Origin of the sequence: Candidatus Nitrospira nitrosa (assembly GCF_001458735.1) — a bacterium.
Classification (GTDB): Bacteria; Nitrospirota; Nitrospiria; order Nitrospirales; family Nitrospiraceae; genus Nitrospira_D; species Nitrospira_D nitrosa.
This window is the reverse complement of sequence record NZ_CZQA01000013.1, coordinates 1-115,343: the sequence shown is the minus strand read 5'-3', so window position 1 is coordinate 115,343 and position 115,343 is coordinate 1. Positions and strand designations below refer to the sequence as shown.

Here is a 115,343-nt window from a genome sequence, read left to right as displayed (position 1 = left end):
GATCCTGGACGGGGAAGAGGAAGGGTTTGCTCGGGTGCACATTCGAAAAGGGACCGACAAGATTCTTGGGGCGACCATCGTGGCACGTCACGCGGGGGACTTGATCAGTGAATTTGCGGTTGTCATGAAGGCAGGATTCGGGGCAAAAACGATCGCCGGTACGATCCATCCCTATCCCACGCAGGCTGAAGTGAACAAGAAAGTCGTCAATCTTTGGAGGAAAGCGCACTTTACACAGGGGACGAAGAATCTTCTGACCAAGCTGTTTGCCTGGTTGCGGCGATGATGGCACCGCATGCTGATGCGGAAGACTATCCGAGTCGCACTGATTCTGTTAACGCTCTCCATGGCCGACGCCTCCTGTCTAGTCTGGGCTCAGCTGGCGCTGGCGGAAGTGGTCGGCAGGTTTTCGGTCTCGACGATGGGAGCCGTTCTGCCGGAGGGTTGGAAGCCGCTCACCTTCAAGAAGATCCCGACCCAGACCAAGTACGAAGTCATCACTGAGAGCGGTGTCACGATGGTCAAGGCCATCAGCGAGGCCTCGGCTTCGGGTCTGACCAAAGCTGTTAGAATCGATCTGAAGGAATTTCCAATCGTACGATGGCGGTGGAAGGTCGAGAACTTGCTTCAGAAGAGCGATGCCACCAGAAAAGACAGAGAGGATTATCCGGCCAGACGCTACACCACGTTTGAATACGATCCTGATAAGGTGAGTGTTGGAAAGACACTCAAGTATAAGGCGGGCCAGGCCCTGTTTTGAGATATTCCAATCGGCGTGATCATCGATAATGCTTACATGGATTTCGTCATAATGGTGGTGGTCGAGAGCGGGTCACAAAGACTTGGCGCCTGGATTGAGGAGCCTCCGATGAGCAACGACGTGGCCATCATGACGGATACCGACAACACTAAAGAGCGAGCGGTGGCCTATTACGGGGATATTGTGTTTCTGAAGGCGTCTGATGCTCCAGTGACAAGCTCAGTCAAATAATTAGAAACAGCCAGGCAGTCCAACCTATTGAATGGAGTTCGCGAAGCCGTCTCTGGTGATTTCGGCCCGTACCCGGTCGCCGACTTTCTTCTGACCGCGTAGGTGTTTGGTTCCCCGGCTGACATACAGGTGAATCTGGTTTCCCTCGTAATCTTCGACCGTATAGACCTCGCCCTTGATGCGCGTGATCGTGCCCCCAATGGTTTTCCATGCTGGACCAGGTTGAGGAGTCGATTGACTGGGACGTGAGAGGGGATAGGCACTTTTCATGGAGTCAAGAGAGTCTGTAGAGGCCACTCCCGAGGGCGGAGCAACCGGGTTCCCCTTGTCTTGTGAGCCGGCGAAGGTGACGGATGGGGAAGTCATCGAAAGTATGATCAGACTCGCCAGGAGAATGAAAGGAATTCTCGTGTGAGATGTCCGCATCGGGTGCCTCCTCGTCAATAGCATGTGTGAACAGGGGTATTGTGCAACAACAACGGTACATGTCGAGAGAAAGTAAAAATGTTGCGTGATGAAGCTTTCGCATATTGATGCGAATTCAACGATCACAGTCTTCAAGCAACTCGGGGGATTCCCAGATTGCCCAATACTGGAAGATGTGGCCTTTTGTGAGCGGGTTATCAAGATGACCGAACCGCTGTTACTCTCTCCACTGGTTGGCACCGAAACCAGGATGTTCATCAGGATGCGGATTTGGAAAATTTTTGTTCGCGGGCTGCATATTATTCTCCACGTCGAGTTTCGCCTGCCGGTTCGCCCTCGCCTATTCTTTCAAGACGTGCGTTAACCCTATCATCCCTTTCCTTGACGGACTTATTCAGGTCTCAGCATGGTTGAACATGTGAGAGCTTGGTGGATAGCTGATGGTCGTTGATTACGAAAAGGAATCCATTTAGATACAGCATCAAATTGGATACATATGAGTTGCAATCAGCGCGAGGCAATCACCAGGCCATATTCATTCTGAAATGTCATCAGATTGTGTGTAATTAGTACCAAGCTCTATCCGCGCTAAAAACGGTTTGCATGGGTAATAGCCTGGGATCTATAGACAAGTGATACGGTCAAATCTTAGTCAATTCTTATACGATGTGACGTTTGCCCACAGACTGAACTGGTACAGTGCTGCCGTCTTGTAATGAACTACCCCACTCAATCTAAGGAGGCAGAGAATGAGCAAGAGGGCCATGGTATTTGTATGGTCATGTTTGGCCATCGCTTTCGTTCCCACGGTCGCTTCAGTGGTGAATCAGGCTCAGGCGGGCGATCCACGGATCGAATTTGAACTGACTGACGAGCCGGGTGCGTGGTTTCGCAATGCAGCTGGACCCGTAGCAGGCTTTCAGTCGATGGCGGTTGCCACACCGGGAACCGAAGTACGATTTACCGGCAAGTCGAATACCGTTCACACCAGAACCAGTCTGATTTTTCCAACCGGTGCCATCAACATGCCGTTCGACACGGCGCCGCGGAAGGGGTCAGACGAAGTGGTGCTCCATACACCGGGACTCTATGTCTTCACCTGTAAGATTCATCCATACATGTTCGGCGCGGTGATCGTGGATGATCTAGCCACGCAGGGATTGGATCTGGGCGAACAAATTTCATTGGTCACCTTCCCGTCCGGTGTAGGGGTGCCGACGACGAGCAATCTTGCGGCCAGACTGTTGCGCACGTTCTTTATTGCGACCAATCCTGGAAACTGGCTGGACTATACGGCTCCAGGCCCTTGGCGTATCACGTATCCGAACGTGAATGTTCGGGCTACCGGTGGGGCGGTCGTCAATCTAGATACCTACCTGAGTACAATGGTACCGGGGATAGAGAATGACAAGACCAAAGATGCCTTGTTCAACCCAGCCACGCAGGCGGTTGGAGAAATCTGGGTGGATACACAGTTCGAAAAGACCAGAGGAAAGAGCAAGCCGGGAACAGCCACTGCGGTGAGCGGCCAAACCTGGGTGCCGACCAGGAAGGTGGCATTGCCTCAGATCAACATGAACAATCCCCACAACATGTGGACGGATCGAAATCAGAATCTGATTTATCAGACGCAATGGTTTGATAGTAAGCTCACGGTCTTTAACCGCACGACCGGCCAATTCTTAAATAACATCTCGGTCGGGGAATCCCCCTCCCATGTGATGACGCGGGTCGACACTGATCAGCTCCACGTGGCGTTGAACGGTTCAGCGAACAACGATTCGGTGGTGGAGCTGGCTCCATTGGCCAACGGCGTTCAGCGGCGCATCAATATTGGAGCAGGCACGCCTCACGCCCACTGGATGAGCCATGACGGCAAGTTGATGCTGACGCCGAATGCCTTTACGGCGAACAGCACCCAGTACAACTTTGCGAATAACCGTATCGACGCGATCCGGCAGACTGGTAATCTCCCAATTGCGACGGGCATGACGCCGGATTCAAAGAAGGCCTATGTGGCGAGTCTTCTCGATAGCACGATCACGATCATTGATACTGCGGCACAATTGCCGATTGGGACGATCGATCTGTTGGTAAACTACAACGCGATCAGCGGCGTAATCACCGGCCCGGTCGGAGCGTTGCCGATTCAAACCCCAGTCGCGCCCAATGGAACGAGTATGGTGACGGCGAACACGCTCACAGGGACGATCCTGCTCATCGATCCGAGAACGGATACAGTTGTTAAAATGTTCGGCTGCGACCCCGGCTGCCATGGCGTGCAGTACGGGGCCAAGCAAGGCGGCGGGTACTACGCCTACGTCTCGAGCAAGTTCTCAAACAGTCTCATTATCGTTGATCCAGATCCTGATAATAACGGCAATCTGGACGATGCGAAGATTGCCGGCCGTATTCTGCTCACTGCGACCGGCGCCACCGCCACCGACGATACCATCACGAACAATCGTGGCATGGGGGGACAGGGCATTCTGACGATTCCGGTCGTCTATAATGGGTGGGTGCAGAACCTTCCGGACACATGGAAGAATCAGTTGACACCCACGCAGCGAAATCCGATTCAGTAGGCATGCATCTGTCCAGCCTGAGTATGGCTCAGGCTGGACAGCCCTCTACCGTTACAATCCCCTCAGCTTCTCATCCGCCATCGATCTTAAGTTCAGCAAACCGTTTTCCTTGAGAAGGGACTCTCTCCTGAATAGAAGAGGGGCTCCAGTGAATCTCTTTAGATACTGAATCCGTTCAGATACATAATCAAAGATTCTAGCGCTAAACGGATGAAGTGATCAGGTCTCACCAGGACGTAGAGTGGGAAAATCACATATTTGCAGGGAAACGAGGCACTCTTCTGCCCACTACTTCATCGCAAGGGTATTGAGAACAGATTTTGCTTGCCAGATTCAGAAGCGCCGAGGAGGTGTGGTGTTCCTCAATGGTGAATTGAGGGTTAAGGATGGTCTCCATGGGGCATGATTCCCCCTACGGTTGTGAGGACAATGAAATTTGCATGATGCATGTAAGAGAAAAGTAAGTATTGCATATTATTAATTAGGCGGAAATATTGATTGTGCGAAGTCGTACGTGGTATGCGTGACCGCTTTCGAAATTGGATAAGGCGGTGGACAGAGAGTGAGGGCGTCTTGTCGTTGATTCGATTGCGGTGTGGGAGGGTAGTTGGAGTGGTGAAGCGGAGGTGGGTGCCTCAAAAGAAGGTCGAGCGTATGGGGGAGAAGTTCATGGTGACTTTTTAAGGTAGGCCGGGATGCAGATAGAAAAGCCGAGTCATGTGAAGGGAAGAATTCATTTCAGTGTGTAAGTAGATCGATGGTCATCACATTAGGGAGATGTATCATGATAAAAGGTGTATCAAGTAATTGCGCGACAGTCATGAGCGTCCGCGGTTGGATAGCGTGCATCGTCGCTGCCGTGGCGCTCACGTTGTGTATGGCTGGCAACGAGTCAGTACATGCCACGACGGGAGTCGGGCCGTATGAGGTTCCACAGGTTAAAGACGGGAATAGTGATCCAACCATCGTCGAGACCTGGATTGTGGCAGACGAGGCAACTGTCAATATCGCTTCGCCTGGCAGCCCGGCAGTGATGGCGAACGGGATGACGTTTAAGAGCTGTTCAGACAAGCTGCTTAGTAACTGTACGACGCCTGGAATACCCGGTCCGGAGTTTCGGCTCAAGGTGGGAGACCGGGTCATCGTGAATTTTGTGAATAACCTCGAGAAGTCAGGTTTGGATCCAGAGGCGAATGTGTCAGGTATTCACTGGCATGGCATCGAATTGAACAATGCCAGTGACGGCACGGAAGTGACTCAACCTGCAGTGGCCCCCAAAGGGGGTAAGTTTGTCTACGATTTCATCGTCAGCCGGCCGGGGATCTTTTGGTACCATCCGCACCACCACTCGTCGACCAATCAAGTGGCAAAAGGACTCTACGGATCGATCATTGTTGAAGATAATCAGGGGTATGAGGCGCAACTTCGGAATAATGGTGTGATCCCGTCGGCAGAACAAACCAAGACGCTGGTGCTCAGCGACATCACGGTCTGCAACACTCCTGGAGCGGGGACCAACCCGGCCACATTTGATGACACGGTGCTGCCGCATGTCAGTGGCATTCAAGCGTGGGCGATCAACTACCAAAATCATATTTTGACTCAGTCTCCGCTCATTCTCTGCGAAACGTATCCACTTGATGCAAATGGAAATTTAAGGGGGGCATTCACTGCCGGAGATGTTCCGAACATTCAATCTCCGAGTTTGACTGGTTCTATGAGTGAAGGGTTTACGGTCCTGACCAACGGTGTGAAGGTGGATGCGAGGGGAGGGAGTCCTAGTGCCCCAGCTGCTTCTTCATCCAGTGTGTTGACAAATGCACTTGAGGTTAAGGCCGACCAGGGATTGCGGTTACAAATTGTGAATCCTTCGCCGGTCCGTTACATGCGCCTCCGGTTGACGACCAGCAGTGGGGAGCAGGTCAACCTGTTTCGAATCGGTGGAGAGGGAGGATTACTCGATCGGGTGGTGCTTGAGGGGGGTATGATTGGCGAGTTTGATTTTAAGTATGGGCAGGGCGAGATTTTGGTCCCGCCTGCAAGTCGTGCGGATGTGGTGGCGAAGATTCCGAGCATTAGCGGTACCGTAGCGGACGGCTCAGTCCTGACTCTCTGGACGGAGGATTTCGAGCGGGTGGCAGCCACATACTCCTGGACTCCGACCGTGCCGGTGATGCACTTGGTAATTAATGGTAGTGTGGCTACTCCATATATCATTGCCAATGGTAGCCACCTGCTTGAGAATTTGGGATCGAACGCGATGGTTAAGGTTCTCAGTACAGCACCGGATAATCTCCTTACCCCTTCCAACGGCGAAGCTGGGTCGACGAATAAAGATATCCAGCTGACGTTCTGGGCGAACAACGGTGCGTTTCAGGCGTCGATTGACGGGGTTCCGATGCCGAGAGACTTCACAGGTCTAGGTAAAGATGGTCTGGCCAGCGGCGGCAATCCTTTTTACCTTGAGTCAGCCCGTCATGCAGCGCTCTCCAATGTGATGGAGCTGACGGTGACTAATACGACGGGGGCGCACCATCCGTTTCATTTGCACGGGTTTTCGTTTCAGCCGGAGAGCCTGAACCCGCAAGCGGGTACAACCGGACCGACCTACACCTTCCCGTATCATGAGTTTCGGGACATCATGGATGTGCCTGCGAATTATACCTTTACGTTTAGGGTCTCCTTGGATGATCGACCGACTGCGAAAAAATCGAAAGGGGGAGGGTTGGGGCGGTGGCTGTTCCATTGCCACATCCTCCCTCATGCCACGTTCGGTATGATGTCGGAGCTTCACGTTCACTAGTAGAATTGATAGAAACGAAGGCCATGTGTGAGTAGTTGCTGTTCACACGTGGCAAAACCCTAAAGGAAGGCTCTATGAAAATACGACATCTCTTATTGGCTGCACTCAGTATGCTGGTGGGGTTGGGCGTAGCTGGCATGGCCCAGGCCCAATCTCCTTCTCCCGATGATCCTGTCGTCTCATTCGAAGCTGGCGACAGGCCTGGAAACTTTTTTACCTGTTCAAACACGGCCAACTCGAAATCACTCGGGTGTGTGCCAGCATCCATTGGGGGAGCTCAGCAGAGGTCTCTCGCCGTTATTGCCCCGGGAGAAACGGTGGGGTTCCCCTCGTTTAGCGGAGAAGCCAGCACGATCCATACGGCGCTGAGCTTGCTGTGGCCTCTAAAATCCGATGACACAAACCCACATGGAATGCCGTTCAAGGCGGCCATCGATTTCCTCCACCCGGCACCGGGAGGGGTGGCCACTGTGAAGTTGACGGAGCCAGGCCTGTACGTCTTCATCTGTGACATCCACGTCTACATGTTCGCAGGTGTCATCGTGGATGATCCCAATACGCCTGAAGGATTGGACCTCGGCAAAAAGATTAGGCTGGTCAATAACATTACGGTTCCGACATTCAGTGATTTAGCGGTTCGCCTGTTGCGCACCTTCTTTACCATCACGGATCCAGGGAATTGGAAAGATTACACTAAGAGCACGTGGACACCAGCTTTCCCCGCTGTGCCAGTGATTGTGTATGATAAGGATGGGAACAAGATCCCTGTGGCTGATCTCTCTGCGGTGCTTTCGATTGGGACCGTCGATCTCACAGATTCCGCAAATAAATTATTTAATCCGAAAACGGCAGGGGTGGGAGAAATCTGGGTTAATACTCAGTTTGAATTGACAGGGGGGAAGGCAAAGCCCGGTACGGCGACGGCCATCAACGGAGCGGACTGGAAACTCACGAAGAAGGTGGCACTTCCAGAGATCAATATGAACCATCCCCACAACATGTGGACGGATAGAGAGCAAAAAGTAATCTATCAGACGCAATGGTTCGACGAGCGATTGGCGGTGTTTGACAGAAAGACTGGCGCGCTCATACGTGAACTGAATGCAGGCCCCGCTCCCTCACACGTGATGACGAGGGCCAATAACGATTATGTGCATGTGGCACAGAATGGTGGTAATAACGTACGAGAATTTAATGCATTGGCGGGTGGAAATGGCGCGGGTCCGAATCAATTTATTCGTGATATTCCGATGACAAGTATACCCGTAGATAACTCCGACATTATTAACGCCACCCACCCTCATGGTCATTGGATGAGTTCGACAGGGGATGAGATGGTGACTCCCAACGAAAATGTCAATACATCGACAGTGTATAATTTCAAGGCTGGCACAATCGAGGCCACACCGAATACGGGTGCTGTCCCAATTGCCACGAGCATGATGCCGGATTCGAGTAAGTATTACGTGAGCAATTTTCTTGATAACACCATATCGGTCATGAATATGGCCAGCAACAGCAATTCAGAAATCAAGAAGATTAATTTGATTGAAAAGTACAATCCAGTAGAAGGTTGCCATAGCTCAACTAACCCAACAAGCACTCCAAATCTTGATTGTTCGTTCGTGGGTGCTTTGCCTATTCAGACGCCGGTGAATCCGGAGGGAACCAACATGGTCACGGCCAATACCCTGACTGCCACGATTACGGTCGTGGATACCAGGCCTGGTTTGCCTACAACAGATACAGTGGTGGCAACGCTACCTTGTGATCCCGGCTGCCACGGTGTGAATTACGGTGCCAAGCTAGGAGGCGGGTACTATGCCTATATCGCCAATAAGTTCAGCAACGTGATGCTCGTCGTGGATCCTGATCCCGATATGAATGGCGATCCGAGCGATGCCGCGATTGTCGGACGCGTGTTGTTAGCTGGGGCGGCCTCGGCAGTACAGGACGACACGGTGACTGGTAATCCAGGCATGGGGGGACAGGGCGTCCTGGCTGTTCCGAACGTCTATAACGGCTGGGTCCAGGAATGGGTTCAGAACTGCAAGGGCAAAGACTGCAATAGCTGGAAAAAGCAGCTGACTTCGAAGCAGAAAAATCCAGGTCCTGTGCAGTAGACCGCATATTACATCCAGCCTGGGTGGAACCCAGGCTGGATGTACGGCGAGGGATGCTGTGAGGCCGGCATAATCGGTCTCTTGGTAGACTGTCCGGTTGAAGCTCAGGTGCCCTGCAGTGGGATGGGTGAACAAACAACCTTTCGCAAACCTGGTGTGGGATACCACACATCCCACTAGGGCCTGACCGCAATCGGAGCACGACGGGCCCTGAATTTTGCCAGGATGGGAGCGAGGATTTCATGTGCTTCAGGTGAGGTGAGCGATTCTTGTAATTTCATCAGTTTCTCCTCCGTCATCGACTCTAAGCTCACCAAGGCTTCTCCCGCCCGATAGCGGACCCACCAGTGCTCATCATTGAACAAGTCGATCAACCGGTCCTCATCCTCGACGGTTCCCAACTTTCCCAGTGCCGTTGCAGCCTGCACTCGGACATACCAGGCCTCATGAGTCAGGTGTTGCCGAACTATCGGGAGATCTGCCGGATCACGAAACTCTCCGAACACGAAGAGACTCGCAGACAGCATGTTGGTGGAGCAGGCCTCATCTCGGAGGAATTGACGAAGGATCGGCAGACCGCGCTGACTTTTCGTCCCCGGCAGGTAGCGGATCAGTCGTGGGCTGATATCGGGATCTCCCTGAATGGCCGCTTGTGCAAGGACTTCAGATGCCAGGTCCCGTCCTACTGTCTGTAGCATGGAGACAATTTTGAGTGGAGACCAGTCCGCTCGTCGGCCAAGAACGGGTAAGAGCAGCGAGAGTGCAGCCTTCGGATCGATACGAAGCAGGGCTTGCGCTGCGTTAAAGGCCAAGAATGAATTGTGATGAGTCACTAAGATGCTAATCGGTGTCCAGGCTGATTGGTCCTGTAATCGCCCCAATGTGACGACTCCAAGCATCCGGTGACTCAGCTGGTGTGAATGCAGCAGCTCTTTTGCCAGATGGTGACTCCCAACTCTCTGGGCGACATGGACCAGCTGTGCGATCATCGCGTCTCCCATGGATTCATAGTGCTCGTTCCAGAGATAGAGGAAGACCACATGATCACGACGTGTCAGGGCGGGGAGTGTGTGCAGGGGCTCTTGAACATACTGTTCCAGCAACGGTTTCCAGGTGGTGATGACGCGCTGTCGTCGGTGTTGGGCCGCCAGGCGGTGTCGACGGAACAGAAGAATGGAGGTAAGAAGCAAGACAATAATGCAGCTCAGCACGACCGCACTGATATACCAGAGGTCGAGTGGAAGGTCGGTATCGATGAAGGCAAGCACGCGCTGCTCTCTCACATCGGTTGCCGTTACCAGTGGTAGATGATGCTGAAACTGGCTCCGCGTCTGGTGTACAGCGCTCCTCGGTCTTCATCATATCCGCTGATTTCCAGAGAGACCCGATCGACCACAGGCAAGACAATTCCCCCTTGGATGGTTCGACTGCTCACGCGTGTCACATCTTGCGTGGCGACAATCCGTTCGCCAGAGGTTCCAAACGAACCCGACACGAAGACTTGGAGGCGGTTGGTGGGGCGCCAGGTCAGCCGTGACGAAAGCGTGATGGCGCCGGTCTCCGGGACGTAATACAGTTTTTCTGTGAGCCAGAAGTTAAAGGGGAGGAAGACGGTGAATCCCGGACTGAGCAAGTGAATATCATCCGTTTTGTAGGACAGGTAGCGATAGCCGAGTGAGGCCTCGAGCCTCGTGAGCAGGGGATGCACAAGACCGAGGCCCTGGGTCACTTCACCCGCAAACGAATACTTGGGCGAAAAGTCTGGATTGATCGTCCCTTGTGCAGCGAGGTACCCCCAGGCTCGACGCCACAAGGGGCTGTATCCCTCCGCCGACAACACAGTGTCATGAAAGCCGAATCGGTTGATCGGTTCGACCCGGGCGATCAGGGTTTGTGCGCCGATGGATTTGGAGACCTCGAACAGGACATCTCGTTCATTTTGGATATCGCGCGAATAGGCAAACTGACCGTACCCGACCTTGAGATAGTCGCGGAATGGTAACCGAATGATTGAATCGCGTAGACCAAGTGGGGCCCGTGGTGACGCGTCGAGTGTGGCGGAGATGTCTCGCATACGTGCGGCAACCGTTTCATCACCGGTCAACTGATAGAGGCGCGCATACTGATGCGTGGCTTCCCGAGTAGCTCCACTCCAGAACAAGGTATCGGCTAACCCCTGCAAGGCCTCTCGATTCGTACTGTCCTGTTCCAGCACGGCCTGATACTGCTGGATTGCTGGGGCATACTGTTTTTGCCACGACAGCACACGTGCCAGACCGATTTGGACATCGAGATCGGAGGAATGGCGAGTGAGAATGTCGCGGTATAGCGAGGCCGCTTCATCTAACTGTCCGTCTCGTGCCAAAACGCGCGCGAGGTGTCCACGGGTGTCGTCGTCAGCCGGAGAAGCAACCAGAATCTGTTGGTACGTACTCATCGCTTGCCTGTATGCGCCACTCCGTTCCCAGGCCTGTGCCTGTGCGAGGCGCTCCGCTCTCTCCTCTGTAGTAAAAGCAGGGGCCAGGGTCGGCTGCGGATTGTCTAACGGTGGGCGCGCACGTTTGATTGAAGCGATCCGCTCGGCGATCACCGGATCCTGACCAATGGCATATGCTCTTTCGTAGTAGGAGAGGGCATCTACGACACGTTCTTCCCAAAATAGGAGATCTCCCAATCCTTGAAGCGAGTCAACATGCCGAGGGTCTTCCTGTAAGATCGCTTCATAGAGTTGTTGGGCTTCCTTCCGGTCCGTCTGCCATGAGAGCACCCGTGCCAACGCGGTTCGGACGTCGAGATCGGTTGGATGACGCCGGATAATCTCCCGGTACAGCTGTGCAGCCTCGGCATGAGACCCCTGCCACGACAATAGTCTGGCGAGTGCGGCTCGAATGTCGTCATTCTCAGGGTCTTGTCGAAGTAGGGTGCGGTAGATTTCAATAGCAGCAGGGTACTGCTGATCCTGTTCAAGCTGTTTGGCTTGCTCGAGCAACGCGCGTGATGATGACCCATCAGTAGCATGAACCGGTTGATATCCGACCGCGCAGAGCATCGAAGCAAGGATCCAGATGATCGGTAGAGGAGGACGATTCGGAGTTGATCGTCTTAAGGCTGGGTTGGTCGTCATATTATCGTGTGAGCGACAGGTAGCCGGGCAGATCATGAATCACGAGTCCTGAAAAGCTTGATTGATGAATCCGAGTGAACAGATCCGTAATCGTGCGCTGCACGTCGTGTTCTGTACGACCTGAGAATGAAATGCGCTCGGGCCGAACCGTGATTTGATGATGGATGCGAAACCACATACGGTCTTGCTCTGGTCGTTCTTGTTGTGTCGGTGCCTCCAATCGCAATATTCGTCGGATCGGATCGAGCACGCCGTCTGCCAAAGCCGTCCGGTGCTCTCGTTTCAAGATGATATGTCGTTCGGGGAGCAGGTTCGTGGTTTCCAGGGCAAGCCAGACCGGAACATGTACCAGTGCCCCGTAGCGGAGAATGTCGTCACTGATCGTCATCAGTTCGTCCACACCGGTTCGATAACTCATGACGGCGACTTCGTCCACCCGGTCCATCACCGAAAATGCGAGAGGCCGCTGCCCGTGAATGGTGGAGGAGAACCAAAAGGGAATTACGACGGAGAGTTTCGCTCGGCCTCGCAGGACAGTCGCTACTCGATCGATGGTGTCTAGATAGCGAGCAAAAATCGTGTGGTCATCGGGAAAGCCTTCTAATAGGTATGGTTCGATGTCCAACTGCACAGCAGGAGGCCCATGGTTTCCTATCAGCTCCAGTAACCGGTTCAACTTGTCGATTAAGGGCGCGGCATGGTCGATCATGTCCGGTGCTCCGTCGAGCGCCAGGAGTTCAATATCTGCCGCCTTTGCCAGAGTGAAGAGTTGGGCATAGGCCGTCCAGATCTGGTCCGCGTCGCGCAGATCGGGCAGTTGCAGCAAGATTCGTCGGCAGTGCTGCTGTCGACAAGCGGCTACCATGCTCTCTGGATCTCGTATCGCCGAGCGATAGTCCCAATACCAAAACCCAATGGCTGGAGTCGGATGAGGTTCGGACGATGGTCCTACGAACGCGAGTTCGTCGAGGATCATGTCAGTATCAGTGTCGGTTACGAGTCGAACCTGAGCAAGCTGTTGAAGGTCGACCTGTTGCGCGAGGGAGGCCAGTGGTATCTCGAGTGAGAAGTTTCCAGTAATCCGTTCGGTGACGGCGTGAGCCTGTTCTGGTTTTGTCAGCGCATCGACCAATTCGATTTGTACAGGGCTTGAGGTTGTCCCGCGTACGCGGAGCGTGCGAAATGATAACGCGTCCAAATGTTTGCCGGCCGCTTGCAGCGACCACATCACTCCGCAAGGAGCACTTCCCCGGTGATCAATCCGCACATGGAGCGGAGGGACCAGACTCCCCCAGGTTGCTTGACAAGCCTCAATAGGGTGCGAAACTCCGGCCTGAGGCAACAAGTCTAGTCGGTCTCCTGAGGGACGATGGGAAGAAAGAACAAATGAATTGGCCGTCTGTCCCCCTCGCACTATAATTTTGGGAATAGGCTGAGAGCCGGCGTACACCAATTCGATCTCCTCGACATCGGTCAGCGAACGTTCCCCGGGGATCATCCAGTCTTGGGTGAAGGCCATAGAAGGCCAGAGCCATCCTAAGATGAGGATCACCCAGGCGGCGGCCCGTCGGTGCAGCCAACTCGATGGTAAGAATTCAGGGAGCGAGCCGAAATGCATTGCGAGTCTGCCTCGAATCACGGATGACGTTGGAATCGATTTACGGTGTATCCCAGGCATTATTTCTACTGTACTTGGTGACATTGACGGGTGGGTACTTATTGCTCAATGCCATTTCTATTTTCTCGCTACGCCAGTATTTTGAAGAGCGAATGGGGGAGCATTTCCCGCAAGCGTTCACCGGGTATGAGCCGCAAATTAGCATCATTGTTCCAGCATATAACGAAGCCGCCACAATCGCGAGTTCTATTCAATCTTTGTTACAGCTCCGCTATCCCGAATTCGAAATCATCATTGTCAACGACGGCTCGAAGGACGATACCATCCATGTGCTGCGGCAAGCGTTCGAACTGAAACCATTTCCTGAAGCATATGGCCGCGATCTACCGACGCAGCCGATTCGAGCGACCTATCACTCCTCGATCTACGCCAATGTTCGTGTGATCGACAAAGAAAACGGTGGGAAAGCCGATTCACTAAATGCTGGGATTAATCTGTCGGTCTATCCATTGTTTTGCTGTATCGACGCGGATTCGGTCTTGGCCCAGGATAGTCTCTATCGCGTGGTGCAGCCGTTCTTGCTCGACCACCGTACGGTCGCCTGCGGGGGCACGATCCGTGTCGCCAATGGCTGCTCCGTTGAAGCAGGACGCGTGAAACAGGTGGGCCTACCGTCGAGCCTGTTGGCGCTTCTCCAAACCGTCGAATACCTCCGCGCGTTCTTATCCGGTCGGCAAGGATGGTCTCCGATGAATGCGATGTTGATCATCTCAGGGGCCTTTGGGTTATTTCGAAAGGAGGCGGTATTGAAAGTGGGAGGCTACCGGACGGCCACGATCGGCGAAGATATGGAACTCGTGGTGCGGCTCCATCATTATCATCGGATCAATGATCTCCCCTATCGGATTACCTATGTGCCGGATCCTGTCTGTTGGACTGAAGTACCGGAAGATTATCGCACGCTCAGGAATCAGCGTATCCGATGGCAACGCGGACTCTGCGACAGCCTCGCAGGGCACTTCGAACTCTGTTGCCATCCAAAAGGCGGCACGGTCGGCTGGCTGGCCTTTCCGTTTATGGCGGTGTTTGAGTGGTTTGGACCGGCTTTTGAGATCCTGGGCTATGTGTTGTTGCTGATTGGACTGGGATTGGGCTTGGTCTCCGTACAGGTCTGGCTTCTCTGTGTGGGGGTTGCCATTGGGCTCGGGGTCACCCTGTCCCTGAGTGCCCTGCTGATGGAAGAAATGACCTTTCATCTGTACCAGCGACCCTCGGATCTTCTCAAGCTCGTTCTGGTGTCGGTCGTGGAGAACTTTGGGTACCGGCAACTCAATTCCTACTGGAGGCTGATTGGGCTGATCCGGTGGATCCGAGGCACCAAAGCGGAATGGGGCAATATGATTCGATCAGCTTCGTGGCAATCCCAACAACCCCATCCTGAAAAGCGTTAGCTGCTATGTTCTGTTGTTACGCTCACTGGTAGGGCAGCAATTACGTAATTCAGCTATTTGCTGGACTCTGTCAGGACCTCTGCTACGATCCCATCCAGCTCGAATATGGATCCGCGGACATGGAGGCTCCTATGACGTTCCTCTCGATGATTGGTAGGTTTGCTACCCTCTCCGCACTCTTTCTCGGTGCCGTGGCACTCTCTAGTTGCCTAGGGAGTGGAGGGGACTCCTCAGGTGTCTTGTTGACGCAGCAGGCCTATCTCAAGGCGTCAAATACGGGTCCTGGTGACTTGTTTAGCACTGCGATTGCTTTCGATGGGGACACATTGGTTGTCGGGGCTCCTTTTGAAGACAGTACCGTAACTGGCAATCCAGCCGACAATACCGCCAGCGGTAGTGGTGCAGTCTATGTGTTCACAAAGAGTGCGGGAGTCTGGAGTCAGCAGGCCTACCTGAAGGCCTCCAATATTGGGGCCGGTGATAACTTCGGCACCAGTGTCGCTCTTGATGGGGACACGTTGGTCGTCGGGTCTCCTTTTGAATCCAGCAACGCAACCGGAGTCAATGGCAATCAGGCTGACAACAGTGCCAGCGGTAGTGGGGCGGTCTATGTATTCACGAGGAGTGGGGGAGTCTGGAGTCAGCAGGCCTACCTGAAGGCATCGAATGCCGAAGCCGGTGACAACTTTGGCACGAGCGTCGCACTGAATGGGAATATGCTCGTCGTCGGGTCTCCGTTTGAATCCAGCAACGCAACCGGAGTCAATGGCAATCAGGCTGACAACAGTGCCAGCGGTAGTGGGGCGGTCTATGTATTCACGAGGAGTGTCGGTGTCTGGAGCCAACAGGCCTACGTGAAGGCCTCCAATACCGAAGCCGGTGACCAATTTGGCAAGAGCGTGGCTCTGAGCGGTGAAACGCTGGTCGTCGGAGCTTCTGGTGAAGACAGCGCTCTGACAGGTGTGACGACCAATTCTCCCAATGAGGCGGCGACCGGTAACGGGGCAGGTAATAGTGGGGCGGTCTATGTGCTCACGAGGAGTGCGGGAGTCTGGAGTCAACAAGCCTACCTGAAAGCATCCAATGCACAAATCGGCGATGACTTTGGTGGCAGCGTGGCTCTAAGTAGCGACACCCTGGTAGTTGGGGCTAGTCTGGAGGACAGCAACGCAACTGGGGTCAATGGCGATCAGTCAAGCAACAGTACCAGCGGCAGCGGGGCGGCCTATGTGTTCACGAGGAGTGCCGGCGTCTGGAGTCAGCAGGCCTATCTGAAGGCCTCCAATTCAGAGGCAGGTGATAACTTTGGTGCGAGTGTTGCGCTGGACAGTGATACGGTGGTCATCGGAGCGTTTAACGAAGACAGTAATGGAATAGGGGCGAATTTGAACCAAGCCGATAACAGTGCCAGCAGCAGCGGGGCGGCCTATGTGTTCACGAGGAGTGCCGGCGTCTGGACTCCACAGGTCTATTTGAAGGCATCCAATTCTGAAGCGGGTGATCAGTTTGGCTACCGCGTGTCTGTGAGTGCTGGACAGATAGCCGTAGGAGCAAATGTAGAAGGTAGTGCGCTCACCGGTGTCACCAACGGTTCGCCCAATGAAGCAGCGACTGGTAACGGTGCATCGATCAGCGGCGCAGTATATCTGTTTGCGCCACAGTAGAGCGTCCTGACATCCCCTGCGCCGGACCAAGGCCGGTGCCGGGGCCTTCTCCCTGTCCCCTCGTTTACCTTTCTCTCCCCCCTCCGTCTAACCCATCAGACAAGGTTAGAAGGAGGAGGCTATGCGAGCATTCCATTCACAACTGAGCATCTATCTCGTCTCAGCATCGCTGCTGTTCTTGGGCTGTACCTCTGGGACGAGGCAGAGTTGGAGGATGAGTTAGGAGTCTGTGACACAGCGGGCTAAAATTAAATCAACTTCGTCGCGACAGAAAAGGAGATTGACGATGAACCGAATCAGTTGGAAAGAAATTATGTTGGGCACCATCGCAGGGTTGTCGATTCTGACTTCACCGGCAGTGGGGAAAATGAGCAGTTCGCTGGAAGTATCGGTCGTGCATACGGACAACCGAGGACCGAGCTCTCTGAACAGTAGCCAGGAGGCACTCAACAGTGGTCCTGGGTCCATGAAGGGTGGACGCGAAGAGGGAGACCATACAGGAAGACGTGACCGAGATGCGATGGTGGTGGCGCAAGCGGGCGATGATGTCCGTCAAGATGATCGACGGGCAGACCGGAGAGAAGACAGGCGTCTTGACCGTCGAGAAGATCGGCGCGCGGATCGGCAGTTGGATCGACGGGAAGACAGACGGGAAGATCGACAATTCGATCGACGAGAGGATGGGCGAGAAGATCGACGGTTCGAGAGGCGTGAGGATCATCGTTCCAATGCTGGTGGTGAACTGCGAGGACTCGATCGAGCGGATCACGTGGCTGGCGAGCATGGCCGTGAAGGACGAGAGAATGCGCGCATGATGCAGATGGACCGCCCGCATCGACCGGAACGAATGGAGCGGATTGAGCGGTCAGAACGTACAGAGCATCCAGATAGACCGGAACGTTCTGGAAGAAACTAGGCGTTGTCTGACAGTGCAGTTTGGGATGGAAACGGCGACGGGGTTGTCTCGTCTAGTGCGAAAGTGGGCTGATTTCTGCTCAAGGCTCTAATGGGGGTCGCTTCAAGATTGGGAGAATAACGTGCGGTAACGATGTGATCAGTTTGTAGGGTCGTCAATCTACATCAAGCGGAGCGGGCGATCAGAACGGTCGAGATGTTGAGAGTGACGAGGTGAGTGCGAACACCACGTGCGTTTCTTGTCGCGGGCGTCTAGGTTTGTTTCTTGAAGTGTTCTCTTCCTGGACGCACGAGTCTCTCCTTCCCTGCGGCGTCTTCTCCTAAATCTGTAACTGCTAGTGTCTGTGGGATTGAATCTTTCAATGCCTGGGCCACAGTACTCCGATGAGCTTATCGCAAGGCACCTTGACGTATTGGCTTGCCGAGTCAGCGCTTTGGGGTTCGCATCAAGTCTACCGCAATGAGAGGCCATCTTCTTGAAAGCCGAGGATGCGATGAGGATACCGAGAAGTGGATCCGGTGAAGCATGAAATGGCCGGAGTCGAGGGCTGTCAGGTCGTGGTGCTTCATTTACCATCCGTTCATTCCTTCGTCTAACCACTCAGACAAGGATAAGGGAGGATGTGATGAAGCACATGCCATCGAAGACATGTACGTGTATTCTTTCCACGGTTCTGCTCCTATCAGGCTGCACCTCGATGCTGGTGCGAAATGAGGCCCAACATACCGCCGGAGTGGAGGGACATTGCTCAGGCGGGAAGTGGGCGGACAATTCGTCGATCGCCGTGCTGCCCGTATCGGTCGTGGCTTTCTTCGTGCCCCATTTCGATCTCAACAAGATACCCGGTGAACCCTATTGAATCGGTGCGGGATCTCGACCCGCCTGGTCAATCGCGAGGTTTCGGTCAATCATTCGGCCTGTATTCCAGCGGGCCTCACAAGAATTGTCACATTGGGCGTGTGGCAGTGGTGCCCTGCGCACGTCGATTGGAAGGCGGATGTTTTGGCCGAAGATGCTTCCAAGCCGAAACCCCAATAATTCATTCAACGGCTTCGAGCTGCAGAGGCCGGTGCCGTCGATCACCACCAGCACGATCGTGACCTGGAGTGTGCCGGTTGATACCAGCACCATCACGCAATTCGAGAGCGCCAGCGGTTCCTCGATGAATCGGACCCGCTGTAGGAGGAGAGAAAGCAGAGTGAGAGGGTTAAGTAGGAGCATCTGTATCAATTGACTACAATACGCCAACGTGGTCACCACCGAACAAGAGATCGAAAATGGTCCACCAACGACCTGCTTAGAGAAAACTTCTTGTGATAGCCTGTCGATATCAGAAAAGGAGAACATCATGGCTCTGGTAACCGTTCGATATTCTGCTCTCCGAGCCGTAATTGTGGCGGGAAGTTTGGTGTGTGTGCTCACTGCGCTTCCGGTCGAAGCAGAAACCCAGCAAGCACCATGGGATTGTTCCAACTATGAAGGTGACGCGCAGACGCGTTGCGTAAACGTGATCATCGAAGCGCAGCAAAAGAAAATCGCGGAGCTTGAAGGGAAACTTCATACACAACAAGGGACGGTCGGTCAACTTCAAGACCAACTCGATCGGCAATCCACCGCAACAGTCGATCTGCAACGACGATTGGCTGAGCGGTCTCCGACAAACCTGATTCCAGTCCCTTACTCTTATAACCCATATAGCTATACCTATGTTCCCGGGCTCGGGTTTGACCTTCACTTTGGTGGATTCGGATTTCATTTTTTACCTGATGACGATCACTGGGGCCATCGGCATCGCGGACACGGTGGACGCCATCACCGGTGACCCCCTCGTGTGCAGCTTGTTGGTGATGTCATGCTGCAGGGGTTCGTATCTTGTTGAAGAACAGGACTATGTATCGCTTATTGTGATAACCACTCGATTGAACTTTCCCACGGCGAACGCGAGTCAGAGGTTAGGAAGCGGTGAGGAGGGCGCGACTGTCGAGAAGAATCTTCAGGAGATCGATCAGACCGAATCGATCGTTCTGAAGAAGTCGGTTGCCTGACAAACTCGACCCGCTCCACCGTCCTGGACATGGAAGAGATTGAGCGACCAGCTGCCCTTCGTGGTGTCCTCCTTTCAGCAACCGAAGGACGTTCTGATTCATTCGATGTGATGAGCGGGAACCAGTCAGACCTTCTTCCGAAATGAGAAGCAGGGAAGACCCAACTCGCCTTTCAGGAGCAGAAACTAGGAGGGGCGCTGATCAGAAATCTTGTACCCGAAATCGCGCACGCTCTGAATCAACTTAGGCTGTGAGCTACTCTCGATCTTTTTCCGCAGGTACCCAACATACACATCAACGGTATTGGTGGAGGTCTCGTAATTGTAGCCCCAGACATGTTCTATGATGGCGGTGCGACTGAGTGCTTTATTTGGATGAGCCATAAGAAATGCCAGGAGGTCGAACTCTTTCTTGGTCAAGGCTATGAACGTGTCCCCTCGGCGTACTTCACGGGAGCTTTGGTCGAGCCTCAGATCGGCGACGCACAATACTGAGTTCGGCTCTTTGTCGTAAAAGAGCCGCCGACGGAGTAGGGCTTTGATTCGTGCGAGTAATTCCTCGAAGGCAAAAGGCTTTGCCAGATAGTCATCCGCTCCGTGAGCGAAACCGCTCAGCTTATCTTCCAATGTATCTTTCGCCGTCAGGATGAAGATAGGTGTCTGAATCCGTTCACGTCGCAGAGCCTGACAGACATCGTGTCCGCTCATATCGGGTAGTAGAAGGTCAAGGATGATGAGGTCGTATGGGTTGAGGCCATTGAGCATCCCATTGTTTCCGTTTTCAGCGATGTCTACCTGGTAACCTTGTGTTTCGAGGCCACGCTTGATGAAAGTTGAGATCCGTTCGTCGGCCTCAATCAGAAGGATGTGCTTGGTTGCCATATTGTTCCTGGGAGGTTGCGGTTCTATTACAAGTACACAGATTCCGATATGTCCTTAAGTGCTTAATGAGCATCGTGTTCACGATAACCCTCCAGACACCTCTCGGATTGTTTGGTCATCCCGTCAATTCCGAGTTCACTGGAAGAGGGTGGTGGCATACGTCTCTTCTCTCGACTGGTTTGTCGCTCTGTGAGGTGCGGGAATCTAAGTCCGTTCTCGCGAAACTGCTGACCAACGTGATTCAGTTTTGGAATGACGTCATGGCACGTGGAGCAAGGCTCGCCGGTCTTCCGGCTCATGGCAGGGATTGCGTCTGCGGGATATGGACCCCCCATGTGAACAATTCCGGACAGGAGCAGCCCCACGAGGATCATGTACGGTCGGAGGTCCATGACGCGTCTCTTGTCTGATTGACCGTAGGTTCTAACGTACACGGGTTCTTTCCTGAGTACGCATGCCAGCTGAGCCGGTGATGGTCGTTGAGCGCTTCCACGGTGTGGCCTCCTGAAAAGATTATGATCTGAAGAGTCTCAGCCGTCATATATGTGGGAGAGGCGACGACTCACAACGTCGCGTCTCCCTGGAAGACGGTCAGACTCTCTGTGGAGCGCCATGACCGTCTCCTTGGTGGCACGACTGCAGTATGTCGGTGTGGTTACCAACCTTGACGGTTGAGCATGACTGGAGGTCGACCGATTGGCTCTGGAGCATCCGCACTTCCTTCGTCACCGCATGCAAGTCCGCCGTCTTCTTCATCCTCTTCCGAAAAGGTTCATACGCTCAATCGACTCTTGGTATCTGGGCCTCTCGTTGCCCTGAGCCGGCGCCTTCTTGTGTATCGGCAATCTCGCTGCTTCCGTTTGTGTGCCTCCGGCCCCAGCGGTCACGGCTGTGACGGACGATCGGAGACGACACGTGATAAGAAGGCGTCTCTCACATAGACGCGAAGCTGAGCCTGATGAGTTGTTTTGGGAGATGCCAGATTGACGGAAAACGGTGCCGAGTTCATGAAAGTATAGATTCCTCTATTCCGCAGGACATAAGAATAATCGGGAGCATTGGCTGCTGGGTCGCAGCGATCTGGATGACCATCTGCCCGTTCATGCGAGGTATCACAAAGTCCGTAATGATGAGGTCGAACGTGAGCGAGCCCCAGCATGCAATTGCCTTTACTCCATCCGCAGCCTCCACGCCTCGATGACTATCTGCTTCAAGTACCGAGCGAAGACTGTCTTGGAGATTCTGGTCATCATCCACAAGCAGAATCGTCGCCATCGATGTCCGGCCACTCGTCTCGCGTGACGGAACAGGTTATCCCGAAGTACCCGACCTTTCGATCACGCCTCGAGGATCCTTTCACCGGGGTGTCGTCCGCGGCTTCATCTGGGTTGATGCTGGTTCCTCCATCTCGGAGAGTCTGTTTCGCAGCGCCCGCATTTCTTCTTTCAGGGCATCGAGTTCAATGGCCTGTACCTTCATCCGTTCTTTCAGTGCCTGCGTTTCTTCGCCGGCCGCAGATGGTGCTTCTTGAGAAGCGGGAATGGCAGGCTCGGACTGAGCCGCACCATGGCTAGATTGAGCGTGCGTAGACTCAGAGGGTAGATTTAATTGTGCAGCAAGCATCTGGTAATCAATCAGGAGCGTGGCGAGTGGAGGCGGGTCAATTATGTCTGGTTGTTGATGCAGGCTTGGCTGCTGAACCGTTTCGGGGAGAAAGCGTAGCCGACGCGGATCCAGTCCTTTCGGATGACGAGCGTGACGATCCAGTGTGGCGCCCGGGACTATTCCGACACTGGGCACCCTGTAGTGAGTCAGCCACAGATGCAGGAGCCGTCCTCGGGTAAACAGTAGTCCACCGGTCATGTCACCACGGGGATCTGTACCATGCATCACTCTGAAGGCCACGAGCTGACTCTTTGTTGCTTTAGAGAGCGCCGTGCTGATCAGTGGACTCAGAAAGGCGGTCTCTTCTTCAGAGAAGACCCGCATTGCCGTGGTTGGGTCATCGGGTGAGGCTTGAATCTCGATGCCCCTCAACACGTGGGTAAGGAGAAGAGGACTGACCGAGACGGGGTGGGCGGTCTTGAACCATGAATCGTCCACATGTTGGAGCAACACGGCGCCTCGAGGACCATCCGCATAGACGGTGTCTTCAACTGTGCGAGACGTCGAACACGCACTGATGAACAGGCACACCACGCTTGCCAGCAACGGAACACCGACGCTTCTTCTCTTTATGCGAGTCTTCATACGCGAAATTCCTGCTCCCCCGATTCAGTGCCGGTACCGTACAAGATGGTCACCGAACCTTTATACATAAATGGTGGGGTGATTCGACCCATGTTCCCCCCATCACGAACTGGATTCTGTCACACCGCACCTTAGTACAGCGCGACGAGAAAGCCTCGGGCGGCGTAGGAATCCTGCGATGAGGCGCCCGCCACCCCGCCTCCGTCATGGACACGCCATTCTCCCTGAAGGTACACGCTGGGGGCAATATAGTACCGACCCATCAGGGTCGTGCGACTGCTAGATTGTGCGAGCTCTTGATCGATATGATCGAAGCGTCCTCCCAGCACGAATTTCTTGTTGGGGATGAACGGGATATCGTGGGGAATAAACAAGACCTCCGCCATATAATTCTGGAGGGCCCGGTTGTGGGTGGCGGTCGTGAGGGCCCCATTACCCGTCGACGGAAGTCCATCGGACCGAAAATACCCGGCCGTGGCGATGAACGGGCCCAGTTTCACTTCACCCGCGATGCCCCACTTGTCCACGCCTTTTTTGCCATCGGCTGTAAAGGGATCTAATGCGGACGTCACCACATCGCGTTTATAGATGGCGCCCAGCGTAAAGCGTTCCAGAAAGTGAATAGAATAGGTCGCATACAACCCAGGAAATCCTAAGTGATTGATGCCTCCGAGCGATTTCGGTTGAAAGATCCCGATCGCATAGCGATGGGTGATGCCCCCCAACAGCTCTTTTTGGATCAGGTGCCCGTTGAGCTCCACCCCGGTGTTGTAGACTTCCGGTGCCTCCGCTTCTGTACTGCCGCCGTTCCGACGCGCGCCCAGGATGCCGAGGGCTTCTTGGGCAAAGTAACGCTGTTTAATGACCCGTTGCGAGTGAGAGAGAAACGGGAGGGCGATATCGAACTGACCGACTTTCACATTGAGCAGACCATGGCCCTGCTGTCCGAGCAGATCATTGACTTGGCCATAGGCCTGTCCCACATTGACATTGCCTTGGGAAAAATCCAGCACCCCATACGCGGACGCCCGGCCCTCTTTCCCGATCGGCGCGCCCGCGAGCAGGGCGACTTCATCAATCTTCAACAGGGTCTCTTGGCCCCCGGCACCCACCCCGCGTTCCTTGGTGAATTCCGCTTCAACCTCGACCTCGCCCGAAATCGGAACATGTTTCATATCCTGGATATCGAACCACTCCTTGTCCTCGGGAAAGCGAAAGCCATTGGTGCGAAAGTTTTGTCCTGTTTGGTTCAGTTTGGGAAATGCCGTGTGGCATGTCGAGCAGGATTCTCCGGTTTGTCGACTGAACGCCGGAATCGCCTCCGCCTCCTGCGGCGCGAGCAGCGCCACGAGGCCCGAGGCCAGACTGCCTAAGATGACGGCTAACATCAACACGCGAAGACGCATAATTCCTCCCTCTAGATTGCGATACGCTATTTCCCAAAGGACCGAATGTAGTGCACGAGACTCCACATCTGCTCGTCCGAGAGCTTCTTCTTGTATCCCTTCATTTCGGTGGCGTCCGGATCACTGCCGTAGCAGATGATCCAGAAGAGTTGCCCGTCCGGGATCTTTTCCATCAGGGATTTGTCTGTGTAATTTCTGGGTTTGACGTCTAAGTCCTTCGTGGCGGACCCTTGTCCATCCCCACTGGTGCCGTGACACTTGATGCATCGGTTCTCGTACAGGCTCTTGGCCTCTTGCAGCGTGTCGGCGGTCGCGGCTACAGGATTTGTTTTCATCAAAAATTCGTGCGGAGCCGTTGGAGTTTTCCGATCCGTAGCACTACCGGTCACAGGCCACAGCACGAGCGGTGTGAAGAGCAGCGCTATGCCTGCATGAATGGTGTTCATACGTTCTCTCCTCCCTTCTGCAGACCTAACTTTATAGACATACATTGCGGGCAGCATTGTATAGGTAAAACACGAGAATCATATAAATACTTGATGAGAAATAATTAAGAATTTATAGGTTATGTTTTTATTTTTATAATAAGTGAGAGCAAGTACGATGCCATCCCGTCCACATATGCCCTATGCGCCATCCTCCACGTATGGACCACCAGGAATAACGGGCGGTTAACGAGAGAACACCGTGTGATAGACAGTCTCGCTTCCCATCGGCAGCAGAGGATTGCCGTAGGCAGATAACTGCATCGATGTCAGGCGTGTCCTGTAAACCGCAGAAGCGCTTGCGCAATGCTTCTGCGTACACAGTATTTGGGAAATATATCCCAATTAGTGGTGCTTAGTCTATGTCCGTGACAAGCGTGCTCAGATGGTGTTGCGCGAGGAACTGGCTAGTTCTCGTGGTATGGTGAAATGCCTACACAGCTACACCCGAGTGTGCCGTATGGGATCCTGGGGCTGCACCTCATCTCTAGATGCCCCACGTTGATAGAAGGGGAGCGTTTTCCTAGAACCTCGATTGTCCGTCTCGTACCGGTAAACGGTACTCTCATACGTGAATTGATCGCGGAGCGGAGATCACCGATTTCTTGTCATGAGATCGGTATTGATCTCGCCTGGAAAAAATGCGGTACGGTCTACCATGGTTGGAAAAGATGAGGTGGAGAGCAATTCTGGTAGTACAGGAACGGTGAGAGCGGGTTCATGTCCGGAGTCAGTCTGCCTTGATTGCTGATTATCGGCTCCAAGACAGAATTGGTCCATGGCCTGATGTGGGTCGTGGAGATGGTGCTTCGTCGAGGCGACGGGGACACTCCGGTAAACCAGTCCGGGCACAGTGCGGTTGATAGAATTCGTTATGGGCTTGTGCCCGGCAGTGTCGTGACGCGTTCGAATTCCAGCTTCGTGGCGGTCACGGTGCCGTCGACCACCAAGCCATAGACCTCCAGGTGAACGCCCACGACGATGTCGTCACTAGTGCCTCCTTCGAGGATCGTCTCGGCGTTCGTCAGCACGTGCACATTTTCGAGTACAAAGTGATCTGGAGCGAGCACCTGTGTCACGACGCCGTGAAGATCCGCATCTTCCAGTTCCAGTTTAGTCGCGGTCATGATCCCACCGACCAACCGGCCATGCACCTCGAGGTGCCTCCCCACGAAGATATCGGTGCTGGTGCCTCCTTGAAGGGCGGTCTCGGTATTTGTCACGACTTGCAGGTTGCCAAGCAAAAACTTTCCGGAACTAAGCACCCGAGTCACAAATCCCTCTACCACGGCGTCTTCACTGTCTGATGCCCCCAATTCTTCCAGCCGCACGCGAGTAGCCGTGAGATGAAGACGGTTCTGAGGCTCAGGTGAGACCTGCTTGCCGACGATATCCACCATCACACCGTCCCATCCGTGAGACGGATCAGGCAGTTGCTGTACCACCGCATCTCGGTACTCGACGGTCAGCGTGCCAACCTCGAACGTGCGTTGATCGGCCTTGTGATTGGTGATGAGTCCCTTCACCTGATAATTCGGAGTCGCGGTGGTCGCATCGAGTGTTTTTAAGCCGATCCAGGTTGCCCTGATGACGCCGTCTCCCATGACGAACCCGCTGATCTCCACGAGATCTCTACCCGGCACGAGATTCCGCACCGTGCCGCCGGGGATGCTGGCATCAATCAGCGTGGTTGGTGTAATCGTGACCGACTGACCGAGCACCACAAGATGGGAGCCCGTCGGCGTCACGAATTGGACGAATCCTTCCAGCGTGTCCTCATACACCAGTGTGTCGGCCATCCGTAGTAGAGGGTCGTTGGTGCCGGACCGTTTCGTCACCGTGGCGGTGACGCGCACCAGCATCCCTTCCTTGAGGTCGCCCTGGTTGCCAGGTTGCCCGTCGATCAGCATGGAGGCGTCCGTCGTCTCATACTCTGTGCCAGAGACAAATACGCTGCCGAAGCCGGTGATCGGGCCTGAGGCGACGGAGGTCAGGCGACCAGTTCCGCCGATACCACCACCGACCTCTGGAGCAGGGCTGCACGAGGCCAGCACGACGAACAGCGTCAGTGCGATAAGCAGATTCTGATCGATCTTCTTTCGCATTTCGGCCATCACGAGGAATGATTCCGGTTGCACTCAGTCAGCTGGTTCCTGCTCTTCGAAGTGATAGATTCCGAGCCCGACCCGGACACGGCCGGTTCCCTTCGATACTGGATTGACATCGCGATCTCGATGGGCCAGCCAACGATCAAGCTTCTCGAGGAGCTCCTGGCTTTCTGCGGCGGCGAGAGTCCGAAACTCCGCGACGGCCTCGAGCGGGACGTTGTCATACATGAGTTTGCGTTGGAACCGTGGTTTCGAGGGCTTCCCATAGATATTATGATCAATGGTCGTAATGAGGTCGGCGGTATCTGCACCCAGCACTCGCAATTTTGGTACGGTCCCGTTTCGCGGGATATAGCCACGACTGACCAGACCAATTCGCCCATCCCGCAATTGTTTCACGGCACCGACACGCATGAGTTCGTCCAACAATGCTCGCACAGGAATATCTCCACTATAGCGCTTGACCAACTGACTGAATGAGCCTCCCTTTCCCTCCATGGAAAGTGGACGAGGGTGTCCCTTCCCATCTCCGTACTTTGGATCGCGCAGCCAACCACTGATCACTCGTGAAGCTCGATGGTATTCTTCATTTACGATGGATTTAGAAGTGGATGGGAGCGTCAAGAGCTGTTGCACTTCCTTTCGCGTCAATCCGCTGAGGATCGCAATCCTGGATACTGTTTGCTTTTTTCCGGGGATTGCGAACTCAGCGTTGGCGACCTCCACATAGACTTGCTTTGCCAAGTCGGCAAACGTTCGATGAGACACATTATTTCGAAGAAGGATTCTGACCAATGGCCGTAGCAGTTGACGGGTGGCAGCAGACAGCGCGCGGACGGGCGTGGCGTGAGCCATGGTAGGTCGGTACTATAGACTCTCCCAGTCTGCATGCCAAGCCCATCCTTGAACTGATTGGTTGTGGGGGTGTTTGGGGGGGCCTTGCCTCCAAAGGCAGAGCTCACACTTTCGAGAGCGCCGTTTACCATTCTCCCCATTCTCCGTCTAACTCATCAGATCAAGTTGGATGGGGAGGAGCAAGCACCTACTCCCCTTGAAATATGTGCGTATCTATTTTCGTCAATGCTGCTATTGGCAAGCGATAGTTCCACTCGCCCAGAAACTCATCGGGTAAAAGCTGGCGGTGACCTCTGTGGGTCGGATCGAGCAGATCCTGTCGCTGGTCACTATGGCGATGAATGAAAAGAGAATGTCGGCACGATGAGAATCAAACATTCGCATCGACCTGGACAGATGGAGCGGATTGAGCGTGCCGAGCCTTCCCCATAGACCGGAACGCTAGGAGAGGTACTAGATTTCTCTCCGTAGTGTGCTATAAGTGCGTCGACCGCACAGGCATGGTGGTGGTGCCGGCCCATCTAAAAGCCAATTGAGTTTGGGGGTCTTGCGAAGCACCGGAGAATGAATCACGTATAGATGTTTCGTGAAGAAAGGGACGGTGAGCAGGATGCATAGGGTGACGATGATCGTGATGGCAGCGACCATGGGAGTGATCATGGGCTCGTGGGACGAGCATGTATCGGCGGCTGATCCATCTGATAAGCGGCCACAGCAGGCGACTGAGCGAAACTGGCAAATCAGTTTTACGCCAAGCTACAGCCACGGGAATTTCGGAACGAATACGACAAGCGAGTTTATCTATGCGCCCTTCTCAATCAGACGATTATTTTCAAAAGGAGATGTTTCACTGGTCATTCCTTCTGTGACTGCGATCACCGACGGACGCACGACCGTCGTGGGCAATACCGCATTTCGTGTTGATGATAACAGTGGAAGCAACAGCGGATCGGGTGGTGGCGGTGGGTCAGATGACAATTGCCGGAGAGATAACAGCGGTTCCGGTAACAGTAATGATGTGCCCTGCGGTACGACCACGCGAATTGCGGGACAGAAGGTGACGACCACGGGAATTGGTGATGTGATTCTGCGTGGGCGGTACTATCTCGTCGAAGAGCAGGACTATGTGCCGCTGATTGCGGTGACAGCCCGGTTGAAACTTCCTACAGCCAATGCGAGTCAGGGGTTGGGAACCGGCGAGTTTGATCACGGCTATGGAGTGGAGGTCTCCAAGCTTATTGGGACCAGCTGGCTGGTGTTTTTCGACGGGGGGTACAATTTTATCGGCGATCCGAATCGAGCGGATGGCTCCGGTACACTCGGTCTTCGCAACCAGTATTGGTGGGATGTAGGGACGGGGTATTACCTGACACAAGATTGGCTGGCTAGTGTCTACTTTGAGGAGTATCGGGCACTTCGAGTCGGTCTACCCAACGCCAGAGATGTATTTTTCTCGTCGAACTATCGACTATCGCCGGCTTGGCGGCTGAATGGTGGGGTTGCCGTCGGTCTCTCAAATGGCGCTCCAGACTATGTTGTCTCGCTCGGTACCAGCTATCGGTTCTAGCCGATCTTGCCGCCGTATGAGGCTGTTTACGCCATTCGGAGCGCCGCGTCTAATGAAATATGTAGGCCAAAGCAGACGGTCCTGTGGCATCGGACCAGACTAACCGGAGTCGGAGCATGCCACCGGACCAGCAGGCAATTCCCGATGATGCACAACTCGTCGCCCGTAGTCTCAAGCAGGATCATGAGGCTTTCGGACAACTGATTGATCGACATGCGTCCGCGATCGTCAATCTTGCCTATCGGATGGTGGGAAACCGGGCCGAGGCAGAGGATCTGGCCCAAGAAGCGTTTCTTACGGCCTTCAAGGCACTGCCGATGTTTCGTGCGGACTCAAAGTTTTCGACCTGGCTGTATCGAATCGCCGCCAACAAGTGCAAGGATTGGTTGCGGGCCAAGCGGCCAGGGCAAGGACCATATGATGTGGATGCCGACGAGGTGTTGGATCTTTATGTCGCTGAAGAACGGACCCCGGAAGAGTTATTGTCGCAACAACAGGTAGGCCAAGAGTTGGAACAGGCGATCCAACGATTGCCGCCTCTCTACCGGGAAGCTTTCGTGCTCAAGCACGTCGAAGGCCTCAGCTACGAGGAGATGGAAGAGATTCTGGGGGTGAGTGGTGACACGTTGAAAATGCGGGTGTATAAAGGGCGTCTTCAACTCAGTCGCGATCTGACGGCTTTGAACCCTGCGCGCTAGGACATGGCGAGACGGTGAGCAGATGAACGAACAGGAACTCCTGATTCAGCGTTTCTTGGATGATGATCTCTCGCCAGAGGAACGGGTTGCTTTTTTGCAAGCTGTTGATCTTGACCCCGCGTTACGTCGGCGTTGGCTGAATCTGGAAATGGTCGTCGCTGAAGCAGCCCGCTTACCAAAGTTAAGCCTATCGTTGAAGTTCCTCGATGAGTTGAAGTCTAAAATTGCCCCACCGGAGCTGAGTTGGTGGGAGCGGGTGTGGACGGTTGTGACTACACCACGAACGCTGGAATGGAATCTCGCCGGGGGGATGGCGGCGGCCTGTGTTGTCTTGGTGGCAGTGGCGGGGCTGTTGAGGGTGATGCCGGAGCGAGTTGTGGAGGTGCCGGTCACGACGGTGCCAGCCCAGACGATCACTGCTGGGACACCACAAGCAGCACCACAGGTGTTTGTACGACTCGTCCTACTTCAACCCGGAGCACGATCGGTCTCTGTCGCCGGCGACTTCAATGGATGGAATCCAGCAAATACCCCTCTAGAACGGTCGGACGGTGGGATGTGGACCGCCACAATTCCGCTGAAGCCAGGGCGATACCAATATATGTTCGTCATCGATGGAAAACAATGGATTGCCGATCCGCTGGCGACTGAGGAAGCCACCGACGGATTTGGTTCACAGAATGCGGTGCTTGATGTCGATATCTAAATTTCCTCGACCCTCCCTTGCAACGGGCCTGGGCTGTATGTACTCTCCGGCAGATGGGCAGACAACTGAAAAGACTTGGCCGCGTACCTCGGACGACCCTCATCGTGATCATGCTGCTGTCCGGCTTCTGGGCCTGTACCAAGCCGCCGGTGATGAAGCCGAGTGCGCCCAAGCCATTAGCGGGTGCCGTACGATTTACCTTACTTGCGCCTGGCGCCACACAAGTCTTTCTCGTCGGCTCTTTCAATGGTTGGGCCAAGGAGGCGACGCCCATGACGATCCTCAATGGCGCACTCTGGTCGGTTACTGTGCCGTTGAAGGTCGGGGAGTATCCCTTCATGTACGTGATCGACGGCAAACAGTGGATCACGCCGCCACAAGCTGAAGATTTTGTTACCGATGGATTCGGACAAACCAACGGAGTCGTGATCGTACGGTAAGAGAATGATGAGGACGCGAATCCATAGCGCGATAGGGGTGCTGATCGTCATCGTTGGGGTGACGGCTCCCTCAGTCTGGGCCGAACCGCTCACGGTTCAGGATCGGGAGACGATCACTCGACTTGGTTCGGCACAAGGTCGTGCAGAGAACGAGATCGCACCTCTACTCGATCACGTCAGCAAGGCTGGTGAGCGAGGACTTCCCATCGAGTCGTTACTGAACAAGGTGAGGGAAGGTCTGGCAAAGGGGGTTGAACCCAAGCGGATCGATCCGGTGCTCAGGCAGATGACGTCGAGACTTGAATCTGCCCAGGAAGTCCTACAAGAAGCAGGTTCTCGAGGCATGGAGGAGGGGAATCGTCAGCGTGCCATTGAAACCATGGCGGAAGCGCTCTCGCGCGGAACCACGGTGGATGAAGTGCGGGAGTTGAGCCGACTGTCCCAAGATGGCCGCCATAAGGCGACGCAGGAAGAACTGGCTGCCGGTGCCAAAGGCCTCGCCGTGATGAAAGAGGGACGAGTCCCTTCGAAAGACGGAGCGGCGCTGGTTGGGGAGGGGATGAAGCAGGGGTATCGCGCATCTGAGCTTCTGGATCTCAGCCGAGAAGTGAAACGACGTGGGTCGGATTTTGAAGAGGGGCGTGCAAGCCTCAAGGCGATTCGTGAGCAAGTCCGACGTGGGGAACGCAGTGATCGTCTGTTCAACGATGACGATCGCAGTGGATCTGGGAGCGGGTCAGGTGGTGATCGAGGAGATCGCGGAGGGCGAGACAGTCGAGAAGAGTCTTCGCGTGATCGATCTGAACGGCAGGACCGGTCCGGCGGAGGTGATCGATCGGATCGCATCGATCGTCCCGATAAAGTCGAACGCCTCGATCGCGTAGAGAAAGGCGATCGCATTGAGCGGCCGGATCGACTTGAGCGCTCTGATCGTTCCGGCAGTGGGCGAGATCATTGAGTGTTACGTGTTATCCTCTTCGCAGGAAACCCTGAAAGTGTAGACGTTTCTCGCCTGGCTTGATACACCAGGCCGTGGAGGCTCTGCGCTATCATGGGTGTCCAAAGCGCTATGAGTTGGTATGGTCGCTCGAAGGGGGACAAATGAAAGGTATGCTCATCGCACTCAGTGGGACGTTCATCCTTATGAGCAGTCTGGTCTATGGTCAATCTGACACCCAGGCGATCGATCAAGGCAACATGAATCATGGGCAATGGATCGAGCGCAGCTTTGATAGAGGACAACTCGATCGTCGGGAAGAGGCTCGGCCTGAGCGTGAACCAGCTTCTCTCGATCGTACGGAGAGTCGTGCAAAAACAGTGACCAAGAAAAAGGCCGCACCGATCGGTGCGGCCAAGAAGCACACCTCCAGGCCTCTGGTGCGAGAACGGCATGATCGCCGGGATACACGACATCGTTGATTGGGAAACGATGCCGTTGAATTGATGGGTGCCGACGATGTTACTCGCAACGCCCTTGTCATTTCCTCTCGAATCCGGTCGATCTGAGCCCGGCTTCACCGTTTGGTGTCACATCTGGTCCCTGCTACAATGCCTGCATGGATGTCATTGCCACGCACAGCAACGCTGACTTTGATGGTCTCGCGTCGATGGTGGCCGCACGGAAGCTCTATCCCGGAGCCAAGCTGGTCTTGCCGGCCGGAGCACAGGAAGCGGTTCGTAATTTTCTCTCCGTTCACGACCTTGACCTCAGCAAACTAAAAGAACTCGACCTTACCCAGATCACGCGACTCATCCTGGTCGATACCCAGGAACCGAGCCGGATCGGAACGCTCACATCCTGCCTCGAGAACCCAGCAGTGGAGGTCGTGGTTTTCGATCACCATATCGAATCAGATTCGGTCTGTGACGGACGGTCAAAAGAGTCCGTAGTGGACTCAGTGGGAGCCACGACGACGTTGCTCATCGAGCAGCTTCAGCGGCGGCACATCCCGGTGACTCCGTTTGAGGCGACGGTGATGGCTCTCGGTCTCTATGAAGAGACCGGCTCATTTACATTCGCCTCTACGACCAGCCGAGAATTCGAAGCCTGCGCGTTCCTTGTCGAAGCCGGTGCGGATTTGAATACGGTGTCGGCCACTCTCTACACGCCACTTGATCCGGATGCGGTTGCGCTGCTGAATGATTTCTTAGAACAGGGTGAGGTGCTCTACCTGGAAGGTCGGAAGGTTCTGGTGTCCACGAGCACGATCGATCGCTGTCGAGGCGAGGCGGCCGGTGTGGTGCATCGTCTCGCCGAATTACAAGGGGTCGATGCCGTTCTCGTGGCGGTCATGATGGACGATCGTGTGGAAGTGATCGGAAGGAGTCGCCGGCCAGAGATTGACGTCGGTTGGATCGCGCGGGAATTCAGAGGGGGAGGTCATGCCGTCGCCGCAGCGGCCACGGTCAAAGGGCAGACACTCTCAGAAGTCAAAGAGAAGATCGTTCAGCTGCTGACGACACACTATCGTCCGACGTTGCTGGCCCAGGATGTCATGACCCATCCGGTGAAGGCGATCGAAGTCGATACGACCGTCGCTGAAGCAGGACAGCGGATGACCACCTACGGTCTGAATGTCTTTCCGATTCTCGACGAGAAAGACCATTACAGGGGGATCGTCAGTCGAGAGTCGATTCAGAAAGCGTTGTTTCATAGGCTCGGCAAGATGGCGGTGCGTGACATTATGCAAACCGACGCCCATACGGCACAGCCGGAGACGTCATTTCATGAGATCGAAACGGCCATGATCGAGCGTAATCAGCGGTGTGTTCCGATCCTCAAAGAGGCGAAAGTCGTTGGCGTCATTACCCGGACGGATTTGTTGCGAACCTTACATGACGATGTGCTGAAGGGGGCCCGATTGAAGACGCTTGGTCCGCACGAGGCTGAGTCCGAGATCGGAGGGCCACGCCGTAACGTGAGAGGACTCTTGCAGAGCCGTTTGCCGTCTCGCCTCGTGACTTTGCTTGAGGAAGCCGGACAGTTAGCCGATCGCAACGAGGTATCATTATTCGTCGTCGGCGGCTGTGTCAGGGATTTGCTGCTCGGTATCCACAATCTCGATTTAGATCTTGTCGTCGAAGGTGATGGGATTGCGTTCGCTCGGAAGCTCGGAGACGTATTACAAGCTCGCGTGAAGGTGCATGAGCGATTCGGGACGGCGATCGTGCTGTTGCCGGATGGCTTCAAACTTGATGTGGCCACTGCGCGAACGGAGTACTACGAGTATCCCACGGCCTTGCCGACGGTGGAACATAGTTCAATCAAGAAAGATCTCTATCGGCGTGACTTCACGATCAATGCGTTGGCCGTTCGACTCAACGGGAAGGGGTTTGGCGACGTGCTGGACTTCTACGGCGGGCAGCGAGACTTGAATGATAAAGTGATCCGCGTCCTGCATGGACTCAGTTTCGTCGAAGACCCGACTCGCGTGTTCCGAGCGATCCGATTTGAAGCTCGATTCGGTTTTCGTCTGGGCAAGGACACCACCGCGTTAATTGCAGGCGCGGTCAAGATGAACCTCTTTCATCGACTGTCGGGTCATCGTCTCCTGGAAGAGCTGAAGTTGCTCCTCTCCGAGCGGGGGCCACGGCTGGCCATCAAACGGTTGGCGGAGATTGGATTGCTGCGATTCATTCATCCCAAGCTGACGTGGTCTGACCGGTTGGAGAAGCTCTTGAATGCGATCGATGAAGCGGTCGATTGGTACCGGCTGCTGTACTTGGACCGGAAGATGGACGTCTGGTTAGTCTACGTGATGGGTTTTCTGGAAATGCTGCCGGAAAGTGGTGTGAAAGACACGCTCAAGCGTTTTCCATTTTCCGAGCAGGAAGCCACCAGGCTGAAAATGGCGCGTGTCGGCTGTCATCACGCAATTCGCCGATTGGCATCGAACCGACCGCTCAAACCGGCAGAGGTGTATCATCTGTTATCGGGGCTATCCGACGAGACCTTGTTGATCCTCATGGCGAAAAGCAAAGGGGACGCCGTCAAGCGCCACGTCTCGGCATTTCTCATGACCTATCAGCACGTGAAACTCGACCTGACGGGGACCGATCTTACAGCCATGGGATTAAAACCCGGTCCGCAGTTCAAACAGATCCTTGCCCAACTACTTGACGCACGCCTGAATGGAGACGTGCGGACTGATACCGAAGAACGACAGTTCGTTCAGCGAATAGTGCATGCACCAAAGCGAACGGTTTGACCTATTGGAACGTACGTCAAGAAAGCCCCAGGTAAGCCGTCACAAATCTGGAAGAGCTGGTTCAGGACCGGCAACGGTACCAACCTGGTATCGATGACGGATTCTCAGACGTAGCATCCAGCCTCGTCTTTCGCCCAGCTGGTCCAAGTCATTCCCCCCTCAGACAGCATTGCAATATTTTCATTTTTTAAAGCCAAACCTCACCCGACATGATATCCAAGGTGAGAAAAAGCACGTGTGTCACAATTACATACATAAATGTCGCCATGGTAGATGATGCTATTTGGCAGATTTGCGTATACGGGCTCTGTGTTGCCGTGGTGATTGCCGTCATGTTGGGAGTTCCCCCACTGCTGGGGGAACGGCACTGGAGGAAACCTGAACGTCGATCTGAAAGCGCGACCGGCGTGCCGTATGAATGCGGGATTCGGCCAACCGGCAACGCTCAGGTTCGTCCGCCGGTCCAGTATTATTTGATCGCCATGTTTTTCGTCATCTTTGATGTGGAGGCGGCGTACCTCTATGCCTGGGCCGTTGCAGTCCCGGAAACCGGCTGGCTGGGCTTTATCGAGGTGGCGATCTTTGTCTCCATTCTTCTGGCATCGCTCGCCTACCTCTGGCTCACTGGGGCGCTCGATTGGCATGCTCACGCTCAGCGTCCGCGAGCCAGGCACCGGCAGAAACCGCAGTTGAACCAGGCAACGGAGCTCTCCAATGACCGAGTGGCGTAACGGACGACTGGAAGGTGTGCGGGTGACCGAGGGCGGCGACGGTCCTCTCACCGCTGTCGTCGGACAGTCGGTCCTCTTTGCGAAGCTCCAAGATCTCTTGGCCTGGGGACGGAAAAGTTCCCTCTGGCCGTTGAATTTTGGCTTGTCCTGTTGTTTTGTCGAAATGGCGACGAGTTTCACGAGTGTGTACGACGTGGCACGATTTGGTGCGGAAGTCGCGCGCGGTTCACCGCGGCAGGCTGATGTGTTGGTCGTCTCGGGAACGGTGTTTTTGAAGGTCGCCCCTGTGATCAAGCAGCTCTACGAGCAGATGCTGGAGCCGCGTTGGGTGATTTCGATGGGGTCCTGCTCGAACTCCGGCGGAATGTTCGACGCCTATTCGGTTGTGCAAGGGGTCGATAAATTCATCCCGGTGGACGTGTATATGCCGGGATGTCCCCCGCCGCCGCACGCGTTTATGGAATGCCTACTGCTCCTCCAGAACATGGTTGGATCTGAGCGTCGACCGTTGGGGTGGTGGTTCGGTCCGCAAGACGTTCAGAAACCCATCATGCCTTCGATGCGAGATGAAAAACGAGCGGAACGAATGAGTCAGCGAGAGTATCCAGGCGTAGACGTGCTTCCTCGGACGGATATTCTCTCCTCCCATTTTGCCGGACAACCAAACGGGCTCTCGAAGCCGAAGCCATGATTCCACGTGCGTCGACCATTCCACTTATGGGAGCCGGTGAACGGACTGGCGTGGTGGCTGAGATCGAAAGCCGCTTTGGCTCAAGCGGATGGCTGAGTGCCGTCCAGCCTACCAAGGACGATATTCCGACGATCTGGATTGATAGGGCAAAGATCCGTGAAACCCTCCGGTATGTCAGGTCTGAAATCCCTCGTCCGTTTCCTATGCTCTTCGACTTGAGCGCAATGGATGAACGATTGCGCCAGCATCATGATGGATTGCCGATTGGTTCCTTTAGCGTGTTTTATCATCTCTTTTCCTTTGATCGGAACCAGTCACTCCGCATTAAGGTTGCACTTGATGACGAGTCGCTCTCTCTACCTTCGAGCATCGATCTGTGGCCCAACGCCAATTGGTATGAGCGAGAAATCTTCGACATGTTCGGGATTCGGTTCGAGGGACATCCATTTCTCCGCCGGCTCCTGATGCCCTCATGGTGGGAGGGACATCCGCTTCGCAAGGATCATCCTTCGCGTGCAACGGAAGTCGGGCTCTTCCAATTGCCGCCGGAAAAGCTGGTCATGACGCAGGACGCGCTGCAATTCAAGCCTGAGGATTGGGGCTTGGCGCGCACCTACCACGATCGCGACTCTGACTTCGATTATATGTTCATCAACCTTGGCCCGGCCCATACGGGCACACATGGCGTGCTCCGATTGGTGGCGCAGCTTGCGGGCGAAGAAATCGTGAACATCGTTCCGGATATCGGTTTCCATCATCGGTCACAGGAAAAAATCGCTGAGCGGCAAACGTGGCATTCCTTCATTCCCTACACTGATCGTGTGGATTATCTCCAAGGCGTGCTCAACGAAATGCCGTACTGTCTCGCGGTCGAACGATTGGCCGGCGTTACAGTTCCGCCGCGGGCTCAAGTCATCCGTGTCATGATGTCCGAATTCTATCGGATTGCCAGTCATCTCGTCTGGTATGGGACGTTTGCCGGGGATGTGGGCGCGTTGTCACCTGTTTTCTACATGTTCAACGATCGAGAGCGCATCCTCTCGATTGTCGAAGGCGTCTGTGGCGGCCGAATGCATCCGAATTGGCTTCGGATCGGTGGGGTTGCACGAGACCTTCCCCTTGGGTGGGACGCGCAGGTTCGCCAGTTTGTAGAGTGGTTTCCTAGCCGACTCGACGACTATGAACGTCTGGTCATGGACAATCCTATCCTGAAACAGCGGACCGTCGGTATCGGCGTCTTATCGCTGGAGGATGCGATTGCATGGGGCGCCACTGGTCCGATGTTGCGGGCCTGTGGTTTGCCCTGGGATTTGCGTAAAGTCCGTCCCTATTCCGGTTATGAGCAGTTCGACTTTGAGGTTCCAACCGCGTCGAATGGTGATTGTTATGACCGAGCGGTCGTGCATATGTTGGAGTTGCGACAGTCGCTGGCGATCATTCGTCAGTGTCTCGACTCCATGCCGTCTGGCCCCTATACGTCACTCGATCCTCTCGCCACTCCGCCGTTGAAACACCATACGATGCAGGACATTGAAACACTCATCAATCATTTTGTCGGGGTGAGTTGGGGACCGATTTTGCCGCCCGGTGAAGCGGAAGTCTCGACAGAATCGTCCAAAGGCCAGACCAGTTATTACCTGACAAGTGATGGGTCGCAGTTCTCATACCGGACAAGAATCCGCACCCCCTCGTTCGCCCATATTCAGATGGTGCCGCTTATGGCGCGTGGCGAACTGTTGTCGGATCTCTTAGCTGTTCTTGGAAGCGTGGACTATGTGCTATCTGATGTCGATCGGTGAACAGCCATGATTCGGGCTTCAGGTTTCGAGGTTGACATGGTGGATTTACATGAAGCTTTAGGCTGGAAACTCGAAACGTCTGACTCAAGAGATACGGGGGCGTGACATGTTGACGGATGCTGAACATCGTGAACTTGCAGACGCACTGCACCATTACCCGGATAAACGATCGGGCACCATTGATGCGCTGCTAATCCTCCAGCGCCGACGCGGATGGATTTCCGATGAGTCGTTGCTCGATGTTGCGCAATTGCTCGAGATGAGCGCGGAGGATGTGGATAGCGTTGCCACCTTCTACAACCTCATCTTTCGTAAACCCGTCGGTCGCCATGTTGCCTTTCTCTGCGACAGCATCAGTTGTTGGATCATGGGGTGCGATCGCATTCGCGAGCAGCTCAAGCAGCATTATGGCATCGACCTTGGGCAGACGACGAGTGACGGGCGGCTGACTGTGCTGCCGATCGCGTGCTTGGGGCATTGTGAACGGGCGCCGGCCCTGATGATTGATCAGGATGTGTACGGGCACGTGACGCCTGATAAAGTTGAAATAATTATGGATAAATACAAATAGTGTTAGTTATGAAGCTATAGTATCTAAGCTAAATATATTAGTTCATTAAATGCAAGTAATAAAAGCTAATGAATAGTGAACGTCCGCTCACACGGCATCTTCATTCTGATGGGAGTCCAAGGTTTCTGCGCGAATACGTCGCGACCGGGGGGTATCGCAGCCTCCAGAAGCTGGCTGCTGGGGTAGCTCCGAAGGATGTACAACGGCTGGTGAGCGAAGCGGGATTGCGTGGCAGGGGTGGAGGTGGGTTCCCGACAGGGGCTAAATGGAGCTTCGTCCCGATGGGGCCTGATGCTCAGAAACCTAAGTATATCGTCGCCAATGGCGATGAAATGGAGCCGGGGACCTTCAAAGATCGCATTCTGATGGAAGGAGATCCTCACGGGTTGGTCGAGGGCATGATCATGGCCGGGTATGCCTTGGATGCGGAGGTCGGCTACATCTTTTTGCGTGGTGAATATCACCTGTCCGCTCAGCGACTGAATCAGGCCATTGCGGAGGCCTATGCAGCAGGGTATCTGGGCAAGTCTCTCCCTGGGACGACATTTCGCTTCGACCTTCATCTCCATTCCAGCGCAGGGCGGTACATTTGCGGAGAAGAAACGGCACTGATCAACGCATTGGAAGGCAAGCGTGCCGTTCCACGAGCGAAACCTCCCTTCCCACAGACGGTTGGTTTATGGGGGCAGCCGACCATCGTCCAGAATGTCGAGACCCTCTACAACATTCCCCACATCATCAATCACGGTGCCGATTGGTACCACCGGTTGAGCCGCACTCAAGATGGTGGCACCAAGATGTACGGCATCAGTGGACGCGTCCGGAATCCAGGCTGGTGGGAACTGCCGTTTGGTACCAGTGCGCGTGAATTGTTGGAGCAGCATGCTGGGGGGATGGCCGAGGGCGTTCGGTTTCGAGCCCTGCTGCCAGGCGGAATTTCCACTGCTTTTATGATCGAGGAGCATCTAGATCTCCCCCTGGATTTTTCTTCATTCCCGCCGGACGTAGGCCGTCTTGGCACAGGAACCATGATCATCCTGGATGATCAGACCTGTCCCGTTGGATTCGTGCTGAACCTCGAAAAGTTCTTTGCTCGTGAGTCCTGTGGCTGGTGCACTCCTTGTCGTGAAGGATTGCCGTGGGTGGCAAAACTCTTGACGGCGCTCGAAGAGGGACGCGCGACCAGCGATGACTTGTCGCTGCTTGAGATGCACACGAAATGGCTGGCGCCAGGGCACACCTTCTGCGGCCTTGCACCAGGAGCAATGGCCCCGCTGCAGTCGGCCTTGAAATATTTTCGTGACGACTTCGAGCGACATATCTCTATTGGTGGATGTCCCTGGAGCAAGAAGTCGGCGCAGCAGAAGACTTTCGTCTAGGCCTATGGCGACCATCATCGTTGATAACAAGTCGTATAGCGTCGATGAACGGCAGAATCTACTGGTGGCCTGTCTCGGCCATGGGTTGAACGTGCCGTACTTCTGTTGGCACCCGGCGATGGGATCGGTCGGGGCCTGTCGGCAATGTGCCGTCAAACAATTCAAAGACGAAAAGGATCAGAGTGGCCGACTCGTGATGTCCTGCATGACACCGGCCACCAACGGCACGCGTATCTCTATAGACGATCCTGAGGCCAAGGCCTTTCGCGCCTCCGTCATTGAATGGTTGATGGTGAACCATCCGCACGACTGTCCGGTGTGTGACGAAGGAGGGGAGTGCCATTTGCAAGACATGACGGTCATGACCGGACATGTGTACCGGCGCTCTCGCTTTCCCAAACGGACACATCGTAACCAGGCACTCGGCCCCTTCATTCGTCATGAGATGAACCGGTGTATTCAATGCTACCGCTGCGTACGATTCTATCGCGACTACGCGGGTGGACGGGATCTCAATGTCTTCGGGGCGCATGACGCCTTGTACTTCGGCCGGGAGCAGGACGGCACTTTGGAGAATGAATTCAGCGGTAATCTGGTGGAGGTGTGTCCGACCGGCGTGTTCACCGACAAAACCTTCTTCCATCACTATGCGAGGAAATGGGATTTACAAGCGGCTCAATCAATTTGTCCGCATTGCAGTCTTGGTTGTAATACGACCGCTGGTGAGAGGTCCGGTACTCTGCGTCGAATCACCAATCGTTTTAACAGTCAGGTCAACGGCTACTTTTTGTGCGACCGGGGACGATTTGGTTACGAGTATGTCAATAGCGACCATCGCATCAAGCGTCCTCTTGTACGGTCGGGATCGGACCGTATCCAGCCTGGAATGCCGGAGGACGTGTCAAAGACTCTGGAGTTCGCCGCGGAGCGATTACGAAAGTCTCGTGGGATTGTGGGCATTGGGTCACCTCGTGCGTCGCTCGAGGCCAATGTGGCGCTTCAATCTCTCGTCGGACCGCAGCAATTTTATCAAGGGATCGATGAACGGGAACAACAGCTGCTCTCCACGATCCTGAACGTCTTGCGAGATGGACCGGTCCCGTCCGCGTCTATTCATGATGCAGAACAAGCCGATGTGGTCCTTGTGCTTGGGCCTGATCTCTTGAACGAGGCGCCACGCCTTGCCCTGGCTCTGTTGCAGTCCATCCGCCAACAGCCGATGGAGCGAGTGGACGAATTGAGGATTCCACACTGGGATGAGGCGGCCGTGCGCAATGCCGTACAGGACCGGCGAGGCCCTCTCTTCATGGCTGGCCATCGGCAGACGTGGTTGCACGAGTATGCGACCGATCGCTATTTCGCCGCACCGGATGATGTCGCCAGACTGGGATTCGCGGTGGCTGGTAGTATCGGACCTGAAGCACCGACCGTGTCAGATCTCGGCAGTGACGTACGAGACCTCGCTCAGCGCATCGCTGACGCGCTGATGCAGGCGCAACGCCCGTTGATCATTGCCGGAACGGGTAGTGGCTCTCAGGCGACGATTGAAGCGGCAGCCAATGTTGCCTGGGCGTTGCACCGACAAGGGAAACAATCGCGGCTCAGCTTCGTGCTCCCGGAGGCGAATAGTGCGGGTCTCGCACTGCTTGGTGGTGGGAGCATGGGGGACGCTTTCGAGGCAATCAGTCAGGGGAAGGCCGACACGGTGATCGTGCTGGAGAATGACTTGTATCGCCGCGCGGACCAGGCGACCGTCGATGCCTTCTTGGACAAGGCACAAACAGTGATGGTCATCGATTCCCTTGAGCATCGCACAACGGCCCATGCCGACGTACTCTTTCCGGCAGCCACAGGTCCGGAATCCAACGGGACCTTTGTGAATCAAGAAGGACGAGCCCAGCGCTTTTACCAAGTCTTTGTCCAGAACGGCGACGTCAAAGAGAGTTGGCGATGGCTCAGTGATCTGGCCCGCGCCACCTCCCAGGATGGTGAGAGTGGATCGGGAGTGGCGACCTGGCGCACCTTCGATGATGCGGTCTCCGCAACAGCGACGACGGCTCCGGAGCTGGCACGCATGGGAGAGGTCGCACCATCGGCGAGTTTTCGTTTGGTTGGTCAAAAATTCCCCAGACAGTCTGAACGATGTAGTGGGCGTACGTCGCTGCTCTCTCATCTGACCATGCATGAGCCGCCTCCCCCTGTCGACCAAGACTCGCCGCTGGCCTTCACGATGGAGGGATACCGAGGACCGCTGCCCTCTCCGTTGATTTCCCAATTCTGGGCTCCGGGCTGGAATTCTATCCAGGCGCTGAACACCTATCAGGATGAAGTTGGTGGACCGTTACGCGATGAAATGCCGGGAGTGAGGCTGATCGAACCAGTGGCAACGAACGCATCGGCTTGGTTCATCTCCATTCCAGCCGCGTTTCAACCGGCCTCTCGGCAGTGGTTGTTGCTTCCCCTCTCTGCCGTGTTTGGAAGCGACGAACTCAGCAATCGATCTCCGGCGATTGTGGAACGGATTGCGAAACCTTTCTTGTCCTTGCATCCGTCCGATGGAGCACGGCTGAGTCTCGATAACCACAGCACGATTGATCTGGCGTGGCAGGGGAAGACGTACTCGCTTGCTGTTCACTTCGAATCGTCCACCCCAGTGGGTACGGTCGGTCTGTCTCTCGGGCCTGAGGTATCCGGCGTCAGAGTACCAGCGTGGATCGACCTGTTTGAGGCGATCAAGACCGAAGGAAAGCGAAGGGCTGCATGATCGATTGGAGCCACACCGTAGTCACCATCGCCGTCATTCTTGGAAGTTGCCTGACCTTGGCCGGAATGCTGATCTGGCTTGAACGGCGACTGCTTGGTGTCTGGCAAGAACGCTACGGCCCGAACCGTCTCGGACCAGGCGGGTGCCTGCAATCGTTGGCGGATATGATCAAGATCTTCACGAAAGAAGACTGGATCCCGCCGTTCGCCGATAAAGCGGTGTTTGTGATCACACCGGCCATCGTCGTGATTACCGCACTCATGTCGTTTGCCGTAGTGCCGGTTGCGCCTGATTTCGTGGTCGCTGATCTCAATGTGGGGGTCCTGTTCTTCTTGGCCATGTCGAGCCTTGCTGCCTACAGCGTCATCATCGGAGGCTGGGCTTCCAATAACAAATTTGCATTTCTCGGCAGCCTTCGGGCGATCGCCCAGTTGTTGAGCTACGAAGTCTTTATGGGGCTCTCGCTGATGGGCACGGTGCTGTTGGCTGGGTCATTCAACCTGAGCGACATTGTTGAGGCCCAACGGCATCAATGGTTTGTGATTCCTCAATTTTTTGGGTTTCTCTGTTTCTTCATGGCCGGACTGGCTGAAGCGCATCGCACCCCGTTCGACATGCCCGAGGCGGAAGCCGAGCTCGTAGCCGGTTACCACTCGGAGTACAGCGGGATGAAGTTCGGGATGTTTTTTGTGGGCGAATATCTCAGTATTCTTCTGCTCTCGGCCATGACCGTCATTTTTTTCTTCGGTGGGTGGCACGGACCCTGGCTGCCGCCCGCTGTGTGGTTTGTCTTGAAGATGTTCGGGTTCATCGTCCTGATCATTCTCATTCGGGCGACCTGGCCACGGTTCCGCTTTGACCAGCTGCTGACGTTCGGCTGGAAGGTGGTCATGCCGCTGGCGTTGATCAATCTCTTGCTGACCGGTGGGATCGTGTTGTGGAAAGCCGGAGCACCGGAATTCACCATGTTGCAGTGAGTCGGGATCGGATGCTGTGCGAAGGAAACTGATGCTGATGGAACGGCCGTACGTATGATGAACACATGGATCTATGCCCGGAATCTGGTCATAGGGTTATGGGTCGTCTTCAAACGGACCTTTACGAAGCCGGTCACGGTTCAGTATCCGGAAGAACGCCCCTATTTGCCCCCACGCTGGCGTGGGCGAATCGTCCTGACCAGAGATCCTGATGGAGAGGAACGCTGTGTCGCGTGCTACCTCTGTTCTGCGGTTTGCCCGGTTGATTGCATCGCGCTTCAGGCTGCGGATCGTCCAGAGGCTCATGAGCGCCGTTACCCTGAATTCTTCCGGATTAACTTTTCGCGCTGCATCTATTGTGGCATGTGCGAAGAAGCCTGTCCGACCAATGCGATTCAACTGATTCCTGATTTCGAACAGAGCGAATACGCGCGCCGGAACTTGGTCTACGAGAAGGAGGATCTCCTTATCAGCGGGACCGGCAAGTATCACGACTATAATTTTTATCGTGTGGCCGGCGTGAGGACTTGCGACAAGGATAAGGGACAGGGTGCGAACGAGCTCCCACCGGTGGATGTGAAGAGCCTGATGCCATGAAGCAGTGTTACCTGCTGAGGACTGAGCAACGAGTGCTCGTGTTGATGTGAGGCTATGGAAGTTCTCTTTTATATCGCCGCTGCGGTGACGTTCTTGGCGACCCTGCGCGTCATCACGCATGTGCATCCCGTCCACGCGCTGCTCTACCTTGTCGTGGCACTGATCGCGCTGGCCCTGATTTTCTATCTCTTAGGCGCGCAATTTGCCGCCGCGCTCGAAATCATTATTTACGGCGGGGCCATTATGGTGCTCTTCATCTTTGTCGTGATGCTCCTCGGGCCGCTCGCCGTTGAACAGGAGCGGACGTGGATGACGCCCCACGCATGGGTCGGCCCCAGTATCCTGGCGCTGGTGCTCTTGGGTGAGGTGGGATACCTCATTGCGACCGGAGACCATACGGCGAGCGTTGTTGCGGAAACCAGGCAGAAAGGCATCTCGATCGCCCTCTATGGGCCTTACATCATCGGGGTGGAATTGGCTTCCATGCTGTTGCTGCCTGGGCTGATCGGTGCCTATCACCTAGGGCGTCGGCTCTCGAAAGAAGGGCGCTTATGCTGAGCACCCCTGCATTGGTGTTGGCCATCATGCTGTTTGGTCTCGGATTGATCGGCTTATTAAGTCGCCGGAACATTCTCTATATGCTGCTGTCGCTTGAAATCATGCTGAATGCCGCCGCGCTCGCATTCATTGCCGGAGGAGCCCGCTGGGGACAGGTCGATGGGGAGATCATGTTCTTGTTCATCCTGACCCTGGCCGCAGCTGAAGTGTCTGTGGCATTGGGGATTGTGCTGCAGCTGTCACATCGGTTTCGAACCTTGGACGCCGATGCCTTTTGCGAGCTGAGGGGATAAGGAAAAAGTGAGGGGCTAGTGGTTAGGCGAGCATCCTGGATCTTCGTCATCTCCGTCCACCTGACGCCTCACTCCTCACCATACAACTATGATTAACTTACTGTGGCTCATTCCCGTTCTTCCGCTCACCGGCTTTCTGTTGTTGGCCTTCTTCGGGGGGCGATTGTCTCGTCGGCAAATCGCATCCGTCGGATGCGGCTCGGTGGGGACGGCTGCCATGACCACGGCGCTTGTCGCCGCAGATTTCTTCGACACCTTTCCTGATCAAGAGTCCTATCGTCAAACGCTCTGGAATTGGATCGACACGTCCGGCATGATGGTCGGGATTTCCTGGTACCTGGATGCGCTCTCCCTCTTGATGGTGGCCGTGATCACCGGGGTCGGGTTCTTGATCCATCTCTATTCAGCCGAATACATGGCGCACGATGATGGATACGCCAGGTTTTTTGCCTATATGAATCTGTTCGTGTCTGCCATGCTGACGCTGGTGTTAGCCGACAATCTCCTTCTGCTTTACCTGGGTTGGGAAGGGGTGGGGCTCTGCAGCTATCTGTTGATCGGATTTTGGTATCGGGAACCGGAATACGGCACCGCCGCGCAGAAGGCTTTTATCGTCACTCGCATCGGAGACACGGCATTTGCCATTGGGCTCTTCATCCTGTTCACGCAATTTACCAGCTTGTCGATTCAACAGGTCCAGGACCTTGCCGTGGAGGCCTGGCCGGTGGGCTCAAACCTGGCCATGATCGTCGCGGTGCTCTTTTTGATCGGGGCGGTTGGAAAGTCGGCGCAATTGCCGCTTCAGGTGTGGCTGCCCGACGCCATGGCCGGTCCCACGCCGGTCAGTGCGCTCATCCATGCCGCCACCATGGTGACGGCGGGAGTCTATCTCATCGCCCGGATGCATCATCTATTCGCTCTCGCGCCGATGGTGCAAGAGGTAATCGCGGTGCTTGGGCTGGTGACGTTGCTGCTGGCTGCCTCCAGTGCACTGGTGCAGACCGATATTAAGCGGGTGCTTGCCTATTCGACGATGAGCCAGATCGGCTATATGTTTCTCGCGCTCGGCGTCGGAGCCTGGTCTGCCGCGCTGTTTCATTTCTTAACCCATTCATGCTTTAAAGCCTTGCTCTTCCTGGCGGCTGGGTCTGTGATCCACAGCCTTCACCACGAACAGGACATTTTCAAGATGGGTGGTCTCCGGCGGCATCTGCCCTGGACTTTCTGGACGTTCCTCATCGGGGCTGCGGCTATGTCTGGTGTTCCCCTCATCACATCTGGATTTTACAGCAAAGATTGGATTCTCTGGTCTGTCTGGTCCTCACCCATCAGCCATCGATGGATCTGGTTCGGTGCAGTATTCGGGGCCATGCTGACCGGCCTCTATAGTTTTCGGCTGATCTTTCGAGTCTTTTTTGGAGAGATTCGTACACAACCGACTGGTGAACCAGGTTTGGCCATGCGCATGCCGTTGGTGGTGCTGGCGTTTCTGGCGCTGACCGTCGGTTTTCTCGAGATGCCTCACACTCTCGGGAATGTGACGGTCTTCAGTGATTACTTGTCGCATGCTCTCCCTACGACGGAACTGCTGCCAGACATAGATGAGGGGAGTGAGGGGCACGAGCAACTGGCCGTCACCGTCGCGGCCCTCCTCGGGATCGGGCTGGCTGCGTTGCTGTTCCTGCCCGGTTCTCTGCTGGCCACACGATGGGCCGAGCAATCCAGGGATCATCCTTCCATGACTTTGGTGCAAGGAGGTTGGGGATTTGATCGATTGTATGATCGTCTGTTCGTGCGACCCTGGGTCACCCTAACCCGACATCCTCATGACATGCTTGATCGTGGATACGAGTGGCTCGCGGTGTGTGCCGAGTCCTGCCATGGCTGGATGAGCCACACACAGACGGGGCATGTCCGCTGGTATGCCGCTACGATTGCTGTTGGAACGTTGATGTTACTTGGTCTCTTCGCGCTATGAGTCTCTGGCTGCTCATACTCATCCCTATTCTCGCCGCGCCCATCGCATGGATGGCACAGCGACAGTCGCGCTCGGCCCCTCGGTGGATCACACTGGGGGCTTTGTCGATTGATGGTCTCCTTGCATTGTTACTCGGGACCGGTGATCACGCAACTCAGACCTCAGGCCATGGGGCCTGGCTCGTAGAAAGTGACATCAGCTGGATTCCCCGATGGGGCATCAGTCTGCATCTGGGTCTTGATGGGCTCAGCCTCATTCTGATTATCCTGACGGCCTTCATCGGCGTCGTTGCAACGATGGCCTCCTGGACAGAAATCCAGACCCGCATCGGATTGTTTCACTGCAATGTACTGCTTGCGCTGGGCGGTGTGATTGGAGTGTTCTTGGCGATCGACCTGTTTCTGTTTTTCTTTTTTTGGGAACTCATGCTTGTTCCCATGTATCTCCTAATCGTCATCTGGGGCCATACAGAACGTCGGCACGCCTCATTCAAGTTTTTCCTCTTCACACAAGCGGGGAGCTTGGTGTTGCTGGTTGCGATCGTGGCCCTCGCGCTGTTGCATCAACAGGCAACAGGACAACCGAGTTTCGACTATGCCGATCTGATGGAACTGACCCTGAGCCCCGACATGGCCCGATGGCTGATGCTGGCCTTTCTCATCGGGTTTCTCGTAAAGCTACCGGCTCCTCCCTTTCATACCTGGCTGCCGGACACCTACACGCAGGCTCCGACCGGGGCCACGATCATTCTCGCCGGGATCTTAGCGAAAACCGGCGCCTATGGTCTGCTACGGTTCACGATTCCCTTGTTTCCCGAGGCGATATACGACTTCACGCCCATTGTGATGGGGCTTGGTGTGGTCGGGATTCTCTATGCTGCGTTGTTGGCCTGTGCCCAAACGGATATCAAGCGACTGGTGGCCTACAGCAGCATCAGCCATATGGGGTTCATCCTGCTCGGGACCTTCGCCGGGACGGAGTTGGCCCTGCAAGGAGTCGTGATGCAGATGGTGGCGCATGGGCTGAGCACCGGCGGCCTCTTCCTCTTGGCCGGCGCACTTGAGGAGCGGTACCAGACGAGGGAGATGGGCCAGATGGGAGGACTGTGGAGCGAGACGCCACGTCTGGCCACGATGGCGCTCTTCTTTGCCTGCGCCTCATTGGGGTTGCCGGGCATGGCCAATTTCGTCGGTGAGTTTCTCGTCCTGTTCGGCTCCTATGCGAGGCAACCGATCATGATCATTCTGGCCTCGCTAGGGATGGTCATGGCAGCCATGTACTCATTGGGGATGATGCAACGCACCTTCTTTGGACGGCAGCAAGACACCCGTTCAGTTCCGGACCTGTCCAACGTCGCCTTTGGAACCGTTCTGTGTATCGCAATCTTACAGATCTGGCTGGGGCTTTATCCGAAGGCAGTGTTGAGCATGACGCAACCGGTCATGAACCAACTGGTGCAAGCTGCAGTAGCGTTACCCACGACACCTCGTCAGCCGTCAGAATCCTTGTTGTCATCCCATCTCACGACCTCGCAGGGGAGCACCCCATGATTCTCCAAGATTTTATTGCCCTGTCACCCATCCTTACCCTTGGGGCATTTGCCCTGGTGACGATGCTTGCCATTGCCTTTCAGCGACACCATGCCCGCATCGCGACATTCGCATTTCTGTCATGTCTGCTCACGCTGGCAACATTACCCTGGGCGGCCACGGTGGCCCCACGAGCCGTGACGACCTTGCTGGTCGTGGATCGACATGCGTTGTTGTACATGGGACTCATTTTGACCACCACGATGGTCATCATCGCCTTGTCGTATCGATATTTGATTGTCCAGTTTCGTGAGGAGGAAGGTGTAGAGGAGTACTACCTGCTCCTTCTGCTGGCCACCTTCGGGGGATTGGTTCTCACCACGGCGGCGCACTTCGTCTCGTTCTTCCTTGGGTTCGAACTCCTCGGTCTGTCCCTCTGTAGTTTGATCGGGTACTTACGCACGAGACGCCATCCGCTCGAAGCCGCAGTGAAATACCTGCTGTTGTCCATCACCGCGTCAGCGCTGCTCCTGTTCGGACTTGCGCTGTTGTATTTCGAGAGCGGCGCTATGACGTTTCAGGGGGTGGGAGCTATCCTGAAACAGGCGCATTCCGTTTCTGACCTGTGGCTCGGAGGACTGGTCTTGGTTCTGATTGGGATTGCCTTGAAGCTCGGGCTCGCACCGTTTCATATGTGGGTTCCCGATGTCTACCAGGGAGCGCCGACTCCCATCACGACCTATATTGCAACCGTCTCCAAGGCCGCGTTGGTAGCTCTGCTCCTACGATTTGCTACTGAGGTGGGTGTGTTGGAACTCCCGGCCGTGGCCCATCTGTTCAGCCTTCTGGCCGTGGTGTCCATGGTCACAGGGAATATCCTTGCACTCTTGCAAGAGAATGTGAAACGGCTCCTGGCCTATTCCTCCATCGCTCACTTCGGCTATGTGCTGGTCGCGCTGCTGGCCGGAGGTCCTCCTGCTGCCGAAGCCGTCACGTTTTATGTCATCGTCTACTGTGCCATGTCGCTGGGGGCCTTTGGCGTGGTGACGGTGTATTCGAGCGAGGCAGGGGACAAAAACCGTTTTGAGGACTATCAAGGCTTGTTTTGGACCAGACCCTGGCTCGCGGCGATGTTGGCACTGAGCCTGCTGTCGCTGGCTGGGATCCCCGTGACGGCGGGATTCATCGGAAAGTTTTATGCGATCGCGGCCGGTGTCGATGCCGGTCTCTGGTGGCTTGTACTGGCGCTGATCGCCAACAGTGTCGTCAGCCTCTACTACTACCTGCGACTGATCGTGACCCTCTTTGGTGAAGTCCCTGAACAAGTCGCTGCGCCTCCAGGACAGGTTGAGCTATCTACACAGACGGCAGGGTGGACGACAGCGTTCTCTCTGGGCTTCGTTGCCTCAGTCATTCTCATGCTCGGGGTCTATCCTAATCCACTGATGGAATTGATTCGAAATTCAGTCAGCAACCTCCTCATGGTGGCTGTGCAGAAGCCATGATCGAGGGCTCGAGCCTTTTGCGATGGGTGTATGAGTGGGGTAACTGTGTAGAGCCGCACACTTAACCGTTCTTTCGTGTCACCCCATCGAGTCTCTGAAGTGTATGACTGTGAGCCCCTACTGAGCTAGATCGTGATAAGCGAAGACACCTAGGTGAGCAGTAGAGAAGTCTATGATCCAATTTGAGTCAGTACGAAAAGAGTTTGGAAGGTTTACCGCAGTTGGGGGACTGACGCTCAAAATCCCACAGGGGGAAATTTTTGGGCTCATCGGGCCGAATGGAGCAGGGAAGACCACTACCATCAAGATGGCGTGTGGACTCGTGGCTCCAACTAGCGGGCATATCAAGGTCGCCAATGTTGATGTGCAACAGATGCCAGAAATTTCCCAACAACACATTGGATATCTTTCGGACATCTATGCACTATATGACGATCTGCGAGTTTGGGAATATCTTGACTATTTTGCAAATGCCTATCGGATGCGCAAGGGTGAGATTGCGTTACGCATTCGGGAGGTCATCGACATAGCTGGTCTAGAAGCGAAGGAACAGGAGTTGATCCATGGCCTCTCCCGTGGGATGAAGCAACGGCTCGGATTAGCCCGGGCCATGCTCCACCGCCCCAAGGTGCTGTTTCTCGATGAGCCAGCCTCAGGGCTTGACCCAAAGGCACGGATGACTCTACGCGACATACTACAAGCTTTGCAGCGTCAAGGATCGACGATCTTGATTTCATCCCACATTCTGGCCGAACTCGATGGACTATGTACATCTATCGGAATCATGGAGCAGGGGAAACTTGTGAAAAGCGGCCTGGTCTCTGCCATGGTAAAGGGTTTGGATACGGAGCGGCTGATTCAGATTCGGTGGATCGACGCCGAACTCGATCATGTCCTCGCGGTATTGAGCCGATTAGGGTACAACGGGGTTAGCGAAACGGGCAAACAAGAGGTCCGGGTGCAATGTCATGGAACCGATGACGAGGTATCGGCTGTGCTGCGCACATTGGTTGAGCAAGGGGTAAAGGTGGTGTCGGTCTCGGAGCATCAGAGAACAGTGCAAGACGTCTATATGAAAGTGTCTCAGCATGGGGTGATGTAGCGATGATTTGGGCCAATCCCGAATGGGTTCGTCATAGGCGAGGTCTACTCAGACCGTCACGCGCTATTGCTGCCGTTGTCATTCCGTTGGTGTTGTGCGCGGTGACCTATGACCTGGCTGCCAGGGAACAAGTGGGCGTGGGGCTTTACCTTCTTTTCTTTCATCTGTTGATCATCTGTCAATTCTTCGGATTCGGCCTCTGGTGTATCTACTCTTGTGGCCAAGCGCTGGTGCGTGAGCGAATCTTTCAGACCTTCGATTTTTGGAGAACCACGCGGTTGACGGCATCAGAGTTGATATGGGGAATGCTGTATGGGGCTCCTCTACGGGGGTATGTGGCGGTTGGAGTAACAATTCCTGTTGGGATGCTTAGTGGGATGGCGGCGGGGTACGAACCGATAAAGGTTGTGAGTGTCTATGTGTTCCTGTTCTTCTTGGCACTGTTCCTGTCGTTGGTTGCCCTGTTGTCTTCGATGCTCGCAGACAAACTTCAGACGGGATTCGCGTTGGCGTTTGTCCCTTTGTCTATACTTTCATTGCTCCCTGGATTAGGTTCGAGCCCACTACCGGGACTAGCAGGGGGCAGTCCTATTTATGTCGTGGCTGAATTGTTGGGGAATGGGAGAGATGTGTATGCCCGTGATGCAGTGCTGTTCGGTTTTCCCATTCCAGTCGCAGTTGCAGCTGGTATCCTGTATACGACGTTCGGAACATGGATCTTCATTATGCTGTTCCGGAATATCAAAAAGGAGCCGGAAAACATCCAATTGCTATCTCGTATGCAGCTAATTGGATTCGCCACATTTTGCAATGTGATATTGTATGCATTTCTCGATGCCCCTGCGCAGTCTCCAGGTGTTATCATGACGCTGGTCTTTTTGCTCAACGCCGTTCTGTTATATGTCATTGGTGTGATGGCATTGACTCCGCCTGAACGATTGCGGGAATGGTGGCGAAGTACACGAGGGCGGCCATGGGCGATATTTGCAGAGGATGGCATATCGTGGCCGTGGGTAGCCGTAGTGGCTTTGGTGGCAATTTCGTTGTACGGCCTTGCAAATCTTTCGCTGCTCGGTGATGCCGGGTCTGGCATGGAGGGGATGAAACGGGTAGCCATGAGTCTCATTATCGTTGCTCTTTTTGCCATGCGAGATAGTTTATTTCTTCAGTGGTGCCAATTTTACCGGTTTAAGCAGCCGTTGGTTGCCGGTGGTCTCTATATCGGATTGTACTATTTCATTGTTTTGACTCTACCGAAGTCTCAACAACAGTGGGTCTATTTGACACCTTTTGGGTCAATGGCGAACGACCAAGTAGAATTAGCACCGTTCGCTTTGAGCCTCGTTGTCCAGGGGATTGCAATCCTCGCCCTCTTTTATGCAATTCGCTCTCGCTTGAACGAAAAAGCAATTGGCCCAGCTGCTGCATAGTACTGCGATCCTATTTTCTCTAGGGTAAAACTTTTCGTGATGCTCACGATGCCAGAAGGTGAGGAGTCAGATACCTAACTGTAGTAATGCGGCGCCAGATCGCCGTCGAATTTGGTTTCAGAATCTCATTGTGATCTGATGTGTTCTCTTGTTGGTATGAACGAGGACGGACTCGTTGGGACGGAGCGAATGCTACGAGTATGACGCGGTGGAGAATCTGGCTATGTTCACCGATCGAACGGGGCAGGTGACGATGTTTCAGTATGCTGCGCCTAACCACATCATTCTGCGTACCTGCGTTATCGCCGACCTGTGGCCTTCAATCCGGTTGCAATCGTCACGAGGGACATGACGAGCGTGAGCGGTGTATTGGCTAACAGTACTGCGCCGTAAGCGGCACACCAGTTCGCGGCATGGTCGTTCTTTGCATCGATGATGAGGATCACGCCTCCGACGTTGGCCGCTGCGCGCAGGCAGCGACGGCCCGCTGCCGCAAGTAGCTGACCGCCCAAGCCCTTCCCCTGCAGCTGGAACTGTGTTGCGAGACGTGCAAGCCGAAAGCCTGGTACATCGTGGCGCGCAAGGCCGTGCCGTAGCATCTCCGGCGTATCTGCATACGCGAGCGCGCCGGGTGCGAGGCTATAGAAGCCAAGGACCATTGTGTTGTCGGCATTATTGATCGCGAGGAAGGTTTTCGCCCCGCCGGCGTCGTGACTTTGGCGGGCGTAACGATGCAGGAACTCATTCATGGCCGCATCGCCGCAGTCAAATGCCTTGCGGTCGTGGTGTTTCGCGATTGGCTCCTCGTGCCAGGCCGGGATGGTCATTTGGCTTTCGGTAATGAGGCGATGGCCTTCCTGAGCTTGGCGTTTGGAGTAGGTGGTTTTTCGAGCAGCTTCAGCACCATGAGGCTGTCCCGCTTCGACAGTCTGGTGCGTTCGGCCTCTTCGATCACCCGTTTGGCTTCGCGTAAGGCCGGTTGCAGCACGAAATCCGTCAGGTCTGTATTTCTCAATGCCGCCGCCCGCACGAGCGTGGCCTTCTGCTCAGGCAGCACCCGGAGATTCATTCGCTTGTTATCGTCTATCGCGACTCGGGGCATGGCTTCTCTCCTGTTGGTGTACTTATTGAAAGGGTACTCGGGTGTCGAGCTGATGTCAACTCGTGAGCATTGAATGAGTACAGTTATCTGCGAGAGTCGGCAAGAGCATGGGCTGGAGGTTCACCTGAACGGGGGCTAATTTTGGGACTGGACAGTCGGGAATTCAGTGCCGGCTTGCTGGCGAATGCCTTGACCTAAGCACGGCAGGACGAGAATGAGTTCGCGTAGAGGGATTACCCAAATTGCTCAGTTCATCGGAATGATCGTGGCCGAGACTTCGTTCGGCAGTAATAAAGTCGCTACCGCGCGGTTCTGTTCGTCCGGTTGGATTAAGGCGAACAGTGGCACTGGCTGCGGCACTTCGCCTGGGGGAAGCGCGAGCATCGCGGGGAAGTCGATCAAGGGCGACAGTGTTGTCTGGCTCGCGATACGGAGGCGAAAGGCCATCAAGACATCGCGCAACCGTTGAGCTTTTTCTTCATCCGAGATCGATTCACTCGGGGCAATCCCAATCTCCCAGAGCGGCTTTGTTACTGTGACCGGGAACGTCAGGCCGAGTTTTTGCGCGTCCGTCGACACATCAATCAACAATCCGGCTTGGATGGCCTGTTGACGGTTGGCGGTCAGCTGCTTGGCTGACACATCGGTGACTGGTTGCAGTTGATTCTCAGGTGTTACCGGCTGTTCAGGCCTCGGCTCCTCTACCGTCGGAACCGTCACTGGAGACTCCGCTTGAACTTGATTGCTTGGGCTGTTTTCATCCCGTCCGACAATAGGCTCATCCGGAACAGACGGAAGCGCGTGGATGAGGCCTTCGTAGACTCGCTTGGCCGCTTCAGACCAAGTGGGATTCAATGGGCGGCCGGCAAAAGCCGCGTCTGCAGCCTTTCGCTCATCATGGGTCAGGATTCGTGGGGTGCGCGTTGTATCCATGGTAGGGGAGATAATCCTGGACACCCGCAAGTCAAGGGGCGACCCGGATGGGCGGTGGACTTTCGTAGAAAAAACACAATGACTTCAATCTGATAGATCATGGCGACATCGCTGGTGTTCTAATAAATCGATCAGCCCTGACTCCCAAACAAGTGCTGCCAATGGCCCACCAATGAGAACAATCGAGAGGTCGCTGGCCCCATTTGCCTGAGTGCACGTAACGAGATAGGCCAAATAGACCCAATAACCGGACAAACCGTTTCGTTCTTTGTGAAGGTGAAGGGCTCAAAACCCCCGTGCTATAGTCCCGCCATGGCGAGAATTGACTACTATCGTATCTTGGGCGTCTCCCGAGAAGCTTCTGACGAGGACATCAAGAAGGCCTATCGGAAGCTGGTGTTTGAGCACCATCCCGACAGGAACCCTGAGAAGGCCGATGCTGAAGAGCGCATCAGAGAAATCAACGTTGCCTACGAGGTCGTCGGCGATGTGGAGAAACGTCGAACCTATGATCGATTATCCTGGGGGAATGAGCCCCGTGCCGAAGCTGTTGATCCGGGCATTATTCTTCAGGACCTAGAACTTAAACTGTTTGATGAAGGTCGAAAGGAGTTCTTCTCGATCCTCATGAAAGATGTTTCACGAGTGAAGGCGGAGCTTGCGATTGTCCGACAACGTACGGTGGCTGCGCAGGGCTACGATTCATTTCTGGAGCCGATCGTGCAATCGCGGGCCTCTGAAATCATGAACGAGATTGTGACGAAAGAGATGCATCTGCGGAGCCAACGGCTCATCGACGTGGCCGCCGAAATGCTGGTGTCTCAAGGCGTTGCCAAGCGCAGCGATGACCGAGGGATGCGCTCGCTTCGCTCTCGACTGGAGGAAAGTTTTCGCAAGGGTCGGATCCACGGATATGCGTCGGCACTGGAATTATTCTACGAGAGACGGTAAGGGGATAATCGCTTCACGTTTGCGCGAGCTGTCCCGCAACGAACCTGCCGGCCTTCATGACACCCACAATCTTGCCCCGGTCTCGAAGGATCTCGATCCGTCGAAGTGGATTTCCTTTCACGATCACAAGATCAGCTTCCATTCCACGCGTCAGAGTCCCGACGGAGTCTTGGATTCCGATTAAGCGCGCTGCCGTGGCGGTCGAGGCGATGATGGCGTCCATCGGGGACATGCCCAGCGCGACCATGCGCTCCAGCTCTTGTGCATTCTCTCCATGGTAATTGAACGGTGTTCCCGCATCAGTGCCCATTGCGATGAAAATGTCGTTGTCATAGGCCTGTTTGAAGGACGATTTGTGGCGTTTCGTCATCGCCTTGGCTTTTGCCAACGCGCTTTCCGGAATACCGCAGCTAGGTCGGCAAGCTGCCGTTGTGGCTAAGGCGGAAAGGGTCGGAACCATATAAACGCCATGGCGCTTCATCAGCGCGCCGGACTCCTCATCCAATAATGTGGCATGCTCAATCGAGCGTGCACCGGCCTGGATCGCATGCTTCATTCCTGATGCTCCGTGGGCATGGGCGGCCACGGGTTTCCCAGCCTGACGCGCGGCATCCACCGCGGCTGCGAGTTCTTCTGCGGTCATTTGTACATCGTCTGGTGAAGTGCCGGGGGTGAGTACGCCTCCTGAAGCAATGACCTTAATGACCCCTGCACCGGCGGCGACCTGTTCAGCCACAACCTTTCTCACCTGGTCAACTCCCTCGACCTCCTGGCCGATGAACCGGGCATGGCCACCGATCATACAGATAGCAAGCCCTGCCCCGACGATACGCGGTCCAGGCATCAGACCTGATTCAATGGCCTGTTTCAGGGAGAAGATAGAATGGTCACGGGATCCTACATCACGCACGGTCGTAAATCCTGACTCAATCGTTGCCTGTGCATGTCTGGCCGATTTGAGAAGGGTGTAGGAGGGTTGTTCAGACTCCAGAGCACTGACCACATCCGCTTCTCCGCCTAAACAGAGATGCACATGGCAATCGATGAGTCCTGGGATCACGGTCAGGCCACGGCCGTTGATGCGGGTCGCGCCTTTCGGGATGCTCACATCGTTGCTCGGACCGACAGCGACAATCTTGGTGCCCCGTACGAGGAGCGTCATGCGGTCTCGTACCGCACCTGTTCCATCGATGAGTCGTACCTGTTGAATGGCGATGGTCACGATCTACCGTCCCACGCTATAGGTATGAGTCGCAGCCTGGAGCCCGGCACCAGGTGTCGATACCCAGCCACTTCGAATACCGATTTCTTCAAGGGCATTTAAGAGGGTGAGTACATTCGCCTCCGACGATGATTCTCCCATGAGTCCGATCCTCCACACTTTCCCCTTTAACGGTCCCAGCCCACCACCGATCTCAATACCGAAACGCCGGAGTAACTCGGCCCGCACCGCTGCCTCATCAATGTGAGCAGGAAGGGTCACGCACACTAAGGTTGAAAGTCGCCGATCTGGAGGCGGCAACGGGCTCAGGCCGAGCGCCACTAATCCTGCAATCAGTGCACGGCCGTTCAACTCGTGGCGGGCAAATCTCGCTGGAAGTCCCTCCTCCTCAATAAGGCGTAGCGCTTCCCGGAGTGCATAGATCATCGAAATTGGTGCCGTATGGTGATAGGCGCGACTCTGCTCTGCCCAGTAATCGGCGATGAGGGATAGATCAAAATACCAACTCTGACAGGGGGAACGCCGAGCCTTTAGCGCCGAGAGGGCGCGAGGACTCAGTGTCAACGGAGCCAGACCCGGCGGACAACTGAGACATTTCTGTGTGGCACTGTAGCAGACGTCGATCCCCCATCGATCGACTTCGACCGGCATTCCCCCAAGGGAGGTGACGGCGTCGACGATCAGCAGTGTATTGGACTGACGGCACAATGTCCCCATCGGTTCGATCGGCTGACAGGCCCCCGTCGAGGTTTCAGCATGGACGAGCACCACCGCCTTCACTGGGCCGGATTGTTGGAGTACCGCCGCAAGCGAGTCCGGTTCAATCACCTGACCCCACGGCACTTCCATGCGAATGGCATTTCCCCCGCAACGCTCAATGATGGTGGCCAGTCGGGTGCCGAAGACCCCATTGATCCCCACAATGACACGGTCCCCTGGTTCAACGATATTGACGATCGCAGCTTCCATCCCAGCCGATCCGGTTCCCGAGACGGCGATGGTGAAGGGGTTGCTCGTTGCAAACACTCGACGGAGGAGTGTCTGAATGTCATTCATGATGCCTAAGAACATCGGGTCGAGATGTCCGATCAGCGGAGTCGACATCGCACGCAACACCCGAGGGTGTACTGCACTGGGACCAGGCCCTAACAACAGTCTTTGTGGGGCAAGAAAGCCCTGCATGGTCAAAGCCTCCTGAATTGTCGCGTGGTTAGTATAGCCAACCCGAGAAGACATAGCTATGCGAGAAATTCTCCCACACGCGGCTCTTAGCCAATTAGAGGGGATTCGGGCGGTTGAGGGGGCGTGCTATAGTCGGCCACCATGAATGAACAGACACTCTCAATTGGACAGCTACGAGGGATTCCAGAAGCCGGTCAGTCAGCGGTCTCAGCGGCCTCTCCGCTCCCATATAACAGTCGATGGTCGCGTTTCGTAAGCGCGATCTGTGCTGGAGTCCTGTTGGCCTCCCTTGCAGGGATCCTCTGGCTGTCCCTGACCGTTCCGAAACTTCAACGATTCGAGGATCCAGGGCGCGCGCTTGACCTCATGGTCAGTCGGATGATGGAAGCCCAAGATGGCCTGCACCGTGCCCCGAAATGGATGCAATGGTTGGCGGAATGGACGATGGACAATCAGGAGCAAGCCTCTCGTCAGGCCGTCAGGTGGTATCAGGAACTGATCGCGACGACTGATGATCCATCGGCAAAGCTTCGGTTGGCGATTCTCCTTGGTGAATCCAGTCGTGAATCCGAGGCGCTTGCCGAAGCCCAGGGATGGCATGATCGTGGAACATCCGCCGAGTCTTTTCGATCGCTGATTGTCGCAGCGTACGATACGGTCCCACTTTCACTGGCCCAGGAGACAAATCTACAGACCATACTGGCAGAGACGTTGCCGAGCGGATGGTTCTACGACCATCTGGCTGCGAGGCTGGCACGACGGGCGGGTGATCATGCGCTCCTGACGACCGTCGAGACACAGAGTCAGATGAAGCAAGAGCAGGTTCAGCGATGGGTTCGTCCATTGATGATCAGTGAGTTGACCTGTCTTGCCATTGGGTCGGTGATCCTGTTGGGAATCATTCGATTGCAAGACCGGCGGCTGAATGTACTCCAGCTCCATTCACCGGGGGTGCCTCCGCCGTGGTCTGGAGGGACGGCTGCTGCAGTGATTCTCCGGGGAGGCGCCTTGGGCGCGCTGATGACCATCGCGTTCCTGTCTACACCCGCACTGAACCAGGGATCATTGCGTGCACTGGCTATTCCTCTCGCGAATCTTCCGCTGCTGCTGATCGCCTATGTGCGTTTGCTCAAGCCGGCTGGTCTCGATTTCTGGCAGGGATTTGGCCTTCGGCTCGATCGTGGCGACCGTGGGCGACTGGTTTGCATCATCTTTGCCGTGGTTGCAGCTGCACTTTGGGGTGAATGGGGCCTGGGACAAGCCGCAGAGTATCTGAAGCTTGAAAATCATTGGACTGAATGGTTCGATCAGGACTTGGTGTGGGCGACTCCGCCCATGCTCGCCACCAGTTTGCTTGAGTATGTGATTCTCGCGCCGATTTTTGAAGAGATTGTGTTTCGGGGGCTTCTCTTTGCGATGTTCCGCCGGCGATTCACGTTTCTTCCCGCCGCATTACTCAGCGCGACCATCTTTGCACTGGCTCATGGCTACAGTTTGTTGGGATTTATCAGCGTCCTCTGGAGTGGGTTCCTCTGGGCTTGGATCTATGATCGAACGGGGAGCCTCATCCCCGGCATGGTGGCCCATGCCGTAAACAACTTGCTGGTCTGTCTTACCGTGATGGCTCTGCTTCGCTGAGAGAAACTTCCTCGATCCGTTCAAGCGCTTGGTAGAGGTCGGGGTAGCGGAGACTCACCCCATCTGCTTTCAGTAGCTCGCACAGTCTCTGGTTCGCGATCCGTTTTCCCATCGGCTGTGGCTCAGGAGAGACCGAAGATCGAACCGCCCATCGTCGTTCAACGGTCCGGCAGATTTCATCCCAGGTCCTGGGAGTTCCATCGCTGACATTGTAAATCGTACCTTCCTCACCCTGCCTGATGGCTGCGAGGCAGGTCGTTGCAAGATCTTCGACATGAATCAGGTTGACGAATTTTCGTGAACGGGTGACCCTGCCGGTTCTGATCCACTTCATGGGACTGCGGCGAGGTCCATAGATCCCTGAGACTCTTAAAATAGTTGCGTTATAGGAGGTTCTAAGAAGTTCTTCACCTTGTACGCGAGGTTGCTCAAGATCAATTGTGGCTGTTTCGTTAACCCAAGGGGGTGGGTAGGTGGTCGAGAGGGAATCGACGTAGGCGGAGGTGCTGCCAAGTACCACCAGCCGACGGGTTCGCAACGATGCGGTATCAGCGAATTGTTGAACGAACTCGATCGGGACGGCGGGAAAACACCAGAGGAGATCGGTTGCGGGAGGAATCAGCTGCCAGGTCTCAGGCCGTGCAAGGTCGAACCTGATTCGTTGTTCCGCACGCAAGTCTGCGAGGTTTCGATCAGGATCGCGACTGGTCGCAAAGACCTGTGCGTACTGTTGCGTGGCGAGTGGTAGGAAAAACTTGGAGCTGTAGCCTGACCCAAGAATAGTGAGTGAGTGATGCAAGGCAGAGAATCCTTCCTGTTGATTGGCAGGCAGTGTGCCAGTGAGCTGTCATCCGAGTCCAATGAAAAAGTCATCGCGCATGATCCATCCGAATACGTGCTTCGATTGCAGTGTTGTGAGGGATTAAGAGGGAGTGGTATAAACAACAGTATGTTTCAGGAAAGCCAGCGGAACACACCACGGCTGAGACGATCGCACGTCGTCTGTCTCCTTCCGTGTTTGGTGCTTCTGTCTGCTTGTGGTGATGGAGGGGAAGGTGGGCTTGGTGGACTCGGTGCGATCGGAGGAGAACGTACGACAGGTGCGATCGTCTACGTCACCAATAGTGGATCCAATAGTGTGTCCGGATACACCGTGAACCAGGCGACCGGGGGGCTCGCGGCCATTGCCGGTTCTCCATTCCCCGATGTTCCGACTCCGTCGGCGATCGCCGCAACCCCCAACGGGTTGTTCGCCTACATAGCCAACAGCCAGACGAACAAAGTGACAGCCTTCCGGGTTGGCACCAATGGTACGTTGTTGCTTGGAGACTCGAACTCTGGAAATCCCAATCCGGTTGTTGTGGGCACAGCCCCGCGTGCCCTTGCGATCTCAAGAGATTCTCAATTCCTGTATGTGGCGAACAGTGGATCAGATAATGTAAGCGTCTTTAAGATAGGCACGGCCGGAGTGCTGACGCTTGTTCCACAAGCGGAGGGGCCTTTCAAGCCGGTCGGTGCAGGGGTGTCCTCGCCGATTGCATTGGCGATGACTCCGAATGGGCGGTTTCTATATGTTGCCACCAGTACCTCCAGCATGGTCACGGTATTTCAGGTCGATGCGTCCGGGATACTCACGCTCGTACCGCCGGCTGGACCGGGTACGAATCCTATTTCATCAGGTGGGACAGGGCTCACGGCGATCGGGCTCTCCCCGAACGGACAGTTTCTCTATGTGACCAACGGGACGTCCAACAACGTGACGATGTTTCGAGTTGAACCATCCGGGCTGCTCACACTGATTCCACCGACCGGTTCCAATCCAGTTTCGACAGGTGGAACGACTCCAAACGGTCTTGCGGTGGGAGCCGATGGGGCTCATCTTTATGTGGCCAATGGAGGAGGAAGTGTATCGGTGTTTGCGATAGGGAGCAGTGGTTTACTGACTCTCGTGCCGGCCGTAGGGGCAAGCCAAAATCCTATTCCCACGCTCACAGGGTCGAATCCTGTGGCGCTTGCGGTTTCTCCGGACGGACTGTTCTTGTATGTGGCGAATCGTGCCACCAGTGTCTCAGGAGGCACGATCTCGGCCTACACGATCGTCTCTGGAACAGGTGCGTTGGTGCCCGTCACGCAGCTTCTGGGGAATCCCTTTCGTGCGGAGAATACGCCTTCCGCCATTGCCACGCTTGGACCAGCGTCCTGAGCGACGCGGTGCAGTGGGAAGGTCTTCACTCAGCTCGCTAACCGAGTTCGCGATCGATCCCTGGTCCGGGATCCCTCATCCGAAAAACGGTCCCGTAGCAGGTACTGGAGCTGTTGCGCGGGCACGGGTTTACTAAAGAGATACCCTTGATAGGCATCACAGCCTTGTAGTCGAAGATAGGCCAGTTGATCGTGGGTTTCCACCCCTTCGGCGACGATGTGCAGCTTGAGCGCACGCCCCATGCCCACAATCGCCCGCGTGATCGGTGAATCCTCCTTGCCAAGCTTGAGATCCTTGATGAAGGCCTGGTCGATCTTGAGCGTGTCGATCGGGAACTGTTCCAGATAGGCAAGGGAGGAGTAGCCCGTTCCAAAATCATCGATGGCGAGTCGAAAGCCGGACGCCTTGAGTTCCTGCAAAAGGGTGGTTGTTGAGGCGGCGTCCCTCATGAGCACGCTTTCGGTCAGTTCCAACTCGATATCCTGCGGGTTACCACCCTCCGTGTAGACCAGCGACTTCACCCGGCTGGCGAGGTTGGGCTGTCGAAAATGAAGTCCGGATAGATTGATCGCCACAGTCGTCGGAGCCAATCCGTTTTTGTGCCAGATCCGCTGTTGTTGCGCGACGCTTTTGATGACCCATTCGCCCATTTGGATCATCAGCTCCTCCTCTTCCGCGACCGGGATGAACTCGGCAGGGGAGATCAGCCCGCGGGTCGGATGTTGCCATCGGATCAGCGCTTCAAACCCAATGACTTTTTCGGAAAGAATGTCCACCTGCGGTTGGTAGTGCAGAATAAACTGGTTTTCAGACACGGCGGTGCGTAAGTCTTGTTCAAGATTGACTCGAGCGGCGATCGAGACATTCATCGTATGAGAGTAGAACTGATAGCCGTTGGAACCGTTCCGTGCGGCCGACTGAGCGGCCGTGCCGGCGTTGCGTAGGATCTGTTCTGCCTCGGTGCCGTCGGAACCAGGTATCGCAATTCCGATATTGGCCGAGAGCACCACGCTGGCCGATTTAATCTGAAACGGAATGCGCAGTGCCTCGAGACAATTCTGGGCGACCCGAGCCGCATCCTCCGGCACGGCGAGATTGGCTAAGAACAGCGTAAACTGACCATCATTGAGGCGTGCCAGTATCGACGGATCGGCACCCGGGGGGTGGGCGACCGTGATGTTCGCTGCGAGAACTTGTTGCAGCCGTGTGGCTACCTCTCGGATGAAGTCATCTCCGCTTTGAGCACCATGCAGATCACAGATGCGGTGATACCGATCCAAACTTATGACGAAGACCGCACCACGGCTACCTGTGCCGGATGTCAGGACTTGACCGACGCGATGGAGAAAGAGGGTTCGGTTGGGAAGATGTGTCAAACTATCGTAGTTCGCCATGAAATAGATCTTCATTTCAGCAGCCCGCGCATCGGTGACATCCTGTACCGTTCCAATGAGGCGGCGAGCCTGCGCGCTGCTGTCCGTCATGACTTCACCCAGAAGATGGACTACGCGGTTTACGCCGTCGCGAGGTATGAGCCGGTGGTCCATATCCACTCCTGTTCCGTCGGCGATCGTCCTGTGGAGAGCTTGGCTCACCAATTCTCGGTCTTCGTCGTGGACACAGGCCAGATACGTGGAGTGTGTGGAGTCGATGGTGCCGGGCTGGGCTCCAAGAATCCGACAGGCTGCTTCCGAAAGATCCATCCGATCGTTGGCCGGATCCCATTCCCAACCACCAAGGCGAGCGATCCGTTGTGCTTGGGCCAATTGAGATTCGCTGGTGCGAAGGGCACCCATCGTGTGGCTGGCGCGCAACATGTACCGAACTCGCTGGCTGAGCATGAGCCCATGGCAGGGTTTCACGATAAAGTCGGTAGCGCCCCTTTCATAAGCCTGTGCGATTGAGTCGACATCGTCGAGGCCGGTCATGATGAGAATCGGCACGAACGTTCCGTGCGGCAGCCGACGGATGTGTTCACACACGGCAAATCCATTCATGCCGGGCATTTGCAAGTCTAGGATGATGATATCGGGCATTGTGGACGAGACGAATGCGACGGCGGCTTCCCCGCTGCTGGCATCCTCGACACGGAGATCGCCCTGTTCAAGGCTCATACGTGAGAGCATGCGAAAGGTGGCATCATCGTCGACGATCAGCGCCAGCGGGAGAGACGGTTGGATCGAGCTGGTCATGTGGGTCTCCTCTCAAGCTCGGCCTGAAAGATCTGGCTGGCGTGGGCGAACGCCTCGCTCAGTGGGTCTACCAATGGTTCGGCTTCCGTGAGCTGTCCCTGGCGACTGAGGTCTTCGAGCTGACGGCAAAGTTTGGAGAGTGAGACGGCCCCGAGCATCGCACTTCTCGATCGAAGGCTATGGGCTGCCTGGCTCACCACCTGTGCATTCTCGTTGGCCATGCCTTGACGGATCGTTGCTACCACCTCATGGGAATCAGCCAAATACAGTGACAAGATTTGGGCCAACACATCCGGGTTCCCCGGTCGTTGGAGGCCTGTAATCGATTTCCAGGCGTTTCGATCAACGATGAATGTGGCGTCTGAATCTGGGGCGGAGGCCGATGCGCTGGGTATGGAAGGTCTGAGGCTGGATTGGCTTGAAGCCGGCAGCTGTTGGATGTCGGTCGTAGGACTGGAGGAGAGCCACGTGGTCAAGACGGTCTGTAGTTGTTCCATCGAGAAGGGCTTTGCGATGTAATCGTTCATCCCCTTGGCCAGGCACTGTTTACGATCGCCTGGCGTCGCATGGGCCGTGAGGGCGATAATCGGCATCGGGGCTCGTGATTCATGCCGCTCCCATTCACGGATTCGCGTGGTGGCTTCGAATCCATCCATTTCCGGCATTTGGCAATCCATCAAGATCACATCGTAGTGGGATCGTTGGGCATGCTCGAGGACCTCTCGGCCGTTCTGAGCCACGGTTACGGTACATCCCATGCTTTGGAGCATGAGCAGGGCGATTTCTTGGTTTACCGCGTTGTCTTCTCCCAGGAGGATATGACCTGATAAGGTCGGTGCTGCCGGCTCCGGATGCGTGTGTTGCGTAGTGATCGCCTCGTCGGCGAGCGCGTTGCCTAAGGCGTGATACAGTGCGTGGAACCGGATTGGTTTGGTCACATAGTGCATGTGAACCGATGGGGTATCCTGCTCAACATCTGCTCGCCTGATGAGCGAGACAAGTCGGATGATCTTGACGGATTGTAGTGTCGGGTCGGAGAGCAAGGTCTGGACGATTTGCGTATCGGGCATTTGGTCGAAGCGTTCATCGATCACTGCGATGACCGGCCCATGTTCGGCTGCGAGCCCCGTCATGATGTGCTCGAGGAACTCACCCTCGCTGTCGGCCATGTGTGGGGAAATACCCCAGGAGGAAAAGTACTGTGCCAGGACATGGCGAGTCGAAGAGGCATCGACGGCTGTGCATAGGCACAGATCTCCAAATGCAGCATCGGTGTCGGTGGACGTGGGCGCAACCGACTGAAGCAGGAACGGAAGTATGACCCAGAAGGTGCTGCCTTGACCGATCATGCTGCTGACACCAATGGTTCCCCCCATCAATGCACTAAGCTGTTTGCAGATGCTCAGACCAAGGCCCGTCCCGCCGTGAACGCGCGTCGAGGCCCCATCCACCTGCGAAAAGGATTGAAAGAGTTTTGCCTGTCCTTCCGGACTGATACCGGAGCCTGTATCGATGACGGCGAGTTTGATTCGGGCCGGTTCGTTCAGTCCGGATGCCGGAGACTCGAGGGTCACGCGTAGGATGACTTCACCTTCCAGGGTGAATTTGATGGCATTGCCAAGCAAGTTCGTGATGATTTGACGGATGCGGATGGGGTCTCCGTTCACTGTGCTTGGAACGGAGGGGGGATAGTCAACCAGAAGGTTGAGTCTTTTTCGTTGGGCCCGTTCCGCCAACTGTTCCGCCGTGCGTTCGACGATTTCGCGCAAGTCGATCGATGTTGATTGGATCTCCAGTTTGCCAGCCTCGATCTTGGAAAAATCAAGGATATCGTTGATCAGGGTCAAGAGGGTGTCGCCGGAGTTGTAGATCGTCTCGACGTAGTGGCGCTGGGTCTCTGAGAGCGGTGTGCGAGCCAGGATCTCAGTCATCCCGATGACGCCGTTCATGGGGGTTCGGATCTCGTGGCTCATGTTCGCCAGAAATTCAGCCTTGGCCTTTGTCGCATCTTCGGCCGCGAGTTTCGCGATGGCCAAGGCTTCTTCGGATTCACGACGTCGTGCGGCCTCAAGCACCAACGTCATGAAGTTTGCCAAGGCTTGGGCGAACTGCTGTTCATCGGATGCCCAGTCCCGGGGGGAGCTAATCTGCTCAATTGAGACGACGCCGGCCAGCTTGCCTTGTGTGTGAAACGGAGCATCAAGCCTTGCTCCGATCCGGCTCGGCGAGAGGAGTGCGGGACCCAGCTCCTGAAAGGTCGGGTCCTGGACCGCCTGTGCCGCTGCTATAAGCTGTCCCCGGTCAAGGGCTGATAGATAGTGTGGGTATTGTCCACGGAGCAGCTTTTGCCCGAACGTATGTTGCATGGCGACCTGATCATACTGATCAAGACAGTAGAGCGACTGGGTCTGTTCGTCATAAATCCAGGCGCTGACTCGATCGACGAGCAGCGCCTGTGCCGCGATAGTCGTCAACTGCTTCGCCGTGACGGGGAGTGATCCCTCGAACACCGTGCGGTCTTGGACCAGGGCCAGCGTCGCACTCTGTTGGTGGCGTAGCCGTTCCTCCTTTGTGGCCAATGATTGATTCGTCGCTTGAAGGAGCGTGGCCTGTTCTTCCGCCTGCTGCTTGGCATCCACCGCCCCAACCAATTCCGACTGGGCCTGCAGACGTGCCTGAATCGCCAGGCTGTTCGCCAACGCAATGGCCACCTGGTCGGCCAGCCGGCGAGCATAGGTCACATCATGAGCAGGCGGAGACTTCCGTTGGCGATAGGCGAGTACCAATGCTCCACTGACACGCTCGTTCACGATGATCGGAAATATGATGAAGAGCGAGAGGCCTGGTCGCATCATCAAAGACAGATAAGAGGGGAGCGCAGTCGCTGGTGCCGCCATGTGGTGAGGATGCGCCGTCATGGCAGCCAGATGTTCCTCGGAAAGCTGACATGGATAGATCGTCGTCTCGTCTGATTGGCGCTGAATGTAGCGGACGGACAATTCAGTGGGGCCGGCCTCTTCGGGATTGAGCAGCGTCATTCCCACGGCGTCACAGGCGATGCTTTCCGTGATGCGGGATTGTACGATTTTTACCATAGTGGCCGGCTCATGGCTCGAGAGAATGGCCTGGCTGATCGCCGAGAGCGTCTCCAGCATGTGAAACTGTTGATTCAGCTTGTCCGTCATGCTGTTGAACGAATCAGCTAACTCCTCGAATTCATCGCCGCTCTGAACGGTCACCTGGGTCGAGAAATCTCCGGTGGCCAGACGCGCGGTCCCCTCTTTCAGCAATGTCACCGGTCTGAGGCTTCGTCGGATATGAGCAAGGCTGAGCAGGACGACAGCGCTCAATGCGCACGCGATCACCAGGAAGAATGTGTGGCGGAATCGTTCGACTGGTGCCAAGGCCGAGGCTCGCGTTTGGCTGAGGACAATCGTCCATGGTTCGACCAGAAACGTATGACGGAGCGGCATCGACCAGGCCCCGGCGATATACTCGTGGGTGTCTAATTGCCATATCATCCCGTTGCCCATGGGAGCGGCGCTGTCATGTCGACGAAAGTCCGGGAGTACGACTGGCTTCCCAAAGGTCGAGTAGAGCTCATGACGGTCGCCATCTTCGACGACGAGATCCGTATCGCCCGGCAACGTCTCCTTGACCTGTGTGCTCCATAGCTCTGTACCGTCAAGGTGTGCGGAGAGCAACCCGGCTTCCCAGTGCGCGGGATTGACGAGACGAGTCAGCGTCAGTTGCGGCAGCTGATCGGGAGCGGGAGAGACCTCGAGCAATGATTTGCCCTCCTGGAGATGGGCAGTCTGAGACTGTGTGAGTTCCCGTCGATGAGGACCTGTAGCGGGAGTGAGCCGTACGTCACGAAAGCGATGAGCCAGTTCCTTGACTGATGTGGTGATCGCAACTTCTTCGGTCACCGTGCCGTCTTGCGGCAGCTCCCTCGAAATTCGGCTCAGGTCTGCGGTGAGGGTGAGAAGATGATTATAGAGCACCATTCCCTGGGACTTGCTCTCTTGCTTGAGCCGGGCGGCTGATTGGACGATCAGTTCCTGGGTGACCTGGCGGTAGGACATCCATCCAAGGAGGGAGGTTGGAACCAGCGCGCAGAGGACGAACAGCCCGAGAATACGGCGTCCGATGCGACTGTGAAAGAGGGAATGAGGCAGCATCGTCTACATGGATCCAATACGCTAAAAGTTCCTAGCCAGGCCATAAAATCCGCCGTCGCTTGCGCGAATCACGTCATCTTGGCTCTTCGGTGGGTTCAACGAGGCAACTGAATCGAGATTCTTTCCCATACTGTACATGTCGAAGTCCGAGTTAATCGGAACAAGGAACCGGTCTTTCCTGGCTCCTCCCACGCCTCCGCAGGGCGGTCCACCCCCGGTACTGCCACCTCCTCCGGTACTCCCGCTATTGCCCGCACTTGTCCCCCCACCACTTCCGCTGTTATTCCCGCCTCCACCCCCGTTGCCGCCGGCAGCAGTAAGATGCAGGTAACCTTGAGACTGTCCATTATGGATGGCCAACGAGACAAGCCATTGACTGTCTGCTGAAAATGAGTAGCCGGCGGGAACCGTTCGTGAATTATTCTTCTGCCGCAATTTCAGTTTGGCCAGGCTGGTGATGTCATCAGTCGTCCCGCAATTGATGCGGTAGTACTGATAGGGAGTCCCCCAGGGATCCAGCCTCGTGCTAAGACCGACATCTGCGAGGCTATTCGGATAAGCTCCGACCGCCAAGGCAAATCCTTTGATGTCTTTGGCGAGACCGTGCAGTTCCGAGATGGCTCGTGCCACGCGTGCCTTCTCGATAAAATCCATGTAATTCGGGACGGCCAGAGCGGCCAAAACGCCCATGATTGAGACGGCGAGCATGAGTTCAATGAGACTAAATCCGCCAGCATGCCGGAGACACGATCGGGACCGTCGGGTTGTACGAAATGAGGGTATCCCCAGAATGAATGTGCTCTCGTGCTTCATGGTGATCGTCTAACCGCTATGAGTTTTAAATGTATCCAAAGAGGACTTCAGTCCCGATAAATTCTGTTCCATCTGCTTTGCGAGGGTGGCCAAGGCAGGATCCTCTTTCGCCAGAGCCAGTTCCCTAATCCGGGTGGCATCGAGCGCCAGGAGGACCTGCATGTGTTTGATCGCCGTGATCTTCGAGTGCAGCTGAGCCGTCATGTGATTGACCAGGTCGACCTCCGGGGTCAAATAGTCCCCCTGACGCAAGGTGGTGCGAACGCACAGGTTGCCGTTGCCGATCTGAGGGAACACATGTGTAAGTCGAGAGAGAGGGCCGGCCACCCGATGCATCAGCCGCATGGAGTGTATGCAATGGAGCACGACCACGAGGCCGGCACCAAGCGCCCATGGCCAGAATCTGGAGTGGAGGTTGAGGAGATCGTTGGCGACGACGGCTCGCTCTTGCCATGACAGCGCGGGATTATCGAGTGCTTGCATGAGCGGTTTGAACACGGGAATGGCCAACAACAGGAAGATGATCAATGAATAGATGATGACCTGACTCAGCATGCGGACCTGCAGCGGGTGCACCATGTTGATCCAACGCCTCGAGTGAGGACGATCAGTCTGAGATTCTGGATCGATCCGATCCGCTGGTACGACGGTGAGCGTGGGAGGCTGGCGTGGAGATTCTCCTACAGGGCTTTGATCCGCCGGTGGCTCCAGGTCCTGTTTCGATGTGTTGGTCGCGCGAAGTGGTTGCCCCATGATTAGGCAGCCTTCCTGATCGCTGGTAAGTCTTTTTGAGCGGACTCACCAAATTCGAACTGTTGTTGCTCAGGCATGTTCTCGATCTTCAACGCGAAGTCTGCCAGGCAGCCCTTGAATCGGCGAATTTCTTCGTCGAGTGTCTGCAGCGCGGATGTGATTTGCCCGGGTGCCTGTGCCTGCACGTGGATCGCCACCGCTTCATAGGCTTCGGTGACCAGCGCTGAGTGGAGGTTGATGGTCTGGATCCGATTTTCAAGACTATCCAGCATTGTGTTGAATGCCTGTGCCTCCCGATGGAGGTAGTCGTGTTTGCGTAACCGTGCCCGTTGATGCAGATCGCCGCTTCCGATCGACCGAAAGAGGGTAGAGAAGCGGTACAGTGGCCCGGCAATGCGGTGCATGAAATACAGGGAGTGGAGGAGCAACGCAAGGAAGGTGATGATCAGCCAGGGCCAGATCCGAGAATGGAGCTCAAGAAACTGGGACGCCACCTGCGCATGCTGTTCCCAGGATACGGATGGGTCGTAAAGCGGCTGTACCATCGGCAGAAAGATCACGGCATACAGCGTGATCAACAGACAAGCCACGTAGACCAGCGTGGTCCCAATACACCAGTATTGGACGGGATGCACGAACAACTGTCTCCGTTGAAAGAGACCAATCATGACTCCACCGCTTGTCGCGTCCAGACGAGATGTGCCTGGTTCTTGAAGGTGATGGTGTGGTCTTTGGTGTGATAGTAGAAGGACAAGGTCTGTTCGTCGCTTCGAGAATCGCCGTAGACGATTGTGTACAACGTGCGAGGTCCTTCTGTACTCATGTCGATGCGCCGCATGGCTTGCGCATCCAGATGTTCGAATCCGACGCTGAACGACACACCGTTTGTGGTAAATACCAGCATGCTGTTCTCGTATCCGTTCGCCGAGGTGATCCAGGCACCGATCAACTCATTCGGGCAAGAGACGGCCGGGTCACGGGCTACGATGCTGTAGATCAGGCCGACCAACAGCAGGCCACCGATCACCACCAAGGTCGTGGTGGACTTATTGGAAGGCTGCTCAGTAGGCGGAGCTGTGGCAATCCCCATTCGTTTCATAGGTGCCCCGTATTCTTGGGAAGACATCCCGAAAGCCTTGTCATGGCATCGTATCTTGTTCGGCTGACTCGTCAATAACTTGATCATTTCTCGCAGGTTAGAGAATGCGAATACGCTTGGTGATAGGAGCGTTGTGGGAGAAACGAATGGGGATGTGGTACTCGCGGCTCTCAAGCAGAAGTCGTTGAGGGAACCAAGCGTCGAGGAGGAAGAGTCGGGGACGCAATGAATCAGATCATAGATTCTGCAGCCAGGCCACTACCTCCTCTGTCACACGGTTCGGCTCGTCTTCATGTACGAAATGGCCTGCACTGGCTATTGGGACTACAGTCAGGTTGCTTACGAAATGTCCTAACCCATCAAGATTGTGACGCACAAGTGCCTGGTCCTGGAGTCCCCAGATGACAAGTGTGGGAATGTTGATGGTGGGATAGCCTCCCTTGCGCTGACGCAGCGCCCCTTTCCCGCGAATTGCCGCGCGATAGTAGTTCAGCATGGCAGTGAGGGCGCCTGGCGTGCAGGCCTGTTGCCGGTAGCGCGTAACGATGTCGTCTGGCATGTGCTGGCGATGAACCGCCATACGCTCGAAGATTTTTCCGATGACGTACCCCTGTCCCATGGACAACACGGCTTCAGGAAGTCGAGGAATCTGAAATATCCCCATGTACCAGGAGCGGCGCATTTGTCGCCAGTGCCTGAGTTCCCGCTCGAAGCAGGCCGGGTGTGGGGCGTTCAAGATCACAAGAGCTTTGATGCGGTTCGGGTGCCGCAGGGCATAGTACCAGGCGATGATGCCTCCCCAGTCGTGTCCAACCAGGATGGCCTCCGAGGTCCCTGCGGCCGTCAGCAGTCCGCTGACGTCTTCCAGCAATGACTCGATTGCGTAGGCCTCAAGACCAACGGGACGGGTCGTTCCACCATAGCCACGGAGATCAGGGGCCCAAACTCGATAGCCGGCTTCTGCCAGCGGCTGAAGCTGGTATCTCCATGAACGCGCGCACTCTGGGAAACCATGCAGGCAGAGCACCAGCCGTTCTCCCGTTCCCGCCATGGCGACTCGAAAGGACAGCTGATTGGCCGAGACCTGCCCATAGGAGCAGGCCGTTGTGCTGGGAGGATTCGGGTCGTTCCTATTCATGTGCAAGAATTGAAAAAGTACTGGTCGGATTGCGACGGCTTCGCTATGCTTACCGGAATGGAACGGCCAAATTGGGTGTTTCGGCAAGATCAGGAGAAATGGCTTGCACATCCAGAAGGCAATCCGCAGCGCGAAGTGCATGCGGCCTCCTTCGATGAGCTGCAGATAAAAGTGCGGCAGCAGAGCCAAGAGTTCGCGAAAAGTCCGCGCGAACTTCCTCGCGTCGAGCGATCTGCAGCCGAACAACCCCGCATCGATACACCCCGATTTGTGATCTCACTGGATCAAGACAAGTGGCGTGGGTATCTGCAGGGGTACCCTGATCAGTCGGCACAAGGGGATTCCTTCGATGAAGTGGAGTTCAAACTCAGTCTTCTCTGGCGCGATCTCGTCGGTAGAAAGTCTCCCACCTTTCGAAAAGCGGCCTAAGTCATACTCCGTTGCGACGCTTCATCCGCCGGACGTGCTGACTTCTCTCCGCACGTGAAGATATCCGGTGCTAGCCTCGGCGACTTGAATCATCCACACCCCAGCATCCGGAGAAAGTTTCATCAGCAGCTAGGCGCTTGAGCCCCCACTCCGGATGGTTGAATGCGTCGCTTGCACAGGTCATCGGTTCGATGGCCAGCGCAACACGCGGGGCGTCCGCAATGGCATCTCCCGTATAGACGACCACTGAGGAAAAAGCCGCGTCCATCGTCATGGTGATCGTTCGGTTGCTTGGGACATGACGAAGAGCGGCCATGGCGACTCCTTCGGTGTCACGCTCCAAGTTGACGTAGCAATGGTTGAAGCGTTGCTGTGCAATCGGGCGAAACCGGCGATAGTCCCACGGCGTATCCTGTACGGGATAGATCGTCCCAGTTGGGACGAGCCGTTGGTTGAATTCCAAGAATCCGGTGCCGGGGATCTGTGCCTCCGCTTCGTCGATGATGCCGGTGCCGACGGTGAAGTAGGGATGAAATCCCACGCCCACCGGTGCAGGTTTGTGACCAACGTTCGTCACGGAAAACCTGCACCCAAGGCCCTGTTTGTTCAGTTCATACGTCACTAGGATCCGAAGGGAAAAGGGGTAGCCCCGCTCGGCATATGTTGTGGCGTCGAGACGTACCCCAAATGCGACGCGGTTCGGATGAGATTCCTGTATGTGCCAAGGTAGGTTGCGAACAAAACCGTGAATGGCGTTCGGGCCTTCCTTATCGTTACATTCCAGCTGAAATGTTCGGCCGTCGAAAGAGTACCGTCCATTGCCGATGCGGCCAGGAAAGGGGATCAGGACATCGCCTTGCCCCCCTCGCTTTCCGCTACCGCCGGAATAGCCCCAGGCAATATCGATCTCCCGTCCATCTGCATCAATGAAAAGGTATCTGCGTAAGGACGCGCCCCAAGGAGATACGACTGCTCGTTGATTCTGAAATGAGAGCGTACGCTCAGTGTCCGCTGTCATGGATGCCATCGTCCTGGTTCTCCGTGCCGCTACGGTTTTGCGTGGGTACTATCGGACAACGCCGTATCGACAGATCTGAGGTTCTGAGGCCAGCAGACCGCTCAATTGTTGCAGCGCCGCCGATAGGTGGGGCGTCATGAAATGCGCTTGTTCTGCTGCAGCGCTTGCCCATTGTTCGATAAACACGAATTCCGTCTTATCGGCATGGTTTTGCAAGAGCTCGTAGCTGAGACAGCCGGGTTCTCGGCGAGTCACATCGACTAAGGCGGTCAGGATCTCTCGTACCTGTGCCACGTGGTGGAGCTTGGCGTGAGCTCGAGCAATCACACGGAGAGAGCTATCGACGGTCATGGGATTCTCCCTCGTTGGGATCTGACTGGCTAGACGGCTACTTCACAAACGGGTTGCCCGATGTTTTCCATTCGTCAAGGTTCATAATCACCGCAGAGGTCTGTGTGAATCCAAGTTCTCCAAGAGTTTGAGCGGCAAGTGTCGCACGTCTCCCACTTTGACACTGGAGCACAATTGGGTGTTCCATGTCGGTTTTCTGCAGATAGTTCCAGATTTTGGAATCGATCACTCCACGTGGAATGTTGATCGCTCCAGGGACGTGTCCGGCTGCATACTCTTGCGGTTCACGCACATCCACAATCAAGGCTGCGCCAGGATTATCAACAATCTTTCGATACTCTTCCATGCCAATGGTTTTGACCGGCTTCTGCGCTGATTCAACATTCTGTTTGGCCGATGGAGAGACGCTCTGAGCGATAGCCGACGAAGAAAAAGTAAGAGTAAGAGAGACGCCGAAGAGGGCCGTCACGGAGAAGGCGGCCAACAGACTTATGATTTTCATGAAAGAATCTCCTTTCGATGATTGTGCCGTATCTGGGTTTAGGAACATCATAGGACAATCAGTGTACCCCGACTCGTGGTGTCCCTCAAGAGCCCCGCGATTGAAACAATAAGAGTCGACCGAGACTGCTCCAACCCTACCGCATGTTTTACTTGAAGAGTGAAAGTATTGGATGAAGATTAAGCGCTACTCATCCAGTCCATCACAGCTCGCGCTGACCCACTTTCCTTTGATGTCGATATGGGACTTGCCGGATCCGGTCTCTCCTCGATCTCCGAGTGCCACGATGCTTTCAGGTGTCTTCGCCTCAACCATGAAGTGCGTGGCGGAGGGGGGAGGGCCTGGGCATAGTTGGTCGAGGACAAGCTTGGTCGAGGATTTGGACAGTACCTTGACCTTGCACTGCACCGCCGTGTCCTCGTCTTCGTCTTCCATCTCCTTGATAATCCGATCCTGGCTCAGATCTTCCTGGGTAATACAGGATCGCGTGGTCATCGTGTGAGGTTTGCCTTCTCGAGCCTTCATCATCTGTTCCATGTGAGCCCGTTGTGCCGGTGCCATCTTTGCCGACAGTTCAGGTGAAAGCTTCATTCCGGATGTGACAGTTGTCACGGACATCTCCCATGCACCGGGTTTGATGTTGAAAGATTCGGCATGTGCATCGGGTGTCAGGGTGAGGAGAAGGTGAACGAGGCTGCCAGTGATTCCAAGGACCGTGATCATGTGCGTAAGTATCCAGCGATGCGTGTCCATGAAGTGCCCTCCGGAAGAGCCAGGATATCGTGAGGTGCCGGGTATTTGAATGTGTGAACATTCTACCGATGTGAGGTGTCCCAGTCCATAACAAGGAGCTGGAGAGAAAGCATGGAGAGGCGGAACTCGCTGGTGAGCTGGCCGCGCTCATGACCTCAAAATGTAGTACTCGAAGGTTTCTAAGAAATGAGTAGTCAATGGTTTGTGAATGAGAGGAACCGTGAACCGTAAGACTTCTGGCGTAGATCCTGAGACGGGATTCCTCACGAGAAGTTCCCCAGGCCATAGCACCATGGACGATGCCAATGATTGCGGCCTGGTAGGCGCAGTTCCATCAAGGACCCTCTGAAAGAAGGCAACGATGACGAATATGAAAACTCAGGCGGGCGTACCCTGTCAGAACTCTTCGGAGGAGAAGAAATGTCAGCTACAGAGTATCAATGGCAGGGAATGGCCCCCCAGTGCGGCCTCACCATTCCCACACCGGCCTAACTCACTCTTTTCTTCTCCAGACTTCATTGCATAGCGCATCTCGATACCCAAGTCTACGGATCGCGCATCGCCTTTGAATCAGCTACGGCGCAACCTTCTTCCAGTGATAGGTCCCGCCGTGTTCTCGCGGAGGGATATTCTTTTGTGCACCGACTCTGCTGTACCACCAGATGCCTTTGGCCTCAGTGCCGTCCTCTGAAAGCAGGACTTCAAATCCACCCTCTCGATCATTGCCCGGCTGTTGCCAGGTGCCTTGCCATAGGCGGTTCATCACCTGGTTGGTCGTGAAGCGACCGCCATGCTGGGTGTACGGTCCATTTCCACTTCGGTCGAACGTCGCTCTATATCGCTTGTCATCTTCAACCTCAAGGATTTCCCACTCTCCACTCAGATCGGTGGCAGGTGGGGTGTGAGTGCTCTCACGTGCTTGTGGCGAAGACCCGGTTGAAGGTGAGGAGAGTGGAGCGCTCAATTGAGCGGATCGAAAGGATTCATGCCATGATAACAGCTGCCATCGGCCATCGCGTCGTTCCAGCACGCCGGTTTCTCTCATCGGAAGCACTGTCTTCTTGAGTCCGGTGCCGTCGGTCACATACCGAATATAGTCAAGTTCCATCGCGTACCAAGCGAGGTCTCGCTTCGTCCACACCGTCAGTTCTTTGATGGGAATCTCCAGTTTCTGAGCGTTCCCAAACTCCTCTTTCATGCCTTGCTCAAGCTCGGGCCATCCGACATATTTCCGACCGGCAACCCCGTAGCTGATGATATCGGCGTCATGAGCCATCATGCGAGAGAGTGTCGGCAAGTCTTTCTCGGCATTGGCTCGGACGAGACGCCGGACGGCCGACTCTGGGTCGGAAGGCTCTGATGCTGTCCCGGTTGTGATGATGGTTATGCATATCAACGGACTTAACCACGCGAGATATTTGATAGGGCTCATCAATCACTCCTGTCATATGGGGCGAACACGTCACAGGCTTCTGGTTTGACGATGACTCTCTGGGGAGACGCAGGACTCAGTCGTTTCACTCGTATCTCACAAGAGGGGGCATGGCTGTCAAGACTTCAGGCTGAGGTTTCCGGGAGTCTTGTGAGTGGCGATAGGTGGATGGAGAAATAGATTCGGGAGGGAGAAGATGATCGTCGATGTCGTCAGCTCAATCGGGTAGAGCCGGTCAGGCCAGGCAGGCACTCACTCACTCACATCAGCGTTCCCATCGATAGCTGACCAGCAATGGCATGCCGGTCAATACGGCGAGCACTCCGACCGGCAACATCCCCGCAACGGCATGTTGAAGGGCCATGTACTCATCGATTGTGAGGCCATGAAGCGGAAGGACGACCGCTGACTCCGTGAGAATCATCAAGACGAAGGCCACGAACCCGATGCCGAGCCGTATGCGTGGGAGAGGCGGCAGATGGAAGCGGTCGATCGTCCATTTCGCGCCGATGATCATGGCCAACAGGGTGTTGGGGACTTCGAGTAATCGAGCAATCAGTTCGCTGATATGCAGGGCGATCACTTCAAGCCGAACGACCTCGAGTACGAATCCGACCCCGAGCGCGACAAGAAAATAGACGCCGCCGGCCCGTACCACCAGAGACGCGCGGGGCTTGGGCGGGACGTCAGGGATTTTTGCGGGGAGAGTCGTCACGGGATCTACGGGCTCACCGATTCGGTTTGGTAAGCGCCTTTCCTCACAGTCATGAAGCGGCTCAGATGTGGTGATGAATGCGGACTCAGTCTAGCGAAAAAAAGAAGAGACATCCATTTTTCTTCAAAGTTGTGCAAGGGGGTGGCAATGGACTTGTTCGTGACGGCGCGATGGTCGTGCGCCGAGTGCGCGCTGGCTATGAATACCTGTAATCATGCGATTGTGGGGGCTCGTGTTCCGCCGTGCGCAGCCGGCCTTCTTGTGGTGGCCTCCGACCGTTTGGCGACGAATGAGACGGTAGATGACTTTCTTACGTACTCGCGGTAAGCTCCGGCCTCGTGATGGCCCGTACGATCGTGACAATATCCAGCAAGGGGGACAGGATGCAGGAAAGCATAAGCAGGGCAATCTGTGCGTGTGCGTTACTCGTTGGGCTTGGCGTTGCTGGACCAGCGCCAGCTGTCGCGGTCGATGAAGCGATGGTGGACATCGATAGCCCGAATGCCATGAAGTCCTTGCTTGAGCAGCACGTTGGAAAACGTGTAAAGGTCAAGTTGGGTTCGGGGCAAGACGTGGAAGGCAAGGTCGCCAAGGTTGGCGCTCATGCCGTGCAGTTGACGGAGTTGGTCGGGATGGAGTTGTTCGATGCGACGATCAGGTTGAATGATGTGGCGGCGGTGATCGTAAGAGCTCGTGGGAAGTGAGTAGCGGGATTTAGATGCTGTGCGAAGGGTGGAAGCGGTGAGGGATCTGATGATGGTCTGAAGGTATTCTCAGTGCCGGTGAACCAAATTCTCCCGGGCGGAGTCTTCGAAATTGGCGATGCGCAGGAGTTGCTAGGCTGCCCGATCCTCTTCCAATGTTTTTAAAGAGGAACTGATGAAAAATCCTGTCCACTTTGTCAGATTGAGATAGTCGGAGGTTTCCTGCGAGAGCTCACTTCTCGGGATGCTTCGTACGATGGAGAGGGTAGGGTCCTTGCTGAGGTCGGCAATGTGAGGATTCGCTTGGTTGACGGTAGGGTCGTAAAGCACAATGAGGGGACGCATACGGGAGTGAAGATTGATGCTGACGACCAGTCCAACTGAATGATCGTTGAGGGCGACGACCGTTCCAGGGGGATACACGCTCAGTGTTTGAATAAGTCCAACGACGACCTCTTCCGAGAATTTTGTTTTGGCGTTAGTGTACAGTTTGGACAAAGTTTCTGTGGGAGTCATGGTCGTGAGAGGATCCGGTGTATTCACCAGGCTTTCATATTCATCTACCACCGCATGAATTCTAGAGAGCAGAGACAGTTGATCGCCCCGTATCCGGGCAGGATAGCCGGATCCATCGACCCGTTCATGGTGGTTTCGAATGATGCTGAGTACGTCATCGGGAAGTCCTGGGAATTGGGCCAGCATGTTGAGCCCGAAATCCACGTGTTGTTGAAACGCTTTTTGATCCTCGGTGTTCATACTGGCCCAGCTCCGGTGTCGGAGATCAGGGGGGAGCGCCTGCTCACCGATGTCGTGCAGGAACCCGGCAGTTCCGAGTGCATGCATGGCTTCATGGCCAAGGTCAAATTGGCGTCCGACGAGCATGGAGAGTACGGCAACGTTCATGGCATGCAGAACACTGAGATCGTCGAGCTCCTGGGCGCCCAACAAACTTCCCATGGCGCTCGAGGCGTTGTCACTGACCAGGATTTCTGTCAGCCCATGGATCATCTGTTTTGCCGCAACCAGACCGGATTCAGATCCGTTCTTGATATCGTTGAGCGCTTGTGAGCTTTCAGCCACGGTCTGCCGATACAGCATGTTGGCTTGCTGAAGGCTCTCTTTATATTGGACGATTGTTGGGGGAGGAGCAGGAGTATCGCAGCGCACGGTGTCCGGTCCTGTCGTATCAGGGAGGGTGGGCGCTGCGGTTGTTCTTCCATCGCCATCATTTTGGGAGTTTTGTGGGGTGCCTTGAGAATCAGATAGCGCGGGATGAACCAGCACAGTGTCCAGTCCAAGGCCACGAATGATGGTCAATTCCTTATCGGATGTAATGGTGAAGGTCTTGCTCGCAAACGGATGTCTGAACCAGGAACAATTCAGATCTACGTACATGCCGATTGTGAGGTCGTCGGGTCTCGTCGGGATTGGTCCGTTGGGTTGTGTTTCAGAAGCGTTCGGGTGTGCCATAGTGTGTGTGGCCAGTCCGGCGTTGTAATGTGCGATTCAGGTAATCGTCCGTATTTATTCGGTCCTTTTGAAGAATAACTTAAGTCTCGCACTCGTGCCGCCAATCGTCGGCACATTCTTCTCTGGATGGGGAGTCTTGCGAGGCCAGTCCGAGAACACCATAAGCTTGGCGAAGCGTGAAAGAGTTTTTCTCGGCATCTGCTTGCCCTCTCGGAATGCCTGAGACATACTGAGTCTGAAGTGCAAAGTGGGCTGACAGCGAAGAGCGGTTCGTACTAGGGAGGGGGAGGATCCATGAAAGGGCAGAGAGTGAAGACCAGCGGGAAGACGACAGAGAGAAGTAATGAAGCGCATGGCGGCAGCGACCCGTTTCAGCGGTTGCTCGGGCTGATGTTCAAGGCGCATCCGTGGCACGGCGTATCGATCGGGCAGGAAGCTCCGGACGTCGTCATGGCCTATATCGAAATTGTTCCCACTGATACGGTTAAGTATGAAGTCGACAAACGCAGCGGGTTTCTCAAGGTTGATCGGCCGCAGCGGTTCTCCAATTGTTGTCCGGTCTACTACGGCCTGATTCCGCAGACCTATTCCGGGGAACAGGTGGCGGGGATCTTTGCGAAGCGAGCCCGTCGGAAGGGCATGGTCGGGGACGGTGACCCGCTGGATATCTGTGTCTTGTCGGAAAAAAACATTCCGCATAGCGATATCTTACTCACGGCGCTCCCGATCGGTGGGTTGAGCATGGCCGACGGCGGGGAAGCCGATGACAAGATTATCGCCGTCATGCGGGACGACGCGGTGTACGGGGGCTTCACGGATATTTCACAATGTCCGTCGGCACTCATGGATCGCCTGCAACATTATTTTCTGACCTACAAGAGCGCGCCTGGGACGACTCAACATAATAAGGTGGAAATTACCAGCGTGTATGGCCGGGAGGAAGCGCTCAAAGTGATTCGTGCGAGCCACGCCGACTACCGGGCTCAATATCCGGAACTCAGCTCCCTGTGGCCGAAGCAGTTGTAAGCGGCTTCTTCGGTCCAGCGGGATCATCGCAACACCGTATCCGCGACGAGGAGAACGGATACCGGTAGGTTCAGAGCTCGCTGTGGCGTGATGAATTCTGCTGCCGGTTCTGTTGATTTGCTTCTGCCGCTCGCATGATGGTGGTAGGCTGACTCTCAGCCTATGTCACCCTCCTCACTTCACCCACCGATTGCTGAGACCGCGCAACAGTCGCTCTTTGACCACCCCCTCTCCGAAGCGGTTCTGGCGGCTTTGCGGCGAGGGCAAGTGCTTGATGCGATCACGTTGGTTCGTCACGAACAGCAGGTCGACGTGAAAGAGGCCAAAGCCTCTGTTGCCGCCTATCTGCAAAGTCACCCCGCCTTGCAACGTCGAATTCAACAAGAACAGTCCGATGCGCGAGCGGGATTGCTTCGCTGGGCGTTGTTCCTTCTGATTGGAGGCGCCGGCCTGCTGTTTGTTCTGACGTAGCAGAGGAGTTGGGTGTCTGCATGGACACAGCCTACATTCTTCTGGCACTCACAGGAGCAGCGGCCTCGTTTATGACGTTTTGCCTGATGCGATTCCCTCGTACTCGGCGGGCGCGATTTCAGCCGGCCGGTCCATTCTCCCTCCTAGCCTCATTCTCCACCGCGTGCGTCATTTTCTTTATCTCGGTTCTCGCCGTCTACGCTCAAGCGGTCCGGCACTGAACACACAGCTGGAACAGACTGGATGTCCGATCGCCATGGAGCCGGCCGTATTCTGACCGTCCGACACCAGCCGACCCCCTACAGCTTGAAGAAGCTATGGAATTGTGACCTCCCAAACCGGTATGCTCCGTCGCGGCCGGTACCGATGCTGTATGAAGTGATCACTGATGGAGGTGGAACCACGTGGGCATCACGTGTTCTTGGAGCGGTTGTCGAGGAGACTGTCTCGATGGGGCCTGCTGACGGTGAGAGGAACGGATCGATCACCCGCATTCTGGTGGACGATCACCGGAGACTTGAGCGGTTGCTGGAATCGGCGATTGATAGAGGCGGCCGCGTGGAACGGAAATCCTACGATGGCTTTCGGGCCGGGCTGTTGCGTCATATTGGAATTGAGGAGAAGATCTTACTCCCTGCGGCTCAGCGACAGCGTGGGGGAGAGCCGCTTCCCATCGCGGCAAAACTCAGGCTCGATCATGGGGCGATTGCGGCCTTACTAATGCCGACTCCCACGTTCGGAGTCTTGGCGACGTTGCGCTCTGTTCTTGAAAAGCATAATCTGCTCGAGGAAGGTCCGGAGGGTCTCTACCACACCTGTGACACAGTCCTTGGCGAGGAGATCGACCAGTTGGTGATTCGACTTCGTGCGGCTCCTGAAGTGACTGTGCTGCCTTGTTCCGATACTCCGGCTGTTCTGGGTGCCGTTCGTCGCGCGGTAGAGCGAGCTGGATTTGAGCTTCCCAGCGATTTCCCCGGATGATCACACTCCTCTTTTAGCAGGTTGCGGAAAAACTCATTTTGGCTCCTGCGGCCATCACAGGTATCGAAGTTTGAGAGGACTCTAACTGGCCGTGCAGGGTGCTCAAAATGGCCGTTCAGCAAGGCCGCAGCAAGCGAAGAGGCGAATCGTACTCTGCCCCGTACGTTGAGCCTCTGAGCGATGCGAGAACGCCGCTGGCGGACTTTTTCAGCACCCTGTTAGACACAATATGATAGACTGCCTGGCCAATCATGATATCTGACACGACTACGTTGAGTGAACTGGCGGCTGCGACCCGGCAACGGCGGACCTTTGCCATTATCAGCCATCCGGATGCCGGGAAGACGACGCTGACCGAAAAACTCCTGCTGTATTCTGGCTTGATCCGCACGGCCGGCATGGTGCGTGGACGCAAGGGTGGAAAGACGACAGCTTCGGATTGGATGGGCATGGAGCAGGAACGGGGAATTTCGATCACCGCGTCGGCGATGCAGTTTCCGTACAAGGGCGCGGTCATCAATTTACTCGATACGCCGGGCCACCAGGACTTTTCCGAAGATACCTATCGGACCTTGACCGCTGCGGATAGCGCGATCATGGTGATCGACGCGGCGAAAGGTGTGGAAACGCAGACCCGCAAACTCTTTGCCGTATGCCGCATGCGGCGGATTCCGGTCCTGACGTTGATCAACAAGATGGATCTGCCTGGACGCCCTCCTTTGGATCTCATGACCGAGGTTGAACAGGCCTTGGATATTCACGCGAGTGCCATCAACTGGCCGATCGGATCGGGCAGCGACTTCGTGGGCATTGTGACCAGAGCAGACAGTCAAGTGCAGCTGTTCAGTAAGACCATGCATGGTGGAGCGACTAGAGTAGAGACTGATATGTTGCCGTTCACCGAGCTTGGCTCACACAGCCGAGTGACGGAAGAGATGTTGACGCAAGTGCAGCATGATCTGGAACTCTTGGAGATTGCCGGGAACCCGTTCACACGGGAACAGTTTCTCAGTGGCGACGTGACCCCGGTCTTTTTTGCTTCCGCACTCACGAACTTCGGTATCGAGAGTTTCCTGGACGCCTTTGTGGAGTTGGCGCCCAGCCCCGGCGCACGCTTGGCGGACCGAGAGGATGGGTCCGAGCTCACCGTTGATCCGATTGACATGCCGTTCAGTGCCTATGTGTTCAAGCTCCAGGCGAATATGAATCCCAAACATCGTGATAGTACGGCATTTCTTCGCGTGTGCTCGGGGCGCTTTGAGCGCGATATGGTCGTGAAGCATCATCGACTGGGTCGGGACATTCGCTTGGCACGGCCGCATAGCCTGGTGGCACAGGAGCGGAGTACCGTCGAGGAGGCGTATGCGGGGGATATTATTGGAATCATCAATCCCGGCGTCTTCGCGATCGGAGATACGGTCTCCTTAACAGGAGGGTTCAATTTTAAGCCGTTGCCGCAGTTCCAACCGGAGATCTTCGCGCGTCTGCGACCGACGGATGTCGGAAAACGAAAAGCGTTCGACAAGGGAGTCACCCAGATGGCGCAGGAGGGGACGGTCCAGATCATGCGCAGCCTCCATGATCAGGAGATCTTGATCGCCGCTGTTGGTCGACTGCAGTTCGATGTGTTGCAATACCGGCTCCGCCACGAGTATCGCGTCGAAACCATCCTGGATGCGCTGCCATTCAGCTGCAGCGCCTGGCTCGAGGGAGATCCGTCCACCTTCAAGTCACCGTCGGCGTCCATGATGGTGAAGGACCAGCGGGATCGAGTCGTCGTCCTCTTCGGCGACCAACTCATGAAGACGATCGCCCGCGATCGAAATCCCGATCATGTCTTGCAGGAAATGGGATAGCGGGATCCGCCGGTGGTTCACGCGGTCGTAGGCGACTCAGTACCACTCGACCAGCGCCACACCCTATTTGCCGGTCGATGACTTCATCAAATTGTCTGCCTGCGGCGGGAGAAAACCAAGGTAACCTCGGTGCCGCTCGGCCAGCTCCAACACGGTAAACGGTTGGCCATCGACCATCTCAGGGGAAGAAAAAATCTGTCGGAGGTGGCCGCCACGCTCGCCGACGATGTTGCCGGCAAAGACCACACCGTTCTGTTTCAACCGAGCGACCGCTTGTTCGATCTCCTCAACGCGCACGGCGACATGGTGGAAGACTTTGTCCCCGAATTTGTTCACCCAGCCGGGAATGATACTGGTCTTGCCCCGTTCATCGGGGTAGGCCTGATCCACGAACAGACTGGGGTATCCACTTTTGCGATACACCTTCGCGTACCAGTCGGCATACTGCAAGGTTTCATCGTGTGCATAGCCTAAGGTCACAAAGGGTTCAGCGCCTCGGTCAATATCCAAGGTTCTGATGGTGACATGGTCGACGACCGGCATGAATCCGACACCGGTTCCGTCCAGCATGGCCTTCAGGACGCCGGCAGCCTGGTTATGCTCAACATAGTCGGCCACCATTCGTGCCATGAGATTGTCCAGGGTCTGGGCTTCATCCATCATGATCGCACCTCGCATAGCAGATTGTGGAAAAGCTTGGGAGCTGGAATATTCCCTGCAGCATTCACACGTCACTCATGTGAGGATGCTCAAAAAAGCCTTCCGGCAAGACCGCAGCGAGGGAGGAGGTCAGGCATACGCTTTGGTACGTTGAACCTCTGAGCGATGCGAGAACGCCGCCGGATGACTTTGTCAACAGCCTGCTAGGAACCGAATTTAATGCCTTGGGCCAGCGGCAGTTCCGTCCCCCAATTGACCGTGTTGGTTTGTCGTCGCATATAGGCCTTCCAGGAGTCCGATCCTGCCTCGCGGCCGCCGCCGGTTTCTTTTTCTCCGCCGAACGCGCCACCAATCTCGGCTCCGGACGTGCCGATATTGATATTGGCAATTCCGCAATCGCTCCCCGTAGCCGAGAGAAACCGCTCGCTCCGGCGGACATCATTGGAAAATAGGGCGGACGACAGCCCTTGCCGGACATCATTCTGCATCGCAATCGCCTCGTCGATCGTCGTGAATGTCATCACGTAGAGAATAGGCGCAAAGGTTTCGCGCTGCACGACGGGCCAGTGGTTCTGCGCCCGCACGATCGTCGGTTCGACGAAGTAGCCGGGGCGGGTCAGCACACGCCCTCCGTGGAGAATTTCTCCGCCCTCTTGCTTGATCTCGTCGAGGGCCGCTCGATAGCCCTCCACCGCCACCTGGTCGATGAGCGGTCCCATGAGGACTTCTTTTTCCAGCGGATTGCCGATCTGAACTTGCGCATAGGCCTTCACAAGCCTCGCGACTAATTCCTCGTAACAGGATTCGTGTACGATGAGACGTCTGGTGGTCGTACAACGCTGCCCGGCGGTCCCGACCGCGCCGAACACAATCGCGCGGACCGCCATATTGAGATCGGCGGTCTCATCGACGATGACGGCATTGTTGCCGCTCAGTTCGAGCAAGGTTCGGCCGAGTCGTTGTCCGACCAATGACGCGACCTTCCGACCGACCGGCACCGAACCGGTAAAGGAGATGAGCGGGAGGCGCTCATCCTGGACCATCTGTTCGACCAACGCCGGTTGATCGGCGATGCAGAGGGAGAAAATACCGGCATACCCCTGTTGTTGCATGACGCGATTACAAATCTGTTGGATGGCGACCGCGCAGAGAGGGGCCTTCGGCGATGGCTTCCAGATCACGGTATCGCCTGCGATCGCAGCGAGGAACGCATTCCAGGCCCAGACCGCCACGGGAAAATTGAACGCCGTGATCACACCCACCGGACCCAATGGATGCCACTGCTCGCTCATGCGGTGCGCCGGCCGTTCGGATTGCATCGTGGCACCGTAGAGCATCCGTGACTGGCCGACGACGAAATCGGCCATGTCGATCATCTCTTGGACTTCTCCGTCGCCCTCGGCCTTGATCTTGCCGACTTCCAAGGACACCAAGGTCCCCAGCTGATCCTTCTTCTCTCTGAGGGCTTGGCCGATCAGCCGAACGACCTCGCCTCGCTTAGGGGCCGGCACCATGCGCCAGGCTCGAAATGCCTCAACTGATTCTTTCACGATACGTTGATAATCATCTGATGAACAAGGATAGACACCCGCGATCTGCTCCCCGGTCGTCGGATTGATGGAGGGGAGCAGGGTCCCGTCATTGCGACCGGACCACCACCCATTGCCGGTACTTCCACCTGAGTTCACGGCCTGGATGCCAAGGTCCCTCAATGCGGAATGACTCGTGCTCATCGAAAGCAACCTCCCAATTCGTTGTCCAAGAAGTCTCGTAATAAGACGGATTCCTGAGTGATGAATCCATGGTACTGCTCAGGACGGTTCAACACAAGGTCCACGACGCAACAGACGCTGGACGCGGTCGTCACTTGGATGGCCGACCAGAGCTTGCCCTTGATGCATTGCGGGTATACTTTCTTCACGTAGTTTTCTTCGAAAAACCCATCCTTGTTCGTGCCGGTGACCGACGCATAGATCAATACGACATCTTGCAGGGTCTGAGGCACGGCCCGTTCAAGCACACGTTTCAAGGTGTCTCGGTCTTCATTGAGCTTGAGGTCCTTCATCAACAGATGGATCTTGTCGCAGTGGCCCGGGTAGCGGAGTGTCTTGTAATTCATCGTGCGGACTTTGCCGGTATAACTATCGGCCAATGTACCGAGTCCGCCTGAGGTATTGAACGCTTCATAGAGCAGGCCGTCCAGTTCGATCGTTTCATACCCTTCGAGCGGCTGAAGCGGGACTTTTTCACCTTCTTCGATGCCGTAACAGACATTGCCGTATTCGTTGATCAGTCCATCCGTCGACCAGGTCAGCGAATACTTTAGGGCATTGCTGGGATGGACCGGCAGCGCGCCGACGCGCATCTTGACCGTGTCCAACGTATCAAAATGCGTCATGAGCTCGTGTGCCACGATACTGATGAACCCCGGGGCCAGACCGCATTGCGGCATAAAGGCCTGGGTGGCTCCAGCGCTCAGGACTTTGATCTGGTTGGTGACCTCGACGTCTTCTGTGAGGTCGAAATAATGCAGATGGTGAGTCAACGCCAGGCCGGCGACCGTGGGATTACAAAAATAGGGGAGACTCGAGAGAATCGCATCAAACCGATGGGTTGAAAGATAGGTGCTGACTGCATCCGGATGTCGTACATCCAGCAGGCACGGCGTCACCCGCTCCAACTTGAGACTGTCGACGAGATGGGTCGGCGCCTCCAAGGTCATGTCGCCGAGATGGACTTCGTACCGACCGGATTGATTAAGAAGGCAAGCGATGAGAGAGCCGATTTTTCCGGCCCCGAGCACCAGCACACGATTCATGATCGTGCATTATACTCCACCGTCATGTTCCGGCCACGTGGTTTGAAAAATATCGCAACGCTACGTCGTCAACTCGCGTTATGCGCATCGATGACATATTGAGGGGGGCTGGTCGGCTCCGGTGTGACATGACTATATCGGCAGGGCGGAATATCCGCTTGCAACCGTCGTAAGAGCGTCGTCATTTTCATCGTACTCGGCACATCACAGATCCAGACGTGCATGCCGGATTCCAATTCGTCAAAGTGACGTTGCACACGAAAGCTCGGCTGTTCCATGAAGTAAGCGGAGAGAAAGCCGTTGATGGCCGTGACCACCCATGGATGATCCTTGATGTACCGGTAGCTGAGCCGGAGTTCGGTAACGGTGATCTGTTCTTCAGACTCCATGGCTGCACTGTATCAATTCTTGCGTCAGGACCGCCACTGTTGAAATAGAGGAATTGCGAAGCACTGTTCTGAGAGGAGAGATCCGTTGGCTCACATGTGGAGGGTCGATAACCTTGAACCGTGGTGATCGAAACCAAAACAGGATGGACCCCCTTGATCTCGGTACCATCCAGGAGTAGGGTAATACTGTCACGTCGCTGCCGCCTCATTCTGGAGGTGGTGATCATGGTCCTCCGTGGAGCACAATTCCAACGGTTCGGACTTGCCGGGTGCGCGTTCCTCACCAGACGGGCCCTCACCTCATACTGTCTCACATTCCCACAAGGACCGGTTGATGCTGTCTGTCTACCGCAAAAGAAGCCGGTAAGGCACAGACCTCTGAGGAGTTTCTACGGCGGGGATCCGTGCAAACACTTTCACAGAGGACTCGCGTCGTATGGCGCGAGAGGGTGATCTATGTCATGGGGATATTGGGGAATCGTCATCGGTCTCACAGCCATGGTGATCATGTTGATAGGATGTATCCGTTTACTTTCCTTGGATGACAAGGAGGAGGGGCAGACATCACGGTTACATGCCGGTGAATCGGGTGATCGCATTCCAGAACCGTCAGCGATCCGCAGGCGAGCTGCATGACGGTATGGTGTTGGCTCGATCCTTGTGGGTTTGAGTGTGGGGGAACGTTCGGGTGAGACGGTGGGAGTGGGGAGGATGGGTGTGCGCACAACCCAATCGCTGGCGAGGGGAGGGAGTTATGGGACCGACAAAGGCGATCGTAAAAGGACATGCGCTCTACGAGGCCTTGGGAGGCCGGTTGATCAAAAATAGGTTCACCAATCGGCAGGACTTGGAAGCCTACGTGAACCATCATTATCTCGTCCTGCCGGTCGTCGATAAACAAGGACGGCCATGGCTGCTCGATGGAAAGCCGATCTATTGTCTTCACGGCGCTCACTACGAAACGATTCACGATGAGCGGGTCCAGCTTGTCCGATGTCCGGATTGCGGAGGTATGGGGATCCGCACCGACGAATTCGCCGTCGAATCGGACTACATCCGCTGCACGGCCTGTGGACATGAATGCGATGTCAGGCTGGAGATGATGGAGACCTAGTTCAGGACTCGTTCGATGAGAGAGAAGATGACGGTGGCCGCGAGACAGATGGCGGAAAAGAACGTGTGGGTGCAGCGGTCGTACCGCATCGCAATGCGCCGCCAATCCTGGATGCGGCCGAACATGACTTCGATCTTGTGGCGCTGTTTGTCGAGTGGTTTGCTGTAGCGGCGCTTCTTCTTACGGAAGGAGAGGCCGTTTCTCTTTAGCGCTTCGGCATTTGTCGTAGGAGGTTGGGTGGGCTTGATCAGGCCGCCCTGTTGCGTTTGAGTAGGTTGGCCTGTCGGGCGAAGGGTGTGAACGGCCGATCGGCTTCACGGCTCAAGGGTGAGTCGTCTAGCCCAGGACCGGCCTGATCGCGTTGATGTTCGTTGTCATGGCAGTAGAGACAGAGCAACTCCCAGTTGCTGCCGTCGGGGGGATTATTGTGATGGTTGTGGTCTTTGTGATGGATTGTGAGCTGACTCAGTTTCTTGCCGTCAAACTCCCGCCCGCAGTGGGCACAAATCCAGGGGAGTAATTTCAACGCGCGTGCTCGGTAAGACGGTTCGTGGTTGCTCCGTACCATGCGAGCCTCCTAAAGAAAGTCGTAACGATATTCTACACCACGTTTCTACATCCCACCACTCGAAAGCGTACGGTTCCCCCGTTGTGTCAAGCTCCAACGGCGTCATAGGCGAATGATTGCGGTGTGCCAAGCAAAGGATGAGAGGCTGAAGTCAGCCGATCGAGATTGTCGTACCCAAAGTTTTGGATGCCACGGCGATCGGTGAGGCTCTCGCGATTGCCCACGCCAGTGTAGGTGTAGGCGGCTTGGTTGATCGTCGGCCTGGTAGCCCCGAGCTGGTGGAGAATCTGCTGGACTTGCAAGGCGGGATCATACCTGAACCCCTCTGTGAGTTCGTCGCAGGTTAGGGGTAACTCGAATTCTACTTTTCGCGGCGGACACGACGAGCAGACAGCGGTCATGAGACACGATTCTAGCAGTCGCGTGGAACTTTACAAGAGCAGAGGAGTTGCCAACACTGCAGAGCCAAGAACAGACCCTATCTTTTTCTTTTGGTGAGGTTGTGGGGGTTACTCTTCTTGGTTTTTGACGTCCAAGATTTGTCCGGTCTGGGCATCGAGAAAAACAATGGCTTCGCTATGGTGCGGAACTTGCCCAGGAGGGATAATGCGCTTATAGGTGACAAACCACACCTCCCGCCCCTTGATCGCGTTCTCAATTTTCGCAATCCTTGCATTGTAGACAGCGACACCTCCTCGTGCGACGGTGGCAACCCAGTGTTCCCAGGCCTCGCGCGTCGCTTGCCACTCACGCCGATCTTTTTCGGCACGGATATGCCACTGAGCAGGATTGATGTAATATTTCTCGACCTCTTTGTTCGCGAGTTCGATCGCCTGTGACTCCGAAATCTCTCCCAAGGCACGGAGTGGGGAGCAGGCAAGCACCATGACCATGCTCAACAGGCAGAACACTTTCGTTTTCATGATCATCCGCCTTTCGAACAGCAAGTTAGGGTCAGATCTTGAATCGTGCATCATTCTCACCAGCAGCATATACCGTGACATGGTGCAGGCGTCTCACTGGGTTACTGTACGCTAAGTCGCTGGGTCCACCAATTAGTCTGCAAGAATACGTCGGACAGTATCGACCAGCATGGACTCCGTATGCCACATTTGGGGTCAGATCTTGTGTTGTGCATTCGGATGTTCTTGCGCGCTCACAAGGCGACTGATGGTCGAATAGTGCAAGTCTAGCACGCGACCGATGTCTGACAGGCTGTAGCCATGCTCCACGTGGGCTCTGCGGATCGTCTCATTGCGTTGAGTGCGGTTGGCACGGAACCGGACGGGAAATAACTGGCGCAAGGTCGGCCGGTCGGCAAACCGTTGCTGCCGGGGAATCTCTTTCATCGGTCGCTTCTCCTGAAGCCCCGGGCGGAGTTGTTCGACAAACCGGTCGCTCCCGAGCAACACCTGTCCTTGCACCTGCTCCCACGGGGACTCTTGTCCGATGCCCTCGGCTACAAACGCACGATACTTCGTTTGGGCGGCTGACCGCTGGCGGCCAAACTGGGATAAGAGCCAGTCTACGGTGAGACACGCCGGTGCAGACGCCAGTCCTGCGGTCGCACGATAGCTGGACCAGGGATAGGTGTTGGGCTGGCGGATGAGGCCAGCGCGCACCGGGTTGAGCACCACGTAGCGGCAGAGTTCCAACAGGTAGCCCTCTCGCTCCACCACAATCGCCTTAAACCGGCCTTGTAAGACGTGACCGACCCGCTGGTGCCGTCGGTTGAAGACCTGGGCATAGACGCCGTTGAGTTGGCGCATGGCCTTGGACAGATTGGCCTCGGGCGTTTCCACCACCAGGTGAAAGTGATTGTCCATCAGGCAGTAGGCGTGGAGCAACAAATGAAAGCGGGAGACAACGCGATCGAGCACGCCCAAGAACCGCTGCCGGTCGTCGTCATCCAGAAAGATATCTTGCCGGGCGTTGCCTCGCGCGGTGACGTGGTAGAGCGCACCAGCATATTCGAGACGAAGGGGGCGAGCCATGCCTGACAGACTACCGCACTCTCCATGCACAAGACAAGATCTGACCCTATTACTGTCGGCCGGCTGCTCGATCGTGCCTGGTGATTCGAGGATGGTGCCATAGGCGTCGTAGCTGTAGCTCTTCGCCGTGACTCCAGCTGAATCCGTGAGATCCGTCACGCTGCCGAGCCCATCTTGATGGTAGAAGTAGGTGTTGCCGCCCTTCGTGACCGCGATGGGTTCATCAATGCCGGGGCCGTGCGTGTAGCGAGCTTGCAAGACATTGCTGCCGTCGTACTCCAGCAAAATATCCTCGCCATCGTAGACGTACCGTTTCGTCTGCCCATTCGCGACCTTCTCAATTCTTCTTCCAAGACCATCATACCGATACGTGGAGGTGAACGCGGGCGTCGGATTGCCGGCCACGAAGTCTTCGACCTTTACCAATCGGTTTTCGGCATCGTAGCTGTACTGCGTATAGGTGCCGGTGGCGAGCAGGGTCTTGCGCGTCAGATTGCCATTGTCGTCATACTGGTAACTGTGCGTGGCATCGGCGGTGAGTTGATTCCCGGCATTGGTCACATTGCCTGCCGTCGTGCGATTGCCCACCGGGTCATAGGCGAAGGCTTGCGCCGTGCCGAGCAAGGGATGAGACGCGCTCGTCAGCCGATCCAGGGTGTCGTACCCGAAATTCTGGATCCCGCGCCGATCCGTGAGACTCGTCCGGTTCCCCACCCCGTTATAGAGATAGTCCGCCTTGTTGATCTGTGTGGCACTGGCCGTGAGCTGGTGCAGGATGTTCGTCACTTGCGAGGCGGGATCATACCTGAAGCCCTCTGCCCGTTCGTCGTAGGCTGAGGCTGGAACTAGTAGTGTGAGTGTGGAGGACAACCCAGGCATGGGACAACCTTCTGGCAAGTTCTCGATTGGGCGCAAGCGCGGTGGACTACTAGATCGTGCCATTCGGCAGCGGGTGAGAGGTCAGGTTGAGCAATGGTCATCATTAGGCACGGTATCGAAGAGAGCAACGATATCGAAAAAGCCCTTACTCTCCGCTCTATCTCTAGGCGTTTCCCCTTCATCATTCTTTATTTTCGGAATAGCGCCTCTTTGCAACAACACCTTCACAACTTCTATATGTCCCTGTGCTGCTGCGTCGTGAAGTGGTGTATAGCCAAGTTCTCCCCTTAAATTCATATCAGCCCCTGCGGTTAGAAGTGGCAAAACTTCTTCAAGGTCACCTCTTACGCAAGCAACATGCAGTGGGCTACTTCCAAAGTGCCCAGTTTGATTAACATCTGTAAGCTCCATATCGATAAACTCAGGGAGTGTTTTGTATCGATCAAAAATCTGCTGGACGGACAATTCACGGGCCATTTCGTCTTTCCCTAACGACAACCGCAAAACTCCTTTACCCTTGCCTCTGCATTCTTTATAGCTCGCCCAACCTGCGCGAGTTGGTCCTCCAGACCCGGTGTCGATCCCCATCTCCTTATCCAATCCAGACGCATACGGAAACAATCTTTATTCCTTTCCAGTTCCCACCTTGCCGTCTCGCATTGATCCAAACCGGAAGGGGGCCCCTGATTACATCGAGCCTTGTACGCATCATGCTCAGCCTGTTTCTGAGCTGCTTGCTGCGAATCCCCTGAGCTGGCGATCATTGCTGCAATTGCTAGCCCTCCGAGTGCGTTCGCGACTGAAGTAGTAATAATTGGTAACGTAGGCAGCAAGGGAAGCACCATCGCAAACTTCCCCGTTGGGTCAACCATATTTGTTGGATTGGAACCGACATATTGATAGAAATTCAGACCTCCTGAAAACCCAACTGGATCACGCTGTGAAAATCTCCCTACGGCTGAGTCGTAATACCTCGCCCGGTAGTAGTAGAGCCCAGACTCACTATCAAACTCCCGGCCCGTATAGGTGTACGGCTGCTCCAAGGTGCCAGGGGACTCAAGAATATTCCCGTACGCATCGTAGCTGTAACTCTTTGCCGTGGCTCCAGCGCTATCCGTCAGATCCGTGACGGAACCGAGGCCGTCTTGATGGTAGAAGAACGTCGAACCGCCCTTCGTCACGGCAATGGGCTCATCAATGCCCGGGCCATGGGTGTAGCGCGCCTGCAACGTGTTGCTGCCGTCGTACTCGAGCAAGATGTCCTCGCCGTCGTAGATGTAGCGTTTGGTTTGGCCGTTCGCCACCTTCTCGATCCTGCGCCCCAAGCCATCGTAGCGGTAGGTGCTTGTGAATGCTGCCGTGGGATTCCCGGCGACGAAGTCTTCGACCTTCGTCAGCCGGTTCTCGGCATCGTAGGTGTACTGGGTGAAGTTCCCGGTGGCGAGGAGCGTCTTCCGCGTCAGGTTCCCGTTATCGTCATACTGGTAACTGTGCGTCACATCGGCGGTGAGTTGATTCCCCGCATTCACCACGCTGCCGCCTGTGGTGCGGTTGCCCACCGGATCATACGCAAACGCCTGCGGCGTGCCAAGGAGGGGATGGGAGGCCGAGGTGAGTCGATCGAGATTGTCGTACCCAAACGCCTGACTGCCTCTCCTGTCCGTCAACGATGTGCTGAGGTAAGCTCGAAAAAGTGGACGCCTTCAACCTAGAATGAGAGGGCTGGAGGTGTGAGATGGAACAGGTCCCGCGACAGCAGTATACGAAGGAGTTCCGAGAGCAGGCCGTGCGGCTAGTCCTGGAACAGCAGGTGACGATTCCGGAGGCCGCCAGGCGCCTGAGCATGTCGGGCAGGACGCTCGAGCGCTGGGTGGGTCGGGCTCGGCAGGGCCAGCTCACTACGCTGGGAGAGAGCCGACGGCCCGTGACGGAGCTGGAGGCCGAGGTGTCTCGGCTCAAACGGGATCTTGCGGAAGCGCGGATGGAGCGCGACATCTTAAAAAAAGCCACCGCGTACTTTGCCAAGGCGCAGCTGCCCGGTACGCGCTCATGAGGACGCTGCGTCTCCAGTATCCGTTGACTCTGTTGTGTCGGGTGCTGGAGGTGTCCCGAAGCGGCTACTATGCCTGGCAGCATCGGCGTCCGTCGACACGCGCCCAGGAGAATGCGCGGCTGGAAGTGGCGATTCAGGCGGCACACGTGCGGACCCGACACACGTACGGCCCGGAGCGCCTCCAAGCGGAATTGCGTGAAGACGGCTTTCCAGCTGGGATCGGCCGTATCAAGCGGCTGCGGAAGAAACTGGGCCTGCGCTGCACACCGGTGCGACGGTTCACGATCACCACGGATTCGGCGCATCACCTGCCGGTGGCGGAGAATCGCTTGGCACAAACGTTCACCGCGACACGCCCGAATGAGACCTGGCTCACCGACATCACCTATGTTCCTACAGGGGAAGGGTGGTTGTATGTAGCCGGGGTCAAGGATCTGTATACCTGTGAGGTCGTCGGGTATGCCATGGGGGCCCGGATGACGACGGACTTGGTGCGCCACGCCTTGGGGAACGCGGTCGGGGCGAAACGCCCACGCCCGGGCTTGCTCCACCACTCCGACCGTGGGTCTCAATATTGTGCCCACGACTATCAGGATCAGCTGCGGCAGTTCGGCATGATCCCCTCCATGAGTCGCAAGGGCAATTGCTATGACAACGCACCGATGGAGAGTTTCTGGGGAACACTGAAAACTGAGCTGGTGCATCACCGACGATATGAGACGCGGGAGCAGGCTCGGCAAGAGATTACAGCATACATCGAGGTGTTCTACAACCGCCAGCGACGGCATTCCCGGCTGGGGAATCGCTCGCCCGCGGCATTTGCCCAACGGTGGGCCCGTCAACAGTCGGCGGCGTGAGACTGTCATTCATGGCGTCCACTCTTGACAACCGGGGTCAGTGCGATTGCCCACGCCGTTATAGGTGTAGGCGGCTTGGTTGATCGTGGGGCCGCTGGCGCCGAGCTGGTGGAGAATCTGTTGCACTTGCGAGGCGGGATCATAGGTGTACGTCGTCTGGGTCCCGTTCGGCAAGGTCATGGCCGTGCGGCGACTCAGGGCGTCGTAAGTGAACGTCGTCGCATCCTGACAGGCACCCGCCGCCAGTTCACCGGGCGTGAGGACTCGGCTGTACAGCCGCACCTCATCGATCAGGCCTTGAGAGTAGCCGCTATTCGCGTCACCCGTCCTCCCGATGGCCAGCCCCCCGGTCGATTGCGTGATGAGCGCCCCCGTGGCCGTGCTTTCGAGCACGCCATTCATATAGAGCTGCCAGGTGCCATTGCTGTACGTCACCGCGGCGTGAATCCACTGCCCCGCTTGGACGACCGTCGACGACGAGACCGTCAAATTCCCATTGCGCCCACTGACGACGTGCCCCGTGGGATCGACATAGAGGCCCCAGTCCCAGATGCCGCTTGTGGGAGACTTGACCACCACCGCTTGAAACTGGCCGCGTGGTTGGGGCTGGACCCAGGCCGCGAGCGTGAACGCCCCCGTGGGAGCGAGATTGAGGTTCGTGGCAAACGGGATCGCCACATAATCATTCACGCCATCCAGGCTGAAGGCTTGGCCGACACGTCCCGTCGCGAAGGTGAGGCCGTTCTGCAGGGTGCCCGTGTTGCCGTCCTGACTATCCGTGGCCGTGCCCTCCGCTCGCCACCAGCTGACCAAGTCGGCAGTCGGGGAGGCGGGACAGGTGTTCGCATCAGAGGTAGCCACACGACTCAGCCGATTCAGCACATCGTAGGCGTAGCTCGTCTGCCCGGTCGGATGAGTGAGCGCCAGCCGATTGCCGGTTTTGTCGTAGTCAGCGCTCAACGTCACAGTTGGTTGATTGGACGAGCCATCGGTCTTCACCGTGGTGAGCCGATTGGCCTGATCGTACGTCATGGTGAGCACGCTATCGGGATCGGTCACGGTCGTCAAGTTGCCCACGAGATCGTATTGATAACTGGTGAGCAGATTCCCGGGGAGCGTCTTGCTCAACAATTGGTTCACCGGATCGTAGGCAAAGACAATCTGGTCCAGTTTGGGTGTGATGCGCTTGGTCAGATTATCATTGCCGTCGTACTCATAGGTTTCGACTTTGCCCAGCGGATCGGTCGTGCTGGCGAGTCGATTCCGGCTGTCGTAGGCAAACGTGGTGATCTGGTTCTTCGCGTCCTTCACGGTGAGGAGATTGCCATTCCCGTCATAGGTATAGACCGTCTCACCCAAGAGGGGATCGGTCACCTTCTTCAACCGATTCTTTACATCATACTCAAAGGCCGTGATGCGATCGAGGTGATCCTTCGACGTCGCCACGTTCCCGGCGCTGTCATAGGTCAAGGTTGTGGTGCGGTGCAACGGATCGGTGGTGGTGAGCAGCCGTCCCAGTGGATCGTAGGTGAATATGGTGGCGGGGTTGGCCGGATAGAGCGCGTCGCGGGTTTCGGTCAAGAGCCCACGCGCGTCATAGAAGAACCGCGTGACGTTGTTGTCCGCATCCGTGATCGTGAGCGGGTTGCCCTTGGCATCGTAGGTGATCATGGTCAGATGATTCTTGGGATCTGTGATGCTCGTCACCTGATTGAAGGTCGCTTCGTAGGTAAACGTGGTCGTGGCGGTAATACTCTGCTCCGTGCTCGTGAGCAGATTGCCCTTTACATCATAGGTCAGAAACTGTTCTGCATGCCCTCGCTCAAGAAGGACAATAGATTACGTGATTGACTCTACGCTGTTGTCATCGCGTGTCAACCCCCGAAGATGGCCCTATCCGTTCAGTCAGGCTGATACGGGATGTGGGCAAGAGAGAATCGTCCCGGTGGAGAGGTCTCGCGATGACGGTCATTGAGACTCTCATCGGAAACTGTGTATGGTACGAGCATCCACAGGAGATATCGCGATGCCATTGATCACCGACAATCATGTGTCCATTCCCTCATTCATGTACGGCACGGCGTGGAAGAAAGAAGCCACGACGGGGCTGGTTCTGCAAGCGGTGGAGGCAGGGTTCACCGCGATCGATACGGCGAATCAGCTCGTCCATTACGATGAAGCGCGGGTGGGGGAGGCGCTGCTTCAATTAGCGAAGCAAGGGGTCACCCGCGACAAGCTGTTTCTCCAAACCAAGTTCACTCCGGTCAACGGCCAGGACCATCGCCTCCCGTATGACGCGCAGGCGAGTATCACGACACAGGTCCAACAGTCCTTTGCGAGTTCGTTAACACATCTCCATACGGACTATCTCGACTCGTACGTCCTCCATGGACCGTACTCCCGGCGTGGCTTAGGAGCAGAAGATTGGGAGGTTTGGGCGGCGATCGAGTCACTCTACGATGCCGGCAAGACAAAGATGATTGGCGTCAGCAATGTCTCGGCGGAGCAGCTGACCTTGCTCTGTACGAAAGCCAAACATAAGCCGATGGTGGTGCAGAACCGCTGTTATGCGGCCTTCGGGTGGGATCAAGCAGTACGAGAGATTTGTCGGTCACATCGGATAATGTATCAGGGCTTTTCTCTCCTGACTGCCAATCAAGCCATCTTTGCCGAACCGGTCATCCAGGCGATGGCGGCGAAGTACCAGGCAGGGCTTGCCCAGATCGTGTTTCGCTTTTCGCAGCAGGTCGGCATGGTGCCTCTGACGGGCACGACGAATCCTCACCATATGAAGGAAGACCTGCAATCGGATCGGTTTACACTGGTACCGGAAGAGGTTCGACAAATTGAGACCATAGGCCTATAGCGATCATGGGTAAGATTCTGGTCAAACGTATCTATGAACCAGCTAGCACGTCCGATGGGTTTCGTGTCCTGGTCGATCGAATCTGGCCTCGCGGGATTGCCAAAGCTGATGCGAAACTTCATCTCTGGCTCCGGGACATCGGCCCATCGACGGCATTGCGGACATGGTTCAATCACGATCCGACTCGGTGGACGGAATTCCAGCGACGGTACCATGCCGAGCTGGAACAGCAATCAACAGTCCTTGCAACGATCACCGCGCAAGCCAAAGCCAGTCCGGTCACGCTGGTTTATTCCGCCAAGGACGAACAGCACAACCAGGCCGTTGCGCTCCGCAGCTTCCTGCTGAAACGAGAGGCGAAGATCAGACCTGCGGTGCCGCCGACGAATCAATCTCATGGAAGGCCCATAGAACAGAGAAGAAGGCGCCGCGATCATGACCGCGACTAGCTGGTGGTGAATCTCTACTCTTATTGTGTTGGTGAGGATCAATGGACGACACAGTTGTGATGATTGTATTCCTAGTCGGCGGGGTAGTCTGTTGGGTCATGGTGCATCACCGATACCGTCGATGGAAAGCCGGAAAATTGGCCGACAAGATGTTGGAGGATGTGATCAAAGGCAAGGATGCCTTTCGACGATGATGCCCGTCGCTTCCGGTCTCCACATGCCACCCCGTTTCTGTACGGAAGCCTGTCGGCCTCTCAGGGGGCCCCTGCCGTTGCTCATCATGGAGCCGTAGCCTTACGAACCCTCATGAATAGGCTGGGCGAGAATAAAGAAATGATTTCTTGTCAATACAGGTAATAGACTGTCCGAGTGAAGTGTCTTTAGTTTGTGAGAATCTGAAGGGAGCCATGGGATCAATTGTCATCATCGGAGGTGGGGCGGCAGGCCTCATGGCTGCTGAAGCAGCCGTTAGGACCGGCGTCGGGGTGGAGGTCTATGACTCGATGCCGTCTGTAGGGCGAAAATTTCTATTGGCGGGAAAAGGCGGCCTGAATCTCACGCATTCGGAGCCGATGGACTCCTTCCTCTCTCGCTATGGGACGCGCCGGGCATTCATCGAACCGGCGATTACAGCATTTCCTCCGACGGCTCTGCGGGCCTGGGCCCATGAACTTGGAGTAGAAACGTTTGTCGGCAGTTCCGGACGGATCTTCCCTGTTGATATGAACGCAGCGCCACTGTTGCGCGCATGGCTGCGTCGGTTACGGCTGAATGGTGTACGGTTTCATGTGCGACATCGATGGTGTGGCTGGGATGAGCAGGGAAGGCTTCGTTTTCTCACCGCGGACGGAATATCTCTGGTGCAGGCGGATGCGGTGGTGTTGGCCTTGGGCGGAGGCAGCTGGCCCCAACTTGGTTCTGATGCTGGGTGGGTGAAGATCTTGTCAGAACGGCATGTGCCGATCGCACCATTGCAACCTGCCAATTGTGGGTTTGATGTTCGGTGGAGCCAACATTTTCGTGCCAGGTTCGCTGGATATCCCGTCAAGACTGTGGCGCTGGTGAGTAACGCCCTGGACGGTTCGACCATCCGTCATATGGGAGAATTCGTCGTTACCGCGAATGGTGTGGAAGGCGGAATCATATATATAGTGTCAGCTACCGTGCGCGATGTGATCACTGCCGAGGGCCTGGCGACTCTGAGGCTCGATCTCGCTCCTGATCGAACCCTGAAGCAGCTCGTAAGCGATCTTTCTCGGCCCCGTGGAAAACGGACGGTTGCCACGCATCTCAAGCGGTGCGCCGGGATGACCGGTGTGAAGGCTGGTCTGTTGCGCGAGGCCGTGCCGAGGGAGGTGTTGGGTGATCCCGTTCGCTTGGCTGCTGCGATCAAAGCTCTTCCGCTGATGCTGACGGCACCTCGGCCGATCGAGGAGGCCATCAGTACGGCCGGCGGTCTCTCATTCACGGCTCTTGATGACAGCCTGATGGTCCGTTCTCTCCCGGGAGTGTTCTGTGCAGGAGAAATGCTGGATTGGGAGGCCCCCACGGGAGGCTATCTGCTTACAGCTTGTCTCGCGACGGGACGTCTTGCCGGAGACAAGGCTGCACAATGGAGCAAGACTCAGGTGGGGCGATCACCGTGCGGATAACGGGATTGATAACGCGCAGGGGCCTGCGCTTAGCTGAGGAGCCAATTCCAGAATGTGGTGAGCCAGCTGAAGATCATGCCGATCCATGAGTTGTCTACCTCAGGGGGGTCCGCATTCATCGAGGGGGAGGGGATCGATGGTGCGGAGACCGACCGACTCGGTGAAGCAGCCGTTGGTTCCGGGAGTTGTGCCACAAGGGGTTCCAGCGTCGGCGACTCTGATGGCGTGGAGGGTTCGGCTGTCATGGCCGGAGTGAGGCTCGATTCTTCCTCATCCGCAGCCACCGTCAAAGCGGCTTGGCCCTCTTCCCGCTCCTGTTTATACTGTGCGGCCGCAGTCTGCAAGGACGCGCTTTCATGACGAAGGTCCGCAATTTTTCGCGCGAGGCTCCAACTCTGGTTCATCAACGCCGCGACTTGTCCCTTGAGCGAGGTGAGCATCGCCTCCGCTCGTTGCCTCATTACCGGCAACTGTTCTTCTTCACGCTGAACGGCTGCGCGTAGTTCAGCGGTGCTCGCGTCTTCATGCCGATTGGCGGCTTGCAGCCCGGCGATTTGCTGGTCAAGTTCCTTCACTTCGTCTCGAACCGATTCAAGTGCTCGTGTATGTTCCTGCGCTTCCGCTTTGATCTGTTCATACGCGCGTTGGCTGACGCAGCCAGCCTCCGCAAAGAGTGCTCCCGCGAGCAGGCATACGGTGATCCCTTGAAAGACGCCTGAGACTGTGCTGCTAGGGTTTGTCATAGGCCTCGCCTCATGGGTTAGTGTGACCAGAAGCACTCGTGCCTGGATGCGCTGTTGGTTCGAGGGGGAGTGGGCGTCGTGCCTCAAAGATCGCTGAATCTCGCAAGATGCTAAGGATGTACACAGATTGGGGGTGTGAGTCAACCCCTTTAGTGATTCGGTAAACGGCGCTTGGACAACATGGGTCCGCTTTGCGTACCATATGGTCGTCATGGTATCGGAGTCGCCCATATCCATTCGGCTCTCACCGGAGTGTGAAGCCGCCTTGCTCGAACGGTTTCTCAAGGCCGAGGCGATGGCTCTGTGGACGGTTCGATCAGCGCAACTGCAGAATGTGCCTCCGAACGTGTACACCTTTCTCAGAAAGCATGAGGAAGATGAGCAAAAGCATCTGGCCCAGTTTGAGTCGCTGATCGGTCGACAGCCTCGTGAACGTGATCGTCTGCCTTCTGTTCCACGACAGTGGCCGGCGTTGGCGGTGCAGATCTACGGATATGAGTCGTTGGGGTTGGAATTCGCTCGCCTCTTGTTGACGTTGCGACCTGATCTTGCCTCGATTCTTGAAGACGAAATTGTTCATGTCGGCTTTTTCGAACGAGAGGTTCGACGTATTCTCGGCGGAAGTCCTGAGGGCGCTGAACAGGCCCGCGCGTCGGCACGGGGTTGGTGGCGGAGACTGCCGCGAACCGTCGATCGCTACGTGGAAGCGCCGGTGCTCGATCCGTTTCGACAGAGTTTGACCACCCACATTCTGGAGGCGATCGAGCGAAGATTGGTCACGACGGGACTACTGGACAAGAAGGCAACGCTGAAGGGGTGATTACGCCTGTTCGACGAGGAGGCCGGTGACGGCTCCTATCTTCCGGTATTTGAGCTCTCGTTGTGGGACGAGTTGTTCGACCGGCACGTCAAGTAACTCAAACAGTTGGTTCGTGAGCGTCTTTCCGACGAGATCGTACATGGCATCCGGTTCGCGGTGGGCTCCTCCCAGGGGTTCCGGCACGATCGTGTCGATCACGCCAAGTTCCAGCAGGTCCTGTGCGGTCATTTTCAGCGCGGAGGCGGCGGTCTGAACTTTTTCCGGGCTGTCCCACAGAATGGCGGCACATCCTTCCGGGGAAATGACCGAATAAACCGAATGCTCCAGCATCAGGACACGGTCCGCAACGCCGAGCGCCAAGGCTCCTCCGCTCCCACCTTCGCCGATGACGACCGAGATGATGGGGACGGTCAACCGAGACATGACGAACAAGTTCCGCGCAATGGCTTCAGCTTGTCCGCGCTCCTCGGCGCCGATTCCAGGGTAGGCTCCGGGCGTATCGATAAAGGTCAGAATCGGACGGTTGAACTTTTCCGCCAGCTTCATGAGCCGGAGGGCTTTCCGGTATCCTTCGGGATTGGGCATCCCGAAATTTCGTTGCATGCGTTCCTTGAGCGTCTTGCCCTTCTGATGGCCGATCATCATCACGGGACGGTCGTTAAACCGGGCAAACCCGCCGACGATGGCCCGGTCATCTCCATAGGCCCGGTCGCCATGAAGCTCAAGAAAGTCTCGCGTCAGTTCGCGAATGTAGTCGAGTGTGCTGGGTCGTTGCGGGTGACGAGCGAGCTGCGTTCTCTGCCAGGGACTCAGGTTCTTATACAGCTCGTGCTCAGCCTGCGCCAGCTTGGCCCGAAGCTTTCGAAGATCGTTTTGGGAGCTCGCTTTTCCGCTGCTTGCCGCAGCGGAGAGTTTCTCGATTTTCTCTTCAATCTCGCGGAGGGGTTTTTCAAAGTCGAGGTAGTCTCGCATGGACGTCAATCGATTCCTTCGCAGTGATGGTGGACCGATCGTGGTTGATTCCCAATAATACTGGTTCCTACGATAGCAAAGAAAGGGCCCCTTTGCCTAGTACTTCCTCGACATCCGACATGAAATGGTCGCTGGGGCAGATCGTCACATTCGGGAGCGGATTGGTCTCAGCTTCCAAACGCGCCTCTGTCCGGAACAGCATGGAGACGGTGGTGCTGCCTGGATGCCGGCGGAAGACATCGGCCAAGCGAGGTAATTGTTCTCGCACGTCAGGGTGATCCGTGAGCCGAATGCGGATTCGTTTGATGGATTGAGCTTGAACCTCAGCTAACGGTTCAATTTTGCTGCCACGAATCTTGGTCCCTTTGTCGCCGCGATCGATTGTCCCGGTGATGCGCACGATCTGTTCAGGTATCATCATCTCACCGGCCGTCTTAAACAAGTCCGGGAACACGATGATTTCCGTCGTGCCTTGCAGGTCTTCGATCGTCAGATAGGCCATGCGATCGCCCTTCTTCGTCAGCATGGATTTGACGGCGGCGATGACCCCGCAGATCTTGACCTCACTCCCGTCCGCGCAATCTTTCAGTCCTGTCGTCGTCGTGGTGGACAAGGCACCCAGCACGGTTTCGTACCGCGTCAATGGGTGGGCGGAGATATAAAACCCGGTGAGTTCGCGCTCGTATTTCAATCGTTGGGCTTGATCCCATTCTGCGATCGACGGCAATGGTGGAATCGGGAGAGGCGCGGACATCCCGTGCCCGTTCATCTCCTCCCCGAAGATACTGATCTGACCGCAGTCACGCTCGCGCTGAGCCGCGGCTCCTTCCTCCACCGCTTGGTCCAGCACGGCGACAAGCTGTGATCGCCTGGCCCCGGTGGAATCGAAGGCCCCGGCCTTGATCAGGCCTTCCAACATCCGCTTGTTGACCTTGTGGAGATCGACTCGTCGGCAGAAGTCAAAGAAGGAGGTGAAGGAACCCGTCTGGGTCCTCACCTCCAGGACCGACTCCACGGCGCCTTCACCGACATTCTTAATGGCGGCCAACCCGAATCGGATGACGTCCTCGGCGACGGCGAAGTGTTTTTGACTGGCGTTCACATCGGGGCCCAACACTTTGATCCCCAAATCGCGACATTCCGTAAAATAGCCGACCAGCTTGTCTTGATTGCCCATGTCGGTCGTCATGAGGGCCGCCATAAACTCGGTCGGATAGTGCGCCTTGAGGTATCCTGTTTGATAACAGACCACCGCATAGGCGGCGGCATGTGATTTGTTGAACCCATATCCGGCGAACTTTTGAATCAACTCGTATAACTTCTCCGCTTTTTTCTCGGGAATCTTGTTCTCTGTGGCCCCGTCAATGAATTTGACGCGCAGCTTTTCCATTTCCTCGGGCTTCTTCTTCCCCATGGCACGACGAAGAATATCGGCTTGTCCCAACGAAAAGCCGGCGACCTTGTTGGCAATCGCCATCACTTGTTCCTGGTAGACGATCACCCCGTAGGTATCCTTGAGGATTGGTTCCAATTCAGGAACTTCATAGGTAATGGTGACCTTGCCCTGTTTTCGCTTGATGAAGTCCGGGATGAGATCCATGGGGCCTGGTCGATAGAGCGCAATAATGGCGATGATATCTTCGAATCGGTCCGGCTTGAGTCCCGTGAGCAGATCGCGCATTCCGGAGCTTTCCAACTGAAACAAGCCAGTGGTTTTCCCCGAGCTTAACAGCGCAAACGTGGCTGGGTCGTCAAACGAAACCTGATCAATGACGAGTGGGGGGCTGCCGGGATGCGTCTCGTTGATTAAGGTCTCGGCACGGCGAATCATCGTGAGGGTCTTGAGTCCGAGAAAATCGAATTTCACAAGACCGATTTTCTCGACGTCTCCCATCGAGTACTGGGTCACCACTTCATCGTTGGCCCCCTTGTAGAGGGGCACATGGTCGGTGAGGGGGCCTTCAGAAATCACGATGCCGGCCGCATGGGTCGAGGCATGGCGCGCGAGGCCTTCAAGGGACTGCGCGTTGGTCATCAGTTCTTTCACTTTAGGATCAGTGTCGACCAGCTCGCGTAAGCGAGGTTCGGTCTCCAGGGCTTGCTGGAGGGAGATGTTCAACTGGTTGGGAATGAGCTTTGCGACCTTGTCCGCGTCTGCATAGGGCATCTCCAGCACACGTCCGACATCGCGGATGGCGGCTTTCGCTCCGAGCGTCCCGAAGGTAATGATCTGAGCGACATGGTCGGTCCCGTATTTCTCCACCACATAGTTGATGACCTCTCCCCGGCGATCCATGCAGAAGTCCATATCGATATCGGGCAGGGAGACCCGTTCAGGGTTCAAGAATCGCTCAAATAAGAGGGTGTACACCAGCGGATCAAGATCGGTAATCCGAAGCGCATAGGCGACAAGACTTCCGGCTGCCGAGCCTCGCCCCGGTCCTACCGGAATGCCTCGTGATCGGGCGAAACGAATGATATCCCAGACGATGAGGAAGTATCCGGCAAACCCCATCGAACAGATGACCATGAGCTCTTCACGAAGCCGTTGGTCATAGACAGCCGATGCTATGCGACTGGGACGCTCCTTGAGTCGTGCTTGTAGACCCGCCAGTGCAAGATGCTCGAGATAGGACTCACGGTCCTTGAATCCATCAGGGATACGGTACTGCGGGAGGTAGGTCTTGTTGAGCGGAAGGTCGAGTGCGCAATGATCCGCAATACGGCAGGTATTCGTCACTGCGCCTGGAAACTCTGCAAACGCCGGAGCGATCTCTTCAGTGGATTTGACGTACAGCTGGTCCGTGTCGAACTTCATCCGGTGTGGATCGCCGACGGTTTTCCCGGTTTGCAGGCACAGCATGAGCTCATGGGGACGCGCATCTTCCTTCTTCAGGTAGTGACAATCGTTGGTCCCGGCCATCGGGATCCCGAGTTTCTTGTGAATTTCCACGAGGCCGGCATTCGCGATACGCTGATGATCAAGTCCGTTCGCCTGCACTTCAAGATAGAAATGATCCTTCCCGAAAATCTCCTGAAATTCTCCCGCCACCGCCATGGCGCCATCCATATCTTTTTGGCCGATGAGATAGGGGATTTCACCGCTCAAGCAACCTGACAGCGCAATGATGCCGTCATGATGGAGCTTCAATAATTCCTTGTCGATACGCGGCTTATAGTAGAACCCTTCAAGATATCCCTTACTGACCAGCTTGATGAGGTTCTGGTAACCGGCGAGATTTCTCGCGAGCAGAATCAGATGGTAGTAATCGTTATGGGCAAGCCCGCTATCTTTCTTTGCATGGCGACTGCCTAACGCCATATAGGCTTCACAGCCGATAATGGGTTTGACCCCTACCTCTTTGGCCTTGCGGTAAAATTCGACGGCGCCGAACATGTTGCCATGGTCGGTCATGGCGACAGCCGGCTGATTGAATGTTTTGATTTGACGGACCAGTGGATCGATCTGATTGGCGCCGTCGAGCAGGCTGAATTGTGTATGGAGATGAAGGTGAACGAAAGAAGATGCCACGAACGATAAACCTCGTTGCGCGATTGTAGTCAGGGTGAACGAAGGAGTCAACGGCAGGGAAAAGTAGGATGGGCCGTTCGCCTGTCGCAGGCCGATATTGGGGCTGGTGGCCTAGCTAGAGCCGTTCCTTATATTTGTCGTAGTGTTGCTTTTTGGCTCCCGCGATCCAATTCTCCCGTTTAATCCGCTCGGGATCGGTCGCGAGTTTCTTGGCGATTTTCTCCACATCCTCGGGTTTCCATCGAGCGATTTGAATAAACGTCCGGGTGCCGAGCTTGTGCAGCGTCTCAGCAAAGACTGGACCGATACCCTGGATCTTCTTGAGGTCATCGCTTTGCTTGGGCTTGCTGCCTTTGGGAGGGCTACTGAGAGGAGGAGTCTCAGCATCATGCTGGCGTGACTGTGGGGCGGACGCCGTTATCGGAGCAGGTGGCGTAGTGCGCAGGGTCGCGCGCAGTTCTTTGAGCCGTTTTTGTAGGCGTTCGATCTGCTCGTCTTTTTCCGGAATACCCTGCACTTCTTTCCGGAGAGTATCGCGTTCCGTGTGGAGCTCTTGAAGCTCGCGCTGGAGGTCGGCAAGTTGTTTGTCTCGCTCCTGTACCCGTTGCTCCTCAAGCTGATGTTGTGCCTGTAGGTCTTTGTAGACCAGATTCTGTTCGAGGAGCGTTGCGGTCTCGCGTTCCAGGGTCTTGACGGTCTGTGCGTGGGTACGTTCCCACTCCTTGATTACCGCTTCCTTCTCACGCAGGAGGTGGGGCATCGGTACCAGCTCTTCAATTCGCCGGTCACGGTCGACGAGAGACTGCTCAAGTTGCTGGATGGTGGTGCGATGGGCGGCCTCGCGATCGCTCAACTCCACTTCGAGCTGGTGGATCCGATCTTGTGCCGTCTCGAGTTGCTTGACCTGGCTGCGGAGCCGCTCGCGGTCGGCCAAGCCTTCATTCAGTTGCGCAATGTGATCACGGAGGACGCGGATCTCTTCCTTGAGGACCTCCCGGGCTTGCTCAGCCGACTGAGAGGCCTGCTGGGCATCTCGAAGTTCGTCCATGTGAGCAGCGGCATTCGCATCAGCCTCCCCAATCCGTTGATCGCGCTCGGCGAGCGTACGTTCAAGTTGCTGGATGGTGGTACGATGGGCGGCCTCGCGATCGCTCAACTCCACTTCGAGCTGGTGGATCCGATCTTGTGCCGTCTCGAGTTGCTTGACCTGGCTGCGGAGCCGCTCGCGGTCGGCCAAGCCTTCGTTGAGTTGGGCAATATGGTCTCGCAGGGCACTCACTTCCCGTTCCATGACTTCCCGGGCCTGCTCGGCGCTCTGGGAGATTTGGCGAGCAGCGCGTAGGTCTTCGGCTTGGGTGGAGGCCTGGCTATCGAACGCCTCAATTCGTTGATCACGTTCGGTGAGCGCACGTTCGAGTTGCTGGATAATGCCGCGATGGGCGGCTTCGCGATCACTGAGCTCGACTTCAAGTTGGTGGACGCGGTCTTGTGCCGTCTCCAGCTGCTTGATCTGGGTGCGGAGACGCTCGCGATCGGCCAAGCCTTCGTTGAGTTGAGCAATATGCTCGCGCAGGACCCCCACTTCCCGTTCCATGATTTCACGGGCTTGCTCGGCGTTTCGACAGGTCTGTTGAGCTCCTCTGAGTTCATGAGTCTGGGTCGCAAGAATCGACTCTATTTCACTCACGCGTCGGCGAGCCGTGGCTCCTTCTCCTTCCGAGATCGTCAGTTGCTTTGATCGGGTTGTGAGTTCTGCCTCAAGGGCTTTGAGCCGCTCATTGCGGGCGATCAGCTCACGTTGCACGGAGGAATGCATGGTCTCCGACGACATGACTTTTTGTTCAAGAATCTGCACGGCCGACGTTTTGACCTTCAGATCGTGCGTCAACGCATCCAGGGCCTGCTCTTTGGTCCGTAACAGACCTGTGGCGTCATGAGAGGGCTGTTCTTGTGAGCGTTTGGGAATTTGCCGCAACCACCAGCCGACTCCAAACCCAATTCCGGCTGCAATGAGGAGACATCCGATCATTTGGCTAATCAGCGTCATCATAGATCACGTGGTCCTTATCATGAGCAACTCGATCCGTTGATTCTGCGGGAGACCCGGTTGATATTTTCTATTTGACAGAGGACGCGTCGATCCATAGCCGATGGTGGTAAACGGATTGGTGAGCCCCTGGTCGGTCAAGTACTGCTTCACCGCATCGGCGCGCTGCCGGCTCAACCGTAAATTGTGCTCGGCCGCACCACCGATATCGGTATGACTTGCGATCTCAATCGGTGCGGTCGGAGCTTTTCGAAGGAGGACGACAATGTGATCGAGAACCGCCTGACCTTTGGCCGTGACGGTGGCGCTGTCTGGTTCGAACTCGATCGAGGATTTCGCAAGGACCTGATTCAGTGACAACTGGAGGGCCGTGAGTGAAACGGAAGCGGGGGACGAGGCTGTCGCCTGTGCGACCATCACGCGGTCCTCAATTTTTAACCCTGCTCGTACCGCCGGAGCCATCACCTGGAGCACGTCGGCTTTTTCGCGAGCACTCGCGACCTGACCGGTCACAACCAGTGAATGGCCGTCAATAATGATAGAGCCACGTTCAGTCATCCAGCCCAAAATCGGGAGCAGCTGTGGAATGGTGTCCACCCATGCAGCTGAACCGACTTGTGCGTCGACGGTGAACTGGTCAGTCACACGGGTTCCCTTTTTTGCATACAGCGTATGTGCCTGCTCAAGAATCGAGGTCTTGCTCCGTTGGGTGGGGAGTGAGCCCCGAAGTATCAAGGTGTTTTGTTCGAAGCTGATATAAAGCGAAGCTGGGGTGATAGCTGTGGTCCGTGGTTGTGAAGGGAGATGTCGGGGGATGCACACCACGGCAAGCAGCATCAGCGCAGCGATACCGACAGCAAGAATTCTTGCACGCCTCGTGAACTCGTCCCGTTCAACCTGGGGCTGGTCGTTGCTGTGCGGGTCCTGACGGTGCCACATGTCACGACTATGTACTAGGTGGGAGATGTTCAGTCAAGCAGGTCAACGACAAGGAGACGGGTTCGAACTGGTCTCCATGGAGCTAGATGCTTCGGCATGCTTCTAGTTGAAACTGAGGTCAATCGGCCATCACCGCATATAGTTCGGTAGACGAATTATATGGTTTTTAGACCGCGTAAGGAATCACTCGTATCGGAGTCACGACCGACGACTCTTCATCGTCAGCGAAGGTCAAAGCCGTTCCTTGTACTTTTCGTAGTGCTGTTTCTTCGCTCCGGCAATCCAATTCTCACGTTTAATCCGCTCCGGATCAGTCGCAAGCTTCTTGGCGATTTTCTCGATGTCTTCTGGTTTCCATCGCGCGATTTGGATAAACGTGCGGGTGCCCAGCTTCTGGAGCGTAGCGGCAAGGCCAGGCCCAATCCCGTCGATCTTTTTCAGATCGTCTGGCTGAATGGGCTTGCCGCTCTTCGGCTGTTGTCCGACCGGGGACTGTTGTCCCGTCCCATTCTGGCGCGCCGGGGCGACGGGTTTGCTGACTTTGGGTTGCGAGGAGTGTGGCGCAGCTTCCCTCTGGCGATGCGGCTGGGGAGGAACGATGGCTGATGAAGGCGTTGCCTTCAGTGCTGCACGCAGTTCTTTTAACCGCTTTTGCAAGCGATCGATCTGCTCCTCCTTTTCAGGAATGACTTGCACCTCCTTGCGGAGGGCTTGCCGTTCCGCCTGCAAGTCCTTCAGCTCACGCTGGAGGTTCGCAATCCTGGTGTCGCGTTCCTCTAGCTGTTGCTCGTCGAGTTGATGTTGCGCCCGGAGTTGATCCTGCACTGTACAGGATTCTTGAAGCTTTGTCGCCTCAGCTTCGAGGTCCTGCATCGCGCGTACGTGGGTTCGTTCCCATTCTTTAATGGCAGCTTCTTTCTCGTGCAGGAGGTGGGCGGCCGGCACCAGCTCATCGATCCGACGGTCTCGCTCCGTGAGAGCCTGTTCGAGTTGTTGGATGGTGCCGCGGTGGGCGGCTTCCCGATCACTCAGCTCGACTTCCAGCTGATGCACACGGTCCTGGGTCGCCTCCAGCTTCTGGACCCGGGCACGGAGTCGATCGCGGTGGGCAAGGCCTTCATTGAGTTGCGCGATCTGCTCACGGAGGACGCGGATTTCCTCCTTCATGACCTCCCGGGCCTGCTCCGCCGTTCGACTGGCTTCCAACGCATCCTGCACTTCGTCCGCTTGCACGGCCGCCAGCGAATCAAACTCACTGATCCGACGGTCGCGCTCCGCAAGGGCCTGTTCGAGTTGCTGGAGCGTGCCGCGATGGGCGGCTTCCCGGTCACTCAGTTCCACTTCCAGCTGATGGACACGATCTTGCGCCGACTCCAATTTCTCCATGCGGACTCGGATGTGATCCCGATCCGCTAGTTCCTCATGCAGCCGTACGATCTGCTCACGGAGGACGCGGATTTCCTCCTTGGAGACTTCGCGGGCCTGCTCAGCCGCCTGACAGGCCTGCTGGGCACCACGGAGTTCGTCCGTCTGGGCAGCGGCGCTCGCATGAAACTCCCCAAGCCGCTGATCGCGTTCGGCCAGCGTCCGTTCGAGTTGCTGGATGGTGCCGCGATGGGCGGCCTCCCGATCACTCAGTTCGACTTCCAGCTGGTGCACGCGGTCTTGGGTTGCCTCCAGTTTCTTGACCTGGGCTCGCAGCCGGTCTCGGTGGGCGAGTTCCTCGTTCTGTTGGGCGATATGCTCCCGGAGGACGCGGATTTCTTCCTTCTGGACATCACGGGCCTGCTCCGCCGTTCGACAGGCCTCCAAGGCATCCTGAACCTCGTCCGCTTGCGCGGCCGCCAGCGTATCGAATTCCCCGATGCGACGGTCGCGCTCCGTCAGGGCCTGTTCGAGTTGCTGGATGGTGCCGCGATGGGCGGCCTCTCGATCACTCAGTTCGACTTCCAGCTGGTGGACACGGTCTTGGGTCGCCTCCAGCTTCTTGACTTGGGCGCGGAGTCGGTCCTGGTGAGCAAGGCTCTCATTGAGTTGGGTGATCTGTTCCCGGAGGACGCGGATTTCTTCCTTGAGGACTTCGCGAGTCTGTTCGGCGGTCTGAGAGACCTGTTGGGCCGTGTGGAGTTCGCCCAGCTGGATGGCCGCCAGCGAATCAAACTCACTGATGCGACGGTCGCGCTCCGTCAGGGCCTGTTCGAGTTGCTGGATGGTGCCGCGATGGGCGGCCTCTCGATCACTCAGTTCGACTTCCAGCTGGTGGACACGGCCTCGCATCGACTCCAACTCTTTGACTTGAGCGCGAAGGCGTTCTCGGGCGGGGAGGCCTTCGTTGAGTTGAGTGATCTGTTCACGGAGGATGCGGATTTCCTCCTTCAGGACTTCGCGGGCCTGTTCGGCCGACTGACTAGCCTGCTGCGCCGCACGGAGTTCATCCGCGTGGGCAGCCGCGCTGACGTCAAACGTATCGATCCGCTGATCTCGTTCGGTGAGAAGCTGTTCGAGTTGCTGAATCCTACGACGATGAGCGGCTTCTCTGTCACTCAGTTCCACTTCCAGCAGATGGACACGATCTTGTGCCGATTCCAGCTTCTCCATGCGGACTCGGACTTGATCCCGGTCCGCCAGTCCCGCATTGAGCTGAGCAACATGTTCGCGCAGCACGCGAATCTCTTCCTTCAGGACCTCGCGAGCTTGCTGAGCTCCACGGAGCTCTTCCGTCTGGGCCGCAATGATCGACTTCAGCTCACCCGCCTGTTGTTGTGCTGCGACTCCATCAGTCTCTATCTCCGACACGCGTTTCGATCGGAGGGCCAATTCTGCCTCAAGCGCCTTGATCTGCTCGCCGCGAGAGACGAGCTCTCGTTGGGCTGAGTTGAATTGCGTCTCCGATGACATGACCTTCTGCTCGAGAATCTGCATCGCCGCAGTCTTGACTTTCAGATCATGGGACGTCGTCTCCAGTGCCCGTTCCTTGGTCCGTAGCAGATTGACAAGCTCTTGGTGTTGTTGCTCCAACGAGCCCTTCGGAGGAGGTTGTAACCATCTGCCCAGTGTGCTCATAGTTAATCAGTCCTTACTGCAGCTTTGTAGATGATGCGGTTGAAGATATGCTCGTGGGTTGCTGAGTGAGAGATTGCATCGAACCATCACTGGATCGGCTTGTAGGCAAAGATGCCGCTTGTCTCTGGTGAAGAAGAATGAGGTTGTGGGATATCCGGGACGCAGGAGGGGGTCTCAACGCCATGCCGCCGGTGATAATCTCCGCGTGCTTCATGAGGTCATGCCCACTGTGGATGATGTGATGCCAGGGGTTCAACATGTGACGGTACCACAATTGATCAGGCATGTACTAGGATGAAATTTGCCCAAATTCAATGGCCGTCGATACTGGTGGAGGAGGGGCCCTGCTTGTGTTCGGTCTGGGTTATACCGGAAGAGTGCGGGGCTCGTGCTGCGCATGCTTGTTGGGAGGATGGATCGTCCTGATATAGGAGTAGGCACGTCGCTAGCGGTCTCTTCGGAATCTGTCGGTGTAAGGGAGACGATCACTTCTTCCGAGGTGGCTGAAGCGGCGGGCGTATTCTCCACGGTGCTACGGGACATTTTTGAGTCGTATCCGGAGGGTGAGTTGTTCCGGAAGGAAGTGTTTGTGAAGGGAACTGAGACGGGCTCACCTGTTTGCTGTGAGCCCGCCAGTAGGGCGCTCATGCCTATTCCTTGGCGCTGGCCTATGCGTGTGCTGCCTGATGATCATCCCGGCGGCGGCGAAGGTTTGTTCCGATGCGGGCCCGTTCCTGTTCATACCCCATGGCCGTGTAGTACAAGGCCCGATCAAAAAACTGACCGAGGATGTGCAGGAGTTCCAATTCCCCATGGAGCTCCATCGGGCTATCAGAGAATCCTTCGCGTTGGACAAAGCCCGTCATATGATCTCTGGTAGCCGTAATCGCCCAGAGGAAATGGCTATAGGCGACGCCCTGTGCGGCTCGCCGTGCGCCAAGTTCGGTGTAGCGGTGCTCAATTTCGGTCTCGGTCATGTCCATCAGCCAGTTATTTAGGTTTTGGTAGATTTCGCGGGTGCGCGCTTGGAGCTCGTCGGGTGGGACTTTTCGTAAATCGCTACAGCGTGGAGAATTCCATACTTTCTCGCTCAACTCTCGAGCAAGTTTTTCGGAGTTCTTCTCGATCAGCCTCACCAATCGGCCAGCCAACATAGCGCACCTCCTCTTGTGAGTGGTTGAGGGAGAGGACCGCATGTATACCATGTATACAATGTAGTATCCATTTCAAAGACATTACTTGAATGATAGTACCCACGTCAATGACACGTTTGTTTGGGCGAGTTGACCCCGGTTGTCAAGAGTGGACGCCATGAATGACAGTCTCACGCCGCCGACTGTTGACGGGCCCACCGTTGGGCAAATGCCGCGGGCGAGCGATTCCCCAGCCGGGAATGCCGTCGCTGGCGGTTGTAGAACACCTCGATGTATGCTGTAATCTCTTGCCGAGCCTGCTCCCGCGTCTCATATCGTCGGTGATGCACCAGCTCAGTTTTCAGTGTTCCCCAGAAACTCTCCATCGGTGCGTTGTCATAGCAATTGCCCTTGCGACTCATGGAGGGGATCATGCCGAACTGCCGCAGCTGATCCTGATAGTCGTGGGCACAATATTGAGACCCACGGTCGGAGTGGTGGAGCAAGCCCGGGCGTGGGCGTTTCGCCCCGACCGCGTTCCCCAAGGCGTGGCGCACCAAGTCCGTCGTCATCCGGGCCCCCATGGCATACCCGACGACCTCACAGGTATACAGATCCTTGACCCCGGCTACATACAACCACCCTTCCCCTGTAGGAACATAGGTGATGTCGGTGAGCCAGGTCTCATTCGGGCGTGTCGCGGTGAACGTTTGTGCCAAGCGATTCTCCGCCACCGGCAGGTGATGCGCCGAATCCGTGGTGATCGTGAACCGTCGCACCGGTGTGCAGCGCAGGCCCAGTTTCTTCCGCAGCCGCTTGATACGGCCGATCCCAGCTGGAAAGCCGTCTTCACGCAATTCCGCTTGGAGGCGCTCCGGGCCGTACGTGTGTCGGGTCCGCACGTGTGCCGCCTGAATCGCCACTTCCAGCCGCGCATTCTCCTGGGCGCGTGTCGACGGACGCCGATGCTGCCAGGCATAGTAGCCGCTTCGGGACACCTCCAGCACCCGACACAACAGAGTCAACGGATACTGGAGACGCAGCGTCCTCATGAGCGCGTACCGGGCAGCTGCGCCTTGGCAAAGTACGCGGTGGCTTTTTTTAAGATGTCGCGCTCCATCCGCGCTTCCGCAAGATCCCGTTTGAGCCGAGACACCTCGGCCTCCAGCTCCGTCACGGGCCGTCGGCTCTCTCCCAGCGTAGTGAGCTGGCCCTGCCGAGCCCGACCCACCCAGCGCTCGAGCGTCCTGCCCGACATGCTCAGGCGCCTGGCGGCCTCCGGAATCGTCACCTGCTGTTCCAGGACTAGCCGCACGGCCTGCTCTCGGAACTCCTTCGTATACTGCTGTCGCGGGACCTGTTCCATCTCACACCTCCAGCCCTCTCATTCTAGGTTGAAGGCGTCCACTTTTTCGAGCTTACCTCA

At 55.9% G+C, this 115,343-nt stretch carries 100 protein-coding genes and 2 pseudogenes (1 of these 102 running past the window's edge); 50 read left to right on the top strand and 52 right to left on the bottom strand.

Going from position 1 to position 115,343, the window contains the following annotated elements; translation table 11 throughout:
* Positions 1-286: the final stretch of a mercuric reductase gene (locus COMA1_RS19190; RefSeq protein WP_245631159.1), read on the top strand. It extends 1,301 nt beyond the left edge of the window; 286 of the gene's 1,587 nt are visible here — the last part of the coding sequence; its start codon lies off the left edge, out of view; the stop codon is at positions 284-286.
* A gap of 9 nt (positions 287-295) precedes the next feature.
* Positions 296-991: pseudogene (locus COMA1_RS21695) on the top strand (DUF3047 domain-containing protein).
* Positions 992-1,015: 24 nt separating this feature from the next.
* On the opposite strand, the gene COMA1_RS19175 reads toward COMA1_RS21695, so the two are convergent.
* Positions 1,016-1,417 carry a hypothetical protein gene (locus COMA1_RS19175; RefSeq protein ID WP_090751144.1) on the bottom strand — a complete coding sequence of 134 codons (402 nt, stop codon included), beginning with the start codon at positions 1,415-1,417 and terminating at the stop codon, positions 1,016-1,018.
* An 88-nt stretch (positions 1,418-1,505) separates the two neighbouring features.
* Between COMA1_RS19175 and COMA1_RS19170 the strand changes: the two genes are divergently transcribed.
* The 4 genes from COMA1_RS19170 (at position 1,506) to COMA1_RS19155 (ending at position 8,928) form a co-directional block, all read left to right on the top strand.
* Positions 1,506-1,781, top strand: coding sequence for a glycosyltransferase family protein (locus COMA1_RS19170; RefSeq protein ID WP_090751143.1), 276 nt, complete (start codon positions 1,506-1,508; stop codon positions 1,779-1,781).
* A gap of 385 nt (positions 1,782-2,166) precedes the next feature.
* Positions 2,167-4,002: a hypothetical protein gene (locus tag COMA1_RS19165; RefSeq protein ID WP_218055433.1), complete on the top strand. Its 1,836-nt coding sequence runs from the start codon at positions 2,167-2,169 to the stop codon at positions 4,000-4,002.
* Positions 4,003-4,786: 784 nt separating this feature from the next.
* The gene (locus tag COMA1_RS19160) at positions 4,787-6,805 is read left to right on the top strand and encodes a multicopper oxidase family protein (RefSeq protein ID WP_176698193.1); all 2,019 of its coding nucleotides are present in this window, start codon (positions 4,787-4,789) and stop codon (positions 6,803-6,805) included.
* Between the two features lie 74 nt (positions 6,806-6,879).
* A complete protein-coding gene (locus tag COMA1_RS19155; protein WP_176698192.1) occupies positions 6,880-8,928 on the top strand; it encodes a copper oxidase in 2,049 nt (682 codons plus the stop codon).
* 176 nt (positions 8,929-9,104) lie between these two features.
* Here COMA1_RS19155 and COMA1_RS19150 read toward each other — a convergent pair whose 3' ends face one another.
* Genes COMA1_RS19150 through COMA1_RS19140 form a run of 3 tightly spaced genes read right to left on the bottom strand, consistent with a single transcriptional unit; the run spans position 9,105 to position 13,571 of the window.
* The gene (locus tag COMA1_RS19150; protein WP_090751141.1) at positions 9,105-10,196 is read right to left on the bottom strand and encodes a HEAT repeat domain-containing protein; all 1,092 of its coding nucleotides are present in this window, start codon (positions 10,194-10,196) and stop codon (positions 9,105-9,107) included.
* Between the two features lie 26 nt (positions 10,197-10,222).
* Positions 10,223-12,052: a tetratricopeptide repeat protein gene (locus COMA1_RS19145; RefSeq protein WP_176698191.1), complete on the bottom strand. Its 1,830-nt coding sequence runs from the start codon at positions 12,050-12,052 to the stop codon at positions 10,223-10,225.
* A 1-nt stretch (position 12,053) separates the two neighbouring features.
* Positions 12,054-13,571, bottom strand: coding sequence for a hypothetical protein (locus COMA1_RS19140; protein WP_141654425.1), 1,518 nt, complete (start codon positions 13,569-13,571; stop codon positions 12,054-12,056).
* A gap of 122 nt (positions 13,572-13,693) precedes the next feature.
* On the opposite strand from COMA1_RS19140, the gene COMA1_RS19135 reads away from it, so the two are divergent.
* From COMA1_RS19135 to COMA1_RS21440, 4 genes are all read left to right on the top strand, one after another.
* On the top strand, positions 13,694-15,121 hold the full coding sequence (locus COMA1_RS19135; RefSeq protein WP_090751138.1) for a glycosyltransferase family 2 protein: 1,428 nt from the start codon (positions 13,694-13,696) through the stop codon (positions 15,119-15,121).
* Positions 15,122-15,252: 131 nt separating this feature from the next.
* Positions 15,253-16,785, top strand: a complete 1,533-nt coding sequence (locus COMA1_RS19130; RefSeq protein WP_176698190.1) for an FG-GAP repeat protein — start codon at positions 15,253-15,255, stop codon at positions 16,783-16,785.
* Positions 16,786-17,071: 286 nt separating this feature from the next.
* Positions 17,072-17,701, top strand: a complete 630-nt coding sequence (locus COMA1_RS21240) for a hypothetical protein (RefSeq protein WP_176698189.1) — start codon at positions 17,072-17,074, stop codon at positions 17,699-17,701.
* A gap of 634 nt (positions 17,702-18,335) precedes the next feature.
* Positions 18,336-18,560, top strand: coding sequence for a hypothetical protein (locus tag COMA1_RS21440; RefSeq protein WP_218055431.1), 225 nt, complete (start codon positions 18,336-18,338; stop codon positions 18,558-18,560).
* Here COMA1_RS21440 and COMA1_RS21435 read toward each other — a convergent pair.
* Positions 18,554-18,922 carry a hypothetical protein gene (locus COMA1_RS21435; RefSeq protein WP_218055430.1) on the bottom strand — a complete coding sequence of 123 codons (369 nt, stop codon included), beginning with the start codon at positions 18,920-18,922 and terminating at the stop codon, positions 18,554-18,556. The genes COMA1_RS21440 and COMA1_RS21435 overlap by 7 nt on opposite strands.
* Before the next feature lie 127 nt (positions 18,923-19,049).
* Here COMA1_RS21435 and COMA1_RS19115 point away from each other — a divergent pair, with 127 nt between their 5' ends.
* Positions 19,050-19,523 carry a hypothetical protein gene (locus COMA1_RS19115; protein ID WP_090751136.1) on the top strand — a complete coding sequence of 158 codons (474 nt, stop codon included), beginning with the start codon at positions 19,050-19,052 and terminating at the stop codon, positions 19,521-19,523.
* Between the two features lie 408 nt (positions 19,524-19,931).
* On the opposite strand, the gene COMA1_RS19105 is transcribed toward COMA1_RS19115, so the two are convergent.
* The 7 genes from COMA1_RS19105 to COMA1_RS19070 all read right to left on the bottom strand — a co-directional run bounded on the left by COMA1_RS19105 (position 19,932) and on the right by COMA1_RS19070 (position 27,731).
* The gene (locus COMA1_RS19105) at positions 19,932-20,627 is read right to left on the bottom strand and encodes a response regulator transcription factor (protein ID WP_090751134.1); all 696 of its coding nucleotides are present in this window, start codon (positions 20,625-20,627) and stop codon (positions 19,932-19,934) included.
* Between the two features lie 1,005 nt (positions 20,628-21,632).
* Positions 21,633-21,902 (bottom strand): response regulator, encoded by a 270-nt coding sequence (locus COMA1_RS19095; protein ID WP_090751132.1) that lies wholly within the window; start codon positions 21,900-21,902, stop codon positions 21,633-21,635.
* Between the two features lie 81 nt (positions 21,903-21,983).
* Positions 21,984-22,877, bottom strand: coding sequence for a DUF5320 domain-containing protein (locus COMA1_RS19090; RefSeq protein ID WP_090751131.1), 894 nt, complete (start codon positions 22,875-22,877; stop codon positions 21,984-21,986).
* 131 nt (positions 22,878-23,008) lie between these two features.
* Complete coding sequence (locus tag COMA1_RS19085) at positions 23,009-24,283, bottom strand: hypothetical protein (RefSeq protein ID WP_090751130.1); 1,275 nt, start codon at positions 24,281-24,283, stop codon at positions 23,009-23,011.
* Positions 24,284-24,309: 26 nt separating this feature from the next.
* Positions 24,310-24,729 (bottom strand): c-type cytochrome, encoded by a 420-nt coding sequence (locus COMA1_RS19080; RefSeq protein WP_176698188.1) that lies wholly within the window; start codon positions 24,727-24,729, stop codon positions 24,310-24,312.
* A gap of 911 nt (positions 24,730-25,640) precedes the next feature.
* Entirely contained in the window at positions 25,641-26,882 is a 1,242-nt protein-coding gene (locus COMA1_RS19075) for a DUF5666 domain-containing protein (protein ID WP_141654424.1), read from the bottom strand.
* Positions 26,883-26,906: 24 nt separating this feature from the next.
* On the bottom strand, positions 26,907-27,731 hold the full coding sequence (locus tag COMA1_RS19070) for a DUF6502 family protein (protein ID WP_090751127.1): 825 nt from the start codon (positions 27,729-27,731) through the stop codon (positions 26,907-26,909).
* 610 nt (positions 27,732-28,341) lie between these two features.
* Here COMA1_RS19070 and COMA1_RS19065 point away from each other — a divergent pair.
* From COMA1_RS19065 to COMA1_RS18960, 22 genes are all read left to right on the top strand, one after another.
* Positions 28,342-29,298: a transporter gene (locus tag COMA1_RS19065; protein WP_090751126.1), complete on the top strand. Its 957-nt coding sequence runs from the start codon at positions 28,342-28,344 to the stop codon at positions 29,296-29,298.
* 116 nt (positions 29,299-29,414) lie between these two features.
* A complete protein-coding gene (locus COMA1_RS19060; protein ID WP_090751125.1) occupies positions 29,415-29,996 on the top strand; it encodes an RNA polymerase sigma factor in 582 nt (193 codons plus the stop codon).
* A 22-nt stretch (positions 29,997-30,018) separates the two neighbouring features.
* Entirely contained in the window at positions 30,019-30,702 is a 684-nt protein-coding gene (locus COMA1_RS19055) for an isoamylase early set domain-containing protein (RefSeq protein ID WP_090751124.1), read from the top strand.
* 110 nt (positions 30,703-30,812) lie between these two features.
* Entirely contained in the window at positions 30,813-31,142 is a 330-nt protein-coding gene (locus COMA1_RS19050; RefSeq protein WP_245631164.1) for an isoamylase early set domain-containing protein, read from the top strand.
* 4 nt (positions 31,143-31,146) lie between these two features.
* Positions 31,147-32,100 carry a hypothetical protein gene (locus COMA1_RS19045; RefSeq protein WP_090751122.1) on the top strand — a complete coding sequence of 318 codons (954 nt, stop codon included), beginning with the start codon at positions 31,147-31,149 and terminating at the stop codon, positions 32,098-32,100.
* Between the two features lie 143 nt (positions 32,101-32,243).
* Entirely contained in the window at positions 32,244-32,561 is a 318-nt protein-coding gene (locus COMA1_RS19040; protein ID WP_141654423.1) for a hypothetical protein, read from the top strand.
* A gap of 137 nt (positions 32,562-32,698) precedes the next feature.
* Positions 32,699-35,350: a CBS domain-containing protein gene (locus COMA1_RS19035; RefSeq protein WP_090751120.1), complete on the top strand. Its 2,652-nt coding sequence runs from the start codon at positions 32,699-32,701 to the stop codon at positions 35,348-35,350.
* A 266-nt stretch (positions 35,351-35,616) separates the two neighbouring features.
* Positions 35,617-36,081 carry an NADH-quinone oxidoreductase subunit A gene (gene ndhC, locus COMA1_RS19030; RefSeq protein ID WP_090751119.1) on the top strand — a complete coding sequence of 155 codons (465 nt, stop codon included), beginning with the start codon at positions 35,617-35,619 and terminating at the stop codon, positions 36,079-36,081.
* Positions 36,065-36,772 carry an NADH-quinone oxidoreductase subunit B gene (locus COMA1_RS19025; protein WP_090751118.1) on the top strand — a complete coding sequence of 236 codons (708 nt, stop codon included), beginning with the start codon at positions 36,065-36,067 and terminating at the stop codon, positions 36,770-36,772. Before ndhC ends, COMA1_RS19025 begins: the two co-directional genes overlap by 17 nt.
* Positions 36,769-38,571 (top strand): NADH-quinone oxidoreductase subunit C/D, encoded by a 1,803-nt coding sequence (gene nuoC, locus COMA1_RS19020; protein ID WP_090751117.1) that lies wholly within the window; start codon positions 36,769-36,771, stop codon positions 38,569-38,571. The genes COMA1_RS19025 and nuoC overlap by 4 nt, the downstream gene beginning before the upstream one ends.
* 106 nt (positions 38,572-38,677) lie before the next feature.
* Positions 38,678-39,142 carry an NADH-quinone oxidoreductase subunit NuoE gene (nuoE, locus tag COMA1_RS19015; RefSeq protein ID WP_090751116.1) on the top strand — a complete coding sequence of 155 codons (465 nt, stop codon included), beginning with the start codon at positions 38,678-38,680 and terminating at the stop codon, positions 39,140-39,142.
* Between the two features lie 68 nt (positions 39,143-39,210).
* The gene (gene nuoF / locus COMA1_RS19010; RefSeq protein WP_090751115.1) at positions 39,211-40,521 is read left to right on the top strand and encodes an NADH-quinone oxidoreductase subunit NuoF; all 1,311 of its coding nucleotides are present in this window, start codon (positions 39,211-39,213) and stop codon (positions 40,519-40,521) included.
* Between the two features lie 4 nt (positions 40,522-40,525).
* A complete protein-coding gene (nuoG, locus tag COMA1_RS19005) occupies positions 40,526-43,285 on the top strand; it encodes an NADH-quinone oxidoreductase subunit NuoG (protein WP_090751114.1) in 2,760 nt (919 codons plus the stop codon).
* The gene (gene nuoH, locus COMA1_RS19000; protein WP_090751113.1) at positions 43,282-44,262 is read left to right on the top strand and encodes an NADH-quinone oxidoreductase subunit NuoH; all 981 of its coding nucleotides are present in this window, start codon (positions 43,282-43,284) and stop codon (positions 44,260-44,262) included. The genes nuoG and nuoH overlap by 4 nt, the downstream gene beginning before the upstream one ends.
* Positions 44,263-44,316: 54 nt before the next feature.
* Positions 44,317-44,859 (top strand): NADH-quinone oxidoreductase subunit NuoI, encoded by a 543-nt coding sequence (nuoI, locus tag COMA1_RS18995; protein ID WP_090751112.1) that lies wholly within the window; start codon positions 44,317-44,319, stop codon positions 44,857-44,859.
* 54 nt (positions 44,860-44,913) lie between these two features.
* Positions 44,914-45,417 (top strand): NADH-quinone oxidoreductase subunit J, encoded by a 504-nt coding sequence (nuoJ, locus tag COMA1_RS18990; RefSeq protein ID WP_090751111.1) that lies wholly within the window; start codon positions 44,914-44,916, stop codon positions 45,415-45,417.
* Positions 45,411-45,710 carry an NADH-quinone oxidoreductase subunit NuoK gene (gene nuoK, locus COMA1_RS18985; RefSeq protein ID WP_090751110.1) on the top strand — a complete coding sequence of 100 codons (300 nt, stop codon included), beginning with the start codon at positions 45,411-45,413 and terminating at the stop codon, positions 45,708-45,710. The genes nuoJ and nuoK overlap by 7 nt, the downstream gene beginning before the upstream one ends.
* Before the next feature lie 88 nt (positions 45,711-45,798).
* Positions 45,799-47,688 (top strand): NADH-quinone oxidoreductase subunit L, encoded by a 1,890-nt coding sequence (nuoL, locus tag COMA1_RS18980; protein ID WP_090751109.1) that lies wholly within the window; start codon positions 45,799-45,801, stop codon positions 47,686-47,688.
* Positions 47,685-49,238 carry a complex I subunit 4 family protein gene (locus tag COMA1_RS18975; RefSeq protein ID WP_090751108.1) on the top strand — a complete coding sequence of 518 codons (1,554 nt, stop codon included), beginning with the start codon at positions 47,685-47,687 and terminating at the stop codon, positions 49,236-49,238. Before nuoL ends, COMA1_RS18975 begins: the two co-directional genes overlap by 4 nt.
* The gene (locus COMA1_RS18970; protein ID WP_090751107.1) at positions 49,235-50,722 is read left to right on the top strand and encodes an NADH-quinone oxidoreductase subunit N; all 1,488 of its coding nucleotides are present in this window, start codon (positions 49,235-49,237) and stop codon (positions 50,720-50,722) included. Before COMA1_RS18975 ends, COMA1_RS18970 begins: the two co-directional genes overlap by 4 nt.
* Positions 50,723-50,894: 172 nt before the next feature.
* A complete protein-coding gene (locus tag COMA1_RS18965; protein WP_090751106.1) occupies positions 50,895-51,824 on the top strand; it encodes an ABC transporter ATP-binding protein in 930 nt (309 codons plus the stop codon).
* Between the two features lie 2 nt (positions 51,825-51,826).
* A complete protein-coding gene (locus tag COMA1_RS18960; protein ID WP_090751105.1) occupies positions 51,827-53,254 on the top strand; it encodes a hypothetical protein in 1,428 nt (475 codons plus the stop codon).
* A gap of 299 nt (positions 53,255-53,553) precedes the next feature.
* Here the strand turns inward: COMA1_RS18960 and COMA1_RS18955 are convergent, their stop codons facing one another.
* From COMA1_RS18955 to COMA1_RS18945, 3 genes are all read right to left on the bottom strand, one after another.
* The gene (locus COMA1_RS18955; RefSeq protein ID WP_090751104.1) at positions 53,554-54,081 is read right to left on the bottom strand and encodes a GNAT family N-acetyltransferase; all 528 of its coding nucleotides are present in this window, start codon (positions 54,079-54,081) and stop codon (positions 53,554-53,556) included.
* Positions 54,078-54,356 carry a type II toxin-antitoxin system TacA family antitoxin gene (locus COMA1_RS18950; RefSeq protein WP_090751103.1) on the bottom strand — a complete coding sequence of 93 codons (279 nt, stop codon included), beginning with the start codon at positions 54,354-54,356 and terminating at the stop codon, positions 54,078-54,080. The genes COMA1_RS18955 and COMA1_RS18950 overlap by 4 nt, the downstream gene beginning before the upstream one ends.
* Positions 54,357-54,602: 246 nt before the next feature.
* Complete coding sequence (locus COMA1_RS18945; protein ID WP_090751102.1) at positions 54,603-55,289, bottom strand: DUF6573 family protein; 687 nt, start codon at positions 55,287-55,289, stop codon at positions 54,603-54,605.
* A 312-nt stretch (positions 55,290-55,601) separates the two neighbouring features.
* Between COMA1_RS18945 and COMA1_RS22245 the strand changes: the two genes are divergently transcribed.
* Entirely contained in the window at positions 55,602-56,240 is a 639-nt protein-coding gene (locus tag COMA1_RS22245; protein WP_090751101.1) for a DnaJ domain-containing protein, read from the top strand.
* Between the two features lie 13 nt (positions 56,241-56,253).
* On the opposite strand, the gene COMA1_RS18935 is transcribed toward COMA1_RS22245, so the two are convergent.
* Positions 56,254-57,462 carry a metal-dependent hydrolase family protein gene (locus COMA1_RS18935; protein WP_090751100.1) on the bottom strand — a complete coding sequence of 403 codons (1,209 nt, stop codon included), beginning with the start codon at positions 57,460-57,462 and terminating at the stop codon, positions 56,254-56,256.
* 3 nt (positions 57,463-57,465) lie between these two features.
* On the bottom strand, positions 57,466-58,644 hold the full coding sequence (locus tag COMA1_RS18930; RefSeq protein WP_090751099.1) for a pyridoxal-phosphate-dependent aminotransferase family protein: 1,179 nt from the start codon (positions 58,642-58,644) through the stop codon (positions 57,466-57,468).
* A 141-nt stretch (positions 58,645-58,785) separates the two neighbouring features.
* Between COMA1_RS18930 and COMA1_RS18925 the strand changes: the two genes are divergently transcribed.
* Positions 58,786-60,282, top strand: a complete 1,497-nt coding sequence (locus COMA1_RS18925; RefSeq protein WP_090751098.1) for a CPBP family intramembrane glutamic endopeptidase — start codon at positions 58,786-58,788, stop codon at positions 60,280-60,282.
* Here the strand turns inward: COMA1_RS18925 and COMA1_RS18920 are convergent.
* Positions 60,257-61,081: a Rossmann-fold NAD(P)-binding domain-containing protein gene (locus COMA1_RS18920; protein ID WP_090751097.1), complete on the bottom strand. Its 825-nt coding sequence runs from the start codon at positions 61,079-61,081 to the stop codon at positions 60,257-60,259. The genes COMA1_RS18925 and COMA1_RS18920 overlap by 26 nt on opposite strands.
* A 150-nt stretch (positions 61,082-61,231) precedes the next feature.
* Here COMA1_RS18920 and COMA1_RS18915 point away from each other — a divergent pair, with 150 nt between their 5' ends.
* Positions 61,232-62,485, top strand: a complete 1,254-nt coding sequence (locus COMA1_RS18915; RefSeq protein ID WP_176698186.1) for a lactonase family protein — start codon at positions 61,232-61,234, stop codon at positions 62,483-62,485.
* A gap of 29 nt (positions 62,486-62,514) precedes the next feature.
* Here the strand turns inward: COMA1_RS18915 and COMA1_RS18910 are convergent, their stop codons facing one another.
* The 7 genes from COMA1_RS18910 to COMA1_RS18880 all read right to left on the bottom strand — a co-directional run bounded on the left by COMA1_RS18910 (position 62,515) and on the right by COMA1_RS18880 (position 72,802).
* Positions 62,515-64,677: a putative bifunctional diguanylate cyclase/phosphodiesterase gene (locus COMA1_RS18910; protein WP_090751095.1), complete on the bottom strand. Its 2,163-nt coding sequence runs from the start codon at positions 64,675-64,677 to the stop codon at positions 62,515-62,517.
* Positions 64,674-68,858, bottom strand: coding sequence for a response regulator (locus tag COMA1_RS18905; protein ID WP_090751094.1), 4,185 nt, complete (start codon positions 68,856-68,858; stop codon positions 64,674-64,676). Before COMA1_RS18905 ends, COMA1_RS18910 begins: the two co-directional genes overlap by 4 nt.
* 21 nt (positions 68,859-68,879) lie before the next feature.
* Positions 68,880-69,671, bottom strand: coding sequence for a type IV pilin protein (locus tag COMA1_RS18900; protein ID WP_090751093.1), 792 nt, complete (start codon positions 69,669-69,671; stop codon positions 68,880-68,882).
* A gap of 9 nt (positions 69,672-69,680) precedes the next feature.
* Positions 69,681-70,424, bottom strand: a complete 744-nt coding sequence (locus COMA1_RS18895; RefSeq protein ID WP_090751092.1) for a methyl-accepting chemotaxis protein — start codon at positions 70,422-70,424, stop codon at positions 69,681-69,683.
* A 2-nt stretch (positions 70,425-70,426) separates the two neighbouring features.
* The gene (locus COMA1_RS18890) at positions 70,427-71,092 is read right to left on the bottom strand and encodes a methyl-accepting chemotaxis protein (RefSeq protein WP_090751091.1); all 666 of its coding nucleotides are present in this window, start codon (positions 71,090-71,092) and stop codon (positions 70,427-70,429) included.
* Complete coding sequence (locus tag COMA1_RS18885; RefSeq protein WP_090751090.1) at positions 71,089-71,523, bottom strand: hypothetical protein; 435 nt, start codon at positions 71,521-71,523, stop codon at positions 71,089-71,091. Before COMA1_RS18885 ends, COMA1_RS18890 begins: the two co-directional genes overlap by 4 nt.
* 235 nt (positions 71,524-71,758) lie before the next feature.
* Positions 71,759-72,802, bottom strand: coding sequence for an alpha/beta fold hydrolase (locus tag COMA1_RS18880; protein ID WP_090751089.1), 1,044 nt, complete (start codon positions 72,800-72,802; stop codon positions 71,759-71,761).
* A gap of 30 nt (positions 72,803-72,832) precedes the next feature.
* Between COMA1_RS18880 and COMA1_RS18875 the strand changes: the two genes are divergently transcribed.
* Entirely contained in the window at positions 72,833-73,090 is a 258-nt protein-coding gene (locus tag COMA1_RS18875; RefSeq protein WP_141654422.1) for a hypothetical protein, read from the top strand.
* A gap of 70 nt (positions 73,091-73,160) precedes the next feature.
* On the opposite strand, the gene COMA1_RS18870 is transcribed toward COMA1_RS18875, so the two are convergent.
* The 6 genes from COMA1_RS18870 to COMA1_RS18845 form a co-directional block, all read right to left on the bottom strand.
* A complete protein-coding gene (locus tag COMA1_RS18870) occupies positions 73,161-74,117 on the bottom strand; it encodes an aldose 1-epimerase (RefSeq protein ID WP_090751087.1) in 957 nt (318 codons plus the stop codon).
* A 39-nt stretch (positions 74,118-74,156) separates the two neighbouring features.
* A complete protein-coding gene (locus tag COMA1_RS18865) occupies positions 74,157-74,459 on the bottom strand; it encodes a putative quinol monooxygenase (RefSeq protein WP_090751086.1) in 303 nt (100 codons plus the stop codon).
* Positions 74,460-74,496: 37 nt separating this feature from the next.
* Positions 74,497-74,961: a rhodanese-like domain-containing protein gene (locus COMA1_RS18860; protein ID WP_176698184.1), complete on the bottom strand. Its 465-nt coding sequence runs from the start codon at positions 74,959-74,961 to the stop codon at positions 74,497-74,499.
* 186 nt (positions 74,962-75,147) lie between these two features.
* Complete coding sequence (locus COMA1_RS18855) at positions 75,148-75,714, bottom strand: DUF3617 domain-containing protein (protein ID WP_090751084.1); 567 nt, start codon at positions 75,712-75,714, stop codon at positions 75,148-75,150.
* 574 nt (positions 75,715-76,288) lie between these two features.
* Entirely contained in the window at positions 76,289-77,146 is an 858-nt protein-coding gene (locus COMA1_RS18850; RefSeq protein ID WP_090751083.1) for a nuclear transport factor 2 family protein, read from the bottom strand.
* Between the two features lie 265 nt (positions 77,147-77,411).
* Positions 77,412-77,861 carry a hypothetical protein gene (locus COMA1_RS18845; RefSeq protein ID WP_090751082.1) on the bottom strand — a complete coding sequence of 150 codons (450 nt, stop codon included), beginning with the start codon at positions 77,859-77,861 and terminating at the stop codon, positions 77,412-77,414.
* 383 nt (positions 77,862-78,244) lie between these two features.
* Here COMA1_RS18845 and COMA1_RS18840 point away from each other — a divergent pair, with 383 nt between their 5' ends.
* On the top strand, positions 78,245-78,565 hold the full coding sequence (locus tag COMA1_RS18840; protein ID WP_090751081.1) for a hypothetical protein: 321 nt from the start codon (positions 78,245-78,247) through the stop codon (positions 78,563-78,565).
* A 132-nt stretch (positions 78,566-78,697) separates the two neighbouring features.
* Here COMA1_RS18840 and COMA1_RS18835 read toward each other — a convergent pair whose 3' ends face one another.
* The gene (locus COMA1_RS18835) at positions 78,698-80,035 is read right to left on the bottom strand and encodes a cyclic di-GMP phosphodiesterase (protein WP_090751080.1); all 1,338 of its coding nucleotides are present in this window, start codon (positions 80,033-80,035) and stop codon (positions 78,698-78,700) included.
* 390 nt (positions 80,036-80,425) lie between these two features.
* Between COMA1_RS18835 and COMA1_RS18830 the strand changes: the two genes are divergently transcribed.
* The 5 genes from COMA1_RS18830 (at position 80,426) to COMA1_RS18810 (ending at position 84,369) form a co-directional block, all read left to right on the top strand.
* A complete protein-coding gene (locus tag COMA1_RS18830; RefSeq protein ID WP_342672711.1) occupies positions 80,426-81,061 on the top strand; it encodes an inorganic pyrophosphatase in 636 nt (211 codons plus the stop codon).
* A 162-nt stretch (positions 81,062-81,223) separates the two neighbouring features.
* The gene (locus tag COMA1_RS18825) at positions 81,224-81,532 is read left to right on the top strand and encodes a hypothetical protein (protein WP_090751078.1); all 309 of its coding nucleotides are present in this window, start codon (positions 81,224-81,226) and stop codon (positions 81,530-81,532) included.
* A gap of 20 nt (positions 81,533-81,552) precedes the next feature.
* Positions 81,553-81,753: a hypothetical protein gene (locus tag COMA1_RS18820; RefSeq protein WP_090751077.1), complete on the top strand. Its 201-nt coding sequence runs from the start codon at positions 81,553-81,555 to the stop codon at positions 81,751-81,753.
* A 22-nt stretch (positions 81,754-81,775) separates the two neighbouring features.
* Positions 81,776-82,513 (top strand): hemerythrin domain-containing protein, encoded by a 738-nt coding sequence (locus COMA1_RS18815; protein ID WP_245631157.1) that lies wholly within the window; start codon positions 81,776-81,778, stop codon positions 82,511-82,513.
* 251 nt (positions 82,514-82,764) lie between these two features.
* On the top strand, positions 82,765-84,369 hold the full coding sequence (locus COMA1_RS18810; RefSeq protein WP_090751076.1) for a peptide chain release factor 3: 1,605 nt from the start codon (positions 82,765-82,767) through the stop codon (positions 84,367-84,369).
* 63 nt (positions 84,370-84,432) lie between these two features.
* Here COMA1_RS18810 and COMA1_RS18805 read toward each other — a convergent pair whose 3' ends face one another.
* From COMA1_RS18805 to COMA1_RS18790, 4 genes are all read right to left on the bottom strand, one after another.
* Complete coding sequence (locus tag COMA1_RS18805; RefSeq protein WP_090751204.1) at positions 84,433-85,032, bottom strand: VOC family protein; 600 nt, start codon at positions 85,030-85,032, stop codon at positions 84,433-84,435.
* 200 nt (positions 85,033-85,232) lie between these two features.
* Positions 85,233-86,762, bottom strand: coding sequence for an L-piperidine-6-carboxylate dehydrogenase (gene amaB, locus COMA1_RS18800; RefSeq protein WP_090751075.1), 1,530 nt, complete (start codon positions 86,760-86,762; stop codon positions 85,233-85,235).
* Positions 86,759-87,847 carry a saccharopine dehydrogenase family protein gene (locus tag COMA1_RS18795; protein WP_090751074.1) on the bottom strand — a complete coding sequence of 363 codons (1,089 nt, stop codon included), beginning with the start codon at positions 87,845-87,847 and terminating at the stop codon, positions 86,759-86,761. The genes amaB and COMA1_RS18795 overlap by 4 nt, the downstream gene beginning before the upstream one ends.
* A 68-nt stretch (positions 87,848-87,915) precedes the next feature.
* On the bottom strand, positions 87,916-88,236 hold the full coding sequence (locus COMA1_RS18790) for a hypothetical protein (protein ID WP_090751073.1): 321 nt from the start codon (positions 88,234-88,236) through the stop codon (positions 87,916-87,918).
* Positions 88,237-88,990: 754 nt separating this feature from the next.
* On the opposite strand from COMA1_RS18790, the gene COMA1_RS18785 reads away from it, so the two are divergent.
* Complete coding sequence (locus tag COMA1_RS18785) at positions 88,991-89,350, top strand: hypothetical protein (RefSeq protein ID WP_090751072.1); 360 nt, start codon at positions 88,991-88,993, stop codon at positions 89,348-89,350.
* Here the strand turns inward: COMA1_RS18785 and COMA1_RS18780 are convergent.
* From COMA1_RS18780 to COMA1_RS18750, 7 genes and pseudogenes are all read right to left on the bottom strand, one after another.
* Positions 89,347-89,565 (bottom strand): annotated as a pseudogene (locus COMA1_RS18780) (transposase); the annotation flags it as partial. The gene COMA1_RS18785 and the pseudogene COMA1_RS18780 sit on opposite strands and share 4 nt — an antisense overlap.
* A gap of 32 nt (positions 89,566-89,597) precedes the next feature.
* Complete coding sequence (locus tag COMA1_RS18775; protein ID WP_090751070.1) at positions 89,598-89,918, bottom strand: YajD family HNH nuclease; 321 nt, start codon at positions 89,916-89,918, stop codon at positions 89,598-89,600.
* A gap of 86 nt (positions 89,919-90,004) precedes the next feature.
* Positions 90,005-90,220, bottom strand: a complete 216-nt coding sequence (locus COMA1_RS18770; protein WP_141654421.1) for a hypothetical protein — start codon at positions 90,218-90,220, stop codon at positions 90,005-90,007.
* Positions 90,221-90,427: 207 nt separating this feature from the next.
* Positions 90,428-90,841 carry a hypothetical protein gene (locus COMA1_RS18765; RefSeq protein WP_141654420.1) on the bottom strand — a complete coding sequence of 138 codons (414 nt, stop codon included), beginning with the start codon at positions 90,839-90,841 and terminating at the stop codon, positions 90,428-90,430.
* Positions 90,842-91,036: 195 nt separating this feature from the next.
* Positions 91,037-92,791 (bottom strand): transposase, encoded by a 1,755-nt coding sequence (locus COMA1_RS18760; RefSeq protein WP_176698182.1) that lies wholly within the window; start codon positions 92,789-92,791, stop codon positions 91,037-91,039.
* An 81-nt stretch (positions 92,792-92,872) separates the two neighbouring features.
* Positions 92,873-93,268: an ankyrin repeat domain-containing protein gene (locus tag COMA1_RS18755; RefSeq protein WP_090751066.1), complete on the bottom strand. Its 396-nt coding sequence runs from the start codon at positions 93,266-93,268 to the stop codon at positions 92,873-92,875.
* Between the two features lie 11 nt (positions 93,269-93,279).
* Positions 93,280-94,458: an RHS repeat domain-containing protein gene (locus COMA1_RS18750; RefSeq protein ID WP_090751065.1), complete on the bottom strand. Its 1,179-nt coding sequence runs from the start codon at positions 94,456-94,458 to the stop codon at positions 93,280-93,282.
* A gap of 68 nt (positions 94,459-94,526) precedes the next feature.
* Here COMA1_RS18750 and COMA1_RS18745 point away from each other — a divergent pair.
* Positions 94,527-95,701, top strand: a protein-coding gene (locus COMA1_RS18745; protein WP_407921304.1) for an IS3 family transposase whose coding sequence is annotated in 2 segments (ribosomal slippage) — positions 94,527-94,803 and positions 94,803-95,701 — 1,176 coding nt in all. Because the reading frame shifts where the segments join, the coding sequence is not laid out codon by codon here.
* Between the two features lie 9 nt (positions 95,702-95,710).
* On the opposite strand, the gene COMA1_RS18740 is transcribed toward COMA1_RS18745, so the two are convergent.
* Positions 95,711-97,408, bottom strand: a complete 1,698-nt coding sequence (locus COMA1_RS18740) for a LamG-like jellyroll fold domain-containing protein (RefSeq protein ID WP_090751064.1) — start codon at positions 97,406-97,408, stop codon at positions 95,711-95,713.
* Positions 97,409-97,727: 319 nt separating this feature from the next.
* Between COMA1_RS18740 and COMA1_RS18735 the strand changes: the two genes are divergently transcribed.
* From COMA1_RS18735 to COMA1_RS18725, 4 genes are all read left to right on the top strand, one after another.
* A complete protein-coding gene (locus COMA1_RS18735) occupies positions 97,728-98,567 on the top strand; it encodes an aldo/keto reductase family protein (RefSeq protein WP_090751063.1) in 840 nt (279 codons plus the stop codon).
* Positions 98,568-98,572: 5 nt separating this feature from the next.
* Positions 98,573-99,016: a DUF488 domain-containing protein gene (locus COMA1_RS18730; RefSeq protein WP_090751062.1), complete on the top strand. Its 444-nt coding sequence runs from the start codon at positions 98,573-98,575 to the stop codon at positions 99,014-99,016.
* A gap of 41 nt (positions 99,017-99,057) precedes the next feature.
* A complete protein-coding gene (locus COMA1_RS21235) occupies positions 99,058-99,210 on the top strand; it encodes a hypothetical protein (RefSeq protein WP_176698181.1) in 153 nt (50 codons plus the stop codon).
* 213 nt (positions 99,211-99,423) lie between these two features.
* Positions 99,424-100,668, top strand: coding sequence for a TIGR03862 family flavoprotein (locus tag COMA1_RS18725; RefSeq protein WP_090751061.1), 1,245 nt, complete (start codon positions 99,424-99,426; stop codon positions 100,666-100,668).
* Positions 100,669-100,697: 29 nt separating this feature from the next.
* Here the strand turns inward: COMA1_RS18725 and COMA1_RS18720 are convergent, their stop codons facing one another.
* The gene (locus COMA1_RS18720) at positions 100,698-101,411 is read right to left on the bottom strand and encodes a hypothetical protein (protein WP_090751060.1); all 714 of its coding nucleotides are present in this window, start codon (positions 101,409-101,411) and stop codon (positions 100,698-100,700) included.
* Between the two features lie 211 nt (positions 101,412-101,622).
* Here COMA1_RS18720 and COMA1_RS18715 point away from each other — a divergent pair, with 211 nt between their 5' ends.
* Positions 101,623-102,231, top strand: coding sequence for a hypothetical protein (locus COMA1_RS18715; RefSeq protein WP_141654419.1), 609 nt, complete (start codon positions 101,623-101,625; stop codon positions 102,229-102,231).
* On the opposite strand, the gene COMA1_RS18710 is transcribed toward COMA1_RS18715, so the two are convergent.
* The 7 genes from COMA1_RS18710 to COMA1_RS18680 all read right to left on the bottom strand — a co-directional run bounded on the left by COMA1_RS18710 (position 102,232) and on the right by COMA1_RS18680 (position 115,283).
* Positions 102,232-103,203, bottom strand: coding sequence for an acetyl-CoA carboxylase carboxyltransferase subunit alpha (locus COMA1_RS18710; RefSeq protein ID WP_090751058.1), 972 nt, complete (start codon positions 103,201-103,203; stop codon positions 102,232-102,234).
* A gap of 67 nt (positions 103,204-103,270) precedes the next feature.
* Positions 103,271-106,735 carry a DNA polymerase III subunit alpha gene (gene dnaE, locus COMA1_RS18705; RefSeq protein WP_090751057.1) on the bottom strand — a complete coding sequence of 1,155 codons (3,465 nt, stop codon included), beginning with the start codon at positions 106,733-106,735 and terminating at the stop codon, positions 103,271-103,273.
* Positions 106,736-106,850: 115 nt separating this feature from the next.
* Positions 106,851-108,785, bottom strand: coding sequence for a hypothetical protein (locus tag COMA1_RS18700; RefSeq protein WP_090751056.1), 1,935 nt, complete (start codon positions 108,783-108,785; stop codon positions 106,851-106,853).
* A gap of 3 nt (positions 108,786-108,788) precedes the next feature.
* Entirely contained in the window at positions 108,789-109,721 is a 933-nt protein-coding gene (locus COMA1_RS18695) for an OmpA family protein (RefSeq protein WP_090751055.1), read from the bottom strand.
* Between the two features lie 231 nt (positions 109,722-109,952).
* A complete protein-coding gene (locus COMA1_RS18690) occupies positions 109,953-112,784 on the bottom strand; it encodes a hypothetical protein (protein WP_090751054.1) in 2,832 nt (943 codons plus the stop codon).
* A 668-nt stretch (positions 112,785-113,452) separates the two neighbouring features.
* Positions 113,453-113,938: an RsbRD N-terminal domain-containing protein gene (locus COMA1_RS18685; protein ID WP_090751053.1), complete on the bottom strand. Its 486-nt coding sequence runs from the start codon at positions 113,936-113,938 to the stop codon at positions 113,453-113,455.
* A gap of 170 nt (positions 113,939-114,108) precedes the next feature.
* Positions 114,109-115,283, bottom strand: a protein-coding gene (locus tag COMA1_RS18680) for an IS3 family transposase (protein ID WP_407921304.1) whose coding sequence is annotated in 2 segments (ribosomal slippage) — positions 114,109-115,007 and positions 115,007-115,283 — 1,176 coding nt in all. Because the reading frame shifts where the segments join, the coding sequence is not laid out codon by codon here.
* Positions 115,284-115,343 lie beyond the last annotated feature (60 nt).

What these genes read in the sequence shown, in the direction of transcription:
- COMA1_RS19175 (WP_090751144.1), bottom strand. Translation starts at nt 1,417, where the DNA reads ATGCGGACATCTCACACGAGAATTCCTTTCATTCTCCTGGCGAGTCTG.
- COMA1_RS19170 (WP_090751143.1), top strand. Translation starts at nt 1,506, where the DNA reads ATGAAGCTTTCGCATATTGATGCGAATTCAACGATCACAGTCTTCAAG.
- COMA1_RS19165 (WP_218055433.1), top strand. Translation starts at nt 2,167, where the DNA reads ATGAGCAAGAGGGCCATGGTATTTGTATGGTCATGTTTGGCCATCGCT.
- COMA1_RS19160 (WP_176698193.1), top strand. Translation starts at nt 4,787, where the DNA reads ATGATAAAAGGTGTATCAAGTAATTGCGCGACAGTCATGAGCGTCCGC.
- COMA1_RS19155 (WP_176698192.1), top strand. Translation starts at nt 6,880, where the DNA reads ATGAAAATACGACATCTCTTATTGGCTGCACTCAGTATGCTGGTGGGG.
- COMA1_RS19145 (WP_176698191.1), bottom strand. Translation starts at nt 12,052, where the DNA reads ATGACGACCAACCCAGCCTTAAGACGATCAACTCCGAATCGTCCTCCT.
- COMA1_RS19140 (WP_141654425.1), bottom strand. Translation starts at nt 13,571, where the DNA reads ATGGCCTTCACCCAAGACTGGATGATCCCCGGGGAACGTTCGCTGACC.
- COMA1_RS19135 (WP_090751138.1), top strand. Translation starts at nt 13,694, where the DNA reads ATGACGTTGGAATCGATTTACGGTGTATCCCAGGCATTATTTCTACTG.
- COMA1_RS19130 (WP_176698190.1), top strand. Translation starts at nt 15,253, where the DNA reads ATGACGTTCCTCTCGATGATTGGTAGGTTTGCTACCCTCTCCGCACTC.
- COMA1_RS21240 (WP_176698189.1), top strand. Translation starts at nt 17,072, where the DNA reads ATGAACCGAATCAGTTGGAAAGAAATTATGTTGGGCACCATCGCAGGG.
- COMA1_RS21440 (WP_218055431.1), top strand. Translation starts at nt 18,336, where the DNA reads ATGCCATCGAAGACATGTACGTGTATTCTTTCCACGGTTCTGCTCCTA.
- COMA1_RS21435 (WP_218055430.1), bottom strand. Translation starts at nt 18,922, where the DNA reads ATGCTCCTACTTAACCCTCTCACTCTGCTTTCTCTCCTCCTACAGCGG.
- COMA1_RS19115 (WP_090751136.1), top strand. Translation starts at nt 19,050, where the DNA reads ATGGCTCTGGTAACCGTTCGATATTCTGCTCTCCGAGCCGTAATTGTG.
- COMA1_RS19105 (WP_090751134.1), bottom strand. Translation starts at nt 20,627, where the DNA reads ATGGCAACCAAGCACATCCTTCTGATTGAGGCCGACGAACGGATCTCA.
- COMA1_RS19095 (WP_090751132.1), bottom strand. Translation starts at nt 21,902, where the DNA reads ATGGCGACGATTCTGCTTGTGGATGATGACCAGAATCTCCAAGACAGT.
- COMA1_RS19090 (WP_090751131.1), bottom strand. Translation starts at nt 22,877, where the DNA reads ATGAAGACTCGCATAAAGAGAAGAAGCGTCGGTGTTCCGTTGCTGGCA.
- COMA1_RS19085 (WP_090751130.1), bottom strand. Translation starts at nt 24,283, where the DNA reads ATGCGTCTTCGCGTGTTGATGTTAGCCGTCATCTTAGGCAGTCTGGCC.
- COMA1_RS19080 (WP_176698188.1), bottom strand. Translation starts at nt 24,729, where the DNA reads ATGAACACCATTCATGCAGGCATAGCGCTGCTCTTCACACCGCTCGTG.
- COMA1_RS19075 (WP_141654424.1), bottom strand. Translation starts at nt 26,882, where the DNA reads ATGGCCGAAATGCGAAAGAAGATCGATCAGAATCTGCTTATCGCACTG.
- COMA1_RS19070 (WP_090751127.1), bottom strand. Translation starts at nt 27,731, where the DNA reads ATGGCTCACGCCACGCCCGTCCGCGCGCTGTCTGCTGCCACCCGTCAA.
- COMA1_RS19065 (WP_090751126.1), top strand. Translation starts at nt 28,342, where the DNA reads ATGCATAGGGTGACGATGATCGTGATGGCAGCGACCATGGGAGTGATC.
- COMA1_RS19060 (WP_090751125.1), top strand. Translation starts at nt 29,415, where the DNA reads ATGCCACCGGACCAGCAGGCAATTCCCGATGATGCACAACTCGTCGCC.
- COMA1_RS19055 (WP_090751124.1), top strand. Translation starts at nt 30,019, where the DNA reads ATGAACGAACAGGAACTCCTGATTCAGCGTTTCTTGGATGATGATCTC.
- COMA1_RS19050 (WP_245631164.1), top strand. Translation starts at nt 30,813, where the DNA reads ATGCTGCTGTCCGGCTTCTGGGCCTGTACCAAGCCGCCGGTGATGAAG.
- COMA1_RS19045 (WP_090751122.1), top strand. Translation starts at nt 31,147, where the DNA reads ATGATGAGGACGCGAATCCATAGCGCGATAGGGGTGCTGATCGTCATC.
- COMA1_RS19040 (WP_141654423.1), top strand. Translation starts at nt 32,244, where the DNA reads ATGAAAGGTATGCTCATCGCACTCAGTGGGACGTTCATCCTTATGAGC.
- COMA1_RS19035 (WP_090751120.1), top strand. Translation starts at nt 32,699, where the DNA reads ATGGATGTCATTGCCACGCACAGCAACGCTGACTTTGATGGTCTCGCG.
- ndhC (WP_090751119.1), top strand. Translation starts at nt 35,617, where the DNA reads ATGGTAGATGATGCTATTTGGCAGATTTGCGTATACGGGCTCTGTGTT.
- COMA1_RS19025 (WP_090751118.1), top strand. Translation starts at nt 36,065, where the DNA reads ATGACCGAGTGGCGTAACGGACGACTGGAAGGTGTGCGGGTGACCGAG.
- nuoC (WP_090751117.1), top strand. Translation starts at nt 36,769, where the DNA reads ATGATTCCACGTGCGTCGACCATTCCACTTATGGGAGCCGGTGAACGG.
- nuoE (WP_090751116.1), top strand. Translation starts at nt 38,678, where the DNA reads ATGTTGACGGATGCTGAACATCGTGAACTTGCAGACGCACTGCACCAT.
- nuoF (WP_090751115.1), top strand. Translation starts at nt 39,211, where the DNA reads ATGAATAGTGAACGTCCGCTCACACGGCATCTTCATTCTGATGGGAGT.
- nuoG (WP_090751114.1), top strand. Translation starts at nt 40,526, where the DNA reads ATGGCGACCATCATCGTTGATAACAAGTCGTATAGCGTCGATGAACGG.
- nuoH (WP_090751113.1), top strand. Translation starts at nt 43,282, where the DNA reads ATGATCGATTGGAGCCACACCGTAGTCACCATCGCCGTCATTCTTGGA.
- nuoI (WP_090751112.1), top strand. Translation starts at nt 44,317, where the DNA reads ATGATGAACACATGGATCTATGCCCGGAATCTGGTCATAGGGTTATGG.
- nuoJ (WP_090751111.1), top strand. Translation starts at nt 44,914, where the DNA reads ATGGAAGTTCTCTTTTATATCGCCGCTGCGGTGACGTTCTTGGCGACC.
- nuoK (WP_090751110.1), top strand. Translation starts at nt 45,411, where the DNA reads ATGCTGAGCACCCCTGCATTGGTGTTGGCCATCATGCTGTTTGGTCTC.
- nuoL (WP_090751109.1), top strand. Translation starts at nt 45,799, where the DNA reads ATGATTAACTTACTGTGGCTCATTCCCGTTCTTCCGCTCACCGGCTTT.
- COMA1_RS18975 (WP_090751108.1), top strand. Translation starts at nt 47,685, where the DNA reads ATGAGTCTCTGGCTGCTCATACTCATCCCTATTCTCGCCGCGCCCATC.
- COMA1_RS18970 (WP_090751107.1), top strand. Translation starts at nt 49,235, where the DNA reads ATGATTCTCCAAGATTTTATTGCCCTGTCACCCATCCTTACCCTTGGG.
- COMA1_RS18965 (WP_090751106.1), top strand. Translation starts at nt 50,895, where the DNA reads ATGATCCAATTTGAGTCAGTACGAAAAGAGTTTGGAAGGTTTACCGCA.
- COMA1_RS18960 (WP_090751105.1), top strand. Translation starts at nt 51,827, where the DNA reads ATGATTTGGGCCAATCCCGAATGGGTTCGTCATAGGCGAGGTCTACTC.
- COMA1_RS18955 (WP_090751104.1), bottom strand. Translation starts at nt 54,081, where the DNA reads ATGACCATCCCGGCCTGGCACGAGGAGCCAATCGCGAAACACCACGAC.
- COMA1_RS18950 (WP_090751103.1), bottom strand. Translation starts at nt 54,356, where the DNA reads ATGCCCCGAGTCGCGATAGACGATAACAAGCGAATGAATCTCCGGGTG.
- COMA1_RS18945 (WP_090751102.1), bottom strand. Translation starts at nt 55,289, where the DNA reads ATGGATACAACGCGCACCCCACGAATCCTGACCCATGATGAGCGAAAG.
- COMA1_RS22245 (WP_090751101.1), top strand. Translation starts at nt 55,602, where the DNA reads ATGGCGAGAATTGACTACTATCGTATCTTGGGCGTCTCCCGAGAAGCT.
- COMA1_RS18930 (WP_090751099.1), bottom strand. Translation starts at nt 58,644, where the DNA reads ATGCAGGGCTTTCTTGCCCCACAAAGACTGTTGTTAGGGCCTGGTCCC.
- COMA1_RS18925 (WP_090751098.1), top strand. Translation starts at nt 58,786, where the DNA reads ATGAATGAACAGACACTCTCAATTGGACAGCTACGAGGGATTCCAGAA.
- COMA1_RS18915 (WP_176698186.1), top strand. Translation starts at nt 61,232, where the DNA reads ATGTTTCAGGAAAGCCAGCGGAACACACCACGGCTGAGACGATCGCAC.
- COMA1_RS18910 (WP_090751095.1), bottom strand. Translation starts at nt 64,677, where the DNA reads ATGACCAGCTCGATCCAACCGTCTCTCCCGCTGGCGCTGATCGTCGAC.
- COMA1_RS18905 (WP_090751094.1), bottom strand. Translation starts at nt 68,858, where the DNA reads ATGCTGCCTCATTCCCTCTTTCACAGTCGCATCGGACGCCGTATTCTC.
- COMA1_RS18900 (WP_090751093.1), bottom strand. Translation starts at nt 69,671, where the DNA reads ATGAAGCACGAGAGCACATTCATTCTGGGGATACCCTCATTTCGTACA.
- COMA1_RS18895 (WP_090751092.1), bottom strand. Translation starts at nt 70,424, where the DNA reads ATGGGGCAACCACTTCGCGCGACCAACACATCGAAACAGGACCTGGAG.
- COMA1_RS18890 (WP_090751091.1), bottom strand. Translation starts at nt 71,092, where the DNA reads ATGATTGGTCTCTTTCAACGGAGACAGTTGTTCGTGCATCCCGTCCAA.
- COMA1_RS18885 (WP_090751090.1), bottom strand. Translation starts at nt 71,523, where the DNA reads ATGAAACGAATGGGGATTGCCACAGCTCCGCCTACTGAGCAGCCTTCC.
- COMA1_RS18880 (WP_090751089.1), bottom strand. Translation starts at nt 72,802, where the DNA reads ATGCACTTCGCGCTGCGGATTGCCTTCTGGATGTGCAAGCCATTTCTC.
- COMA1_RS18870 (WP_090751087.1), bottom strand. Translation starts at nt 74,117, where the DNA reads ATGGCATCCATGACAGCGGACACTGAGCGTACGCTCTCATTTCAGAAT.
- COMA1_RS18865 (WP_090751086.1), bottom strand. Translation starts at nt 74,459, where the DNA reads ATGACCGTCGATAGCTCTCTCCGTGTGATTGCTCGAGCTCACGCCAAG.
- COMA1_RS18860 (WP_176698184.1), bottom strand. Translation starts at nt 74,961, where the DNA reads ATGAAAATCATAAGTCTGTTGGCCGCCTTCTCCGTGACGGCCCTCTTC.
- COMA1_RS18855 (WP_090751084.1), bottom strand. Translation starts at nt 75,714, where the DNA reads ATGGACACGCATCGCTGGATACTTACGCACATGATCACGGTCCTTGGA.
- COMA1_RS18850 (WP_090751083.1), bottom strand. Translation starts at nt 77,146, where the DNA reads ATGAGCCCTATCAAATATCTCGCGTGGTTAAGTCCGTTGATATGCATA.
- COMA1_RS18840 (WP_090751081.1), top strand. Translation starts at nt 78,245, where the DNA reads ATGCAGGAAAGCATAAGCAGGGCAATCTGTGCGTGTGCGTTACTCGTT.
- COMA1_RS18835 (WP_090751080.1), bottom strand. Translation starts at nt 80,035, where the DNA reads ATGGCACACCCGAACGCTTCTGAAACACAACCCAACGGACCAATCCCG.
- COMA1_RS18830 (WP_342672711.1), top strand. Translation starts at nt 80,426, where the DNA reads ATGTTCAAGGCGCATCCGTGGCACGGCGTATCGATCGGGCAGGAAGCT.
- COMA1_RS18825 (WP_090751078.1), top strand. Translation starts at nt 81,224, where the DNA reads ATGTCACCCTCCTCACTTCACCCACCGATTGCTGAGACCGCGCAACAG.
- COMA1_RS18820 (WP_090751077.1), top strand. Translation starts at nt 81,553, where the DNA reads ATGGACACAGCCTACATTCTTCTGGCACTCACAGGAGCAGCGGCCTCG.
- COMA1_RS18815 (WP_245631157.1), top strand. Translation starts at nt 81,776, where the DNA reads ATGTCCGATCGCCATGGAGCCGGCCGTATTCTGACCGTCCGACACCAG.
- COMA1_RS18810 (WP_090751076.1), top strand. Translation starts at nt 82,765, where the DNA reads ATGATATCTGACACGACTACGTTGAGTGAACTGGCGGCTGCGACCCGG.
- COMA1_RS18805 (WP_090751204.1), bottom strand. Translation starts at nt 85,032, where the DNA reads ATGATGGATGAAGCCCAGACCCTGGACAATCTCATGGCACGAATGGTG.
- amaB (WP_090751075.1), bottom strand. Translation starts at nt 86,762, where the DNA reads ATGAGCACGAGTCATTCCGCATTGAGGGACCTTGGCATCCAGGCCGTG.
- COMA1_RS18795 (WP_090751074.1), bottom strand. Translation starts at nt 87,847, where the DNA reads ATGAATCGTGTGCTGGTGCTCGGGGCCGGAAAAATCGGCTCTCTCATC.
- COMA1_RS18790 (WP_090751073.1), bottom strand. Translation starts at nt 88,236, where the DNA reads ATGGAGTCTGAAGAACAGATCACCGTTACCGAACTCCGGCTCAGCTAC.
- COMA1_RS18785 (WP_090751072.1), top strand. Translation starts at nt 88,991, where the DNA reads ATGGGACCGACAAAGGCGATCGTAAAAGGACATGCGCTCTACGAGGCC.
- COMA1_RS18775 (WP_090751070.1), bottom strand. Translation starts at nt 89,918, where the DNA reads ATGGTACGGAGCAACCACGAACCGTCTTACCGAGCACGCGCGTTGAAA.
- COMA1_RS18765 (WP_141654420.1), bottom strand. Translation starts at nt 90,841, where the DNA reads ATGAAAACGAAAGTGTTCTGCCTGTTGAGCATGGTCATGGTGCTTGCC.
- COMA1_RS18760 (WP_176698182.1), bottom strand. Translation starts at nt 92,791, where the DNA reads ATGCCTGGGTTGTCCTCCACACTCACACTACTAGTTCCAGCCTCAGCC.
- COMA1_RS18755 (WP_090751066.1), bottom strand. Translation starts at nt 93,268, where the DNA reads ATGGCCCGTGAATTGTCCGTCCAGCAGATTTTTGATCGATACAAAACA.
- COMA1_RS18735 (WP_090751063.1), top strand. Translation starts at nt 97,728, where the DNA reads ATGCCATTGATCACCGACAATCATGTGTCCATTCCCTCATTCATGTAC.
- COMA1_RS18730 (WP_090751062.1), top strand. Translation starts at nt 98,573, where the DNA reads ATGGGTAAGATTCTGGTCAAACGTATCTATGAACCAGCTAGCACGTCC.
- COMA1_RS21235 (WP_176698181.1), top strand. Translation starts at nt 99,058, where the DNA reads ATGGACGACACAGTTGTGATGATTGTATTCCTAGTCGGCGGGGTAGTC.
- COMA1_RS18725 (WP_090751061.1), top strand. Translation starts at nt 99,424, where the DNA reads ATGGGATCAATTGTCATCATCGGAGGTGGGGCGGCAGGCCTCATGGCT.
- COMA1_RS18720 (WP_090751060.1), bottom strand. Translation starts at nt 101,411, where the DNA reads ATGACAAACCCTAGCAGCACAGTCTCAGGCGTCTTTCAAGGGATCACC.
- COMA1_RS18715 (WP_141654419.1), top strand. Translation starts at nt 101,623, where the DNA reads ATGGTATCGGAGTCGCCCATATCCATTCGGCTCTCACCGGAGTGTGAA.
- COMA1_RS18710 (WP_090751058.1), bottom strand. Translation starts at nt 103,203, where the DNA reads ATGCGAGACTACCTCGACTTTGAAAAACCCCTCCGCGAGATTGAAGAG.
- COMA1_RS18700 (WP_090751056.1), bottom strand. Translation starts at nt 108,785, where the DNA reads ATGATGACGCTGATTAGCCAAATGATCGGATGTCTCCTCATTGCAGCC.
- COMA1_RS18695 (WP_090751055.1), bottom strand. Translation starts at nt 109,721, where the DNA reads ATGTGGCACCGTCAGGACCCGCACAGCAACGACCAGCCCCAGGTTGAA.
- COMA1_RS18690 (WP_090751054.1), bottom strand. Translation starts at nt 112,784, where the DNA reads ATGAGCACACTGGGCAGATGGTTACAACCTCCTCCGAAGGGCTCGTTG.
- COMA1_RS18685 (WP_090751053.1), bottom strand. Translation starts at nt 113,938, where the DNA reads ATGTTGGCTGGCCGATTGGTGAGGCTGATCGAGAAGAACTCCGAAAAA.